121 protein-coding genes, 1 tRNA gene, 1 other RNA gene and 2 other annotated features (1 of these 125 running past the window's edge) are annotated in these 115,343 nt (G+C 40.5%); of the genes, 10 read left to right on the top strand and 113 right to left on the bottom strand.

Annotated elements, in window-relative coordinates:
- From ERX29_RS00615 to ERX29_RS00565, 11 genes are all read right to left on the bottom strand, one after another.
- Nucleotides 1-171, bottom strand: partial view of a YqgQ family protein gene (locus ERX29_RS00615; RefSeq protein WP_133442742.1) — the 5' portion only. Its footprint begins 21 nt before the window's first position; 171 of the gene's 192 nt are visible here — the first part of the coding sequence; it begins with the start codon at nt 169-171; its stop codon lies off the left edge, out of view.
- A 1-nt stretch (nt 172) separates the two neighbouring features.
- Nucleotides 173-1,609 (bottom strand): rhomboid family protein, encoded by a 1,437-nt coding sequence (locus ERX29_RS00610; protein ID WP_133442741.1) that lies wholly within the window; start codon nt 1,607-1,609, stop codon nt 173-175.
- Nucleotides 1,606-2,154: a 5-formyltetrahydrofolate cyclo-ligase gene (locus ERX29_RS00605; RefSeq protein ID WP_133442740.1), complete on the bottom strand. Its 549-nt coding sequence runs from the start codon at nt 2,152-2,154 to the stop codon at nt 1,606-1,608. The genes ERX29_RS00610 and ERX29_RS00605 overlap by 4 nt, the downstream gene beginning before the upstream one ends.
- 88 nt (nt 2,155-2,242) lie before the next feature.
- Complete coding sequence (gene rpmG / locus ERX29_RS00600; RefSeq protein WP_133442739.1) at nt 2,243-2,392, bottom strand: 50S ribosomal protein L33; 150 nt, start codon at nt 2,390-2,392, stop codon at nt 2,243-2,245.
- A 72-nt stretch (nt 2,393-2,464) separates the two neighbouring features.
- Nucleotides 2,465-3,115 carry a phosphate signaling complex protein PhoU gene (gene phoU, locus ERX29_RS00595; RefSeq protein ID WP_207999139.1) on the bottom strand — a complete coding sequence of 217 codons (651 nt, stop codon included), beginning with the start codon at nt 3,113-3,115 and terminating at the stop codon, nt 2,465-2,467.
- A complete protein-coding gene (gene pstB / locus ERX29_RS00590; protein WP_133442737.1) occupies nt 3,108-3,962 on the bottom strand; it encodes a phosphate ABC transporter ATP-binding protein PstB in 855 nt (284 codons plus the stop codon). Before pstB ends, phoU begins: the two co-directional genes overlap by 8 nt.
- Before the next feature lie 24 nt (nt 3,963-3,986).
- On the bottom strand, nt 3,987-4,880 hold the full coding sequence (gene pstA, locus ERX29_RS00585) for a phosphate ABC transporter permease PstA (RefSeq protein WP_133442736.1): 894 nt from the start codon (nt 4,878-4,880) through the stop codon (nt 3,987-3,989).
- A gap of 1 nt (nt 4,881) precedes the next feature.
- Complete coding sequence (pstC, locus tag ERX29_RS00580) at nt 4,882-5,811, bottom strand: phosphate ABC transporter permease subunit PstC (RefSeq protein WP_133442735.1); 930 nt, start codon at nt 5,809-5,811, stop codon at nt 4,882-4,884.
- A gap of 64 nt (nt 5,812-5,875) precedes the next feature.
- Nucleotides 5,876-6,850 (bottom strand): phosphate ABC transporter substrate-binding protein PstS family protein, encoded by a 975-nt coding sequence (locus ERX29_RS00575; RefSeq protein ID WP_133442734.1) that lies wholly within the window; start codon nt 6,848-6,850, stop codon nt 5,876-5,878.
- 201 nt (nt 6,851-7,051) lie between these two features.
- Nucleotides 7,052-9,097 carry a peptidoglycan D,D-transpeptidase FtsI family protein gene (locus ERX29_RS00570; RefSeq protein ID WP_133442733.1) on the bottom strand — a complete coding sequence of 682 codons (2,046 nt, stop codon included), beginning with the start codon at nt 9,095-9,097 and terminating at the stop codon, nt 7,052-7,054.
- 113 nt (nt 9,098-9,210) lie between these two features.
- Nucleotides 9,211-9,813 carry a superoxide dismutase gene (locus ERX29_RS00565; protein ID WP_133442732.1) on the bottom strand — a complete coding sequence of 201 codons (603 nt, stop codon included), beginning with the start codon at nt 9,811-9,813 and terminating at the stop codon, nt 9,211-9,213.
- A 142-nt stretch (nt 9,814-9,955) separates the two neighbouring features.
- Between ERX29_RS00565 and ERX29_RS00560 the strand changes: the two genes are divergently transcribed.
- The 3 genes from ERX29_RS00560 to ERX29_RS00550 are packed head-to-tail and all read left to right on the top strand — an operon-like array spanning nt 9,956 to nt 12,401.
- Complete coding sequence (locus ERX29_RS00560; protein ID WP_133442731.1) at nt 9,956-10,690, top strand: DUF1189 family protein; 735 nt, start codon at nt 9,956-9,958, stop codon at nt 10,688-10,690.
- Between the two features lie 36 nt (nt 10,691-10,726).
- A complete protein-coding gene (gene ispG / locus ERX29_RS00555) occupies nt 10,727-11,848 on the top strand; it encodes a flavodoxin-dependent (E)-4-hydroxy-3-methylbut-2-enyl-diphosphate synthase (RefSeq protein ID WP_243719926.1) in 1,122 nt (373 codons plus the stop codon).
- Nucleotides 11,838-12,401, top strand: coding sequence for a 5' nucleotidase, NT5C type (locus ERX29_RS00550; RefSeq protein WP_165981010.1), 564 nt, complete (start codon nt 11,838-11,840; stop codon nt 12,399-12,401). Before ispG ends, ERX29_RS00550 begins: the two co-directional genes overlap by 11 nt.
- Before the next feature lie 28 nt (nt 12,402-12,429).
- Here ERX29_RS00550 and ERX29_RS00545 read toward each other — a convergent pair whose 3' ends face one another.
- The 5 genes from ERX29_RS00545 to ERX29_RS00525 form a co-directional block, all read right to left on the bottom strand.
- Nucleotides 12,430-12,837 carry a Fur family transcriptional regulator gene (locus tag ERX29_RS00545; protein ID WP_133442728.1) on the bottom strand — a complete coding sequence of 136 codons (408 nt, stop codon included), beginning with the start codon at nt 12,835-12,837 and terminating at the stop codon, nt 12,430-12,432.
- A complete protein-coding gene (locus ERX29_RS00540) occupies nt 12,827-13,672 on the bottom strand; it encodes a metal ABC transporter permease (protein WP_133442727.1) in 846 nt (281 codons plus the stop codon). Before ERX29_RS00540 ends, ERX29_RS00545 begins: the two co-directional genes overlap by 11 nt.
- Nucleotides 13,669-14,433, bottom strand: coding sequence for a metal ABC transporter ATP-binding protein (locus ERX29_RS00535; RefSeq protein WP_133442726.1), 765 nt, complete (start codon nt 14,431-14,433; stop codon nt 13,669-13,671). Before ERX29_RS00535 ends, ERX29_RS00540 begins: the two co-directional genes overlap by 4 nt.
- An 89-nt stretch (nt 14,434-14,522) precedes the next feature.
- Nucleotides 14,523-15,413, bottom strand: a complete 891-nt coding sequence (locus ERX29_RS00530; protein WP_133442725.1) for a deoxyribonuclease IV — start codon at nt 15,411-15,413, stop codon at nt 14,523-14,525.
- Between the two features lie 11 nt (nt 15,414-15,424).
- Nucleotides 15,425-16,753, bottom strand: a complete 1,329-nt coding sequence (locus ERX29_RS00525) for a DEAD/DEAH box helicase (RefSeq protein WP_133442724.1) — start codon at nt 16,751-16,753, stop codon at nt 15,425-15,427.
- Nucleotides 16,754-16,879: 126 nt separating this feature from the next.
- Between ERX29_RS00525 and ERX29_RS00520 the strand changes: the two genes are divergently transcribed.
- Nucleotides 16,880-17,845, top strand: a complete 966-nt coding sequence (locus ERX29_RS00520; RefSeq protein ID WP_133442723.1) for a 4-hydroxy-3-methylbut-2-enyl diphosphate reductase — start codon at nt 16,880-16,882, stop codon at nt 17,843-17,845.
- A gap of 53 nt (nt 17,846-17,898) precedes the next feature.
- Here the strand turns inward: ERX29_RS00520 and ERX29_RS00515 are convergent, their stop codons facing one another.
- From ERX29_RS00515 to ccpN, 7 genes are all read right to left on the bottom strand, one after another.
- Nucleotides 17,899-18,987 carry a Nif3-like dinuclear metal center hexameric protein gene (locus ERX29_RS00515; protein WP_243719925.1) on the bottom strand — a complete coding sequence of 363 codons (1,089 nt, stop codon included), beginning with the start codon at nt 18,985-18,987 and terminating at the stop codon, nt 17,899-17,901.
- Complete coding sequence (locus ERX29_RS00510) at nt 18,977-19,660, bottom strand: tRNA (adenine(22)-N(1))-methyltransferase (protein ID WP_243719913.1); 684 nt, start codon at nt 19,658-19,660, stop codon at nt 18,977-18,979. Before ERX29_RS00510 ends, ERX29_RS00515 begins: the two co-directional genes overlap by 11 nt.
- A 54-nt stretch (nt 19,661-19,714) precedes the next feature.
- Nucleotides 19,715-20,071, bottom strand: coding sequence for a c-type cytochrome (locus ERX29_RS00505; protein WP_133442720.1), 357 nt, complete (start codon nt 20,069-20,071; stop codon nt 19,715-19,717).
- Nucleotides 20,072-20,165: 94 nt separating this feature from the next.
- Nucleotides 20,166-21,272, bottom strand: coding sequence for an RNA polymerase sigma factor RpoD (gene rpoD, locus ERX29_RS00500; protein ID WP_133442719.1), 1,107 nt, complete (start codon nt 21,270-21,272; stop codon nt 20,166-20,168).
- 17 nt (nt 21,273-21,289) lie between these two features.
- A complete protein-coding gene (dnaG, locus tag ERX29_RS00495; RefSeq protein ID WP_133442718.1) occupies nt 21,290-23,047 on the bottom strand; it encodes a DNA primase in 1,758 nt (585 codons plus the stop codon).
- Nucleotides 23,048-23,058: 11 nt separating this feature from the next.
- The gene (locus ERX29_RS00490) at nt 23,059-23,883 is read right to left on the bottom strand and encodes a pyruvate, water dikinase regulatory protein (protein ID WP_133442717.1); all 825 of its coding nucleotides are present in this window, start codon (nt 23,881-23,883) and stop codon (nt 23,059-23,061) included.
- Nucleotides 23,884-23,894: 11 nt separating this feature from the next.
- Nucleotides 23,895-24,527, bottom strand: coding sequence for a transcriptional regulator CcpN (gene ccpN, locus ERX29_RS00485; RefSeq protein ID WP_133442911.1), 633 nt, complete (start codon nt 24,525-24,527; stop codon nt 23,895-23,897).
- A gap of 266 nt (nt 24,528-24,793) precedes the next feature.
- Here ccpN and ERX29_RS00480 point away from each other — a divergent pair, with 266 nt between their 5' ends.
- Nucleotides 24,794-26,173 carry a glycine--tRNA ligase gene (locus ERX29_RS00480; RefSeq protein WP_133442716.1) on the top strand — a complete coding sequence of 460 codons (1,380 nt, stop codon included), beginning with the start codon at nt 24,794-24,796 and terminating at the stop codon, nt 26,171-26,173.
- Nucleotides 26,174-26,246: 73 nt separating this feature from the next.
- On the opposite strand, the gene recO is transcribed toward ERX29_RS00480, so the two are convergent.
- The 19 genes from recO to lepA all read right to left on the bottom strand — a co-directional run bounded on the left by recO (nt 26,247) and on the right by lepA (nt 43,672).
- The gene (gene recO / locus ERX29_RS00475) at nt 26,247-26,987 is read right to left on the bottom strand and encodes a DNA repair protein RecO (RefSeq protein WP_133442715.1); all 741 of its coding nucleotides are present in this window, start codon (nt 26,985-26,987) and stop codon (nt 26,247-26,249) included.
- A 3-nt stretch (nt 26,988-26,990) separates the two neighbouring features.
- Nucleotides 26,991-27,893 (bottom strand): GTPase Era, encoded by a 903-nt coding sequence (gene era / locus ERX29_RS00470; RefSeq protein ID WP_133442714.1) that lies wholly within the window; start codon nt 27,891-27,893, stop codon nt 26,991-26,993.
- Nucleotides 27,886-28,296, bottom strand: coding sequence for a cytidine deaminase (gene cdd / locus ERX29_RS00465; RefSeq protein ID WP_133442713.1), 411 nt, complete (start codon nt 28,294-28,296; stop codon nt 27,886-27,888). Before cdd ends, era begins: the two co-directional genes overlap by 8 nt.
- A gap of 13 nt (nt 28,297-28,309) precedes the next feature.
- Nucleotides 28,310-28,657, bottom strand: a complete 348-nt coding sequence (locus ERX29_RS00460) for a diacylglycerol kinase family protein (protein WP_133442712.1) — start codon at nt 28,655-28,657, stop codon at nt 28,310-28,312.
- 3 nt (nt 28,658-28,660) lie between these two features.
- Nucleotides 28,661-29,122: an rRNA maturation RNase YbeY gene (gene ybeY, locus ERX29_RS00455; RefSeq protein ID WP_133442711.1), complete on the bottom strand. Its 462-nt coding sequence runs from the start codon at nt 29,120-29,122 to the stop codon at nt 28,661-28,663.
- Nucleotides 29,122-30,066 carry a PhoH family protein gene (locus ERX29_RS00450; protein ID WP_133442710.1) on the bottom strand — a complete coding sequence of 315 codons (945 nt, stop codon included), beginning with the start codon at nt 30,064-30,066 and terminating at the stop codon, nt 29,122-29,124. Before ERX29_RS00450 ends, ybeY begins: the two co-directional genes overlap by 1 nt.
- Before the next feature lie 214 nt (nt 30,067-30,280).
- Nucleotides 30,281-30,745 carry a hypothetical protein gene (locus ERX29_RS00445; RefSeq protein ID WP_133442709.1) on the bottom strand — a complete coding sequence of 155 codons (465 nt, stop codon included), beginning with the start codon at nt 30,743-30,745 and terminating at the stop codon, nt 30,281-30,283.
- 10 nt (nt 30,746-30,755) lie between these two features.
- Nucleotides 30,756-31,748: a flotillin-like protein FloA gene (gene floA / locus ERX29_RS00440; protein WP_133442708.1), complete on the bottom strand. Its 993-nt coding sequence runs from the start codon at nt 31,746-31,748 to the stop codon at nt 30,756-30,758.
- A gap of 16 nt (nt 31,749-31,764) precedes the next feature.
- Nucleotides 31,765-32,397 carry an NfeD family protein gene (locus tag ERX29_RS00435; protein ID WP_243719912.1) on the bottom strand — a complete coding sequence of 211 codons (633 nt, stop codon included), beginning with the start codon at nt 32,395-32,397 and terminating at the stop codon, nt 31,765-31,767.
- A gap of 147 nt (nt 32,398-32,544) precedes the next feature.
- The gene (gene rpsU / locus ERX29_RS00430) at nt 32,545-32,721 is read right to left on the bottom strand and encodes a 30S ribosomal protein S21 (RefSeq protein ID WP_016998564.1); all 177 of its coding nucleotides are present in this window, start codon (nt 32,719-32,721) and stop codon (nt 32,545-32,547) included.
- A 104-nt stretch (nt 32,722-32,825) separates the two neighbouring features.
- Nucleotides 32,826-34,178 carry a tRNA (N(6)-L-threonylcarbamoyladenosine(37)-C(2))-methylthiotransferase MtaB gene (gene mtaB / locus ERX29_RS00425; RefSeq protein WP_133442706.1) on the bottom strand — a complete coding sequence of 451 codons (1,353 nt, stop codon included), beginning with the start codon at nt 34,176-34,178 and terminating at the stop codon, nt 32,826-32,828.
- Between the two features lie 93 nt (nt 34,179-34,271).
- Nucleotides 34,272-35,012 carry a 16S rRNA (uracil(1498)-N(3))-methyltransferase gene (locus ERX29_RS00420; protein ID WP_133442705.1) on the bottom strand — a complete coding sequence of 247 codons (741 nt, stop codon included), beginning with the start codon at nt 35,010-35,012 and terminating at the stop codon, nt 34,272-34,274.
- The gene (gene prmA / locus ERX29_RS00415; RefSeq protein WP_133442704.1) at nt 35,012-35,947 is read right to left on the bottom strand and encodes a 50S ribosomal protein L11 methyltransferase; all 936 of its coding nucleotides are present in this window, start codon (nt 35,945-35,947) and stop codon (nt 35,012-35,014) included. The genes ERX29_RS00420 and prmA overlap by 1 nt, the downstream gene beginning before the upstream one ends.
- Nucleotide 35,948: 1 nt before the next feature.
- On the bottom strand, nt 35,949-37,073 hold the full coding sequence (dnaJ, locus tag ERX29_RS00410) for a molecular chaperone DnaJ (RefSeq protein WP_133442703.1): 1,125 nt from the start codon (nt 37,071-37,073) through the stop codon (nt 35,949-35,951).
- Between the two features lie 98 nt (nt 37,074-37,171).
- Nucleotides 37,172-38,992: a molecular chaperone DnaK gene (dnaK, locus tag ERX29_RS00405; protein WP_133442702.1), complete on the bottom strand. Its 1,821-nt coding sequence runs from the start codon at nt 38,990-38,992 to the stop codon at nt 37,172-37,174.
- Nucleotides 38,993-39,046: 54 nt separating this feature from the next.
- Nucleotides 39,047-39,622, bottom strand: a complete 576-nt coding sequence (gene grpE, locus ERX29_RS00400; protein ID WP_133442701.1) for a nucleotide exchange factor GrpE — start codon at nt 39,620-39,622, stop codon at nt 39,047-39,049.
- Between the two features lie 19 nt (nt 39,623-39,641).
- The gene (gene hrcA, locus ERX29_RS00395; protein WP_133442700.1) at nt 39,642-40,565 is read right to left on the bottom strand and encodes a heat-inducible transcriptional repressor HrcA; all 924 of its coding nucleotides are present in this window, start codon (nt 40,563-40,565) and stop codon (nt 39,642-39,644) included.
- Between the two features lie 125 nt (nt 40,566-40,690).
- Nucleotides 40,691-41,809 (bottom strand): radical SAM family heme chaperone HemW, encoded by a 1,119-nt coding sequence (hemW, locus tag ERX29_RS00390; RefSeq protein WP_133442699.1) that lies wholly within the window; start codon nt 41,807-41,809, stop codon nt 40,691-40,693.
- A 39-nt stretch (nt 41,810-41,848) separates the two neighbouring features.
- A complete protein-coding gene (gene lepA, locus ERX29_RS00385; protein ID WP_133442698.1) occupies nt 41,849-43,672 on the bottom strand; it encodes a translation elongation factor 4 in 1,824 nt (607 codons plus the stop codon).
- A gap of 165 nt (nt 43,673-43,837) precedes the next feature.
- Between lepA and rpsT the strand changes: the two genes are divergently transcribed.
- The gene (rpsT, locus tag ERX29_RS00380) at nt 43,838-44,086 is read left to right on the top strand and encodes a 30S ribosomal protein S20 (protein WP_133442697.1); all 249 of its coding nucleotides are present in this window, start codon (nt 43,838-43,840) and stop codon (nt 44,084-44,086) included.
- A gap of 45 nt (nt 44,087-44,131) precedes the next feature.
- On the opposite strand, the gene holA is transcribed toward rpsT, so the two are convergent.
- Nucleotides 44,132-45,133 (bottom strand): DNA polymerase III subunit delta, encoded by a 1,002-nt coding sequence (gene holA / locus ERX29_RS00375; protein WP_133442696.1) that lies wholly within the window; start codon nt 45,131-45,133, stop codon nt 44,132-44,134.
- Nucleotides 45,134-45,188: 55 nt separating this feature from the next.
- On the opposite strand from holA, the gene ERX29_RS00370 reads away from it, so the two are divergent.
- On the top strand, nt 45,189-45,323 hold the full coding sequence (locus ERX29_RS00370; protein WP_133442695.1) for a YqzM family protein: 135 nt from the start codon (nt 45,189-45,191) through the stop codon (nt 45,321-45,323).
- Between the two features lie 26 nt (nt 45,324-45,349).
- Here the strand turns inward: ERX29_RS00370 and ERX29_RS00365 are convergent, their stop codons facing one another.
- The 30 genes from ERX29_RS00365 to ERX29_RS00220 form a co-directional block, all read right to left on the bottom strand.
- On the bottom strand, nt 45,350-47,632 hold the full coding sequence (locus ERX29_RS00365; RefSeq protein WP_133442694.1) for a DNA internalization-related competence protein ComEC/Rec2: 2,283 nt from the start codon (nt 47,630-47,632) through the stop codon (nt 45,350-45,352).
- 11 nt (nt 47,633-47,643) lie between these two features.
- Entirely contained in the window at nt 47,644-48,108 is a 465-nt protein-coding gene (locus tag ERX29_RS00360) for a ComE operon protein 2 (RefSeq protein ID WP_133442693.1), read from the bottom strand.
- 48 nt (nt 48,109-48,156) lie between these two features.
- On the bottom strand, nt 48,157-48,789 hold the full coding sequence (locus ERX29_RS00355; RefSeq protein WP_133442692.1) for a helix-hairpin-helix domain-containing protein: 633 nt from the start codon (nt 48,787-48,789) through the stop codon (nt 48,157-48,159).
- Nucleotides 48,790-48,868: 79 nt separating this feature from the next.
- Nucleotides 48,869-49,582: a class I SAM-dependent DNA methyltransferase gene (locus tag ERX29_RS00350; protein WP_133442691.1), complete on the bottom strand. Its 714-nt coding sequence runs from the start codon at nt 49,580-49,582 to the stop codon at nt 48,869-48,871.
- Nucleotides 49,582-49,932 carry a ribosome silencing factor gene (gene rsfS, locus ERX29_RS00345; RefSeq protein ID WP_133442690.1) on the bottom strand — a complete coding sequence of 117 codons (351 nt, stop codon included), beginning with the start codon at nt 49,930-49,932 and terminating at the stop codon, nt 49,582-49,584. Before rsfS ends, ERX29_RS00350 begins: the two co-directional genes overlap by 1 nt.
- Before the next feature lie 16 nt (nt 49,933-49,948).
- Entirely contained in the window at nt 49,949-50,515 is a 567-nt protein-coding gene (gene yqeK / locus ERX29_RS00340) for a bis(5'-nucleosyl)-tetraphosphatase (symmetrical) YqeK (RefSeq protein WP_133442689.1), read from the bottom strand.
- Nucleotides 50,493-51,062: a nicotinate-nucleotide adenylyltransferase gene (gene nadD, locus ERX29_RS00335; RefSeq protein WP_133442688.1), complete on the bottom strand. Its 570-nt coding sequence runs from the start codon at nt 51,060-51,062 to the stop codon at nt 50,493-50,495. Before nadD ends, yqeK begins: the two co-directional genes overlap by 23 nt.
- The gene (gene yhbY, locus ERX29_RS00330) at nt 51,059-51,352 is read right to left on the bottom strand and encodes a ribosome assembly RNA-binding protein YhbY (RefSeq protein ID WP_133442687.1); all 294 of its coding nucleotides are present in this window, start codon (nt 51,350-51,352) and stop codon (nt 51,059-51,061) included. Before yhbY ends, nadD begins: the two co-directional genes overlap by 4 nt.
- Before the next feature lie 10 nt (nt 51,353-51,362).
- Complete coding sequence (gene aroE, locus ERX29_RS00325) at nt 51,363-52,166, bottom strand: shikimate dehydrogenase (RefSeq protein ID WP_133442686.1); 804 nt, start codon at nt 52,164-52,166, stop codon at nt 51,363-51,365.
- Between the two features lie 8 nt (nt 52,167-52,174).
- Nucleotides 52,175-53,272, bottom strand: a complete 1,098-nt coding sequence (yqeH, locus tag ERX29_RS00320) for a ribosome biogenesis GTPase YqeH (RefSeq protein ID WP_133442685.1) — start codon at nt 53,270-53,272, stop codon at nt 52,175-52,177.
- A 121-nt stretch (nt 53,273-53,393) separates the two neighbouring features.
- Nucleotides 53,394-53,464: transfer RNA gene (locus ERX29_RS00315), tRNA-Gly, on the bottom strand.
- Between the two features lie 78 nt (nt 53,465-53,542).
- The gene (locus ERX29_RS00310) at nt 53,543-53,797 is read right to left on the bottom strand and encodes a hypothetical protein (RefSeq protein ID WP_133442684.1); all 255 of its coding nucleotides are present in this window, start codon (nt 53,795-53,797) and stop codon (nt 53,543-53,545) included.
- Nucleotides 53,798-53,895: 98 nt separating this feature from the next.
- A complete protein-coding gene (locus tag ERX29_RS00305; protein ID WP_133442683.1) occupies nt 53,896-54,726 on the bottom strand; it encodes a prohibitin family protein in 831 nt (276 codons plus the stop codon).
- Nucleotides 54,686-54,997: a hypothetical protein gene (locus ERX29_RS00300; RefSeq protein WP_133442682.1), complete on the bottom strand. Its 312-nt coding sequence runs from the start codon at nt 54,995-54,997 to the stop codon at nt 54,686-54,688. The genes ERX29_RS00305 and ERX29_RS00300 overlap by 41 nt, the downstream gene beginning before the upstream one ends.
- A gap of 111 nt (nt 54,998-55,108) precedes the next feature.
- On the bottom strand, nt 55,109-55,633 hold the full coding sequence (locus ERX29_RS00295) for a YqeG family HAD IIIA-type phosphatase (protein ID WP_133442681.1): 525 nt from the start codon (nt 55,631-55,633) through the stop codon (nt 55,109-55,111).
- A 195-nt stretch (nt 55,634-55,828) separates the two neighbouring features.
- Entirely contained in the window at nt 55,829-56,536 is a 708-nt protein-coding gene (mtnN, locus tag ERX29_RS00290; RefSeq protein ID WP_133442680.1) for a 5'-methylthioadenosine/S-adenosylhomocysteine nucleosidase, read from the bottom strand.
- Between the two features lie 124 nt (nt 56,537-56,660).
- Nucleotides 56,661-57,137, bottom strand: coding sequence for a transcription elongation factor GreA (greA, locus tag ERX29_RS00285; RefSeq protein ID WP_133442679.1), 477 nt, complete (start codon nt 57,135-57,137; stop codon nt 56,661-56,663).
- A gap of 24 nt (nt 57,138-57,161) precedes the next feature.
- Nucleotides 57,162-57,782: a uridine kinase gene (gene udk, locus ERX29_RS00280; RefSeq protein WP_207999137.1), complete on the bottom strand. Its 621-nt coding sequence runs from the start codon at nt 57,780-57,782 to the stop codon at nt 57,162-57,164.
- Nucleotides 57,779-59,041, bottom strand: a complete 1,263-nt coding sequence (locus ERX29_RS00275) for a peptidase U32 family protein (protein WP_133442677.1) — start codon at nt 59,039-59,041, stop codon at nt 57,779-57,781. Before ERX29_RS00275 ends, udk begins: the two co-directional genes overlap by 4 nt.
- An 11-nt stretch (nt 59,042-59,052) precedes the next feature.
- Nucleotides 59,053-59,976 (bottom strand): peptidase U32 family protein, encoded by a 924-nt coding sequence (locus tag ERX29_RS00270; RefSeq protein WP_133442676.1) that lies wholly within the window; start codon nt 59,974-59,976, stop codon nt 59,053-59,055.
- 1 nt (nt 59,977) lies between these two features.
- Nucleotides 59,978-60,607: an O-methyltransferase gene (locus tag ERX29_RS00265; RefSeq protein WP_133442675.1), complete on the bottom strand. Its 630-nt coding sequence runs from the start codon at nt 60,605-60,607 to the stop codon at nt 59,978-59,980.
- A gap of 177 nt (nt 60,608-60,784) precedes the next feature.
- Nucleotides 60,785-61,891, bottom strand: coding sequence for an endolytic transglycosylase MltG (gene mltG / locus ERX29_RS00260; protein WP_424960620.1), 1,107 nt, complete (start codon nt 61,889-61,891; stop codon nt 60,785-60,787).
- 38 nt (nt 61,892-61,929) lie between these two features.
- A complete protein-coding gene (locus tag ERX29_RS00255) occupies nt 61,930-62,262 on the bottom strand; it encodes a DUF1292 domain-containing protein (RefSeq protein ID WP_133442673.1) in 333 nt (110 codons plus the stop codon).
- Nucleotides 62,263-62,274: 12 nt separating this feature from the next.
- Nucleotides 62,275-62,703, bottom strand: a complete 429-nt coding sequence (ruvX, locus tag ERX29_RS00250) for a Holliday junction resolvase RuvX (RefSeq protein WP_133442672.1) — start codon at nt 62,701-62,703, stop codon at nt 62,275-62,277.
- Nucleotides 62,690-62,959, bottom strand: a complete 270-nt coding sequence (locus ERX29_RS00245) for an IreB family regulatory phosphoprotein (RefSeq protein ID WP_133442671.1) — start codon at nt 62,957-62,959, stop codon at nt 62,690-62,692. The genes ruvX and ERX29_RS00245 overlap by 14 nt, the downstream gene beginning before the upstream one ends.
- A gap of 61 nt (nt 62,960-63,020) precedes the next feature.
- Nucleotides 63,021-65,648 carry an alanine--tRNA ligase gene (gene alaS / locus ERX29_RS00240; protein WP_133442670.1) on the bottom strand — a complete coding sequence of 876 codons (2,628 nt, stop codon included), beginning with the start codon at nt 65,646-65,648 and terminating at the stop codon, nt 63,021-63,023.
- 232 nt (nt 65,649-65,880) lie between these two features.
- The gene (gene recD2 / locus ERX29_RS00235) at nt 65,881-68,268 is read right to left on the bottom strand and encodes an SF1B family DNA helicase RecD2 (RefSeq protein WP_133442669.1); all 2,388 of its coding nucleotides are present in this window, start codon (nt 68,266-68,268) and stop codon (nt 65,881-65,883) included.
- 4 nt (nt 68,269-68,272) lie between these two features.
- Nucleotides 68,273-68,932, bottom strand: a complete 660-nt coding sequence (locus tag ERX29_RS00230; protein WP_133442668.1) for a tetratricopeptide repeat protein — start codon at nt 68,930-68,932, stop codon at nt 68,273-68,275.
- Nucleotides 68,933-68,988: 56 nt separating this feature from the next.
- Complete coding sequence (mnmA, locus tag ERX29_RS00225; protein ID WP_133442667.1) at nt 68,989-70,101, bottom strand: tRNA 2-thiouridine(34) synthase MnmA; 1,113 nt, start codon at nt 70,099-70,101, stop codon at nt 68,989-68,991.
- Nucleotides 70,094-71,248, bottom strand: coding sequence for a cysteine desulfurase family protein (locus ERX29_RS00220; protein ID WP_133442666.1), 1,155 nt, complete (start codon nt 71,246-71,248; stop codon nt 70,094-70,096). The genes mnmA and ERX29_RS00220 overlap by 8 nt, the downstream gene beginning before the upstream one ends.
- A 133-nt stretch (nt 71,249-71,381) precedes the next feature.
- On the opposite strand from ERX29_RS00220, the gene ERX29_RS00215 reads away from it, so the two are divergent.
- Nucleotides 71,382-72,035: a nuclease-related domain-containing protein gene (locus ERX29_RS00215; protein WP_133442665.1), complete on the top strand. Its 654-nt coding sequence runs from the start codon at nt 71,382-71,384 to the stop codon at nt 72,033-72,035.
- A gap of 68 nt (nt 72,036-72,103) precedes the next feature.
- Here the strand turns inward: ERX29_RS00215 and ERX29_RS00210 are convergent, their stop codons facing one another.
- Nucleotides 72,104-72,283: a hypothetical protein gene (locus ERX29_RS00210; protein ID WP_133442664.1), complete on the bottom strand. Its 180-nt coding sequence runs from the start codon at nt 72,281-72,283 to the stop codon at nt 72,104-72,106.
- 293 nt (nt 72,284-72,576) lie between these two features.
- Between ERX29_RS00210 and ERX29_RS00205 the strand changes: the two genes are divergently transcribed.
- Nucleotides 72,577-73,572 carry an LLM class flavin-dependent oxidoreductase gene (locus tag ERX29_RS00205; protein WP_133442663.1) on the top strand — a complete coding sequence of 332 codons (996 nt, stop codon included), beginning with the start codon at nt 72,577-72,579 and terminating at the stop codon, nt 73,570-73,572.
- Between the two features lie 24 nt (nt 73,573-73,596).
- On the opposite strand, the gene ERX29_RS00200 is transcribed toward ERX29_RS00205, so the two are convergent.
- Together ERX29_RS00200 and cymR are read right to left on the bottom strand one after the other, a co-directional pair.
- Nucleotides 73,597-74,241, bottom strand: coding sequence for a YdeI/OmpD-associated family protein (locus ERX29_RS00200; RefSeq protein ID WP_133442662.1), 645 nt, complete (start codon nt 74,239-74,241; stop codon nt 73,597-73,599).
- Between the two features lie 8 nt (nt 74,242-74,249).
- Nucleotides 74,250-74,669 carry a cysteine metabolism transcriptional regulator CymR gene (cymR, locus tag ERX29_RS00195; protein ID WP_133442661.1) on the bottom strand — a complete coding sequence of 140 codons (420 nt, stop codon included), beginning with the start codon at nt 74,667-74,669 and terminating at the stop codon, nt 74,250-74,252.
- Nucleotides 74,670-74,752: 83 nt separating this feature from the next.
- On the opposite strand from cymR, the gene ERX29_RS00190 reads away from it, so the two are divergent.
- On the top strand, nt 74,753-76,021 hold the full coding sequence (locus tag ERX29_RS00190) for a replication-associated recombination protein A (protein ID WP_133442660.1): 1,269 nt from the start codon (nt 74,753-74,755) through the stop codon (nt 76,019-76,021).
- Nucleotides 76,022-76,040: 19 nt separating this feature from the next.
- Here ERX29_RS00190 and ERX29_RS00185 read toward each other — a convergent pair whose 3' ends face one another.
- The 37 genes from ERX29_RS00185 to ERX29_RS00005 all read right to left on the bottom strand — a co-directional run bounded on the left by ERX29_RS00185 (nt 76,041) and on the right by ERX29_RS00005 (nt 114,907).
- Nucleotides 76,041-77,036 (bottom strand): ABC transporter permease subunit, encoded by a 996-nt coding sequence (locus ERX29_RS00185; RefSeq protein WP_165981009.1) that lies wholly within the window; start codon nt 77,034-77,036, stop codon nt 76,041-76,043.
- The gene (locus tag ERX29_RS00180) at nt 77,029-77,958 is read right to left on the bottom strand and encodes an ABC transporter ATP-binding protein (protein WP_133442658.1); all 930 of its coding nucleotides are present in this window, start codon (nt 77,956-77,958) and stop codon (nt 77,029-77,031) included. The genes ERX29_RS00185 and ERX29_RS00180 overlap by 8 nt, the downstream gene beginning before the upstream one ends.
- Before the next feature lie 140 nt (nt 77,959-78,098).
- A complete protein-coding gene (locus tag ERX29_RS00175; protein WP_133442657.1) occupies nt 78,099-78,866 on the bottom strand; it encodes a tRNA threonylcarbamoyladenosine dehydratase in 768 nt (255 codons plus the stop codon).
- A gap of 92 nt (nt 78,867-78,958) precedes the next feature.
- Nucleotides 78,959-79,146: non-coding RNA, 6S RNA (ssrS, locus tag ERX29_RS00170), on the bottom strand.
- Nucleotides 79,147-79,191: 45 nt separating this feature from the next.
- Nucleotides 79,192-80,961: an aspartate--tRNA ligase gene (aspS, locus tag ERX29_RS00165; protein ID WP_133442656.1), complete on the bottom strand. Its 1,770-nt coding sequence runs from the start codon at nt 80,959-80,961 to the stop codon at nt 79,192-79,194.
- Nucleotides 80,961-82,223, bottom strand: a complete 1,263-nt coding sequence (gene hisS / locus ERX29_RS00160; protein ID WP_133442655.1) for a histidine--tRNA ligase — start codon at nt 82,221-82,223, stop codon at nt 80,961-80,963. Before hisS ends, aspS begins: the two co-directional genes overlap by 1 nt.
- Nucleotides 82,224-82,521: 298 nt before the next feature.
- Nucleotides 82,522-83,379 carry an N-acetylmuramoyl-L-alanine amidase family protein gene (locus tag ERX29_RS00155; protein WP_133442654.1) on the bottom strand — a complete coding sequence of 286 codons (858 nt, stop codon included), beginning with the start codon at nt 83,377-83,379 and terminating at the stop codon, nt 82,522-82,524.
- A complete protein-coding gene (gene dtd / locus ERX29_RS00150; protein ID WP_133442653.1) occupies nt 83,376-83,828 on the bottom strand; it encodes a D-aminoacyl-tRNA deacylase in 453 nt (150 codons plus the stop codon). The genes ERX29_RS00155 and dtd overlap by 4 nt, the downstream gene beginning before the upstream one ends.
- Nucleotides 83,829-83,836: 8 nt before the next feature.
- The gene (locus tag ERX29_RS00145) at nt 83,837-86,029 is read right to left on the bottom strand and encodes a RelA/SpoT family protein (protein ID WP_133442652.1); all 2,193 of its coding nucleotides are present in this window, start codon (nt 86,027-86,029) and stop codon (nt 83,837-83,839) included.
- A 95-nt stretch (nt 86,030-86,124) separates the two neighbouring features.
- Nucleotides 86,125-86,646, bottom strand: a complete 522-nt coding sequence (locus tag ERX29_RS00140; RefSeq protein WP_133442651.1) for an adenine phosphoribosyltransferase — start codon at nt 86,644-86,646, stop codon at nt 86,125-86,127.
- Nucleotides 86,647-86,658: 12 nt separating this feature from the next.
- Complete coding sequence (recJ, locus tag ERX29_RS00135) at nt 86,659-88,914, bottom strand: single-stranded-DNA-specific exonuclease RecJ (protein WP_133442650.1); 2,256 nt, start codon at nt 88,912-88,914, stop codon at nt 86,659-86,661.
- A gap of 161 nt (nt 88,915-89,075) precedes the next feature.
- The gene (secDF, locus tag ERX29_RS00130) at nt 89,076-91,367 is read right to left on the bottom strand and encodes a protein translocase subunit SecDF (protein ID WP_133442649.1); all 2,292 of its coding nucleotides are present in this window, start codon (nt 91,365-91,367) and stop codon (nt 89,076-89,078) included.
- Nucleotides 91,368-91,446: 79 nt separating this feature from the next.
- Complete coding sequence (yajC, locus tag ERX29_RS00125; RefSeq protein ID WP_133442648.1) at nt 91,447-91,725, bottom strand: preprotein translocase subunit YajC; 279 nt, start codon at nt 91,723-91,725, stop codon at nt 91,447-91,449.
- A 9-nt stretch (nt 91,726-91,734) separates the two neighbouring features.
- Nucleotides 91,735-92,874, bottom strand: a complete 1,140-nt coding sequence (gene tgt, locus ERX29_RS00120; RefSeq protein ID WP_133442647.1) for a tRNA guanosine(34) transglycosylase Tgt — start codon at nt 92,872-92,874, stop codon at nt 91,735-91,737.
- An 11-nt stretch (nt 92,875-92,885) separates the two neighbouring features.
- Nucleotides 92,886-93,911 (bottom strand): tRNA preQ1(34) S-adenosylmethionine ribosyltransferase-isomerase QueA, encoded by a 1,026-nt coding sequence (gene queA, locus ERX29_RS00115; protein WP_133442646.1) that lies wholly within the window; start codon nt 93,909-93,911, stop codon nt 92,886-92,888.
- A gap of 2 nt (nt 93,912-93,913) precedes the next feature.
- Nucleotides 93,914-94,927, bottom strand: a complete 1,014-nt coding sequence (gene ruvB / locus ERX29_RS00110) for a Holliday junction branch migration DNA helicase RuvB (protein WP_133442645.1) — start codon at nt 94,925-94,927, stop codon at nt 93,914-93,916.
- A 12-nt stretch (nt 94,928-94,939) separates the two neighbouring features.
- On the bottom strand, nt 94,940-95,524 hold the full coding sequence (ruvA, locus tag ERX29_RS00105; protein WP_133442644.1) for a Holliday junction branch migration protein RuvA: 585 nt from the start codon (nt 95,522-95,524) through the stop codon (nt 94,940-94,942).
- Between the two features lie 9 nt (nt 95,525-95,533).
- A complete protein-coding gene (locus ERX29_RS00100; RefSeq protein ID WP_133442643.1) occupies nt 95,534-95,980 on the bottom strand; it encodes an ACT domain-containing protein in 447 nt (148 codons plus the stop codon).
- An 8-nt stretch (nt 95,981-95,988) separates the two neighbouring features.
- On the bottom strand, nt 95,989-97,278 hold the full coding sequence (obgE, locus tag ERX29_RS00095; protein WP_133442642.1) for a GTPase ObgE: 1,290 nt from the start codon (nt 97,276-97,278) through the stop codon (nt 95,989-95,991).
- A gap of 12 nt (nt 97,279-97,290) precedes the next feature.
- Nucleotides 97,291-97,794: a Spo0B domain-containing protein gene (locus tag ERX29_RS00090; protein WP_133442641.1), complete on the bottom strand. Its 504-nt coding sequence runs from the start codon at nt 97,792-97,794 to the stop codon at nt 97,291-97,293.
- 86 nt (nt 97,795-97,880) lie between these two features.
- The gene (gene rpmA, locus ERX29_RS00085) at nt 97,881-98,165 is read right to left on the bottom strand and encodes a 50S ribosomal protein L27 (RefSeq protein WP_133442640.1); all 285 of its coding nucleotides are present in this window, start codon (nt 98,163-98,165) and stop codon (nt 97,881-97,883) included.
- A gap of 10 nt (nt 98,166-98,175) precedes the next feature.
- Nucleotides 98,176-98,496, bottom strand: a complete 321-nt coding sequence (locus ERX29_RS00080) for a ribosomal-processing cysteine protease Prp (protein WP_133442639.1) — start codon at nt 98,494-98,496, stop codon at nt 98,176-98,178.
- Nucleotides 98,496-98,804 (bottom strand): 50S ribosomal protein L21, encoded by a 309-nt coding sequence (rplU, locus tag ERX29_RS00075; RefSeq protein ID WP_133442638.1) that lies wholly within the window; start codon nt 98,802-98,804, stop codon nt 98,496-98,498. Before rplU ends, ERX29_RS00080 begins: the two co-directional genes overlap by 1 nt.
- A gap of 13 nt (nt 98,805-98,817) precedes the next feature.
- Nucleotides 98,818-98,889: a sequence feature (ribosomal protein L21 leader region), on the bottom strand.
- Nucleotides 98,890-98,940: 51 nt separating this feature from the next.
- A complete protein-coding gene (gene mreD, locus ERX29_RS00070) occupies nt 98,941-99,444 on the bottom strand; it encodes a rod shape-determining protein MreD (RefSeq protein ID WP_133442637.1) in 504 nt (167 codons plus the stop codon).
- The gene (gene mreC / locus ERX29_RS00065) at nt 99,444-100,298 is read right to left on the bottom strand and encodes a rod shape-determining protein MreC (RefSeq protein ID WP_133442636.1); all 855 of its coding nucleotides are present in this window, start codon (nt 100,296-100,298) and stop codon (nt 99,444-99,446) included. Before mreC ends, mreD begins: the two co-directional genes overlap by 1 nt.
- A 33-nt stretch (nt 100,299-100,331) precedes the next feature.
- Complete coding sequence (nagZ, locus tag ERX29_RS00060; RefSeq protein WP_133442635.1) at nt 100,332-101,453, bottom strand: beta-N-acetylhexosaminidase; 1,122 nt, start codon at nt 101,451-101,453, stop codon at nt 100,332-100,334.
- 55 nt (nt 101,454-101,508) lie between these two features.
- Nucleotides 101,509-101,871 carry a DUF4930 family protein gene (locus ERX29_RS00055; RefSeq protein ID WP_165981008.1) on the bottom strand — a complete coding sequence of 121 codons (363 nt, stop codon included), beginning with the start codon at nt 101,869-101,871 and terminating at the stop codon, nt 101,509-101,511.
- A 136-nt stretch (nt 101,872-102,007) separates the two neighbouring features.
- Nucleotides 102,008-102,490, bottom strand: coding sequence for a GNAT family N-acetyltransferase (locus ERX29_RS00050; RefSeq protein ID WP_133442633.1), 483 nt, complete (start codon nt 102,488-102,490; stop codon nt 102,008-102,010).
- A gap of 20 nt (nt 102,491-102,510) precedes the next feature.
- Nucleotides 102,511-104,253: an ABC transporter ATP-binding protein gene (locus ERX29_RS00045; RefSeq protein ID WP_133442632.1), complete on the bottom strand. Its 1,743-nt coding sequence runs from the start codon at nt 104,251-104,253 to the stop codon at nt 102,511-102,513.
- Entirely contained in the window at nt 104,253-105,992 is a 1,740-nt protein-coding gene (locus tag ERX29_RS00040; protein WP_133442631.1) for an ABC transporter ATP-binding protein, read from the bottom strand. Before ERX29_RS00040 ends, ERX29_RS00045 begins: the two co-directional genes overlap by 1 nt.
- A 266-nt stretch (nt 105,993-106,258) precedes the next feature.
- The gene (locus tag ERX29_RS00035) at nt 106,259-106,546 is read right to left on the bottom strand and encodes a hypothetical protein (protein ID WP_133442630.1); all 288 of its coding nucleotides are present in this window, start codon (nt 106,544-106,546) and stop codon (nt 106,259-106,261) included.
- A gap of 51 nt (nt 106,547-106,597) precedes the next feature.
- A complete protein-coding gene (gene radC, locus ERX29_RS00030) occupies nt 106,598-107,266 on the bottom strand; it encodes a RadC family protein (RefSeq protein ID WP_133442629.1) in 669 nt (222 codons plus the stop codon).
- The gene (locus tag ERX29_RS00025; protein ID WP_133442628.1) at nt 107,266-107,973 is read right to left on the bottom strand and encodes a prepilin peptidase; all 708 of its coding nucleotides are present in this window, start codon (nt 107,971-107,973) and stop codon (nt 107,266-107,268) included. Before ERX29_RS00025 ends, radC begins: the two co-directional genes overlap by 1 nt.
- Nucleotides 107,974-108,207: 234 nt before the next feature.
- Nucleotides 108,208-109,593 carry a YfcC family protein gene (locus ERX29_RS00020; RefSeq protein ID WP_133442627.1) on the bottom strand — a complete coding sequence of 462 codons (1,386 nt, stop codon included), beginning with the start codon at nt 109,591-109,593 and terminating at the stop codon, nt 108,208-108,210.
- 56 nt (nt 109,594-109,649) lie between these two features.
- On the bottom strand, nt 109,650-110,915 hold the full coding sequence (locus ERX29_RS00015; RefSeq protein WP_133442626.1) for a bifunctional folylpolyglutamate synthase/dihydrofolate synthase: 1,266 nt from the start codon (nt 110,913-110,915) through the stop codon (nt 109,650-109,652).
- 10 nt (nt 110,916-110,925) lie between these two features.
- Complete coding sequence (locus tag ERX29_RS00010; protein ID WP_133442625.1) at nt 110,926-113,547, bottom strand: valine--tRNA ligase; 2,622 nt, start codon at nt 113,545-113,547, stop codon at nt 110,926-110,928.
- A 79-nt stretch (nt 113,548-113,626) separates the two neighbouring features.
- Nucleotides 113,627-113,834, bottom strand: a binding site (T-box leader).
- 20 nt (nt 113,835-113,854) lie between these two features.
- Nucleotides 113,855-114,907 (bottom strand): AbrB family transcriptional regulator, encoded by a 1,053-nt coding sequence (locus tag ERX29_RS00005; protein ID WP_133442624.1) that lies wholly within the window; start codon nt 114,905-114,907, stop codon nt 113,855-113,857.
- Nucleotides 114,908-115,343: the final 436 nt, after the last annotated feature.

Raw genomic sequence — 115,343 nt, 5'->3', positions numbered from 1 at the left:
TTGATTTAATATGAGTCGAGCCTGTATAAATTCTTCGTTTGAGATAAGCATAGATTCATGTAACGTCTTTAGTTCTTGATTCATCATTTCAATCGTATTCATTTCATCTTTAAAGTAGATGATCAGACCAAATTTCTTAAGTAACTGCTGGACATCGTAAAATGAATTCATATTAATTATCGAACACCTTTATCTCATCGTCTAACCGCTTAAATGCAGCATTATTTTCTTGTTCCATGGCTTTATGTAAATATGTTCTGGCTTTAGAGTAATTATCTGTGGCACGCATACCTAAGGCCATCTGATAATTTAAAGACGGTGAATTTGGAAATTTTTTTAATCCTTTTTTCCATACAGACATCGCTTCTGTCACATTACTTTCATGAGCACTGACAAGACCGGACAATAAATAAGTCTCCTCGTTTTCATAGCCATTATCAAACGTATCCTGAAGAATGGTAGCTGCTTGTTTAAAGTTACCTTGCTCCATTGCCTTATGTGCTTGCATATTATAAATATGGTTTTGCTGCTGCGAAAAAATATTCATTAGTAATAATGTAATAATGATTATAGTTCCGACAAGCAGCATGTAAAAATAATTACGATTCTTATTAAAGACATATATTAATAAAGCAGTCAAAAAGCCTCCGAATAAGCCGCCAAAATGTGCAAAATTATTAACCTGAGCAAACACATTGGTAATCAACAGATAAATAATCATCCCGAGTATAGTTTGAATAATAAACTTCCGTTCAAATTTACTGCTGAAAATAAAATAGGCTACTAAAGCTCCAAGTAACCCGCTGATTGCACCACTCGCCCCTGCTGATATAGAAGTAGTATCAAAAGACAGGGAAATTAAATTTCCGATTAGACCACCTGTAAAATAAATCAATAAATAACGTTGAACTCCAAATAAGTATTCAATCAGCTTACCGAAAATAAACAAAGTCATCATATTGAAAATAAGATGAGAAAAATCGAAATGGAGAAACATCGACGTAATCACTCTATAATAATCCCCATGGACGAAGTTAAAATGCGTAAGACCTCCGCGGTCAATTAAGTGACTGCCATTTTGCATCCGTCCCGTTATAAAAGTAAATAAATAAACAATTACATTAATGACTATCAATAATAAGGTAGCAGGCGCAAACTTGACCATAGCAAGATCGATAAAATTATTTTTAATGACTTTACTTCTGTAAGTTTCCTGTGACATTGGTTTAGATTTAAAGCGGCCGGCTAACACTCTGTAAGGCATCGATATGGTTAAATGATCAAGATCTCTTTGAGTGTGAATACTTTTCACTTTAACGAGCCGATCATTGGCTATACCAGGTACCTCCTGATCAAGTAATAGTAAATGAATCTTCTGAGGTATGTAATTTAATTGACTGTTAAATACATCCAGATTATCTTTCATCTTATCTATAAGAAAGGTCAGTGATTGAACGTTTTGTTTTTCACTGATAAAACGAATCAGTTCCTTCTTGTTTTTATTCTCTAAAATAATATCCGATTCTTCATCATTGATATATGCAAGTTCATAATCTGAATACTTAATTATATGATAGATTGACTGCCAAATCTGTTTTTTAGTGATCATATTCGTACTCCAGTCAAAGTTCTTTGCTCAGTAATAACAAGATGAACCGGTTCATCAAATACTTCCGGTTCTATAGATGTCAACTGACCTTCAAGAGAGATGCTTACAGCAGTCCCTTTAAATTGAGCAAGAAATCGGTCATAAAACCCTCCTCCATAACCGATTCTGTATCCACTTTCACTGAAAGCTACACCAGGAACTATCAATAGATCCAGTTGATTGTTGATAACATGAGGTTCTTTGACCGCCATAATACCTTTGTCGTCTTTATAAAGAGTGTCAGGAGAAGTAAACTTTACAAAATTCATCGATTTATTTTTATAATCGCAATGAGGTACATACACTTTTTTCCCTTGAATCAAAGCAAATTTAATTATTTCATATGTATTGATTTCATGAGACATACTTAAAGTGACACCGACAGCGGAAGCATTTTTCCATTCATCAAGCTCAAACAACTTTCTAAGCAATATAACTTCTTCATTATATTTGTTGGAACTTTTTAGAAAGGCTAATTTTTCCTGTCTGATGTTTTTTTTATTCATTTCATCACCTCATACACATTATACATTATTTATAACCTCTGCTTAAAGCTATGTAAAAAAAGCAGACACTGAAGTGTCTGCTGCATCATTATTTCGTTTCTCTGTGTAAAGTTTGTTTGTTATCACGTGAACAGAATTTGTTCATTTCGATACGTTCTGGGTTATTACGTTTATTTTTCTTAGTGATGTAGTTTCTTTCACCACATTCTGTACATGCTAAAGTTACGTTAACGCGCATTATATTCCCTCCTTACTCATTGTTTCCATACGACCTATTAATAATAACACCAATTGAGCTTGATTTCCAGCGTTATTTAAGAAATTTATCGTATCGGTCACCTGTAATGAAGTAATATATATTTTCAGCGATATTCGTAATATGATCTCCGATACGTTCAAGATATCTTGCTGCTAAATGGGCCTGACCAGAAATGAAAGGATCATTATCAATCAAGTAGGTTGTGTTAACGATTTCCTTATATAAATCGTCTATATCCTGATCTCTATCGATAATCTCTTTTGTTAAATTTACATCTCTCTGCTGGTATGCATCTTTCAGATCATAAAGCATCAGCAGACTTAATTTACCCATTGTCTTAAGACGGGATAAAATGACAGTGTCTTCAAATTTTACGCGCCGACGGATTTTAGCAAGATTTCCAGCATTATCTCCCATTCGTTCAAGTTCAGAAGCAATTTTAATACTAGCCATTATAATCCTTAAATCTGTAGCTATAGGCTGCTGTTTCGTAATCAAACTAATGACCTGCTCATTAATATCATTTTCCAAATCATTGATGACTGTATCGTGTTTGATGAGTTCTCTTGCCTCTTGAACATCTTCGCAATTTAGTACGTCAATAGAGCGTTCAATCACATGATAAACTTCTTCTGACAACTTTATCACTGAATCGATTAATTCGTTTAAAGATTCTTCGTATTTTTCTCTCATATCAACCAAATCTTCCAGAGATGTATCGTTCTGTCTGCTCATCAGCAGGATTGGAGAATATTTTATCTGTAGTGTCAAACTCATTCACATAACCGTTCAGGAAGAATGCTGTTTTGTCAGAAATACGAGCAGCCTGCTGCATATTGTGTGTTACGATAATAATTGAATAGTCATTTTTAATTTCCTGTACTAATTCTTCAACTTTTAATGTTGAAATTGGATCTAGCGCAGAAGTCGGCTCATCCATCAGAATGACATCCGGTTCGATAGCAAGACAGCGTGCGATACAAATACGCTGCTGCTGTCCACCTGACAAACCATAAGCATTCTGGCTCAGTCGATCTTTAGTCTCATCCCAGATAGCAGCACCACGTAAAGATTTTTCTACAATTTCATCAAGAATTCTTTTGTCAGTGATTCCATGGATTCTTGGTCCATAAGTGATATTATCGTAAATGGATTTTGGGAATGGATTTGGCTTTTGGAATACCATACCGACACGTGTTCTTAAATGTTCAACTTTATAGTTGCGATCAAAAATATTGTCTCCACGATAAAGGATTTCCCCTGAAGTTTTCACTCCTGGAACTAATTCAATCATGCGATTCAAAGTTTTGATATAAGTTGATTTCCCGCATCCTGATGGTCCGATAATTGCAGTCACTTCATTTTCGATAATATCGAGATCTATGTTTTTCAAGGCATGGTTTTCACCGTACCAAAGATCCAGATTTTTCGTCTGATAGACTAATTTTTTGTCTATAGATTGTTTACCTTCTGTTTGATTTTGCTGTTCTCTTACTGGCGGTGTCACAGTCACTGTTGACTGCTGTTTTGTTGCAACTGATTCATTCATAATAAGACCCCTCTCATAATGAGATTAATATTTTTTCTGATATTTGTTACGTATATAAATTGCGATTGAGTTCATAGCTATTAGGATAAGTAATAAAACAATGATTGCAGCTGAAGATAAATACTGGAATTCTTCTTTCGGAAGTTTAGCCCAAGTGTAAATCTGCATCGGCAATGCCTGGAAACGGTCCATAATGTCATCCGGTGTCTTCATAAAAATTGTCGGAATACCGATAACAACAAGTGGTGCTGTTTCACCAATAGCTCTGGATAATGCAAGAATTGTACCTGTCAGAATACCTGGAATGGAAGCTGGAAGCACTACATTTGTAATAGTCTGCCACTTTGTACCACCAAGACCAAGACTAGCTTCTCTAATGGAACCAGGGACTGCTCTAATGGCCTCCTGACTCGAAACAATGATAACCGGTAAAATCATCAGTGACATTGTTAGTGCTGCTGCAAGAACAGATTTTCCTAATGAAAGTGACTCTATACCAGCACCACGCACAAATAACGTTAATCCAAGTAAACCAAATACTACTGAAGGAACACCCGCCAGGTTTGAGATATTAATTCTGACAAATCGTGTAAACCAGTTATCTTTAGAATACTCTTCCATATAGATAGCTGTACCTACACCTAAAACTACTGCGATTGGCGCAATGGTCATCATCAGCCATAATGTACCGATTAATGCTCCTTTAATTCCCGCTTTCTCAGGAGTTGTAGAAGAGAAGTTCTGGAAGAACTCAGGTGACAGCCAGCCCGCTCCTTTACGGATGATATCGTAAAGAAGTATTGCCAGAACAATAAGTCCGATTATAGTACAAAGGAAGAAGATACCTTTGACAATATTGTTTTTTGACAATCTGCCAGAGAGATTACGTTCAACTTTTTTCTGATCAACTAACTGCATATTAATACTCCTCTCTAAAGCGGCGAGTCACCCATTGCGAAATAAAGTTCATAATTAATGTAAAAACGAATAATGTGAAACCTACTGCGTAAATACTATAGTAAATATCTGTACCGAACGTCGCATCACCTGTTGCAACCTGAACAATGAAACCTGTCATCGTTTGAATTGAATTTGTGAGACTGAGCGATGAATCAGGCGAACTACCTGCGGCAAGAGCAACGATCATCGTTTCACCGATAGCACGTGAAATAGCAAGAACAATCGATGCCAAAATACCAGATAATGCGGCCGGAAATACCACTTTCAAAGCCACTTCCAATTTAGTAGAACCGAGTCCAAGTGCTCCTTCTCTAATAGCCTGAGGTACTGCACTCATCGCATCTTCGCTTAAACTAGCGATCATAGGTATCACCATAATACCGATGACGAGTCCTGGACTGATAGAGTTAAAGCTTCCTAAATCTGTCCAGAATGTTCTAAGTAAAGGTGTAACAAAAGTCAGGGCAAAGAATCCATAGACGATTGTTGGAATACCGGCAAGAATTTCAAGGATAGGTTTAATGATTCTTCTAGCTGTATCACTTGCATATTCACTTAAATATAGAGCAGCACCTAAACCGACAGGAACTGCAAACAAAGTTGCAATAAATGTGACTTTGAGAGTCCCCAAAATCAGTGAGTAAATACCATATTTAGGATTCTGTCCAAATGCATTCCACTCTTTTTCCAAAAAGAACTGCGAGAAAGAAACTCTTGAGAAAAAGGTAATGGTTTCAGTTAGCAGCGTAATTAAAATACCAATTGTTGTTAAAATAGAAACAGAAGCAATAATCAGTAAAATCGCTGGAATAAGTTTTTCAATGAAACTTCTTGACCCTTTGCCTTGATTCTGCTGAATCATTTGTTGTACTGAAATTTTATCTTTCATAGTTAGACTCCTTCATTTTAAAAAAGGGACGAACGAGTTCGCCCCTCATCATATCAATGAATTATTATTTTACTTCTTCAAGTTTTTTCATATCTTCTTCGTAGTCTGCATCTTCTAAAGGAACATAACCAGATGCTTTAGACGCTTCAGGCGCTTTTTCTAATGTGAATTTCATGAATTCTTTGAATGCTTCGTTGTTCTTTAATGAATCGTTTTTAGCATAGATGAATAATGGGCGACTTAATGGATATGAACCATCTTTAACTGTTTCTTCAGTTGCTTCAACGCCTTCTTTTTCATCTTTGCCTTGAATCTTAACAGCTTTTAAGTCGTCTTTATTTTCCTGGTAGAAGTTATATCCGAAGAAACCAATACCATTTTTGTTGTCTTTTACTGAAGAAACGATAACGTTTGTATCAGCATTTTTCTCTGCTTTGATTTCGCCTTTGTCTAAAACTTCTTCACTGAAGAAGTCATAAGTACCGTGTGACTGGTCAGGAGAGAAAGCTTTAATTTCTTCATCCGGGAAATCACTGCGGACATCTTTCCATGTTTTAGCTTCTCCATTATAGATTTTAGCTAATTCATCAAAAGTCAAATATTCAACAAAATCATTATCTTTATTGACTGCTACTGTTAAACCATCAGTTGCAACTTTGAATTCAGTATAGTCTATTTTTTCTTTTTTAAGCGCATCTTTTTCTTCATCTTTGATATCACGTGATGCATTTGAGAAGTCTGTCTCACCAGCGATGAATTTTTCAAAACCGCCACCTGTTCCTGAAGTACCTACAGAAACGGTTACATCTGGATATTCAGCGTTAAACTCTTCATTGATTTTTTCAATGATCGGTGCAACTGTTGTTGAACCATCACCATTTACTTCACCAGAGACTTTTTTAGTATCAGTAGATTTAGTATCACTGTTATCTGCTGACTTATCTTCAGATTTGTCATTCTGAGCTGCACCACCACATGCTCCTAAAAATAAAGCAGTTCCTAAAACAGTTGTTGAACCTACTAATTGCCATTTTTTCATTTTCAAGTTTCCTCCCGTATGTAGACAGAAAATATATAACTAAAATTTTCTTACAACACTTACTTTACATCACCATTGTTAATTCAAAATGAAAGTATTGTAAAGTTTGTGTAAATAAAAGACATCTGAAATCATTCAGATGTCTTTTCGTCTTATATAAATTAATTATTTACTTAAAGAAACTAATTAAATAAAGTAGTATTATTTTTTATCATCAAAATATGCATTAATAATATCTCTACCAAGATCGCCGCCTGGCAGCCATGGTGGAGGAACTGGCTGGTTTGTATAGATGATGAAAAAACTCATCTTAGGATTTTTCTCCGGAGCATAGCCTATGTACGTCGAGTTGACTCGTGCTTCTCCATTCTGCACGACTTCCGCCGTTCCTGTTTTACCTGCAGATTTAACTTTAGTGTTATTAAAGCTCGTATATCCGGTTCCTTCTTCTCTATTGAAAACCATATCAAAACCATCTTTCACCTGATCAATTTCTCTTTGTGAGTTATTTATCCGATTAAGCACCTTCCCATTGAAAACCTTTTTAACCGGTCCAAGTCTATCGGTTTTTGATGGTTCTCTTATTTCTTTCACTAAATGAGATTGAATTCTATATCCATTATTTGCAATCGTTGAAATATACTGAGACAGCTGAAGCGGTGAATAAGTATCATACTGCCCTATAGCAAGATCTAGATAGTTACCTGGATTATTTTTTAAGACACCCGTCTGACCTGCTACTTCATTAGGAAGATCAATTCCCGTCTTAACGCCAAGCCCGAATTGGTTGAGTCCTTTTCTCAGCTTGAGACCTGCCTGTGTGATATCTGATGGAAGCGACATATTCGGTGTATAATTCGTTCCGGCAAGCTTTAAGGCTGTCTTAAACATAAAGACGTTGGATGAATGCATTAACGCTTCTTTATCTGAAATAGCAACTTTGCTATCCTGATTGAAGTAAGAACGTTTAGTTAACCCGCCTTCAAATCTAAGGGGTTCATCAATCATCGTTTCACCGACTGAAATGGCTTTGTTACTATAACCTGTGAGTAAAGTCGCGCCTTTGACTGAAGAACCAACTGCATATTGAGATGTAAAGGTTCCATAATGGTAATCTGTGATTCTTCCATTTTTATCGATCTGTCTACCTGCAAGTGCTAGTATATCTCCGTTATTGGGATCCTGGACGACGACAAGAACTTTATCCATATCTTTTGCGCCTCCTGATCTTAAATTGCCAATGTGTTTATCGACAAATGCTTCTACTTTCTTTTGCAGATCAATATCAATCGTCAAAACTAAATCATTGCCTCGTGAACCTTCTTCAAGCACTTCAGTGTTAATAATCTTTCCTGATTTATCTGTAATATAGCGCATTTTCTTCTTCTTACCACGCAAAACATTCTCGTATTGATATTCAAGATAGCTCTGACCTACACGGTCATTTCTTGAATAGCCTTTAGCTAGATAGTAATCTACAAGGTCTTTCGGCAGTCCTTCTTCTTTTGAAGAAACTTTTCCGAACATCGTTTTCAATGTCTTCCCATAAATATACTTTCTATCCCAGTCCATCGATGTACTTACTCCGGACATTTTAGAAAGGTTTTGAGACACCAGTGCATATTCACGTTCGGTGACCTTCTCATTTTTTATTGTCTGAGGGCTCAACTGACTACCAGAAGACATTTCTCTATAGATTGCTGCTATTTCAAGTTCCCGATCAGGAATACGATCGGTATAAGCTTTAGTTATTTTCTTATACATTGTTTCATCAAACTGCTCCGGGGAAAGAAGTCCTTCTTCAAACATCTTATATTCTTTCGTCATTAGTTTATCAACTGCATCTTTTCGAGTGAGAATGTAATAATCTTGTTTATCTCTTTCGGTCAGTGCATTCGTCGGCATATCAATATATTTTGCAAGCTTACGAGCCGTTTCAAGTATTTCTCTTGTAGAAGTCATACGTCCACGAGTATAAGTGATTGATTTTTTCGACGTATTATCGACCAGTAATTTACCGTTACGGTCGTAAATACGACCTCGGGGAACCGATTCATTGACTTCGATATTTTCATTACTGTCTACTGCTTTTTTATAGGACTCACCTTTTGCAATCTGTAAATACCCTAGACGTAACACGAGTACGGTCAGCAATACCATAATTGCAATAAATATGACATTTATTCTGCGATCAGTCAGCCTTTTTTGTTTCAGTTCGTTTGTTTCCTGCTTCAATCGTCTCAACAGTTGAACCTCTTTTCACACGTTATTTACTTATCATATATGAAAAGCCGGTTGATTTCTAGAAGGAGCTGATTTTTATAAACATAAAAAAAGAGGCCTAAGCCTCTTACTAAAGATTATTTTGCAGCAGTATATAATTCATTCACTTTATCCCAGTTCACTACATTCCAGAATGCTTTAATGTAGTCAGGACGTTTGTTTTGATAATTCAAGTAATAAGCATGCTCCCAAACGTCTAAACCTAAAATTGGAGTTTTGTCTTCCATTAATGGATTATCCTGATTTGGAGTTGAAACAACTTCTAATTCACCATTGTTAACGACTAACCAAGCCCAGCCAGATCCAAAACGTTTCGTTGCAGCTTCAGCAAACGCTTCCTGGAACGCTTCAAAAGAACCGAACTTCGCATTGATAGCTTCTGCAACTTCACCATTTGGTGTACCACCATCTTTAGACAACAACTGCCAGAATAATGAATGGTTATAATGACCGCCGCCATTATTGCGTACAGCTGTCTGTTTGTCTTCAGGAACTGAATTAATATTTGCCATTAATTCTTCAATCGACTGGTTCTCAAATTCTGTTCCTGCAACTGCTGCGTTCAAGTTAGTGACATAAGTGTTATGATGCTTCGTATGATGGATTTCCATCGTCTCTTTATCGATATGTGGTTCTAATGCATCATAAGCATATGGTAATTGTGGTAATTCAAATGCCATAATTGTTCATCCTCCTCTGAATTGGTTTACATCTAAATATTATCAACCTTTTGCTCTTTGCTCAACTAGTTTGCTTTTTTATTCTGAAAAAAATAGATAGCATGATTATATTATGATAAAGTGCATGATGGAGGTACTCTAAATGAACAAATACACAGCAGCACTCAAACGATTGTTTTCACCGAAAAAATATCCGCTCTATAGAATTACCCCTTTACGATATGTATTTCTTCATCTCCTGTTGTTATCTTTATTATTGTCAGCACCTGGAGTAACTCATATTTATCAGTCGATTTCTTCTTTTACTACATTAATTGAGGAAAAAGAACAGGACATTCCAGATTTTCATATTAAGAACTCTATGCTTGAACTACAAGATAATAAAGAAAAAATTATTAAAGTGAACGGTGGCACTGTCACATTTACGGAAGAGACTACTGGTAATTCCTCAGATATAATGACATTCACCAAAAATAAACTATATATAAAAAATATTGATCCTATTGACTACAGTAACCTGAATATGATTGAAAATAAGAAATCTTTAGTAGAGCTGATGAAAGTATATACAGAATCGTCGTTCTTTTATTTCCTTCTTATTATGTTCATCCTAATTATATTTCAGTATACCGTCATGCTGATGAAAGTGACTGGAATCAGTTTAGCCGCACATTGGATCAGTTTTCTTGCCAAACGGAAATCCAGGTTTATGAACTGGATTAAGATAACTGCATTTTTGATTACTATACCGACACTCATACAGTATATCGACCTTTTAGTTCCGAATGCTTTATTCAATCCTTTGTCATGGTGTATAATGATTTTACTTGTTAGTATTGCCGGCTGGTATTTACCGAGAAAAAAGACAGGCAAATAATAATATCCAAGAAGGAGCCATCATTTCATGCCAGAAATTACGCATAGAAGAAACACCCGTCCAGTTAAAGTGGGAAACTTGACCATTGGAGGAAACAATGAGTTAGTCATTCAGAGTATGACGACGACAAAAACACACGATGTAGAGGCGACAGTTGCTGAAATTCTCCGCCTTGAAGAAGCAGGCTGTCAGATCGTCCGAGTCGCATGTCCGAAAGAAGAAGATGCACTAGCAATTGAAGAAATCAAAAAACGCATCAATATTCCTTTAGTTGTTGATATCCACTTCGATTACAAACTAGCCCTGCTTGCTATTGAAGGCGGCGCTGATAAAATCCGAATCAACCCCGGCAATATCGGTCGTCGTGAAAAAGTAGAAGAAGTTGTCAAAGCATGTAAGGCAAAAGGTATTCCTATCAGAATCGGTGTTAATGCAGGCTCACTTGAAAAACATATCATCAAAAAGTATGGTTATCCGACAGCTGATGGTATGGTAGAAAGTGCCCTTCATCATATAAAAATCCTTGAAGAGCTTGATTTTCATGATATCATCGTCTCTATGAAAGCAAGTGATGTTAATTTAGCCATTGAAGCGTATACAAAAGCAGCTCAAGCGTTTGACTATCCGCTCCATCTAGGAATCACTGAAAGTGGTACATTGTTCGCAGGAACTGTTAAATCAGCTGCAGGTCTCGGAGCTATTATGAGTCTCGGCATCGGCAATACATTACGTATCTCCTTATCAGCTGACCCGGTCGAAGAAGTGAAAGTCGCTCGTGAACTGCTGAAATCATTCGGTCTTGCCAGCAATGCCGCGACACTTATCTCATGTCCAACATGCGGTCGAATTGAAATTGATCTGATCTCAATCGCCAATGAAGTAGAAGAATATATTTCTACTATTAAAGCCCCTATCAAAGTAGCTGTTCTCGGCTGTGCGGTAAACGGTCCAGGAGAAGCACGCGAAGCTGATATAGGTATTGCAGGTGCTCGTGGTGAAGGGTTATTGTTCATGAAAGGAAAGACAGTACGTAAAGTGCCTGAAGAAACAATGGTTGAAGAATTAAAGATTGAAATTGATAAAATTGCCGAAGAATATTACAGAAAACAGGAAACAGCACAATTAGAAGCAGCTGAGGTTGAAAGCGGTGCGCTTTAGACTGGGCATTGATATTGACGGGACAGTTACTTGTCCTACTGCTTTAGTACCTTATTTACAGAAATCATTCAGAAAAGATCTTTGCTATGAAGATATAACGGCATATGATCTTGGCGTGGTGCTGAATAAAACACCAGAAGAAATGTATGACTGGTTCATCGCCAACCAAGAGGAAATCTACATTAATTCACCCATTGCTGAAGGTGCTGCTCCCATCTTAAGAGAATGGGCAAAACAACATGAGCTTTACTATATCAGTGCACGTTATGATTATTTAGGTGACATAACAGAACAATGGTTCACCAGTCATGACATTCCTTTCCATCATATAGAATTGACAGGCAGCCACGATAAAATAGAAGCTGCCAGACGACTTAATGTTGACTTTTTCTTAGAAGATAAACTTGATAATGCAATCGATATTAATCAGACACTTAACATTCCAGTCATCTTATTCGACACGCCTTATAATCAGTCTGAACTACCGAATGAAGTATACCGTGTCAAATCATGGCAGGAAGTAAATGCAGTACTTAAGCGTTATATAAAATAACAAAACCGGAGGAAATTTCCCTCCGGTTTTATTTACATTTTTCACATAAACCATACAATTCAATTTTGTGTGATTTGATTTCGACATCTGGAATCTCTTCTTTAAAGACTGCGACTGGACAATACTCAATCACTTTAGTATCTCCACATGATTCACAGATAAAATGATGATGGTGATGACTAATACAGGCGAGCCTGAATTTCTTTTCACCTGCCCACTCCGTTGTTTCAACAATGTTCAGCTGACTGAAGGTATGAAGATTACGGTAGACCGTATCAAAAGATATGCCCGGATATCGGTCATTTAAAGCCAGCTGTATTTGCTTCGCACTTAAATACTTATCTTCGTTCTTCAGTAAAGTAATCATATCTTTACGTTTATCAGTATATTTATAGCCTTTATCCTTCAGCACTTGTATCGCTTCTTCAATCTTCATTGTTCAAACCTCCTTCTTGTCTCTTCTGATACATGATGCTGCCGAGCAGAATCATAATAAGCAGTAGTACAATAACGCCCCCGGGAGAAATATTCATATAAAAAGCGAAGATTAGTCCCATGATTACTGCTGCTTCACCAAAGATAATGCTCCAAAGCATCAAAGATTTATAACCTTTAGCAAAACGCATGGCACTTGCAACTGGCAGTGTTATTAGACTGCTGACCAGCAGGATACCGACGACGCGCATAGAAGCTGAAATCACCAGTGCCACAACCAGCATAAATAAAATATGCAGAATTCTTGGCACACCTATGATTCCTGCATATTCCTCGTCGAACGATAAGACAAACAATTCTTTATAAAGAAAAAATACAAATGCTGCGACAATTATAAATATAGCAATGATTGCCAGCATATCATTAAATGTCACCGCACTGATACTGCCAAACAAATAGCCGAATAAATCCTGATTGAAACCATCTGCAAGTGAGATAAAGACTACACTTAGTCCGATACCTAATGACATTATAATTGGAATCGCCAGCTCCTCATAATGCTTATATACTGTTCTCAAACGCTCAATCAACAAAGCACCGATAATTGAGAATAAAATACCTGACCAGACGGGACTGATGACAATTGCCGGCACTAATTTTGTGACCAGCATACCAAATGAAATACCGCCGAGTGTCACATGACTTAAGGCATCAGCGATCAATGACAGCCGTCTGACAACTATAAACGTACCGATTAATGGTGCTAGAATACCGATCAGCATGCCACTAATCACACTGTAACGCATAAAATTGAATTGAATTAATGCATCAATCATTGGCAGCACTCCCTTTGATGGTCGTGATCGACAAACTGGACAGGATGACCGTATATTTTAGATATTTCAACTTGATCCAGTGACTTGAATTCCTGAGTCGTGCCGTGAAAGTGCAGGTGCTGATTTAAGCAGACGACACTTGTTGCTGTATCCGCGACAATGCCGATATCATGAGTCACCAGCAGTATCGTTATCCCTTCGCTTTTTAATTGACTGAGCAGCTTATAAAATTCTGCGACATGTTTTGCGTCAATTCCTACTGTCGGCTCATCTAGAATCAAGATGCTCGGATTCGCAACTAATGCTCTCGCAATGAATACCCGCTGCTGCTGACCACCGGACAGCTGAGAAATATTCTTATCCTGTAAATGTATGATATGAAGCCGTTCCATCAATTGTGTGACTCGTTCGCGGTCATGTGCATTATATCGTTGAAATAATTTCTTTTCCTGTGTCAGACCGCTCGTGATAACTTCTCTGACAGTTGCCGGGAAACCCGTATTTCCAGCATTTGCTTTTTGAGAAACATATCCAATTTTATGCGGCAGCTGATGCGTCATCGGCTTTCCGTTTATTAAAATCATGCCTGTCTGCAGCTGAAGGATACCGAGAATCAGCTTCAGCAGTGTCGATTTTCCAGAGCCATTCGGTCCGACAATTGCGGTAAAGCTGCCCGGATAAATTTTAATATTGATATCTTTCAATGCGACTTTGTCCGGATAACGATAATTTACATTTTTAATTTCAAATATCGGTTCCATTATCCACCTCTTTATACTTTTAACTTTTCTATCATAATGTAAATCGTAATGAAAACGCAAGGATGAAATTTCATCCCTGCGTTTTCATTTTATTGATTCATAATTTTAGTCTGAAGTTCAGAGTCGAATTGACCGCTTTTAATCATTTCAATTTCAAACTTATAGGGTGGTTTCTTATCTTTTTTATCTAAACCGACATATGGCGTTTCTAAAATTTTCGGAACATCATTAAACGCCGGATGATTAACAATATAGTGCAGAGCATCAAATCCTATTTCTCCGAAGCCGAAGTTTTCATGTCTGTCTTTTCTCGCACCCTGAACATTTTTGCTGTCGTTGGCATGCACTACTTTAATTCGTTCAACACCAACGATTTTATCGAACTCGTTCAGCACACCATCGAAATCATGGACGATATCATACCCCGCATCATGAACGTGACATGTATCAAAACACACAGATAACCGCTCATTGTTATCAACACCATTAATGATTTCAGCTAATTCCTCAAATGTCTTACCACATTCCGAACCTTTACCTGCCATTGTTTCAAGAGCAATTCGTACGTTGTTATCATTGCTCAGAACTTCATTGAGACCTTCGATGATCTTTTTGATGCCTTCTTCTTCACCGGCACCAACATGTGCACCAGGATGAAGGACAATGTCACGTGCTCCAAGTGCTTCTGTTCTGACGATTTCCTTCTGAAGGAATTCAACACCAAGTTCAAATACTTCCGGTTTAACAGTATTAGCAATATTAATGATATACGGTGCATGAACGACAATATTCGACAGTCCATGTGCACTCATATATGCAAGTCCTGCTTCAATATTCAGATCCTCAATCGGTTTACGGCGTGTATTCTGCGGTGCACCTGTATAAATCATAAAAGTCGAAGAACCATAAGATACTGCTTCTTCTGATGCTGCCAGCAGCATTTTTTTACCGCTCATAGATACATGTGAGCCAATCAGCATTTATTTCACTCCTATTTCTTTCTTGCATCTCTATTTGTACGTTTTGCGTGTGCTTTCTTCTCACTGCGTTTTAATTGATCCAGTTCATATCTGAACTTACGTTTATATCCTGGTTTAACTTTTTTCTTGGATTTAACTTTATGTTTTAAAGACTGTTCAATGTTATCTTCCTGCTTTTTACGGCCGGCACGCTGTGTACGATCTTTAATCTCTTTGATTTCTCCTGATTTAATGTCTGCATGAATAAAATTAAAGCCTTTGGCAGTAATCTGGTTGATCAAATCTTCTTCATCTGGTGTATATAAAGTGATTGCTGTTCCTTTATAATTTCCGCGTCCCGTACGTCCAACCCGGTGTGTAAAGAAATCAACGTCTTTAGATATTTCATAATTAATGACATGGCTGACGCCTTCAATATCGATTCCACGTGACGCAAGATCGCTTGCGACTACATACTGAAAGTCCAGCTGCTTGATCCGCTTCATCTGCTGCGTGCGTTCACGTGGTGCCAGTCCTCCGTGAATGATTCCTGCCTTAACCCCTTTATCTGCGAGGAAAGCCAGCACTTCATCGGCATGCTCACGGCTGTTGGCAAATATAATACATAAGTATGGGTTAATCGTCTGCATCACTTCAAATAATTTTTCTTTCCTGTCATTGCTCTTTGTCGGAATAAGATAGAACTCAATATTTTTATTCGTGCGTTCTGCTGGATCAATCTGAACAAATTCAGGCTGCGCCAGATATTTATTCAGAAATGGATGCAATGCTTTTGGAATAGTCGCAGAGAATACAGCAATCTGTGCTTCTTCTCCTAGTCGCGAAGCAAGTGTATCAACAGCTGGCATAAACCCGAGGTCAATCATTAAATCTGCTTCATCAATTACAATCGATTGAGCAAGGTGCAGTTTTAATGCATTTTCATTTGCCATATCATTGATTCTGTTCGGTGTACCGACGATCAACTGAGGCTCAACCTTGGATTTCAGGATGTCCTTCTGCTTATCGGTACCACCGATGTACAGACCTACTTTGATGTCCTTTTTAAACGATACTAAATGTGCGGCAGCATCGTACAGCTGCTTTGCCAGTTCTCTAGTCGGTGCTAAAATAATAATTTGTGGTTCATGTAACTCTGGATCGATCTTATCGATTAACGGCAGCAGAAATGCATGTGATTTCCCTGTTCCTGTCTGTGATTGTCCAATCAGATTAATACCTCTTGTCAATTTTGGAATCACGCGTCTCTGGACTTCAGTCGGCTGATTAAAATTCAAATCTTTCACCGCTGCAATCAATTCAGATGAAAGTTCGAAATTTTCAAATGGATGTTTAGCCATTGTTGTCCTCCTTTATTTGTTCATCCTATGTATTATATAGGAAACCGCTGCATAAATAAAGCAGCTAAATTAATAGTGGTTGATACAGTAAATTTGATATACTGATGTAGATAGGAGGCTTATATCATGGAAATCATAAAAATCACACCTCGCGGCTATTGTTATGGTGTCGTGGATGCAATGGTCATTGCACGTAATGCGTCACTAGATAAAACATTGCCAAGACCGATATATATTCTCGGTATGATCGTCCATAACAAGCACGTCACCGATGCGTTTGAAAGTGATGAAATTATCACGCTTGATGGACCTAACCGACTGGAAATACTTGAGCAGATCAATGAAGGAACTGTGATCTTCACGGCACACGGCGTTTCCCCTGAAGTAAAACATCGTGCTAAAGAAAAAGGACTGGTCTGCATCGATGCGACTTGTCCCGATGTTGAAAACACTCATTCGCTTATCCGTCAGAAAAAGGCAGAAGGCTATCATGTGATCTATATCGGCAAGAAAGGTCATCCCGAACCTGAAGGCGCAGTAGGTGTCGCACCTGACATCGTTCATTTAATAGAAAATCAGTATGATGTTTCAGCGCTGCCGGAAGAACTTGCACAGATGAAATTAATCGTCACGAATCAGACGACCATGTCTCAGTGGGATGTTCTTCATCTTATGGAATCACTCGAACAGAAGTTTCCCCATATTGAAGTTCATAAAGAAATCTGTCTCGCAACGCAAGTCAGACAGGAAGCAGTAGCTGATCAGGCTGGACAGGCCGATGTCTTGATCGTTGTCGGAGATCCAAAGAGTAACAACTCCAATCGATTAGCACAAGTGTCTAAAGAAATTGCACATACAGAAGCTTATCGTATCTCTGATATCAGTGAGCTGAAGCTTGAATGGCTGACAGGAAAATCAACGATAGCCATAACAGCTGGTGCATCGACACCAACACCAATCGTCAAGGAAGTCATTGATTATGTTAAGTCGTATGACCCAGCCAACCCTTTACCCGTGCCGGAACAATCTGCAGTCCCTGTAGAAAAAATTCTGCCGAAGATCAAGAATCCGAAGCCGGTGGATAAACTATAAAAAACAAGACAGCGAACGGAATATGCCGTTTGCTGTCTTGTTTTTTATGACAACTAATATAAAGTAAAAGGATTTGTATCAATAGATGAGCTGATGACAGTTACTTGAATACCCAAACTCTCAAGGAGCGCTTTAAGTCCATCCTTCATCACTACTTCTGAATAGTGTTGAATATCGACAGTTGTCAAACCTGCCATCAATAAATCATGAGCTTCATGATATTTGATATCGCCGGTCAGAAAAACATCCACACCTGTCTTTTGAACTGCTGACATATAATTCATTCCTGCACCACCGATAATGCCGACTGTACGTATCTCCTGGTCAGCGCTGCCGATGAGACGCAGGCTATCTATATTAAGCATTGACTTCACTTCTTTCAGCCAGCTGCCAATCTGAACAGGATGTTTAAGCTCTGCTTTAATCCCTGTACCAAATACATCCTCAACCTGGAAATCATAAACATCATAGGCCGGCTCTTCGTAAGGATGACTTTTGATCAGTGCTTGTTCTACCTGACTTCTCAATTGAGGATCAAAAACGCATTCCAGTTTGATTTCCTCCACTACTTCCAGCTTACCAGCCTGACCAGTATACGGATCTGCGTTCTCATCCGGCTTGAACTGACCTTTACCTTCCACCTGAAAGAAGCAATCACTGTAATTGCCTACTTGTCCAGCACCAGCTTCTCCGAGTGCAGCTTTAACCTGCTCTACATGAGAAGAAGGAACAAACAGCTGTAATTTGGCCATAGAGCGCCTATTTGGGACTAAAATTGTTTGGTTGACCAGTTGAAGCTTGTCTGCAATCATGGCGCTTACACCTTGATGATGAGCATCTAGATTAGTATGCAGTGCAATTAAATTCATATCATGTTTGATTAATAACTGAATGACCGCCCCATAACCTTTATTTTCAATCTGTTTAATACTACTGAAGATTAATGGATGATGACAAATAATAGTATTGTAGCCTTTGACCAATGCTTCTTCGACCACTTCAATCGTGCAGTCCAGTGTCGTTAATATATTAGTGATTTCTGCATTTTTATCACCAATCAGCAGTCCGACGTTATCCCAAGATTCTGCTTTATTAAGAGGAATTTCTTTATCAATCAGCTGCATCAGTTCATCAATTGTCATCACTGATCACTCCTTTAAACAACATCAGCTCTCGCTGAATTTCTTTGAGTCTGACTTTCTGTTCTGGATTATCTTTAATATTATTTTCCACTTGTTTTAAATGGTTATATTCCCGCAGCCATTTTTCATTGAAGACAGCAGTGTTCTGAGTCATTAAAATAGGACCAAACTTCATCTCTGCTGCTGAAAGTGTCATAATTTCAGGCTGTTTCTCTGCCACAACAATTTCATAAATATGCCGCTTTTCTTTGATAATATCTTCCGCGATAATGGTATATCCAAGTTTGACCAGCGCTTCTCTTACGCTTGCTGTATGAATATTGCTTTGAAGTATGAGTCTTGGAGCGCTTTTAAGTTTATGCGGTTCACTTAACAAAATGTCAGCAATTAATGGGCCACCCATGCCGCATATTGTAATAGTATCCACTTCTCCGTCGTCAATTACTTCAAGACCAGAACCTTTTCTCACTGCGATTTTATGTGATAAACCATGAGACTCGACATTCTTAACAGCTGCCTTGTACGGTCCATCAACAATTTCTCCAGCAACTGCTGTCTTTACTACCTGGTCTGTAACTAAGGCTATGGGTAGGTAGGCATGATCTGAGCCGATGTCCGCCATCTTTTGACCCGTGACAAACCTGGCTACTCGTTCTAAACGTTTACTAAGCATAATGATTTCCTTTCAAAAAAAAATCCTTTGCCTGAGCAAAAGATTTTTCATTTATTATTTCGCGCCGTCTTTTAAATATTTGACAAGTGTATCTAAATCTTTATCAGCGATTTTTGATTCATCATGTGCCGGCATTGCGCCTTTACCTTCTCGGATAATTTTTTTCATCTCATCCGCTGATTTTTTGTTACCTGCAAGTTTAGGTCCCATAGCACCTTCAAGGTTCTGACCATGACATGACGTACAGTTATCTTTAGCAAACGTTGCAGCATCAAACTTCTGCTCAGTTTTTGCGCCGCCTTCTTCTTTACCTTCTTCTGCTTTATTAGCACCATGAGCTGATAAGAAAAACACTAAGCCTACGCCCATCAGCAGGATAAGAATAAATGGAATGACTGGATTGCGATTCATTAAATATACCTCCCTTTAAATTCACCAATATACATATCTATTTTATATTAAATACTATTATTGTCAAAGTGTTTTCAAGATTTTAATGAATTATTTAATCCATGAAATCCTTCAGGCGTTTGCTTCTTGATGGGTGTCTTAATTTACGCAGTGCTTTAGCTTCAATCTGACGGATACGTTCGCGCGTCACTCCGAACACTTTCCCCACTTCTTCCAAAGTTCTTGTCCGTCCGTCATCTAAACCGAAACGCAGTCTTAAAACATTCTCCTCGCGGTCTGTCAAAGTGTCAAGGACATCCTCCAGCTGTTCTTTCAGCAGTTCATAAGCAGCATGGTCAGCAGGACTCTGTGCATCCTGGTCTTCAATGAAATCACCTAAGTGGCTGTCATCTTCTTCACCGATCGGCGTCTCGAGTGACACAGGTTCCTGAGCAATTTTCAGAATTTCACGGACTTTCTCTGCTGGCAGGTCCATCTCTTCACCGATTTCCTCAGGACTTGGGTCGCGTCCTAAATCCTGCAGAAGTTGACGCTGTACACGAATCAGTTTATTGATTGTTTCTACCATGTGCACCGGAATACGGATAGTCCGTGCCTGGTCTGCTATTGCTCGGGTGATGGCCTGACGAATCCACCATGTGGCATAAGTTGAAAATTTAAATCCTTTGTTGAAATCAAACTTCTCCACAGCTTTGATTAAGCCCATATTGCCTTCCTGAATTAAATCAAGGAACAGCATGCCACGGCCGACGTAACGTTTTGCAATACTGACGACAAGACGCAGGTTAGCTTCAGCAAGACGTGCCTTAGCCACTTCATCACCTTGCTCGATACGTTTCGCGAGTTCTATTTCTTCCGCAGCACTTAATAGGTTAACACGGCCGATTTCTTTTAAGTACATTCTGACAGGGTCATTTATTTTTACGCCTGGAGGAGCTGATAAGTCATTTAAATTGATTTTGTCATCTGTATCTTGAGCATCTTTTTCATTGATTAAAGTAATATCATTTTCAGCGACTGCTTCAAAAAATTCATCCATCTGGTCTGCATCCATATCAAAGTTCTGCAGACGGTCTGCAATTTCTTCATGACTTAAATGACCATTTTTTTTACCCGACTCAATTAATTGAGCTTTTACTTGATCGATGGTCAATAGTGCTTCTGTATTATTTTCTGTTATACTTTCTTTCTTTTTAGCCACAAGTATTACCTCCTAGGTTACTTCAGTTTTTTCTGTCTGTTATAGTCAATGATTGCTTTCATCAACCGGTCTCGTTCGGTTACGTTGCCTTCTTTAATTGCCTCAGATAATAATTGCTTCAACTGATTAAGGCTCCGTAATTCTTCCTGTTCTTGATGAATCGCAAAAATATAATCCTCGATTTCTTCAACGGAAGGATCGTGATTGATCATCACTTCATCTATCGAAATGGTATCGCTTTGACAATGCGCAGGAACGAAAGACAGAAACTGACTGACATTAAATTGGTCGCTACTTTCGTAATACCCTGTTAAAGCAATAAATATCTTCTGATGTTCCTGCTTTTTAAAATGTTCAGCAGTGATATGACCTTCCATTTTTCTGAACAGATATTTATCCTTAAAAAAATGTTTAAGCACCAACCGTTCTGCTCTTTCAGATTTAGAATACGTAACGATTCTAGGACCTGGAGTGAACTGTGGCGCCGACTGAGGAATATATTTATCCACTTCAAAGTTGAGATTGTCAAAATCTACTTTAAACAATTCACTAGCCTCGTGCAATACTTTTTTCCTCAGTGCAGGTGATTTTATACGGCTGATATCACTCGTCGCTTCCTTCAGACGCTGATCAAACACGAGATCGTTCGAAGCGACCTGACCACTCCATTGCTTTAATTTATAGCTGACAAAGGACAACTTATTATGCGTGACATAGTTATAAAATGCTTCCTGACCCATGTCCTTGATCATCTCATCGGGATCCATCCCTTTTTTGATGGGAACGACGAAAGTATTAATGCCTTCATTCAGCAATGTTTCACCGACACTTAACGTTGCTTTCTGGCCGGCATTATCACCATCAAACATAAGTGTCACGTTACCTGCCAGTTTCTTCAGGAGAAGAATGTGCTCTTTACTGAGCGCAGTACCCATAGTTGCAATTGTATTTTTAAGTCCGCTTTCAGTCACTTTAATGACATCCATAAAACCTTCCAGCAAAATCACTTCATCTTCCTGTCTAATGGGTTTTCGGGCTACATCCAGATGATAGAGAATCTGCCGTTTTTGAAATATAGGCGTTTCCGGGCTGTTTAAATATTTCGGTTCTTCATTTTTATAAGTTCTTCCTGAAAAACCGACCGTATGTCCTTGAGAATTATTGATCGGAAACATAATTCGGTCACGGAAGCGATCGTAATAGCTGAAGTTCTCTTCGTTTCTCGATAATAATCCCGCTTCAAAGGCCAATGCTTTGTCAAATCCTCGCTTCTCAAGGAAATCATGAGCAAAGTGGCTGATATTAGGGCTATAGCCGATTTTTTCGCGGTTAATAATTTCATCTGTGAAGCCACGGTCATACAAATATTGAAGAGCGGGTTCTGCTTCTTCTATCGCTTTCAGAACATAATGATAATAATCCCGAAGCAGTTCATGCATTTCAATCATTTTCATATGATCATTAGCAACTGTTACTGGTTCAGACTTTTCAACTTGAATTCCGACACTGTCACCAAGTCGTCTGACCGCTTCTACAAATGATATATTTTCTATCTGCTCCAGAAACTGAAAGACATTACCACCTTTTTTACAGCCGAAGCAATGACAGATCTGCTTCTCAACCGATACAGAAAATGAAGGTGTTTTTTCATCATGAAAGGGACATAAACCGATGTAGTTACGTCCCCTTTTCTCGAGTTTTACATATTGACTGACAAGATCGAGAATATCATTCTTTTCTCGAATTTCATTAATAAGGTCTTGATCTAACTGCAAATTAACACCTCTTAATAATCATATCTATTATTTTTTGTCACAATCTTAATGATTTCATTAGCAGTTTCTTCAATGGCTTTGTTCGAGACATCAATAACCGGGCAGCCGATCCGGTCAACAATTTCCCCAAAATAGTCGAGCTCTTCAAGAATTCGCTGATCCTGTGCATAGCTGGCATCATCATTCAGACCAAGCTGAACGAGACGTTCTTTGCGGATAGCATTGAGCTTAGACGGGTCAATTTTGAGTGCGATACATTTTGCCGGGTTGATTTCAAACAACTGGTCTGGCGGATCTACTTCTGGTACTAATGGCACATTCATCACTTTAAACCGTTTGTGCGCTAGATACTGACTAAGCGGTGTCTTAGAAGTACGGGAGACGCCGATTAAAACGATATCAGCTTTTGGCAAGCCTCTTGGATCTCTGCCATCATCGTATTTAACCGCAAATTCAATCGCTTCTATTTTCTTGAAATAGTCTTCATCCAGTTTATGCACAACACCTGGCTCATTTAATGGTGACTCATTTAGTTCAATCGTCAGTTCCGTCATCAATGGTCCCATAATATCCACATATTTAAGATGATATTTTTCAAGCTGTTCTTTCATATACTGACGCATATTCGGTTTAACAAGTGTATAAATGACGATAGAACGCTGCTCTCTTGCGATAGAAATGACTTCATCTATATTTTCATGTGTTTCAATATATGGAAGACGGACGGTTTCCAGAGCATTTCCGAACTGGTTAAATTGAGAGGTGCAGGCTTTTGTGACCAGTTCAGCTGTCTCTCCAACTGAATCTGAGGCAATAATTAATCTGATTTCATCCATGAGTCATACTCCTATTCATCTTCAATTAATGCGACAAAGGCACGTGTAATCGTTGTTTTCGTAATTCTTCCCGTAACTTCGTAGCTGCTCCCTTTTTTCCTGACGACAGGAAGCGAATCAATCTGTTTTTCAATCAATAGATTAGCAGCATAGATCAGCAGATCGTCCGGTGTGACCACTGAGATATTTGGCATACGACTCATGATAATATGCACTGGCACAGAATGAATATCCTGTCCTCCCATCGAAGCTCTAAGCAGATCCTTTCTTGAACAGACACCGACCAGTTCACTGTTTTTATTTATCACAAACAATGTCCCGACGTCTTCAAGAAACATGGCACAAATAGCATCATAGACAGATATATCTTCATTGATGACACTCGGGATAGACTGAAAATCTTTGACTTGAAATTTTCTTATCGATGCTGACAAGAGCTGGGTACTTGATTTACCGGTATAAAAATAACCGACTCGTGGTCTAGCATCCAGATAGCCGGCCATCGTTAAAATGGCGAGATCCGGTCTTAACGTTGCACGGGTCAAGTTCAATCGCTCTGCTATTTTTTCACCTGTAATGGGGCCGTTGTTCTTTACTATTTGCAGAATCTTTTCCTGGCGTTGATTCAATTCGATGGCGAACACCCCTCGGACATAGTTAGATAAATATATTATACGCTTTAAAATAAAGTTAGACAATTATAAATGATTGTCACTCATTTTAATTCATGTTATATTCAATATAAGCGAGTTAAGGACGGTGAAAGCTTAACAACAAAATGGCCTGAACATATTAATATTAAAGTTGAGTGGAAACACTAATTTGGGTGGAACCGCGGGTAATATACTCGTCCCAAGGCATATGCCTTGGGACTTTTTTTATTCGCTTAATTAATAAGGAGGAACTATAAATGACAAATATGGATACTGTAGTATCACTTGCAAAACATCGTGGATTTGTTTTTCCAGGAAGTGAAATATACGGCGGTCTCGCGAATACATGGGATTACGGTCCACTTGGTGTTGAATTAAAAAATAATGTAAAAAAAGCTTGGTGGCAGAAATTCGTCCAGCAGTCACTTTATAACGTCGGTCTGGATGCAGCGATTTTAATGAACCCTAAAACATGGGAAGCAAGCGGTCACTTATCTAACTTCAATGATCCGATGATTGACTGTAAAAACTGTAAGGCTCGTCACAGAGCAGATAAACTGATTGAAGATGTTATGCAGGAGGAAGACGATACATTTATAGCTGACGGCTTAAGCTTCGAAGAAATGAAACGATTGATTGATGAGAAAAACATCGACTGTCCTGAATGTGGCGCTCACGATTACACAGATATCCGTCAGTTCAACTTGATGTTCAAAACATTCCAGGGTGTAACTGAATCTTCAACAAATGAAATATTCCTTCGACCTGAGACGGCACAAGGTATCTTCGTCAACTACAAAAACGTTCAGCGTTCTATGCGCAAGAAATTACCATTCGGTATCGGTCAGATTGGTAAATCATTCCGTAACGAGATTACACCGGGTAACTTCACTTTCCGTACACGGGAATTCGAACAGATGGAGCTTGAATTCTTTTGTAAGCCGGGTACTGAAATTGAATGGCAGAACTACTGGAAGGAATTCGCTGCAAACTGGCTGACAACGTTAGGCGTTCATGAAGAAAATATGCGACTTCGTGATCACGACGAGGACGAACTGTCTCACTACTCAAATGCGACAACTGATATCGAATATAAATTCCCGTTCGGCTGGGGCGAACTCTGGGGTATTGCGAGCCGTACTGACTTCGACTTGAAGAAACATATGGAACATTCGGGTGATGACTTCAGCTATCATGACCAGGAAACAAATGAAAAGTACGTGCCTTACGTTATTGAACCGTCACTCGGTGCTGACCGTGTAACTCTCGCATTTTTATGTGACGCATATGATGAAGAAGCACTTGAAGGTGATGACAAACGTACAGTTTTAAGATTCCACCCAGCTCTTGCGCCATACAAAGCAGCCATCCTGCCGCTCAGCAAGAAGTTGTCACAGGATGCACTTAAAGTATTTGAAGAACTGAGTGCAAATTTCAATATCGACTTTGATGAGAGCCAGTCCATCGGTAAACGTTACCGCCGTCAGGATGAAATCGGAACACCTTACTGTATTACCTTTGACTTCGACTCCCTCGAAGATAATCAGGTGACCGTGCGTGACCGTGACACAATGGAACAGGTCCGTATGCCGATTGCAGAAGTTAAAAACTTCTTATCAGAAAAAATTAAATTTTAACTAATTAAGACCAGATTAGCTGAGCTAATCTGGTCTTAATTCTTATTTTCATACCTCTATATCCGTTAACTTGTTATCGAGTCAGCTGTTCCAGTATGCGTCTTGACTTTAAGCTGACACCGATAAATTCATCATATAACTGAAATATGAGACTTTCCATCTCTTTTACGACATCTTCGCTAATAGATACTGAGCTGAATTTATCAAGAGGCAAATTGTTCAGCAAATAGAGAAAATACAGACTTTTATTGCTCATCGGCAATGTCCGTTCATCTTCAGCCATCGCCCGTTTTGTCATAACGCCGTTCAATGACATGGAATAGCCTGTAAACTGGGAACGATCCGTAGAATCATCAACAGGACAATAGTCAAAGTTCGGTTGATAGCCATAGAGCGGCATACATTTCAAGCTGACAATAATACCGATTACTGCCGGATCAGCCCCTTCTGCTATGTGGTCCAGTCCAAACTTCAGAAGCCGATAGATAAATTTGCTTTCGTCATCTTCCTCCAGCGCCTTATCAATCAGTTCAGCGATATACTGGGCATAAGTCAGCTTAAAAATATCACTTCTTATATTGTAATGACTGTTCAATGTATCGACAGAATTCAGAGTTCCCATACCTTTGAACTGAGAAAAGATAAAGAGGTTCTCATAGAACAAATCAAGTGCATAACCAAATTTCTTCGATTTTTTAGCGTTTCTAGCCATGACCGGTATTTTCCTGCCATGTTCAGCAAGAAACGTCACGATCAGATGCGAATCTCCATACTCAACGCGACGGATAACAATACCGTTCACTTTATTCAACATTGTTTAATACTCGTCTTCCCGGTAACCGATCTGTCTGATGAAGTTCGGTTTATTGCGCCAATCTTTCTGTACTTTTACCCAGAGTTCAAGATACACTTTAGAACCAAGCAGCATCTCGATATCCTGACGTGCACGTTTACCGACTTCTTTCAGCATTTTTCCCTGCTTGCCGATGACTATCCCTTTTTGCGAATCACGTTCCACATAGATTGTTGCTTCTATATGTACCCGATCTTCTGTCTCACGCATCATCTTTTCCACATTGACGCCGATCGCGTGCGGAATTTCCTGACTCGTCAGATGGAGCACTTTTTCGCGGATCAATTCTGCCACGATGAAATGCTCCGGGTGATCTGAAATCTGATCTTTCGGATAATACATCGGCCCTTCCGGAAGATAGCCGCTGATGACTTCAACGAGTCGGTCAACATTATTGCCTTGCAGTGCTGATATCGGCACAATTTCTGCAAACGGCAATAAGTCTTTATATTTTTCAATCTCTGTGATCAGCTGGTCTGGATGAACGAGATCAATCTTATTCAATACAAGAAATACCGGAGTCTTCGTGTTCTTAAGCATTTCAACAATATATTCATCTCCGCGACCGATACTTTCTTCGACGTTGATCATAAATAATATCGCATCTACTTCACGCAGTGTATTTTTAGCGACTTTCATCATATAGTCACCGAGCACATGTTTCGGCTTATGAATTCCCGGTGTATCAATAAAAATAATCTGAGCCTCGTCAGTGGTCAGTACACCCTGTACTTTATTACGTGTTGTCTGAGCTTTGTCTGACATAATCGCCACTTTCTGCCCTAAAACGCGGTTCATAAATGTTGATTTGCCAACATTCGGCCGTCCTATAATAGCGACAAAGCCTGATTTAAATTCATTAGTCATTCGTTAAGTCCTTTCCTGAAAATCCATAGGGTAATAGTTGTTCTACTGTGCTTTCAATGACATCGCCGGCTGTGTTCGTCATAAAGACAGGCATGTCGTCGTCGCATAATTCTTTCATCACTTGTCTGCAGACGCCGCATGGTGAAGAAGGCTGTTCTGCTCCAGTTGCCACTACAATCAATTCGAAGTCCCCTGGTTTGTAACCTTGAGCAATAGCAGATACAAGTGCTGTCCGTTCTGCACAAATAGTGGGACCATATGCTGCATTCTCCACATTACAGCCGTGAAAAGCTTTGCCGTCTTTCGTTACCAGATAAGCTCCAACATTAAATTTCGAAAATGGCGTATAGGCCTTGCTTCTGGCTTCCAGTACTTCATGCAGCCATTCCTGTTTAAACTCCATTGTAGTCACTCCTTTATTTGAACATACTCAATATATGAGGTATAAAAATAATAAGACCGATGATTGCGCTCATCATGCTGGCAAGTACCACAGCAAAACTTGCTGTATCCTTAGCGTGTTTCGCCAGCTCATGATAGTCTGTCGTGACTAAGTCTACCACATATTCAACAGACGTATTAATGACTTCCATGAACAAAACAGTAAAGACAGCTATCACTATAAACAGCCATTCTACTTGTTTCAGACCGAAGATAAAGCCCATGAGCACCACTAATAGCGCAGCAAAAAGATGGAGCATAAAGTTTCTATCTTTCTTCAATAAGATGATCAATCCGTGCAGCGGATAAATGAATCGTTTCATCCGCTAGCCTCGTGTCAATCCAAAAGCAGTCAGTATTTCGTCCTGTCGTCCGAACATCTGTTTTTCATCTGTTTCAGTCATATGGTCATAACCTAGTAAATGCAGAAGACCATGGAGCGCCAGAAAACCGACTTCCCGTTCAAATGAATGGCCGTAATCATCAGCCTGTTCACGTGCACGTTCAACGCAAATAATGATATCTCCAAGCAGGCGGACCATGGAAGGATCTTCAAAGTCATCTTCTCCTTCTTCCATAGCAAAGCTGATGACATCCGTTACACTGTCTTTATTACGATATTCTGCATTGATAGACTTAATTTCCTCACTTGATACGAATGACACAGCCACTTCCGCTTCTTCTTCTATACCTTCTTCAGTCGCAGCAAACTGAAGAAGCGATTCAATCTGCGGCAAATAGTTGTAATCTAAATACTTGTCATCATCAATAAACTCAACTGTCAGCATTACTCATCCTCCGAATACGCATTAATAATTTTGCTTACGAGCGGGTGGCGAACAACATCTGTTGATTCGAAAGTCTGCATTCCGATACCAGGCACATGGCTTAGACGTGCTTCTGCTTCAATCAATCCGCTCTTGACACCTTTAGGTAAATCAATCTGTGTCTTATCACCAGTTATTACCATCTTTGAGCCGAAGCCGAGTCGAGTAAGGAACATCTTCATCTGAGCATGTGTTGTATTCTGAGCCTCATCAAGAATGACAAAAACATCCTCAAGCGTTCTACCACGCATATAGGCAAGCGGTGCGACTTCAATGACACCACGTTCAATTAGGCGGGCTGTATGTTCAGCTCCTAATACATGATGCAGTCCATCATAAAGGGGCCGTAAATAAGGATCTACTTTCTCTTTTAAATCCCCAGGTAAGAAACCGAGGGATTCTCCCGCTTCAACCGCTGGACGTGTCAGCACAATGCGTTTCACCTGCCCAGCTCGCAGTGACTTCGCGGCCATTACTACCGCAAGGAACGTCTTACCTGTGCCGGCAGGGCCGATTCCGAAAACGAGATCACTCTTTTTAATCTGATGGACGTAAAGACGCTGACCCATGGTTTTGGCACGGATCGACTTTCCGTATGCGTCTTTCGTTATCTCTTCATCGTATAGGTCACCTAAATAATTAATAGTTCCTTTTTCAGCCATCTGAGCCGCTGATTGAACATCTTTCAAGGAGATGTTCATCCCTTTTTGAATGACCTTTAATAAGTTAATAAGAACGGCTTCCGCTTTCTCGACATTCTCATCATCTCCCGATACGGTCACCTGACCGCCTCGAGTATGTATTACTACATCGAAAGCTTCTTCAAGGTAGGTGATGTGCTCATCTCCATTTCCAAGAATCGCCTGTGCTTCATTAACATTCTCTATTGAAATTTTATGTGGCATTCAAAAACTCCCTTATTATCAATTTACTTTAAATTTAACACAGTCACTCCGTAGTTTCATCTAACAATAATTTATTCATAAGTGATCAACAAGTTCTGTTGAACAATAAATCTTCTTCTCTTCTATTTTACCAAATAATACGAATAAAACATGGTCTAGTGACTTTTTTAAACAGAAAAAAAGCTATCCCGTAAAAACGACATAGCTTCGTGATTTATCTTTTGCTTTTTGGGGGTGCCAGTACTTCTGACAGAACAATTCCTTGAACAAGATTATGCTTTGAAAAATCAAGCAGCTGCTCATGATTTTCCGTGAGATCATTCTCAGTGATGCTGTTGATCCGCTGCATCTTCTGCCGTTCAGAAAGATGTTCATCTGTCATGATGGCTGCCATCTTCTCTTCGATAGAATGCGTTTTTCGTTCAGGACGTTTTCGCTCATTTCCTACTTGAGTCTTTGATGCAGTGCTTGCTGCTGACTTTTTAGCGGTATTTATTTGTTCTGTATTGCGTTCGGCTTTATGGGTTTGCTTATTATATTCCTTCTTAAGCTCATCAAGCGTCTTCACTTTAGGAGCTTGTGCTTTAGCTGGTTTACCTTCTTTGTTCTTTTTCTCAATCACAGACTGAAAGAAAGAGAAGATAATACCGATGATAAATATAATTATACCGACTTCCATTTATATCACCTTACTTTCTTTGAGGTGATGTACCGTCATTAGTGTCCGTCATTTTATTGATAGCATTTCTCATACCAGTATCAGATTCTATATTTTTCAAGTTATAATAATCCATCACACCGATATTACCTTCCTGCAAGGCTCTCGCCATCGCAAGTGGTACTTCAGCTTCTGATTCCACTACTTTCGCTCTCATTTCCTGAACACGGGCTTTCATTTCCTGCTCCTGAGCAACGGCCATCGCACGACGTTCCTCAGCTTTTGCCTGTGCAATGTTCTTATCTGCCATCGCCTGCTCAGTCTGAAGATCTGCCCCGATATTTTTGCCGATATCTACATCCGCGATATCAATCGATAGAATCTCGAATGCAGTACCAGAATCAAGACCTTTCCCAAGAACTGTCTGAGAAATCATATCTGGATTTTCAAGCACTGATGTATGTGATCTGCTTGAACCGATAGTAGAGACAATCCCTTCACCGACACGGGCTACGATGGTTTCTTCTCCTGCACCACCAACAAGACGTTCAATGTTTGCACGTACTGTAATTCTTGCTTTCGCTTTTACTTCAATACCATTCATCGCAACACCTGCGATAAACGGTGTCTCAATCACTTTAGGGTTGACGGACATCTGTACTGCCTCCAGCACGTCACGACCCGCAAGGTCAATTGCCGCACCGCGTTCAAATGGCAGGTTGATGTCCGCCCGCTGTGCTGCGATAATCGCATCGACGACGCGGTCGACGTTACCTCCTGCCAGATAATGAGATTCCAGCTGGTTAGTAGTTAAATGAAGCCCTGCCTTGTGCGCTTTAATCAGTGGATCAATGACACGTCTCGGTGATACCCGGCGGAGACGCATACCCACTAATGTTCCGATACCGACTTTGACTCCAGCTGCCAGAGCAGAAATCCATAATCCAACAGGAACAAAAGAGAATAATATCATCAGAAGTACAAGAACGACAACAACGATAATACCTAATACAATCAATTCCATCTACATGTTCACTCCTCTATAAAATTTCTCTTACGACGACTCGTGTACCTTCAACAAAAATAATTCGTACCTCTTTATTCTGACCGATAAACCCGCCTTCACTCACCGCATCAATTCTGTCCTGTCCAAGAGCAATGATGCCTGAAGGTCTGAATGGAGTAGTTGTGACAGCAATCTGCCCGACTAAATGACTGCGGTCGTCATGAGAGGTATAACCTGCTTCCTTAGAAGTAGCATCTGTCAAAATCACTTTGTTGAACAGCGGTACCTTCTTTCCAAAAAACTTCACGATGATCACCCATTCTATTACTGCAATAATCAAACACGAGGCAACCAGCACTGACATCTTCTCAATATCATTTCCTATCAGCAGAAAGCTCGACACGATCATCATCATTCCGACGATACCTAAGACAAGACCAATGACGAATAGTTCCATAATCACTAGAATGATTCCCGCCAGAAATAAGATAATAGAAAGCATCTCCAGATCGCCGTTTACAGCTGTAATAATTATAAAACCCAGGGTTGCAAGAACCATCAGTATACCCGGCCAGGAAAAACGCGGCTGAAATAACTGCCAGACAGCTGCTGTAAACATGATAGCCATCAATACGAATAAACTTCCATCATATAGAGACCATGCCAATTTTGCCACCTCCTTACTATTATTATACATTAACGCGCACATCACTAATAATATTTGCGCAAAAATTAAGAAAACTTTAAGAAAATAAAAAAAGACACAGACTTTAATCTGTGTCATCTATCAATAATATTTGAGGGAGTTCAAATACTATTTGAATTTACGTTTACGTGCTGCTTCTGATTTCTTTTTACGTTTCACACTTGGTTTTTCGTAGAATTCACGTTTACGAACTTCTTGGATCGTACCGCTCTTAGAAACCGTACGTTTGAAGCGACGAAGTGCATCTTCAATAGATTCATTTTTACGAACGACTGTTTTAGACATTATATTTCCCTCCCTCCAAATATCAACGGAACATAAATGAGTCATAGATTTTTCTATGTACTAGAGTATTATAATATAACTCATATAAGTGGTCAATAGTGAATTTATTTACCAGCCATCGGTGCAACAGCAGCTTTCGGTTGTACTTTCTCTACAACTTTAACAAACTGTCCAATGTTTACCGGATAACCTGCTTCAGTAATTTTCACTTTGACAATTTCTCCGATCAGCTGCTCACTGCCTTCGAACTGCACTTTTAAATAATTATCAGTATAACCGATTAAATTGCCTTCTTCTGAGCCTTTTTCTTCCGGAATAACTTCCAGCACTTCACCTTCAAACTTGCTCGCATATTCTTTGGCAAGTTGATCTGACAAACTGATCAATTGATGGACACGCTCGTTTTTAATCGTTTCGTCAATCTGATCAGTCATACGCGCAGCAGGTGTTCCTGTACGCATGGAATACGGGAAGACATGAAGTTCTGAAAACTTATGAGCCTTGATGAATTGATAAGTCTCCATAAATTCTTCCTCAGTCTCACCTGGAAAACCAACAATGACATCACTTGTCACCGCAAGTCCCGGCATGATGGCATGAAGTTTCTGAAGACGCTCAGAAAAATGAGACATCGTGTATTTACGACGCATACGTTTTAACACTGTATCGCTGCCTGATTGCAGTGGAATGTGCAGATGACGAACAACTTTGTCACTGGCATCTATGACTTCAATGACTTCATCAGTGAGCTGACTCGCTTCGATTGAAGATATCCGGATACGTTTAAGACCATGAATGGTTTCCAGATCTCGTAGCAGCTGAGCCAGATTATAATCTTTCAGATCTTCTCCGTAGCCGCCAGTATGAATGCCAGTAAGAACGATTTCCTGATAGCCTGCTCCTACTAACTGAGACGCCTGTCTGACTACTTCTTTTGGATCGCGAGAACGCATCAAACCGCGTGCCCAAGGAATGATACAAAACGTACAGAAATTATTGCACCCTTCCTGGATTTTTAATGAAGCGCGTGTACGATCCGTAAAATATGGAACGTCCAGTTCTTCATATGTGCGGTTCTTCATAATATTAGTGACACCGTTGATCGGTTGTCTCATCGCCTTAAATTCTGCGATGTACAGCAGTAGTTTATTTCTGTCCTGAGTACCAACAACGACATCGACACCAGGGATATCCATAATTTCCGCTGATGACGTCTGCGCGTAACAACCTGTAACACAGATCACCGCCTCGGGATTACGACGGATAGCACGACGAATGACCTGCCGACTTTTTTTATCACCGGTATTGGTTACAGTACATGTATTGATGACATAAACATCAGCGTTCTGTTCGAAGTCTACACGGTCATATCCGTCTTCCTTGAACAACTGCCAGATAGCTTCTGTTTCGTAATGGTTGACTTTACATCCTAGTGTATGAAAAGCAACTGTTGACATTTTTCTCACCTCATTAAATCTTCATTATATGCATTATTTTAAAATAACACTTTTCAATGAATTATTCAATGAGTTTTCTTTAACCATCAGTCGTCATGACATCAATTCATAGAAATAACTGATTGCACTCAGTGCATATAATGGTGCTGTTTCTGCTCGCAAAATTCTCGGTCCAAGCCCAATAGCCTGAACATCAAATAGCTTCAGTTCGTCATGTGACAGTCCACCTTCCGGTCCAAAAATCATCAGTACATTGGACCCCGGCACTATTGTGTTAAGCGCTGCATGAAATTTCCTAGTTTCTCCTGCTTTCGCTTCTTCTTCGTATGCAATCAATACGTAATCATAGTCGTCAAAAAGCTTAACAAGTGCTCGGCTGGACGGCTGAAACGAGACGCTCGGCACTTGCTGACGATAACTCTGTTCGGCTGCTTCCTTGACTATTTTTTTGAAACGTTCAAGTCGTTTATCTATCTTCTTGTGGTCTATCTTGATGATTGTCCGTTCTGATACAAAGGGAATGAAATGCGCTGCTCCGAGTTCTGTCGCTTTCTGGATCATCCATTCATATTTATCATTTTTCAACAGACCGCTTGCAATCGTTATATGGACTGGTAGTTCAGTAACCAGGTCAATCAATTCAATCGTTTCAATTTCAATACTTTCAGCCATAGTTATAATACTAGAGACATATGCTCCGTTATTGAAATTGACTATGATTTTATCACCTTCACTGCTGCGCATCACATTTTTCATATGATGAATATCATCTGTTGAATGTATAAAAAAACGCTGGTTGAGTTCAGCGTCTTGTTCAAGAAAATATCGCTGCATTATGCCACCTCTTTAATGGCAGCTATAGCAATCCAACCACTTTCGCGGGTGATCTCCAGAATACGAAAACCGGCTTTCTTCAGATGATTGACAATCATCTCTTCTTTCTCGGCAATGATCCCGGAAGTAATAAAAACACCGTTGTCATTAAGCAGTTTGTAACTGTCATCGATCATTAAATCTACGATATGCGCTAGAATATTTGCCAGAATGATATCTCGTCGTTCTGTTTCACCGACCAGCAGATTACCTGTGTCTGTTTCTATCTCATCAGCACAATGGTTGATTGCAAAATTTTCTTCAGCGACTCTGACTGCGACTTTATCAAGATCAATCGCACGAACCTTAGAAGCACCGAGTTTATGCGCCGCAATACTCAGAATGCCTGAACCAGTGCCTACATCGATCACAGAATGCCCCGGCAAAACATACTTCTCGACTAATTTTAGGCACATTGAAGTCGTCGCATGGTCACCGGTGCCAAATGCCATCCCAGGATCCAATGTGATGACTGTTTCCTCAGACGCGGCTTCATATTCTTCCCAGCTCGGCACAACTGTGAACATTTCTGAAGCACGGAAAGCATGGAAGTGATTTTTCCATTCATTTTCCCAGTCAGCATCTTTAACATCTGCTGTTGTCATATTAAAGGTTGTAATAGGCACATCTCTCAGCTCATAGACACTCTTCTCGATATCGCGAAGAAGTTTGTCATTAAAGTCAAATAGACTAAAATAACATTTAACACGAATGCCTTCCTCTGGATAATCAGCAGGATTAAGTTCATAAATTTCACCGTATGAATCGACACGTCCTTTTGAAACTTCCGCACTATCTTCAATGACTACACCATTGGCACCCAGCGCATTTAATAGTTCTGCAATAAACGGCTCAACTTCATGATTAAGCAGTAGTGTAACCTCTTTATAGTCCATATTATTCTCCTCTGAAGAATCGACGGGTCTTATCAAAGAAATTGCCATGCTGCTCGTTAATTTCTTCTCCATCAATTTCAGCGAACTCTCTCAATAGTTCAACTTGTCTGTCAGTCATATCTGTCGGAGTTTTAACATTTACGGTCACAAACTGATCACCTTTTCCGTAACCGTGAACGTTTTCAATCCCTTTATCCCGTAGTCTGAATCTTCTTCCTGTCTGAGTGCCGGCAGGTATCGTTAACCTTACCTGGCCATGCAATGTTGGAATTTCAATTTCATCTCCTAAAGCAGCTTGAGCGAAAGTCAGGTCAAGCGTAAAGAAAATATCATCACCATCACGTTCAAATGTATCATGACTGCTGACACGGAACACAACATATAAATCACCAGCAGGTCCACCATTTATTCCCGGTTCACCATGACCAGACACTCTGATCTGCTGTCCATTATCGACACCAGCTGGAATCGATACTTTGATTGTTACATTTTTGATTGTCGTTCCTGCACCACCACATTCATGACATGGTTTTTCAATCTTTTTACCTGTGCCTTGACAGTCAGGACAAGGGCGTTCAGTTCTGATTCTGCCAAACGGAGTATTTTGTTCGACTCCAACCTGACCACGACCATGACATGTCGGACAATTGCTAACTGAAGATCCTGGTTCTGCGCCTGTTCCAGTACAGACATCACATTCTACTTCTTTCTTTACAGTAATATCACGTTCTGCACCAAATACCGCGTCTTCGAAGTCAATGGTCATCTGATACTGCAGGTCATTCCCTTTTTGCGGCGCATTAGGATCTCGTCTTGCGCCTGCACCACCGAAAAATGAGCTGAAAATATCTTCAAATCCGCCGAAACCGCCGCCAAAATCACCGCCACCAAAACTAGCACCCTGCCCCATACCGGCATGGCCGAACTGATCATATTGTGCTTTTTTACTGTCATCACTCAGTACTTCATAAGCTTCGGAAATTTCCTTGAACTTAGCATCAGCACCTTCTTCTTTGTTGATATCCGGGTGATACTGCTTTGATAGTTTTCGGTATGCTTTTTTAATCTCGTCTTTAGAAGCTCCTTTGGAAACTCCGAGAACCTCATAGTAATCTCTTTTTGCCACGTCCGATTGCTCCTTTATCATTTATCTCATCTATCATATAGGAAACTGAAGAAAAAGCCAAAGCCAATAAATTGACTTTGACTTTTAAAAATGAGCTATTATTTTTTATCGTCTTCTTTTACTTCAGTGAAATCTGCATCAACAACATCATCCTGAGGAGCAGCTTCACCCTCAGTTTGTTGCTGAGCAGCCATCTGTTCGTATAGTTTCATCGATAAAGCTTGAACTATTTCGTTTAATGCATCTTTCTTAGTTTTAATGTCTTCGATATCATTGCCTTCCAATGCTTTTTTAAGTTCTTCTTTTGCATTTTCAGCTTTTTCTTTCTCAGATGCATCAACTTTGTCTTCTAAGTCTTTCAATGTTTTTTCTACAGTGAATACTAATTGATCCGCTTCGTTGCGAAGATCGACTTCTTCACGACGTTTTTTATCAGCTTCTGCATTAGCTTCCGCGTCTTTCACCATACGCTCAATTTCTTCATCGGATAATGCTGATGTAGACTGAATCGTGATTTTCTGTTCTTTTTGCGTTCCAAGATCTTTCGCTGTAACGTTAACGATACCATTTTTATCGATATCGAATGTCACTTCAATTTGCGGTACGCCGCGTGGTGCTGGTGGAATATCAGTCAACTGGAAGCGGCCAAGTGTCTTGTTGTCTGCTGCCATCTGACGTTCCCCTTGTAACACGTGAATATCAACTGCAGGCTGGTTATCAGCTGCTGTAGAGAATACTTGTGATTTAGAAGTTGGGATAGTCGTGTTTCTTTCAATTAATACAGTAGACACGCCGCCCATTGTTTCAATACCAAGTGATAACGGTGTAACATCAAGTAATACGACGTCTTTTACGTCACCTGTAATCACACCACCTTGAATCGCTGCACCCATTGCAACTACTTCATCAGGGTTAACACCTTTGTTCGGTTCTTTGCCTAATTCTTTTTTGATAGCTTCCTGTACAGCTGGAATACGAGTAGAACCACCGACTAGAATTACTTCATCGATATCTGCATTTGATAATCCGGCATCTTTCATTGCCTGACGAGTAGGTCCCATTGTACGTTCTACTAAAGAACGAGAAAGATCTTCGAACTTAGCACGTGATAATGTTACTTCTAAATGAAGTGGTCCTGCTTCTCCAGCAGAGATAAATGGTAATGAAATCTGTGTAGACGTTACTCCGGATAAATCTTTTTTCGCTTTTTCAGCTGCATCTTTCAGACGCTGCATTGCCATTTTATCTTTAGATAAATCTAAGCCGTTTTCCTTTTTGAATTCTTCAACAAGGAAATCGATGATCACTTGATCAAAGTCATCTCCACCTAATCGATTGTCACCAGATGTAGATAATACTTCAAAGACACCGTCGCCTAGTTCAAGAATAGATACATCAAATGTACCGCCGCCTAAGTCAAATACCAGGATTTTCTGGTCTTTATCTGTTTTATCAAGTCCATAGGCAAGTGCTGCCGCAGTCGGCTCGTTAATGATACGTTCCACTTCAAGACCAGCGATTTTACCTGCATCTTTAGTTGCCTGACGTTCCGCATCATTGAAGTAAGCAGGAACAGTAATAACAGCCTTTGTTACTTTTTCACCAAGGTAAGCTTCAGCAGTCGCTTTTAAATTCTGAAGAATCATAGCTGAGATTTCCTGTGGAGAGTAGTTTTTGCCATCAATTGTTTCCTTATGATCTGTACCCATATGACGTTTAATAGAGATGATAGTATTAGGATTAGTGATTGCCTGACGTTTTGCGACTTCACCGACTTGTGTTTCACCATTTTTGAATGCAACAACAGACGGTGTCGTTCTATTACCTTCAGGGTTAGCGATTACTTTCGGTTCGCCGCCTTCTAATACAGATACGCAAGAGTTTGTAGTTCCTAAATCGATACCAATAACTTTACTCATGATTAAATTCCTCCATAATAATTGTTTTTAAGTTGCTGTTTATTAAGACATAGTCTATTCGTTTACTTTTACCATCGATGGTCGAAGCACACGTTCTTTTAATTTATAACCTTTTTGAAGTTCTTCCAGAATCACTCCAGTATCCTTACTGTCATCTTTATCCTGCAGTACTGCCTGATGAAGATTCGGGTCAAATACCTGATCTTGTGTCTGAATCTCTTCCAATCCATGCTCTTTCAGTGCACTCACTAAGTTTTCATGAATCATCTGAAGCCCTTTATAAAGACTTTGGAAAGCTGGGTCTTCACCTGATTGGCTGAGCGCCCGTTCAATATTGTCGAGTGCAGGGATGATATCCCGAAGCACACTTTGAGAACGATAAGTTCGTTCAGTGTCCAGCTCAGCACGCGTACGTTTTTTATAGTTTTCAAATTCAGCATAGAGTCGCAGATATTTTTCTTCGCTCGCTTCAGCTGCCTGCTCAAGCTCAGCTACTTTTTTTTCAAGTCCATCTTCATCGACATCTATCGGTTCTTCGTCCACAGGTGCCTGACTGATATTCTGCTCTTCTGCATTTTGTTGATCTTGTATAGTCTGGTCAGCAGACTGCTCTTTTTTTTCCTCAGTCACAGTAAGTTCCTCCTTCGCTCTAAAGCGCTTTTAATCCTTCAAATACTTTGCGATAGCTCATCTGAACTGGTCCGATGACTGCCAGACGACCAAGAAAGCCTTCTGATTTCACCGGAGCAGAGACTAATGACACATTCGGCAAAGTAGCATCGATTTCCTGTCCTATCTTAACACTAACTAAATCATCATTCATACTATTTAGCTTATTAATAAAGGCTGCAGAATCAATATAAGTCAGTGTATGCTTGATCAGCTCTATGTCATTTGCCGGGAGTGATTCGAAAAGAAATTCTTTACCTGCAATATGAATAACAGAATCTCTAGCTGTCAATCGGCTAATAATCCAGAAAATAATGGTTTTTAATAATTGCGGATCAACAGGCAGTTCGTCATCTTGAATCATCACTTCCGGCTGAAACGTATTTAAATAATCAAGCCGGTCATATAAAAATTGATTCAGCATTATAATCTGGTCCTGTGTCAGCTGTTGCTGCCAGTCTATCTGCTGATGATCAACTTCACCAGTATGATAGACGACAATTAATAGCAGATGGTCGTGAAATGCTGTCAGATGAATATCAGATAAACCTCTACCTGGAAAATATCCTGCGACAATAGAAACGTAATGGGTTTCCTCTGCAATCCGCTCAGCAAGCTGCATATGATTTTTGGCATGTACAAACATGGTCTCAGGCTGCAATTCTTCCTGAAGACTTTTAATGTAATGCTTGTAGCCATTCAATGATGGTACTCTTCCAGAAGAAGTATGAGTCTTTTCAATAAACCCATGAGTTTCGAGCCGCTTCATCTCAGCACGAATTGTAGCCGGGCTGATTGTCAGCTGATGATTATCCATCAACGTCTTCGATCCAACAGGCATCCCACTTTCAACAAAATCCTCAACGATCGTATTAAGCAATTGTTGTTGTCTATTCGTGAGCATCTTTCACCTCGTTAGCACTCACTAACCTCAAGTGCTAATATTAATTTATCAAATTGGTCAAAGTATGTCAATCTTTTGAATCAACCATTTTTAAAAAATTTACTTTCAATATAAAAGTTCGTGCTCTAAACAGAGAGCAGGAACTTTTCAAAGACATAATTGCCGATCATTCTGCCGGTTGAAGTCAGCGATATCATATTGTTTTCTTCTATAATTAAATGACGATCCAATAGCTCTTCCAGTACATTTTTGAATACTTCGTCAAGTGCTGCACCGTAACGCTCTTCGAACTCTACTTTAGATATACCACTGTTCATTCGCAGCCCTAGAAACATAAATTCTTCCATAGATTCTTCGCAAGTCACATGATGTTCTTCTTTTACCGCTTGTCCTGTCGTCTGCATTGATTTTATATAGTGCGGTACCGGCACAATGTTATAATACCTGATTCCATTGATATAGCCGTGACTGCCAGCACCAGCGCCGTAGTATTCACTGTTCTGCCAGTATACTTTGTTATGTCTGGATTCATGGTCTGGCTTGGCGAAGTTCGAAATTTCGTACTGGCTGAAATCAGATTGTGCCAGTCTACTCATGATATATTCATACATTTCAGCAGCAAGTGTTTCATCTGGCAGCTGCAGCATTCCCTTACGGTATTGATTGTAAAATTGCGTCTTCGGTTCAAGAATAAGTGAATAGCAGGAAATGTGGTCAATATCCAAAGATAGTGCTTTTTCAATATCAATTTTCACCTGTTCAAGTGTCTGTGTCGGTAAATGATACATCAAGTCAATGCTGACTGATTCAATCCCTAAGTCCTTCGCCGCATCAACAGCCTGTTTAATATCACTTTGCTGATGCGTACGACCGAGTAATTTCAGCAGCTTATTATCAAAAGTTTGTACGCCAAGGCTCAGGCGGTTAACACCATAGTGTTTCATAACGGCAATCTTATCTATCGTTAGTTCATCCGGATTGGCTTCCATTGAGAATTCATCTGATATAGTAAACCGTCCGGCAATATATGACAGCAGCTTATCCAGTTGGCTGACAGACAAAGCAGTCGGCGTTCCCCCACCTATAAATAATGTAGTGAACACAGTCTCTTCAATTCCACTGAGTTCCTTAATCAGACAGTCTATATACTCATCGACCGGCTGGTTCTTGATCAGGAATTTATTGAAGTCACAATATGTACAGATACGATTGCAGAACGGAATATGAATATATAAGCTAGTCATTATTTCACCTCAAACAAAAAAGCGGCTTGACGCCACTTTTTATTCTTCATCCATTTTCAGTACAGCCAGGAATGCTTCCTGTGGAATTTCAACAGAGCCTACGGACTTCATCTTTGCTTTCCCGGCTTTCTGTTTTTCTAATAATTTACGTTTACGGCTGATATCACCGCCGTAACATTTTGCCAGTACGTTCTTACCGATAGATTTGATGTTCGTACGTGCAACGATTTTCTGACCGATAGCAGCCTGTACCGGCACTTCAAACTGCTGTCTCGGAATTAATGTCTTCAGTTTTTCAACGATGACTTTACCGCGGTCATATGCGAAGTCTCTGTGAACGATGAAGCTCAGTGCATCTACTGTATCACCGTTCAATAAGATATCCATCTTGACGAGACGGCTTTCCTTATAACCGATCAGTTCATAGTCAAATGACGCATATCCTTTAGTGTTTGATTTCAGCTGATCAAAGAAATCAAAGACGATTTCTGACAGTGGAATCTCATAGATGATGTTCACGCGTATATCATCCATGTAATCCATCGTCTGGAAGTTACCGCGTTTTCTCTGACATAGTTCCATGACAGAACCGACATAGTCATTAGGCACCATAATGCTTGCCTTCACATAAGGTTCAAAGATTTTATCGATCTTCTGAGGGTCCGGCATTTTAGATGGATTATCAACGATGACTTCCGTCTTGTCTGTCATCTCACATTTATATATAACGGACGGTGCGGTCGCTATTAATTCAATCCCGAATTCACGCTCAATACGCTCCTGAATAATCTCCATATGCAGAAGTCCTAAGAAACCGACACGGAAACCAAATCCAAGCGCCTGTGACGTCTCTGCTTCAAATTCAAGTGAGGCATCGTTCAGCTGCAGTTTTTCAAGCGCTTCACGAAGATCATTGTATCGACCAGTATCAATCGGATAAATGCCGCAGAATACCATCGGATTCATCTTTTTATAACCTTGAAGCGGTTCTTCAGCAGGATTGTTCGCAAGTGTAATAGTATCACCAACGCTTGAATCAGCCACATTTTTAATTGATGCTGTGATATAACCTACATCACCCACAGTCAGTTCTTCGACCGGAAGCTGCTTAGGAGTATTGATCCCTACTTCAACGACTTCGAATTCTTTACCTGTTGCCATCATTTTGATTCTGTCCCCGGCCTTAACAGTGCCATCGATGACACGAATCGAAGAAATTACTCCTCGATAGGCATCAAATGCGCTATCAAAAATCAGTGCTTTAAGCGGTGCAGCTGGATCACCTTCAGGAGGTGGAACCAATTCAACAATCTGTTCCAGTATTTCATCGATCCCGATGTTCGCTTTTGCCGATGCAAGAACAGCATCAGATGCATCCAGTCCGATGACATCTTCTATTTCCTGTTTTACACGTTCAGGTTCTGCTGCCGGCAGATCGATTTTATTGATCACCGGAATTAATTCCAGATTATTATCAAGCGCTAAATAAACATTTGCAAGCGTCTGAGCTTCAATTCCCTGTGCAGCATCAACAACAAGTATAGCCCCTTCACATGCAGCGAGACTTCGTGACACTTCATATGTGAAATCGACATGTCCAGGTGTATCAATTAAATGGAAGATATATGTTTCCCCGTTTTGAGCTGTATAATTTAATTGCACGGCATTCAATTTGATTGTAATGCCTCTTTCTCGTTCAAGATCCATTGAATCCAGTAACTGCGCCTTCATTTCACGGCTGGTTACCGTTTTAGTATTTTCGAGTATTCTATCTGCTAATGTCGATTTGCCGTGGTCAATATGGGCAATAATCGAGAAGTTTCTTATCTTTTCCTGTCTCTGTCGACGCTCATCATTGTTCATTTAAAGAACCAACTTTCTTTCTTAGTCAATACAATTGATTATATCAAGTTAAAACAACGACTTCAATCCATTTTAAAATAACGATTGCATATAGTCGCTAATTTTGATAAAATATTTCTTGTTGCAAACAATTGTACCGGTTACTCATTATTAGGAGGTGACATCATGCCAAACATTAAATCTGCTATTAAACGCGTGACTACAAGTCAAAAAGCATCAGACGCTAATATTTCTCAAAAGAACGATATGCGTACTGCTGTGAAAAACGCAAAAACTGCCATTCAAAACAACGCTGATAATAAACAGGAATTAGTAACTTTAGCTGTTAAGAAAATTGATAAAGCTGCTAAAAACAACTTAATCCATGCTAATAAAGCTGGACGTTTAAAATCACAAGTAATGCGTTCTAACTAACTATAAAGCGAAGCCCCGCGTTTCTTACGCGGGGCTTTCTTTAATTTATATGCTTAATATAAACAGCTCAAGAATCAGCACTTTATCCATGTATGATGATTTCAACTGATAATCTGCTGCTGTACATTTTTCCATAGTCGATAAAATATCGCCGAGATCCATACGTCCTGTTTTTCTGATAGCGAGTTTTACTCGGTATGGATGTGTTTTCAATGTTTTCGCAATCTGTGCTTCACTGAATCCTTTTTGGTTAAGAATCTTTGCCTGATAAAATAGCCGGTACTGTCCACTGATCAGCGCCAGCAGTTTTATCGGTTCTTCTTTCATATGAATTAAGTCATGCAGCAGGGTTACCGCTTCTTTCTTACGGTTGGTCGTAATATAGTCAGTCAATAAAAAGACATTCTGCTCAAGACTGCGAGAAACTATCGCTTTTATATGGCTTAAGACAATGATCGGTTCATCACCGATATAGAGCAGCAGTTTTTCAAGTTCACTGGTTATCAGCTTATAATCAGCTCCTGTCAGCTGTATCAATTCATCCAATGCATCCTGCTTAATATCTTTGAACTGCTCATTTAATGACTTCTTTATCCACTGTTTTAATGCCGCTTCATCCATCGCTTCAATTTTATTGACGTCATGTTGTTTTTTAATCAATTTAACTATTTTTTTTCGTTCATCCAGTTTTTCATTATTAACTTCAAATATGACAAAATTCGGTCCTTCAAAGCGTTCAATAAAATCTACAAGCGCTTCAATATGATGTTCAACCGTCGTTTTTGTTTTGTCACCCGTAAAAATAAAACTATTCTTCACAACAATCACTTTGTAGTCACTCAGAAACGGTATGGTCATTGCATCTTCTATAATGGTCTGTATGGCAATTTCCTGCATGTCATACTTCGAGAAATTAAAATCATCCTTTTCAGGCAGCAGCTTATCGACCATTTCCTGTGTTTTTTTTGCTGTCAGTTCAGGTACGGCACCGTAGTTCAATGTTATAGCTTTCAAAATCACTGCTCCCTTATTAAACTTTAATTTCATTATAGCTTTTTTTCCTAAGTTATCATATACTTAAAAGGAATTGGAGGTTGATGACATGAATCATTTCGAACATGATGTACAGTCTAAAAATAATGACGTTAAAGACTCAGTGCTGGCATTTGGAACTGGATTAGGAGCATTCGCAACTATCTATATCATCGCCCAGATTTTTGAATTACTGCCAAAATAAGCACTTAAGTTTCGTCTAGCCGGACATTACTGTCTGGCTTTTTTTATTGCCATTTTTCCCGTCATGAACTGATGATCTTTAAATTCTATTTTCCCAAGTTGTTGGGTCGACATGATTTGAATACCATTACTTTTTAAGCGCTGCACAACACTTGCGTGCGGATGTCCGAATCTATTTTTTCTGCCTGCAGAGATTACTGCATAAGTCGGCTGCACACAGTCAAGTAATTCTTCAGTTGTACTCGTATCACTGCCATGATGACCCACTTTAATCACATCTATTTTCACTCCATATAAACTTTCAGTGACTTGCTGCTCACGTTCAGCCGGTAGATCTGCCATCAGTAAATAGTTTAGCTTGCCCAATGTGATAGATGTAACAATGCTGCTATCATTTTCATCAGCTGACTGACTGTCAGTATTCATAAATACTACTTGCGCCCGGCCGACATTCAAGCCCTGAAACTCTCTGATATCAATGATTTTAGTTTGTTCGTTCCGGGCTGTCATTAATGTTTTCTTATATTTTTCATTTCCTGGTGAACCTGGATTAATGATCAAGTTCTTGACATTAAATTTTTGAAGCAGCTGAACAGCTTCACCAAAGTGATCCTGGTCAGGATGTGTCAGTAACAAATAGTCAATACGAGAATAACCTCTTTCGGTAAGCATTGGAATGATAGAAAAGTCGGCGATAGATGAATCTTTATGACGCTGCTTCCACGGTTCATCATCAAACTTCAGTTGCCCGCCAGTATCAATCACCATGACTTTATTGCGACTTTCAATCATAGTGCTGTCCCCTTGCCCCACGTCAACAAATGTCACTCTGTCCTCATCTTTAGGAAGAAATGACCAGCAGATGATAAACAGACAGACTGAGGACATCGCTATGAAGCAGTTAACCCGGGAATGATAGCATAGGTGAACTGCATAATATACCATGACAACAATTAGAATATAAAAACCTTCCCATTGATTGCTGAGAACAGTTTCTGGAATATGCAGCCCTTTAAATAATGTTACTAAATAATCATTCACTTGAAAAAGCGTCGTCAGTAAATCAAGCAGCAGTGGCGGCTGCCAATTGAAAAACATCGTTGCAAGAAGCAACATAGTGCATACGGGGAACAACAGAAAAGTAAAGAATGGCACAAACAGCAGATTTGTGATAAAACCACTCCACTGAACTGTATTAAAATGAAGCAGCAGCACCGGGAGACTAGCAAGCTGTGCAAAAAAAGTCGTATAGACAAAAATCATCAATGGCGGTCGATGATGGAATAACGATCCAGTGAATATGAGTACAAATGAAATGATATAGGACAACTGGAACCCGATGTCATGTATGAGATGAATATCATAGATGAGAAAGATAATGAAAGACAGTGCCAAACTATCCAGCAGACTAAAATTCCAGCGTTTTAACATCATATATAAAGCAATGAACAATGAAGCTCGTAGAACGGAAGGAGAAAAACCTGTAAGTAAAGCGTAGGAAGGTAGAAGCAGGAGAATGACAGCTGTACTATGGATTACTGGAAGATAGAGACGTTTCAGTATAAATAGCAGCTGAACTGTAAGCATTGCCACGTGAGATCCGCTGACTGCATATAGGTGATAGATTCCGAGCGTTTTTAATTCTGCCAATGCTTCAGTCGATAGATATCGTGTGTCACCGAGCGTCAGCGCTACGACATAGGACATCTTACTAAATGGCAGCTTCATCATCTGGTCAGCTAGTTTGACTCTGTACCATTTAACCCAGTCCCAGCCTGAAATCTCAACATCTGTGCACTGAGTCAAATCAAAGTTCTTCACTTTAGCAGAATAGTGAATCCCCTGATAAGCTAAATATTCATCATAATTAAATTTCAGTCCATTTGTACTAGGTAGCACTTTGTTGACGGTCATCTGAACAGCACACTGCTTAAAATAAGGCAGCTGCCGTTTTAGCTCAAGCTGTTCCTGTTCGCTTCCAATGTAGTAATTGAACTGCAGCTGATTTCTCGCTGCCGTTAATTGTCCTGTCATCACTTCTCCATCGATTTGGATATGGTCCTTCAGAATAACTGGACCATTGTAGACACCCGCTTGACTGTTGTCCCAGTCAAAATCCTGGAGTTCTGGCTGCTTACTGTCATTCAACATAAAAAAAGCAAGTATAATTAATCCGTATAGCCACATCCGGATAAGTGCTTTCTTGAGATAAAGATGTAACATAAGAACCATCAGTAAAAACACTGCTGCCCCTGGAGTATCACGCAGCATTGCTCCAATTAAAGCACTGAACGCGCTATTCAGCCACACAACTTTCCTCCTTATTTAATCGTCATAAAGTAAGATGCTGTTTTATCAGCGTCAAAAGGTATTTTCTCAGCCTGTATTCCTGCTTTTAATAAGAGTTCAATTGCATAAGGATGGTTTTTATAATCCTGTGCATAATAGATTTTTCTAATACCTGCCTGAATAATTGATTTCGTGCAGTGAATGCATGGAAAGTGAGTAACATATAATTCCGCGCCCTCTGATGACACGCCCATTTTAGCGCATTGCAAAAATGCATTCATTTCAGCGTGAACCGTCCGGATGCAGTGACCTTCCTCAACATAGCATCCGACGTCAATACAGTGTGCATCCCCTGACACCGAGCCATTGTAACCACCTGCAATAACACGGTTCTCACGTACGATCGTTGCTCCGACACTCAATCTTGTACAAGTTGACCTTAAAGCGAGCAACTGACTCTGTGCCATGAAGTAATCCTGCCATTTTATTCGTTCCATTGTCATTCCTCCTGTCATTGCTTTTATTTTAAGCAAAAACAATCAGAATTACAATTCGATAAATGGTTCAAGGGTCATATACGTCTTGTCGCCGATCCCTTTGATCTCTTTCATTTCTTCCTTTGACTTAAAGTCGCCATGCTGCTCTCTATACATAATAATATCCTGCGCTTTCTTCGGACCGATTCCAGGAATCTCCTGAAGTTCTCCTTCTGAAGCATGATTAATATTGACTGTATTCTGCTGATTGGATGAACCTACAGCTGATTGTTGATACATTTCAAATTTGTTCTCAGCCGCTTCTCCTTCAAATGGGACATAGATAACCATCTGATCCGTGAGTGTCATTGCCAGATTAACTGCTTGAATATCAGCATTTTCAAGCGGTACTGCTAATTTTATGACATCATTCACACGCTGCGTTTTCTTAGCGGGATATACGCCACTATATTTCACCGCTCCTTTAACATCTACCATTATCGGTTCATTATCCGTTTTATCATGAACGGGTTCAATCGACTTTAAAGGTTTCGCATTTGTTGCCATCATCTGATCCAGATTTTTTTCCTCATGCGGTTTACTATTGATGAAATTAAAGATCAGAAATGCGCCTATTACTATTAATATAGCAATCCCTAACTTTGACTTATGTTTTTGCAGCCAGTCGTTCATATTGATCATAAAAAAACACCTCCACCTTATTATCGGTAGAAGTGCTTCAAATGATTTTTTCTGTCACAAATAAAATTTAACGTCATGACTAATGTGTAACTACAAAGAACACACGTTCAGAATGATTGTCGATTTCGGCATCCGGTAGAAAATCAGCAAACTTTTTTATAACATTAAGGCCCGCTTCATTTAATAATCGTTCATATTCAGACACACTTAACGTCTGTTGAAAATGAGTTTCATCATAACGGTCATACTTACCCGCTTTATCTTTGACGAAAAATGACAACTCATGCCAGACACTGTTCTTTTCATCGCCAGGGAAAGTATTCCAGATATAAGTGACATCTTCTGTTTCATCGGTATATGTCTCACCATTGAACAAGTGAGCCATTTTCCACTCGGAATGCACATCAAAAATAAATGTCCCGTCTGCTGTCAGATGCTCTTTGACACGTCTAAAAACTGTCAGGACGTCTTCAGACGGAATATAGTTAAGACTATCACAGTAACATGTAATTAATTCAAACTGCATCCCTAGGTCAAGTTCAGTGATATCCTGCATAATCCAGTGAATCGCAGGATTTTTTTGAGCAGCTACTGCAAGCATATCTTCGCTTAAATCAACACCGACCCGAGTCAATGTGTCAGGAAGCAGTACAGTAAAACTGCCCGTGCCGCACCCTAGATCAAGAACAGCTGCAGCACCGTCAATATAAGGCGCTGTCACTTCTATCCACTTGTCATAAGGCTGGTCATACATCAGACTGTCATACAAAGCAGCAAAAGCTTCGTACGCCATTAGTCAACCTGTTCAAATTCGATGAACTCGGCATCCCGGTAAAGGCGCTCTAAATTGTAATAGCCGCGTTCTTCTTTATGGAAGACATGGACGACCACATCTCCGAGATCGATTAGAATCCAACGCGCTTCATTGAACCCTTCCAATCTGTTAACATCAAGCCCATTTTTATGTGCCTGGTCTTTCACTTCACGGGCAATGGCTTGAACTTGTCTATCCGAGTTGGCATGACAGATCAAATAATAATCAGTAATTCCACTGATGTCCTTGACATTAATCGCTAAAATTTCTTCCGCACGTTTATCATCACATGCTTTAACTGCTAATTCCAATAATTTTTTTGAATCCATTCACTCAATCCTTTTCTTATTTTTCTAGGTTATAATAGTTTAAACATTCAATGGTTCTGGGATAGATACATTTATCATTTTTCAGCAGGTACATCACTGTTCTCTTAGAAATTTCATAAATGGCTCTATCCAGTTTCTTTTCATCAAAAATCATCGTTCTAATGTCATCGACACCCGGTTGCTTGCGCCCTGGTTCAATATAATCCGCAACAAAGATGATTTTCTCTGTCAACGTCATTTGTTTACTGCCCGTTGTATGGTTGAAAATTGCCTGCAGCACTTCTTCGTCCTCTATTCCATGTTCATGCTTCATAACTGCTGCTGCCACCGGTCCATGAAGAATTTCAGAGTTATACGCGAGCAGCTCACTGTCAAGCTCGTACTTTGTCACCTGCTGATACATCAAGGCAAGGTCATCATATTTAGAATAGTCATGCAGTATGCCTGCAAGCTCTACCTTGTCAGCCTCCCCGCTAAATAACTCAGCCATCTTAACAGCTGTTTCGGCGACACGTATTGAGTGTTCAAATCTTTTTTTCGGAAGTTTCTCCTCCACCAGCTTAATTGCTCTTTTCTTTTTCATATATATGTTCCTTTCGGATAAAAGTTGAAATGTTTTCATGAAGCCAGAATTTCACTGATTCTCCACTTTTCAACCTTCTTCTGATTTCAGTGGAGCTGATATCGATCCTCGGAATTTGAAAAGATACATCGGGTTCTGATACTACATTAAATTCAGTCTCACGATTAACAATAATGAAGTAGCAGAGTTTTTTCAGTTCATCAATACGATGCCACCGGTCCAGCTGCTCAAATTGATCTGTTCCGATGATGACAGCGATGTCGGCATCATCCTGACATAATTCAAGGACGGTATCGTAAGTATAACTTTCTCCTGAACGGTTAACTTCTATAGTCGACACTTCACCGAAACCAAGTTCAGTGACTGCAAGCTTCAGCATCTCAACTCTTTGACTGTCACTTGCTAACGTCCTATGCTGTTTTAACGGACTTTGTCGAGCAGGTATAAAAATGAATCGCTCCGGCTGAAATGAGTGATAGACTTCATTGGCAACAATCATATGTCCGATATGGACAGGGTCAAAAGAGCCGCCATAAAGAATGATCATCTTGGTAATTCTATTTTCTTATGTTTCTTTGATGGTTTATACAAAATAATCGTAGAACCGATGATCTGTACTAATTCTCCGTACACCCGTCGCGCGACTTCTTCACCGAGAATAGCTTTTTCATCCATATTGTTCTGAAGCACACTCACTTTGATCAGTTCGCGCTTTTCTAAAGCATCGTTAAGCTGTTCAATTAAATTTTCATTAAGACCGCCTTTACCTACTTGAAAAATCGGATCGATATGATGTGCCTTCGCTCTTAAATAACGCTTTTGTTTTCCTGTTAACATAGTAACCTCCTTATAATGCTGTTATGACACGTGTTCGCATGACGTGTCTATCAGCCTTAAGACCAGTCCATATTTCGAAGCTCTGTGCTCCTTGATTAACGAACATATCAAGACCGTTCATTGTTTCAAGATGATGGCGCCGAGCGTCAGCGAGAAATGGTGTAACACTCGGAGTGTAGATGATATCAGCTACAAGAGCAGATTGTTTAGCAAGTGCTAAGTCGCAGATGACTTCAGCATCAAATCCTGTCATGCCAAGTGGCGTCGTGTTGATGATTAAGTCCATGTGACTTACTTGCTTATTCACCTCAGTCAAATCAATATTATTCACTTTAAATGACCAGTCGTCAAAACGATGACGTGATCGGTTTGCTACAGTTACTGCTGCACCTGCCTTTTGCAATGCATAAGCGACGCCGCGGCTTGCGCCACCCGCTCCTAAAATCAGTACGTTCAGTCCTGTTAAATCAGTCAGGTTGAAATTCTGAGTCAAACTTTCGACAAAACCACTGCCATCAGTATTATAACCTGTCCACCTGCCATCAGATATTTTAACGGTGTTCACCGCACCGATCATCTCAGCCATCTCATCGATGTCATCTAGAAAAGGAATGATAGCTGACTTATAAGGAATAGTGACATTGAACCCATCAAGCTGTTTATCAGAAACAATATCTTTAATGTGATGAAAATGTGCAGACGCGATATCCAGTGCAATATACGTATGATTATGATTTCCGACATCAAAATTAGCTTGATGCATGACGGGTGATAATGAATGTCTAATCGGATGTCCGATCACAGCGAAGTTCATTATATCACCTACAATATGCTTGGTCTTAAATAGACATCAACCTGTGCAGGGGCATATACTTCCACAACCGCTCCAGCATCCACTGTGATAAATCCAAGACCTGAAATAATGATATCCTGCTTCTTGTCCTTGACTGACAGAGTATGCTGTCTGAGTGCATCAAAGTTAAACGCTTTACTGCCAGGAGGTGTCAGTAGTTCCCCGATCTGACGATGCCACAGATCTTCGGCATTAGCTGATTTCGTACGGTGAATATTCAGACGGTTGGAGACGAAGCAGTTTAAGCTGCGTCGACCACCTGAAACATAATCGATGCGCACGAGTCCACCTAGAAACAGAGTCTGACCTTCATTCAGCTGATAATTTCTTGGCTTGATTTCCTCTTTCGGCATAATGACTTTCAGCTCTTCATCCGTGACAAAATGCGTCATTTGATGTGCCTGAATAATGCCTGGTGTATCAAACATAAACGTCCCGTCACCTAGCGGTATATCAATCAGATCAAGTGTCGTACCAGGAAAATGTGAAGTAGTGATTACATCTTTTTCACCGATGCTGCGCTCAATCAGTTTATTGATCAAAGTCGACTTCCCGACATTTGTCGTGCCGACAATATACACATCTTTTCCTTCCCGCTCACGTTCTATTGTTTCAAGAAGATCATCAATCCCCTGATTTTTGACAGCAGAAATCAATACAACGTCGTCAGGCTTCATCCCAAGTTCTTTAGCCAGATGCTTGATCCACAGTTCCACACGGTTTTTGTTGATAAGCTTTGGCAGCAGATCGATCTTGTTTGCTGCAAGAATCACCTTCTTATTGCCGACGATACGTTTCAGACCGTTGATCCATGATCCTTGAAAGTCAAATACATCAATCACATTGACTATGATGCCGTCACGGTCTCCTAACGTGTTCAGCATCGTCAGGAAATCATCACTCGTCATATTGACATCCTGAATTTCATTGTAATGTTTTAATCTGAAACATCGTTTACAGATTACATCTTCCTTATTCAGGCTTGATTGCGGCACATATCCCGCTTTAGTCGCATCATCACTCTGGAGCACTGCACCACAGCCGATACATCTCATTTCATTCGACAAACATATTCCTCCTATTAAACGAACTTCCCTATATTCCTATACTATCTTACCACATAAGCAATGGAATGAAAAAAGAACTATCCAATGCAAAAAGTCCCGGAAAATTCCCAGGACTTCAAAAAGCGGGTGATCGGAATCGAACCGACGACATCAGCTTGGAAGGCTGAGGTTATACCATTTAACTACACCCGCATCATCATTTTTGTTTAGTTTAATTGATTCTACAGAAAAAATAAAGAGAAAAGCTCCAGTTACCTAGAGCTTATCATATTACCATCTGTTCTCAAGTTTTTCAAGCATCGACTGTCCTTGCTGAGTCAACTTCAGATCTTCCATCGAAGTGATGTTATATTTACCCTTCTGCTGATATGAAGCCTTGTCCCCATCTACTAAGTCATTATCAAACAAGTAGTCAATTTCGTCGTTAATACCTTCAGACTGGACATCGACTTTTTCAGGATTAAATTTGCCTTCTTTAGAAATACTGTCTAAATAGTTATATAATACATCTTCGTTCAAGTTCATTATTAACCTTCCTCTCTTGTTTCATGTAAGTTATATGAAACATATACCCGAAAAAGATTTTTTATACCACCAACTATTGATTTTTAAAAATTAAATCATTATTTATTGACGTCGACGATAATACCTTCGCCGCCGACAGTAATCGGTTGTTTACCATCCCACTTATCAATCATCTGTTTACGAATAATACGGTCAGACAAAGATTTCTCCAGAATGTCATTGGCTGCAGCTTGTCCTTCTGCTTCTATCTTTTTCTTTTTCGCGTTTTCTTCAGCGATTGCCCGGTCGGTTTTAGCCCGTTCCAGCTCCTGGTTGGCTTTTACACGTTCATCAATGGCATCTTGCGTTGCTTTATCAGCTTTTGGACTTGAAATCGCAATATCTTCCACAATGAATCCCTGCTTCGTTAAGTTATCCTGCAGCATTTCGAGTGTATTCTTCTTGATTTCACCTGTTTTCACACCAAACGTCTCAATGACTGAGAATTTAGCAACAGACTGACGAAGCCCGTCCTGTACTCGTGTTCTTAAGAAACCATTTTCCAGTCCTTCAATGTCAGCATTACCAAACTTATTGAAGATGCCGACGACTTTAGTCGGATCCACATGATAGTTCACACTAATATCCATATTTAAATTCTTACCATCTGATGTTGCGACATTTAAATCATTGTATTCCTTAGTCTGTGTTCTGATCGGATAGTGTACAGCTTTATCAAGAGGAGAGATAATATGCCAGCCGGCAGGTTTTGTTTCATCTTTAACCCCGCTCACTGAATAAATGACAGCCTGATATCCTTGAGGTACTTTTTCGATACACATAAATAATATAATAGCTGCTATTAATAAGAGTGCCCCAACTATTGTTGTAAGCAGTAAAGATTTACGGTTAACTTCTTTCTTCGGTCTCGATGGAATGGATGAGTTCATTGATTTCTTCAAGCTCCTTTTCTAATTGATTAATTTCAGATAGCTGCTGAAAGTGCTGACTACGTATATCATTCGCGCGTTCGAGCTGTGCTTTCTTATGGACTAGTCGTTCTTTCTCAAGGATGAGTTCATTCTGCTGCTGTACACGACGACGCTTTATTTCACCTGCTTCAGTTCGGAAGGAAAAATAATCGTAAAGCTTTGACAGCATCAAGTAAAGAACGACAGAAAAAATAATGAGCAGTAATATTCCCAGTAAAAAGTAGCGCACGAACATACTCCTTTCATTCACTTCTTATACTAAGTATAACATTTATTGTAAATACAGCTTGTCAATTTACCTTAAATTTTCCTTAAAAAATAAGACATGCACAGTGCATGTCTACTCTTCCCAGTTGATATATCCTTTTCTTTTGAAGTAAGCAAGAAAACGTCTCTCCATCATCCGGTTGACTTTTGTCTTCCATTCATCATTCGACTTAACCGGCACCACCATAATCGAGTAGAAACCGTTTGAATTAGCTGCAAGGACATCTGTCATCATCTGATCTCCGATCACTACTGTTTCTTCAGGTCGAACGTCCATTGCTCTGCATGCTTTCTTAAATGCGGCACCCATCGGTTTTCTCGCGTTAAAGATGTAATCGACTTTAAGCGGTGTTGCAAAACCCGAGACACGCGCCTCATTGTTATTTGAAACAATCGTCACTTTAATACCTTCATCACTCATACTGTTGAACCAGCCGATCACTTCTACTGTCGCAAGTTCAACATCCCAGCCTACTAGTGTGTTATCAAGGTCAGTTATAATCGCTTTGACACCGCGTCCTTTTAATTCTTCCGGCGTAATTTCAAATATATTCTTTGCGTACTTACTTGGGAGTAAGTATTTTTTAAAAATTCCCATAGTTTCACCTCTCATTATACTTATTATTTTCTACCCATAAATTTTGTCAGTCATACATATAAAACCCCAATTCCAATGGAACCGGGGTTAAAGGCTATTCGATGACTTCTCTTTCTCCACGTTCTACTTCAGTTTCAGAGTATATGAAGAATCCAATGGTAGCAGTGACGATAACAGATAATGCCATAATATAAATCATAATATGCCTCCTTTACCAGCAATGGTCTCTATTAATGATTTTACAATTTTACTAGACTCGACGCAAGCTACTTTGAGGAACTCATCGAAGGTCATCCCGGCTTCACTGTTTGCCAGGTCAGATACTGCCCGAGTGATAATGAAGGGGATATTGTACTGATGACACACTTGCGCCACAGCAGCTGCTTCCATTTCGACTGCCAGCACATCCGGAAAATCAGCAATGATCTGCTCTTTCTTACTGAGCGTCCCAATAAAGCTGTCACCTGAAACGATCAGTCCCATATGTGCTGTGAGTTGATTGCGAGAAACAGCTTGTTCAGTCAGCTGTATCAGCGTTTCATCCGCCGGATAAGCAAGCGGCATACCGGGAACCTGACCACGCGAGTAGCCGAATTCCGTGGTGTCCACATCATGATGAATCACTTCGCTGCTGATCACTATATCACCGACCGCAAGCCCACTGCCGAGACCACCGGCAGATCCTGTATTAATAATTGCTTCCGGGTGATAATATTCAATCAGCAATGTCGTACAGATCGCTGCATTGACTTTCCCGATGCCGCTCTGCATCAATACAACGTCCTGTCCGTAGAGTTTTCCTGTATAGACTTCTACATGAGCATGCTGAACAGTCTCCATGTTCTGCATATCATTTTTCAGAATTGCTACTTCTTCCTGCATCGCTCCGATTATACCTAGCATAACTGCCTCCTTATTAAAAAAGTGCTGTCATCCATTATTCAGCACATATTGAAACACCTTGATCGTGAGAAACCTGACCATCGTTCAGTCAGTCCAAAGCGTCCAAGGTGTTAGAAGAATTTTATTAGCTTATTTCAATAATTTTAACGCGCATTTCGTTTCCATTTGGTAATGGCACGTTGATTTCATCATTCACTTGTTTCCCTAACAATGATTTAGCGATTGGTGATTCGTTCGAAATTTTACCTTCAAATGGATCAGCTTCTGCTGAACCGACAATCATATATGTTTCTTCGTCGCCATCAGGAATTTCAACAAACTTGACTGTGCGGCCGAGCTGTACTTCTGATTTTGACCCGTTATCTGAAATGATATTTGCATGACGCAGCATCATTTCAATTTTAGTGATTTCCTGTTCTACGAAACCTTGCTCATCTTTTGCAGCATCGTACTCAGAGTTTTCTGACAAGTCTCCGAAGCTACGTGCCACTTTAATTTTTTCTACAACTTCAGGTCGTTTAACAGTCTTTAAGTACTCTAATTCTTCCTCAAGTTTGTTATAGCCTTCCTGAGTCATAGGATATTCTTTTTGGATTTCCATCGTTCTTCCTCTTTTCTTGTCCTTTTAATTTCTTACTAAAGATTGTATTTTAGTCGTCATTATATCAATGGCGACGGTATTGCTGCCGCCCTCTGGAATGATAATATCTGCATATCTCTTTGTAGGTTCAATAAACTGATTATGCATCGGCCTAACGACTGTCAAATACTGATCAACAACTGATTCCATTGTACGGTCACGCTCTTCAATATCTCTGACAAGTCGTCTCAGTATACGAAGGTCAGCATCCGTATCAACATATATTTTAACATCCATTAAATCGCGTAATTTTTCATTCTCGAGTGCGAAAATTCCCTCTACTATAATAACATCTTTTGGTTCAAATGTAATCGTTTTCTCGCTTCTCGTATGAATCGTATAATCATACGTCGGTACATTGACTATTTTTCCATCTCTTAAATCAATTAAGTTCTGGATAAGTAAGTCATTATCGAATGCAAATGGATGGTCGTAATTGGTTTTCAGCCGCTCATTAAAACTTAAGTGAGACTGATCCTTATAATAGTAGTCCTGCTCAATAAGAGCAACGCTAAACCCTTCCAGATTTTTCATGATCTGAGACGTCACAGATGTCTTACCAGACCCTGAGCCACCTGCGATACCAATGATGGTTGTTTTCATCAGCTGATTTCCTTCCGCATCATATTATTTTTATAGACAGGATGCGCTACTTTAAACTGCACAATCTGCAGCGGATGACGTGCTGCATCAAGCGCGTTGCCCTCTTCGTCGTATATTTGTTCAATCACTTGTTTGAAGTTGCTGATTTCAGGTCCGAAGAATTCAATTTCCATACCCGGCTTGAAGTTATTGCGCTGCTGAATAGTCGCCATCTGTGTTGTTTCATCATAGTCTAACACTAAACCACAGAAATCAAAAGGTGTTTTCTTTGATTGCTGATGACCGAACATCTGCTCTTCAAAACCTGGTACTCCTTCAAAGAATGCTGATGCTGTATCACGGTTAGCACATTTATCAAGTTCAATCAGCCAGTTAGGATCGATGACAAAATTATCAGGATCCGCGCAGTAGGCATCGATCACTTTACGGTAAACTGAAACCACTGTAGCAATGTAATGTATTGATTTCATGCGGCCTTCAATTTTCAGTGAATCTACACCGATATCAATCATTTTAGGAATAGATTCAATCAATTTTAAATCTTTCGGACTCATTGCGAATGGAGTGACATTATCTCCTTCAAAAACGACATCAAGATCATCATTTTCTACAGTTAATAAATCATAATCCCAGCGGCAGCTCTGACAGCAGCCGCCGCGGTTTGAATCGCGGGCAGTCATATGATTACTTAACGTACATCGTCCCGAGTATGCAATACACATTGCACCGTGAACAAACGCTTCTATTTCAATATCCACTTTTTCTTTCATCAGTTTAATCTCATCTGCACCAGTTTCACGGGCAAGAACGACGCGTTCCAGTCCTTCGTTCTTCCAGTACTCAACGGCTTTCCAGTTAGAGAGTGACTGCTGAGTGCTCAAGTGAATCTCAAGTTTCGGTGCGACGCGTTTACATGTTTCAATGATCAGCGGGTCTGCAACGATTATGCCGGTCGCGTCAGCTGCTTCAAGGTCACGCAAGTAATCTTCCAGACCAGGAATATTTTCATCATGAGCAAAGATATTAGTTGTGACATAAACTTTTGCACCATATTTTGCCGCAAAGGCCGCACCTTCTTTTATCTCTTCCATCGTAAAGTTATCAGCGTTAGAGCGCAGACCATATTCCTGACCGCCAAGAAATACTGCATCAGCACCGTAGTGCACAGCTATTTTTAATTTTTCCAGATTACCAGCCGGAGCAAGCAGCTCAGGCTTCTTCAAGATTTGTCTCGGTTTTAATAATTCCATTTCTGTTTTCATATTTATCATCCTTAATAAACAGTTTGTTTGTACAGGAACCCTTGATCCAGCGGACGATATTCAGGTTGAATATCTTCAATGACTTCCAGCAGACCGTATTTCTCATCATCATAAAGGTCCGAATTTTCGTCGTATAAGTCAATGGCTTTTCTGTACTGTCTCGTCACTTCAGTGATATATTCTTCTGAATGAAGAACACCGTCTATTTTGAAGCTGTCGATTCCCGCTTCAAACAATTCTTCTAGTTCCTCAATGACACAGATATCATTTGGACTCATAATATGAGTCCCATTATAATCTTCATAAATAGGATATTTGTTATTACGTTCTTCATCATATAACAACATATTTTTAGAATCTTGACGATTTTCAATCTTCATCGCCTTCTCCTGGTAGAGGAAGTAATTACCGAGCAGCTGACGCTTTGACTGAAACATGCAAGTCATTCCGTGAACTTGAACTTCAATTTCAACATTTGAACGTTCTTTAATTTCAACGACTTCTTCCATACTCAGTTCACGGGCAAGAACAGCACGCGACGCACCACGTTCGCCCCAGTAGTTACACTGAAAATGATTGGTCACGACGGTCTCCTGATTCCAGTGCAGCGGAATAGGATTAAGCTGTTCTTTGACATACATTACGACTGCTGGATCACCGAAAATGATACGATCCACTTTAATGTCATGCAGCCATTTAATATAGGCTTCAACTGCCGGGAGATGTTCATTATGAAATAGTCCATTCACAGCAACATATGCTTTTTTACCGACCTCATGAATCATATTGACTGCAGCAAGCAGCTCTGTTTCTTTGAATTCGCCGGCCAGTCTTAAACCAAATTTTTCTTCGCCCATAACAAATGCATCTGCACCTGCTTCAATCAGTTCTTCCAAATGTGTCAGTGACTTAGGTGTGACTAGTAATTCTGTCATATTAAAACTCCTTAATAGAGATGCTCATGCCATCTCCAAGATCTATAAAATTTGTTGTATAGCCCGGCTGTTCGCTCAACCAGTCATTGTACTTCTCAATTTTTCTGACCATCTGCTTAACATTTCGGTTTCTGACTACCTCGATGTTTCCTACAAAGTCATGGTAAAGAATATTATCAGTAATGATAAGTCCGCCTTTTTTGACAAGCGGACTATATAGTTCAAAAAAATTCTTTGACTGTGCCTTCGCTGCATCGATAAACAATATATCATACTGTCTGTCATTAACGTCATAAAACGCTTCTTTTGCATCACTGAATACCAGTCGAATCCGATCAGAACAGTTGAACGCTGTAACGTTCTTCACAGCTTGCTCATACATTTCTTTGTTTCTCTCAATCGTTGTAACAGTAACCGATTCGTGGACTGATGCAAAGTGCAATGAACTATATCCAATAGCGGTGCCAATTTCTAATATTGATTCTGTTTGATGTATACGGATCAACTGCTTAACCATCTCGATTGCTACTTTATCCATTATGGGAACTTGGTGCTGCTCCGCATAGTCACGAAGCGCATCGACATGATTTTCCTTGTTTAACTGTGTGATATAAGTTCTGTTGTTCAACACTACCAATCCTTTAACGGAAAAACTACCAACCTAAAGGCTGGTAGAATTCAAATTCATTCAAAGTATTGTATCATATTTTCCAGTAAAAATTAAGCATTAATTTAAAAAGTGGATAAAGCGATGTAAAAATATTAGAAATCCCGGAGCATTCATCGTGAATACTGCCGGGATTACTCATTAATTATCGATATGTTCTGCTTTTAGCTTATTATGTTCTTCCAATGTTTTAGAGAAGTAGTTCTTACCGGATGAATCAGCGAGGAAGTACAGATAATCCGTCTGAGCAGGATTCAGAACACTTTCCATGGATGCCTTGCCGCTTGTGGCAATCGGCCCTGGTGGAAGTCCTGTATTCTGATACGTATTATAAGGTGAATCCACTTTCAAGTCATCTTCGTAAGTTACTTCTTTATGACGACCTAGAGCATATAACACTGTCGGATCTGTCTGAAGCGGCATCGGTGGATTTTCTTCCATTCTGTTGATAAAGACTGAGGCAATCTTTGCACGATCAGTCAGCCCGGTCGCTTCTCTTTCAACAAGTGAACTGAACGTCAGGAACTCATGAAACGATAGACGCTTATTTGTTCCAGCCTCATTAATCACGATTCCCCCATATTTATCCCATAAAGGAAAAGCATTATCCTGAGTGGCCGTCAGCATTTTATCGACAATTTCTTCGATTGTTGGATTTTTTTCGGTAAATTCATAAGTTGCCGGGTACAAGTACCCTTCCAGCGGTCGTTTAATATTCTCTTTAAAGACATCATCTGAAATCAACTTTGGATGTTTCTTCTGCATTTTTTTAACAAAATCCGGGTCATTGACCTGCTTTTCAAAATCAGCAGCTTTAATAGATGTATTTTTTTCGACAATAGCTGCAATCTGATCAATTGTAATACCTTCAGGAACATTCATTTTGAACGCGACGGGCACATACACTTTACCTTCCTGCAGACTTTTAGAAATCTGTTTGAACGTCATCGATGGTGACAATTCATAGCTCCCTGCCTGAAAATTGGAGATATTGTTGAATTTCAAATAATACTTGAACATATCACTGCTTTTGATGATATGATTTTTTTCCAGCTTATCACCGATCATCGTCGCTGTTTCGCCTGGTAAAACGTCAATTTTTGTCGTTTCTTTATTGGCTGGATCTAGAGGTTTCTGACTTGCTGAAAGATAGAAGAATCCTGCAATACCTGCTGCAATAAGACCAAGAAGCACGAGTCCGATGATGACTGCTGTAATAGTTCTCGACGCTGACTTCGCATCTTTTATTTCTTTATTTCGATTCGTCATACAGTCACCTTAAATTCCTAGAAATTTTCCTCATCAATTTCAGTATTCACGATTTCTTCGATCATATCCCATTCTTCGTCTGTTTCTACAGGAAGGAATTTACCGCCGTCACCTGTTTCATTCGGCACGTTGATCATAGGAATCAATTCAATTTCATCGTCATCAGACGTTCCTTCTTCTGCAAGAATCACATAGTTTTTATCAAACTCAGGATTGTAGAACTCTAAAACTTTGCGGTACAGTACTTCGTTGTTGTCCTCATCGTATAATGTCAGTAATTCCTCTTCATTGTTGATGTCTAATGTACCATTTAGTTCTTCGTTTTCATGGTTGTGGTTATGTTCAGTCATTGTTATTCTCCTTTACGATTTAGAATTTAAATATCCTTGTAAAATAAAAACTGCTGCCATCTTGTCAATGACTGCCTTGCGTTTTTTGCGTGACACATCTGCTTCCAGCAAAGAGCGTTCAGCAGCCACTGTTGAAAGACGCTCATCCCACATGACAATCTCAAGATGTGGGCATGCTTCTTTCAACAGCTCACTGAAATGAATAGAGGCTTCACCTCTAGGTCCTACAGTGTTGTTCATATTTTTTGGAAGACCGATCACAGCAACATTGACGTCATGTTCTTCAATAATTTTGATCAATCGGTCAATGCCAAGATAACCTTCCTGTTCATTGATTCGGAGTGTTTCCAGTCCTTGGGCGGTCCAGCCCATCGCATCGCTCAGCGCGATACCGATTGTCTTTGTACCGACATCGAGACCGATCGCTTTATTCATGAGTATCCTTTTCAGATAGAATATAGCTCGAGACTAACTGTTCCATTATATCATCGCGGTCGAGTCTTCTGATCTGATTACGTGCTTCATTGTGTCTCGGAATATAAGCAGGATCTCCGGATAACAGATAACCTACAATCTGATTGATAGGACTATATCCTCTTTCTTCAAGCGTATTGTATACGTTGAGAAGGACTGTACGGACTTCTTCTTTCGGTAGTTCATCAAAGTTAAACTTCATTGTTTTATCGAAATTTTCCACTGTTAACACCCCTTGTACTGACATTGATTCACTTTGTATCATACTATATTATAGCTGTAATTTATAGTGAAGATACATGGTCTTTAACAAATTGTAATGCATCTGTTATTTTTGAAGAATCATTGGCACCACCTTGCGCAGTATCCGGACGTCCTCCGCCTTTGCCATCAGTCACTGCTGCAACACCCTTAATCAAGTCTCCCGCTTTAATACGGTCAGTCAATGATTTTGCCACAGTCGCCATATAGCTCAGCTTATCGTTCTTGGCAGCCAGGAAGATCACTGTGTCGGGCAGTTTAGATTTATAGTCATCCATCAATGCACGCAATGCTTTAGTATCATCTGCTTCTACTTCCATCGCAAGGAGACTGATACCGTTGATGGTTTCAACCCATTCTTTAATGTCTCCGACTTTTAAGGTTGATAATTCTTTCGTCAGTTCTCCGACTTGTTTATGCAGTTCTCTTTCAGATTGAACCAGCTCAGTAACTTTTGCTTCAAACTGTCCAAGATCACGTGTTTTTAATGTGGTCATTGCTGAATTCACTGCTGTTTCATATTCAGTAAGGAAGTCAAACGCTGCTTTACCAGTTACTGCTTCAATACGACGTACTCCTGCACCCGTCCCTGATTCAGAGACAATCTTAAATAAACCGATTTCGGCCGTATTTCTGACATGAATACCACCGCATAGTTCAATGGAGAACTCACTCATTTCAACGACGCGTACGACATCCCCGTATTTTTCGCCGAACAGTGCCATTGCACCTTTTGCCTTTGCTTCATTGATTGGCATTTCTTCGATGACTACCTTAATATTCGCCCAGATTTTCTCATTGACGATGGCTTCTACTTTGTCCAGTTCTTCACGAGTCACTGGTCCGAAATGTGAGAAATCAAATCGCAGACGTTCAGGCGTCACGAGTGAGCCTGCCTGATTGACATGTGTACCAACCACTTGTTTCAGTGCAGCATGCATTAAGTGAGTTGCACTATGATTTTTGATAATATCATTTCTGAAATCACTGTTTACCGCCGCTTCAACCGTTGAACCGACATGAACACGACCAAACTTAATCTTCCCTGTATGAAGGTTCTGACCGTTCGGCGCTTTTGTTACTTCCGTTACTTCAATCTCAAAATCTGCATGACTGACAGTCCCTCTATCAGCAATCTGACCACCGCTCACTGCATAGAACGGTGTCTCACGAAGAATAAACTGAATGGTGTCTTCGCCTTCGACTTCATCGACCTCATTTCCGTCAAGAATAATGTTTTCAATTTCAGTCGTCTGAGTTAAAGTGTTATAACCGATGAAGCGGCTCGGCGTCGTTATATTTGCGAGCGTTTCATTCTGCACCTGCATACTCTGCGTCTTCTGACGGGATTCTCTTGCTCGTGTACGCTGTTCTTCCATTGCTGTCTCGAAACCTGCGCGGTCAATTTGCAACCCGTTTTCTTCTGCCAGTTCTTCAGTCAATTCTACAGGAAAACCGAATGTATCATATAGTTTGAAAACATCAGCGCCATTCAATTCTCTGGAACTGCTCATCGCCTCATCTTTCAGACGATTGAAATGCACAAGTCCTTCCTCCAACGTTTCATGGAATCTGTCTTCTTCTGATTTAATGACGCGTTTGATAAAGTCTTTCTGTGCTTCGACATTCGGATAGTACGGCTTCATGATCTCCGCGACAATATCGACAAGTTCGTACATGAAAGGTTTATTGATGTCCAGTTTCTGTGCAAACCGTACGGCACGACGGAGCAGACGACGGAGCACATATCCGCGACCTTCATTAGATGGTAATGCACCGTCGCCAACCGCGAATGCCACTGTACGGATATGATCTGCAATCACTTTAAATGCCACATCGTCTTCTATTGACGTCCCGTATGACTTTCCTGAAATTTGTTCTGTCTGTCTGATGATCGGCAGGAATAAATCTGTATCAAAGTTCGTACGGACATTCTGAGACACGCTCGCCATACGTTCGAGCCCCATTCCCGTATCAATGTTCTGCTTAGGAAGCGGTGAATACGTATGATCCGGATTATGATTGAACTCTGAGAACACTAAATTCCATACTTCCAGATAACGTTCATTCTCACCGCCCGGATACATTTCTTCAGCAGGATCATCCTGACCAAAATCCTTTCCGCGGTCATAGAAGATTTCTGTATTCGGACCAGACGGACCTTCGCCGATATCCCAGAAGTTACCTTCGATGCGAGTGATGCGGTCATCGGTCAGACCAATTTCATTTACCCATAAGTCATAAGCTTCTGTATCTTCCGGATGAATCGTTACAAATAATTTATCCGGGTCGATGGCCATCCATTTTTCGCTCGTCAGAAATTCCCAGGCATACTGTACAGCTTCTTTCTTGAAGTAATCACCGATTGAGAAATTACCGAGCATCTCAAAAAAAGTATGGTGGCGCGCAGTAAATCCTACGTTTTCAATATCGTTTGTTCGGATGGATTTTTGTGCATTGACGATTCTAGGATTGCTAGGTATTACACGTCCATCAAAATATTTTTTCAATGTTGCAACACCGGAATTGATCCACAGTAAAGTATTGTCGTCTATTGGTACTAATGGTGCAGAAGGTTCAATCATATGGCCTTTTTCAACAAAGAAATCAAGATACATCTGTCTGATTTCAGCAGCAGTTAATTTTTTCATTCATTTTCTCTCCCTTAAAATAAAATAAACGTCCGCCCCAGAAAGGGACGAACGTGTTCGCGGTACCACCCTAGTTATGACCGAAGTCATCACTCAAAGAATTATTAATTTACACTGTAAATGCAGCATTCAACTGTTCGCTGCGCACCTTTCACCAGCCGGTGCGTCTCTTAGGACAACGAATCAATTTACTCATCATTCACTGAATAATTAAATTATATGAACTATCCTGCTATTCGTCAACTGTTTGATAATCAAAAGGTGAAATACCTTCCATATTGATCAACGGCGAAATTAAGTGCATGTTGCTTTCTGTCAGTTCACCGACTGGGATATCAGCTGATTGTTCGTTTTCTTCAGCAGTATTATCGGAATTAAAATATTCTTTTAATGTACTGCCGAACGAAGTCATACGTTCTAATCCAGTTCTACTAATACCTTCGTCAAACGCTTGACGCTCCCCGCATATGATCAGTGACTGCTTAGCACGTGTCAGTCCTGTATATAATATATTTTTTTGCAGCATACGGTAGTACGCCCGCACGACTGGCATAATGACAATTGGAAATTCCGACCCTTGCGACTTATGTATTGAACAGCAATACGCATGAGTCAGTTCAGTTAAGTCCTGCTTCGTATAGGTGACTTCATTTCCTTCGTAATCAACGATGACGATATCTTTATTCAGTGCGTTCTCAGCCGCCATAAATATGCCGACGACTTCACCGATATCACCGTTAAACACATTGTCTTCAGGACGATTGACCAGCTGAAGCACTTTATCATTTTTGCGGTATATGACATCTCCAAACTGCAGTTCACGCTTGTCTTCTGTTTTCGGATTTAAGATTTCCTGAAGTTCCTGATTTAAATATTTGATTCCAGCTTTTCCTTTATAGATCGGTGCAAGCACTTGAATATCTCTCTTATCGTAGCCTTTGTCGACAGCTCTTGAGACGACTTGATTGACCACCGCCGGAATCTGGTCGGTAGAACATGGTATGAAAGAACGGTCGTTATATCGTGCAGCAATATCAAACGGTTGATTGCGCTTGATCTGATGGGCAAGTTCAATAATAGACGAGCCTTCCTGCTGCCGGTATACTTCTTCCAGTTCAACTTGCGGCATAATTCCCGCATCAATCATATCTCTGAACACCTGCCCTGGCCCGACAGACGGCAGCTGGTCCTGGTCACCGACGAAAATCAGCTGACAATCGTTCGGTACCGCACGCATCAACTGAAACATCAGCCATGTATCCACCATCGACATCTCGTCGATAATGACAAGTTTCGCAGTAATTTCATTTTCAAGAATATCATCGGGTTTACTTTCTCTTGTCCAGCCGATCAACCGATGAATCGTTGTTGCTTCAAGACCTGTTGATTCAGACAGTCTTTTTGAGGCACGACCAGTCGGGGCAGCGACCGCTATCGGAAAATCTGACTGTTCGTAATCCTTGTAGTCAAGACTTAAACCGTGCAGCTCAGCGTATAGATTGACAATTCCCCTGATGACCGTTGTCTTACCGGTCCCGGGCCCCCCCGATAAGATCATCATCTTATGGTTCATTGCAATCTGCAGCGCTTCCCGCTGTTTTGCCGCGTAGCTGACTTCGAACTCATCTTCAAGTTCCCCGATCATGAGAAGAACTTCAGACTGTTCAAACTGCTTAATGTTTTCCTGATGATTCATTAACCGATGCAGTGTCTGCACAGTCTTCATTTCTGAGTAGAAAAGACTAGGCAGATAAACACGTCCTTCTTCTTCTACCAATGTTTTTTCTTCTGCCAGTTCCAGCAGTTTATTGACGAGTAATCCAGAATCAATAGTTTCACCTGACTTTGTCAGCAGTTGATAGGCCGTTTCAAGCAGCATATTTTTAGGTATGTAAGTATGACCGTTCTGCAGGCAGGCCTGTTCCATTGAATAGACAAGCGCTGCTTTCAAGCGTTCCGGATGACTTCCTTCAATACCGAGACGATGCGCTAATTCATCGGCCTTATTAAAACCTATCCCCTGAATATCCATAACGAGTCTGTAAGGTGAATCCTTGATGACTTGTAAAGTATCGTCCTTATAGTACTGATAGATTTTCATAGCAAGCTGCGGACCAAAACCCCAGTCGTTCAGTTTGATCATCGTCTTCTCAATGGCTTGATTCTCACTGATTGTCTGATAGATCATATCTTTTTTATCTGTCGACAGTTTTGGCACTTTATCAAGCGATGCACGGTCGTCCATGATGATATTGAGTGCATTCTCACCCAGAACTTCAACAATCTGGCGGGCAATTTTCTTGCCGATGCCTTTGAAGAGATCACTTGATAAATAGTGGATGACCCCATCTTTAGTCTGTGGTATTTCTTTTTCAAATTTCTCTGCAGTCAGTTGTTTTCCATATTTAGGGTGCGTCACAGTCCTGCCAGTAAATAAATATGTATCCCCTTCAGCAATCTGCGGGAAATAACCTGTCACCGTGACTTCTTCTTCAAAGTCTTCATTTGAGTCAATCACTTCTGCCTTCAAAACTGTATAAAAATTATCAGCGTTTTGAAACAGAATACGAGTGATAGTTCCTTTGACAAACGGTTGATCAAATAAAGACATATTTTCCACGCGGTTACTCCTCCTTCAATTGTTCAAACATAGAGATAGCATGTCCTGCCAGCAGATGATCCGGCTGTATTGCCGTCACTTTCCTAAAGGTTGCTATCGCTTTGTCTGCGTCATCATCAAGCATATATTGTGCAAGTGCCAGATTGTATAATGCATCAGTATGCTCCGGCTGTTTATTCAATATATCATTAAGCACGTCTACCGCTTCTTTGTACATCGATAGCTGACAAAGCAGTAAACCATATTGAAATGCTGATTCACTATCGTCCGGTTTCAGTTCATAGCTGCGCATCATATACGGCAGAGCGGATTGAAAATCACTTGAATTGATAAAACTCATTCCGAGCATATAGTGAATATCAGCATCTTCCATATTGGCGACCAGTGCTTTCTGATAAAGTGTAATAGCTTCACTAAAGCGTTCCTGGTTGAAATAAATATTTGCAAGACCATAATAAGCACCACCGTGCTCAGCATCCAGAGTCAGTGCCTTCTGGAAAAAACGCTCTGCTTCTTCTGTTTTGCCGGCATCTGCCAGAATCGTCCCTGTATTGATATAGTGATTCGGTTCATGCGGATTTTCTTCTATCGCCTTAAAAAGCATGACAAGTGCCTGCTCATATTTTTTCTGTTGAATGAATTCGATTAATCGCTGTTCGTCCATGTCTACCTCCAATATTAATCATTATATCAAACTATAAAAAGAAGACATATGTCTTCTTAGACGACATATGTCAGTTGATGTGCGTGTTTATATACATCGTCAATCGTCGCTCCTCCAAGACAGACTTCGTCCTGGTAGAATACAACTGCTTGTCCGGGAGTAATCGCACGCACAGGTTCTTTGAAGGTAACTTTCAACTGAGTGTCTGATATTTTTTCGACAGTCACTTCAGTATCCTGCTGACGATATCTGAACTTTGCAGTACATTCAAGCGGCGCAGAAAAATCCATTTCACTGATAAAACTGAAATCAGAAGCAATCAAGTAGTCACTGTAAAGCGTATCATGATGGAAGCCCTGCTCTACGTATAGCGTATTGTCGTTCAGATTTTTCCCGACAACGAACCATGGATCGCCGTCGCCACCAATGCCAAGACCATGACGCTGACCAATTGTATAATACATCAGACCAGCATGCTCTCCCATGTCGACGCCATCAAGTGTCGTCATACGACCGTTTTTAGCGGGCAAGTACTGGCTGAGGAATTCCTTGAAGTTTCTTTCCCCGATAAAGCAGATACCGGTTGAGTCTTTTTTCTTAGCAGTTGCTAAATGATATTTCTCGGCGATTGCACGTACTTCCGGCTTTTCTAAATGACCGAGCGGGAACATGACATGCTGAAGCTGTGCTTGAGACAACTGATTCAGAAAATAGGTCTGGTCTTTGTTCCGATCTTTACCGCGCAGCATTTCAACGTGACCATCTTCATGCCGTCTTACTTGAGCATAATGTCCAGTCGCAACATAGTCAGCCCCTAAGTTCAGTGCATGTTCCAGGAATGCTTTGAATTTGATTTCTTTATTGCACATCACATCAGGATTCGGTGTACGGCCTTTTTTATATTCATCGAGGAAGTAAGTGAACACCTTATCCCAGTACTCCTGTTCGAAGTTCACTGCGTAATAAGGTATTCCAATCTGATTGCATACGGCAATGACATCTTCGTAATCTTCTGTCGCTGTACAGACTCCGTTTTCATCAGTGTCATCCCAATTTTTCATGAAGATGCCGATGACGTCATAACCCTGCTCTTTCAGCAGCAGTGCTGTGACTGAGCTGTCTACACCGCCGGACATGCCGACGACAACTCGTGTTTTACTATTATCCATTTAATCCGCTTCTTTCTTTATTCAATTCGTATATTTTAAGCAGCTGGTCTGCGATATAATCAAGCTGGTCTTCAGTCATGTCGTGGCTGAAACTGAACCGAATGGAGCGTTTGGTCCGTGGATTTTCACCGAACATAGCAGACAGGACATGAGATGGCTCAATAGAACCAGCTGTGCAGGCGGAACCACTTGATACATAGACACCTGCCATATCAAGCAGCGTCAGCATTATTTCTACATCGCTGAACGGGAAATACAGATTCGTAATATGCGAAAGCTGCATATTCTTATCACCGTTCATTTCAAATGGGATATCACGCTGCTGAAGACTATGCAAAAAATATTCCTTCAGCTGCATCAGTCTGATGTTATGTACATCAAGGTGTTCAGATGCCTCTTTTAAAGCAGCTGCCATTCCTTTGATCAGTGGAACGTTTTCAGTTCCAGCACGGCGTTTCATCTCCTGTGAACCACCAAGCTGAGAAAATTCGATTGACGTTCCATCTTTAATATATAATAGTCCGATTCCTTTAGGTCCGAAGAACTTATGAGCTGTTAAGCTAAGCAGATCGACCTTCAGCTCTTTGACATCAATTGGCAGATGACCGACTGTCTGGACTGCGTCGACATGAAAGATAGCCTGATGGCGTGCTAATAATTCTCCTATTTCATCGACCGGTTGAATGGTGCCGACTTCATTATTGCCGAACATCACTGATACGAGAATGGTGTCCGGTCTCAGTGCATGTTTTAAATCAGTTATATCGATGACTCCACCTGCCCCAACCGGCAGATAAGTCACTTCAAATCCGTGTTTTTCAAGATATTGAAAGACATGCAGCACAGAGTGGTGTTCAATCGACGTTGTAATAAGATGACGGCCAAGATGCTGGTTTTTGTATACAGCTCCTTTAATCGCTGTATTATTCGATTCAGTAGCACCACTTGTGAACAGAATCTCTTTAGGCAGCGCATTTAAAAGCCCGGCAATTTCACGACGTGACTGATCAATAATCTGGCGCGCCTGTCGCCCTGTCTGATGGATTGATGACGGATTACCATAACTATGATGATAGACATCCATCATCTCTTCAATCACTTGAGGAGAAACAGGAGTTGTCGCTGAATAATCTGCATACACTTGCATCTGGAACACCCTTTCCGTATTTTTCAATACTCTATAATAGCACCGATTAAAACAAATAGCCAGTCAATGAAACTTAACAATTTTTATAAAGTATTTTTCGATTTCAGCGATGTTATAAGTAGGAGGTGTTCGAGTGACGAGGACAATGATCAACTTAGAAGTACTGAATAAGAGATGTATTTTAGACGATGCCGACAAGAAGCTGCTTGATAAGGAAAGAAACGGCTGGAATGGTGAACGGCTCGTCGGAGAAGTGCTGCAGGAGACGCTTGACGGCCGGTGGTTCATGAGCAATATACTGCTTGAGCATGACCAGAATTACATCCAGCTGGATCATGTCATTATTACCCGCCAGTGTGTCATCATATTAGAGGTAAAACACCACCGTCACGATTATGAAATCCGTTCCGGAAAATGGTATTTTCAAAACGGCAGAGAAGCCAGTAATCCATTAAATCAGCTGGACCGAGCTAAAAGTATACTCGCTCACTGGTTTCAACGACGAAAGATTTACTTACAGGTTCATGGTTACATCGTATGGACAGGTGACGGCCATATTTTCGGCCTGCAGCCCGGCGTCCCTATCATTAAATTGACCAAACTAGCAAGAATAGTCAACGAGTTGCAGATCAGCGAAATGATATTTCCTCAATTACACGAAGTTCTTCTAACAGAACAACTGAAAACCAATCCATTCTATCTTCATCGTGCAGCGGGTCAGCTCAAAAATGGCTTCAACTGTCCGGCATGTTATCACTTAAGCCTGAACGGCAAAAGCAGCAGATGAAATGTGAAGACTGCCTGACTACTTTTTCAATCAGTGAAGTTATCTACACTAATATAATTTATTACTGTTCAATTCATGACGCCCAAGAATTCAGTATCCGCTGCCTCGCGGAATTTTTCGGTGACTATTTTACAGTCAGGACACTTCAGCTCTATATTAAGAGCTATGTAGAGAATCATCGACTTATCAAAATCAACCGCACCACCTACCGGCTGACGGAAACGATTGACATAATGATTAAGAATCACTTATTAAAGAATTATTAACGGCTGTGTTCGTTTGGCGGGTCTCCCGCGAATATTTCTGTCATTACTTTCGTTTGGCGGGCCTCCTGCGAATATTTCTGTCACTACTTTCGTTTGGCGGGCCTCCTGCGAATATTTCTGTCACTACTTTCGTTTGGCAGGCCTCCTGCGAATATCCACACGGCTATTTTCGCTGGAGCATCCTTCGGTTAATCCAGTCGTCAGGCAAATTCATTTCTCTTAATAATTCCAAATGATAAACTAGCCCATATAATAAACAGAAAGAAGGCTATTTAATGAATGAAACAAAAATTCCAGTGTCTGTACTGGATCTTGCTATATTAAGACAGGGCGAGACAAATCAGCAGGCGATTCAGAATGTAGTCACTCTTGCTCAAACAGTAGAAAAGCTTGGTTACAACCGCTTCTGGATTGCTGAACATCACAATACGCCGAATTTAGCGAGTTCAGCGACTGTCGTACTGATCAATCATGTTCTTGCACATACTCAAACGATTCAAGTCGGTGCAGGCGGCATTATGCTGCCGAATCATACGCCGCTTATAATTGCTGAGCAGTTCGGCACGCTTGAAACCATCTATCCAAATCGTCTGAACTTAGGACTCGGTCGGGCACCGGGTACGGATATGATGACTGCCAGCGCACTCCGACGAAATCAGCACGAATCTGTCTATACTTTCCCTGATGATGTCAAAGCATTGCTCGACTATTTCGGTCCTGCAAACACGCAAGGCTACGTCAAGGCTTACCCTGGTGTTGATACAAATGTACCGTTATATATTCTTGGGTCATCAACCGACTCTGCTCATCTTGCTGCTCGTCTCGGTCTTCCTTATGTCTTTGCCGCACACTTTGCACCGGAGCAGATGAAAGAAGCAATCGCCATTTATAGAAATCTATTTGTACCGTCACAGTACCTGGAAAAACCATATGTAATGGTCGGCATGAACGTCATTGCCGCAGAAACTGATGAAGAAGCGGAATTTCTTGCTACGAGCACTCATATGATGTTTTTAAGCATCGTCAGAAATTCAAGACAGCCTTTGCAGCCACCGACAAATAATATGGATGCCATATGGAGCCCGCAGGAAAAAATGATGGCTACTTCGCGAACAGCAGCGTCTCTTATCGGCTCTAAGGAAACTATTGAGAAACAACTTTCTGACTTCCAGGCGAAATTCCAAGTTGATGAAATTATAGCTGTATCTTATATTTATGACCTTGACAAACAGCGACGCAGCTATGAATTATTAAAAGAAGTGACTTCATGAAAATAAGCCGCTCATTCGAGCTGCTTATTTTTTACTCCGATATAGATCTTTTGATTTATATCCTTCACCTAAAATCATTTTCATTTCTTCTATGCGCTTCACTCTTGTCTTTTCCTGTTTAGCGCTATAAATAAATCTTGCCCAGTCCCGTTGGTATCCCGGTGTCAAACTGTTAAAAAATTTAAGCAGCGTTATATCAGCGCTCAGCAATTGTTGGATATCTTCTACAAGATGCGCGTAATCTCCGACATATTGACTTGGAGATGTTGATTTCACTCTTTTTGGCTGATTCTTCATTCCGACCACTGTGAATACATCATCCATTGACACCATGCGTGAAAATTTAAGATGACTGTCTTTTACATAGCCTTCTTCATCAACATTAAGTTCCGGAAAAATATGATCTCTATGGATAAATGACTTATACTTATTATTATTTTTCTTTGAGTAGGCGATGAACAGATAGCCATTATCATTCACGCTGCTTTCTTTAATTACTTTGGCCACCGCTAATTTCATTTCGTCCATCGATTCTACAAAAATAAATATGGCATCGTGTACACCAGATATAGCGTCTGCTGACTGATTAAAAATGTGATAACCTTCTGGCTGATTGACGACCAGGAGCTTTTGATACTTATTTAAATTTAATTTTTCAATGATTGTCATAGCCTCACCTATATATAGAACATATATCCTTCGATAATATCTTCTTCCTTATAGTTCATCAGATCTTCAAGAGATGTCTCATCAAGTACCTGCTTCACCGCGTCACGAATTTTGATCCAGAGCTGCTTTTGTGCAGGCGGCTCGTCTTCTATTCCCTCTACTGGTGTAATCGGCCCTTCTAACAGACGAATGATATCTCCCGCTGTAATTTCATTCGGAGCTTTCATCAGCTGGTATCCTCCCTTGGCACCGCGAATACTTCGGATGAGGCCGGCATTTCTTAATGGACCGACAAGCTGCTCCAGATAAAGATCACTCAATTCATTTTCTTCTGCAATGGTTTTCAATGAGACAGTACCCTGTCCATATCGTTTGGCTAAACTGATCATTAAAGTGAGACCGTAACGGCCTTTAGTTGATATTTTCATACAGACGGCTCCTTTTTATTAAATCAATTTTATCACATATAACAGGAGAATAAGGTAAACTTTAATAAAAAAGGAGGAGAATAATGGAACCTTTAGCTTATAGAATGCGTCCAAAATCTATCGATGAAGTCATTGGTCAGCACCATCTGGTCGGGCCCGGCGGAATCATCAGAAGAATGGTAGATGCCAGGCGATTGTCCTCAATGATACTTTACGGACCACCAGGCACAGGAAAGACGAGCATTGCGCGTGCGATCGCAGGTTCAACATCTGCCAAGTTCCGTCAGTTAAATGCTGTCACTGATTCGAAAAAAGATATGCAGCTGGTAGCTGAAGAAGCAAAGATGTCAGGCCAAGTGATTCTGCTGCTTGATGAAATCCATAGACTCGATAAAGCGAAGCAGGACTTTCTGCTGCCTCATCTTGAGAACGGGCGCATAGTGTTAATCGGTGCTACGACGTCAAATCCATACCACGCAATCAATCCAGCCATTCGGTCGCGGACTCAGATTTTCGAACTGCAGCCATTGTCTGAAGATGATATCCGGACAGCTCTTACCCGTGCATTGACCGATAAAGAAAACGGCTTCGGCAATCAATCGGTAACTGTGGAAGACAGCGCGATGGACCATTTCGTCCAGGCAGCAGGTGGAGATGTCAGAGCTAGCCTGAATGCGCTGGAACTTGCGATACTTTCGTCGACTGAACAAGACGGTTCCCTTATAATCACTCGGCAGGATGCTGAAGATTGTCTGCAGAAATCCTCCTTTAACTTTGATAAAGACGGCGATATGCACTATGACATTATGAGTGCCTTTCAGAAATCTATTAGAGGAAGTGATGTCGATGCTGCACTTCATTACCTTGCCCGGTTGATCAACGGTGGCGATCTACCGACCATAGCACGACGGCTGCTCGTCATCAGCTTTGAAGATATTGGTCTCGCGTCACCGCAAGCCGCATCACGGACACTAACTGCAATTGAAGCAGCAGAACGTCTCGGATTTCCGGAAGCGCGAATCCCATTGTCTCAAGCTGTCATTGAACTGTGCTTGAGTCCAAAGTCTAACTCTGCTATAACATCCATTGACAGTGCTCTTGCTGATATTAGAAAAGGAAAAATCGGTGACATCCCAAAACATTTAAAAGACGGTCATTACCAAGGCGCAAAAGAGCTGGGTAACAGTATTGGCTACCAGTATCCACATGATGACCCGTCCGGTTATGTCAGTCAGCAGTATTTGCCGGATAATCTGAAAAATAAAAAGTATTACCAGCCTAAAAATACGAGTAAATCTGAAGCACAGTTCAAACAGATTTATGAAACTATCAGCAGACAAAAAAAGAAGTGACAAATTTGTCACTTCTTTTTTAGTCCGCTACGTCACGCTTCTTAAAGACTATATAGCCGATGCCGAGCGTAATAATTAGAGCAATGATATTGTATACAAGGCTAAACCAGTAAGTCATATCATCAATCGGTGGTGCACCTAAATAATCCATATACTGATTGAGTGACCAGTTCGCAGGCCAGATGAATTTCACAAGGTCTGTCTTACCTGCAATAAAGCTGGTAATCAGACCGCTGAAAAACAGCAGACCAATCGTTACACCGAGCGAAATCGCAGTATTTTTAAATAATACTGATAATACATATGCAATAGTCGCAAAAATAATGACGTAAAGCAAATCATTCAGAAAAATCTGGAAAAAGTATGGCCAGAAATTTTCCATATGATATTTTCCTTCCATCATATTCAGCACGGCATGTTTAGAAGATGGATTCATCTTTCCAGTCAAAAGCCCCACTAGACCACTGATTAAGTAAGTGAACACTGTAAATGTCAACGCAATCAATAGTGATGTCAGCCATTTAGAGAAGAAAATTTTTGCACGTGATGCCGGTCTGATCAACAACAGTTTAATCGTCCCCTGCTGATGTTCACGGCTCATCATACTGCTCACAATAACGGTGACCATAATAATGACAAAATTGATAATGTTCGTCGTGCTCAACAGATTATCAAAAACATTGTTGATGGCAGGCGGTTTAACATTTTTATCGAGATAAAACTGCAGACGAGGAATTTCCTGCTGCAATGCAGCGATTTTAGAGAAATCCTCCTGGCTAAACTTATTTTCGTCTTTCTTGTCTAATGTCTCAAGATCTGCCGACATCTTTTTGATGTCTGCACTTACTTCTTGTTTCCAGTCATCTGAATATTCTTTTTTCATATCGACACCGGAACCAAAGGTTATGATAAAGAAGGTCATCAGTAAGAATAATCCTACGATCATCCCGAGCATGATATAAGTGCTTAAACGATTGAAATATTTGATCCATTCATTATGTATTAATTTAAGCAATGCCTTCACCTCCATCATCAGTCAGTTCCAGGAAGCGTTCCTCAAGCGACTGCTTCGATTTAATCACACTGTAAATGTCAATATCCCGTTTAACCAGATCTCTTACAATTCCTGGAACTTTGTTAGGCGGACAGGAGATAGTAAGCATGCTGTCCTTTAGATCAAAACTGATCTGTTGTTCATTAAAGTACTTCACTGCCGCATCAACAGGATAAATATCAAATTGATGAATTGCTTCGTCTTTATCAGTGGTTGAAGTCTTCACATCTTCTACACGAATCATTCTGCCGTTTTTGATAATGCCGAAACGGTCACACATCAATTCCATCTCAGCCAGCAGGTGGCTTGAGACAATGACAGACATCCCTTCTTCTTTAGCGAGCCTTCTAATATAATCCCGTATTTCACGTATTCCAGCCGGATCAAGGCCGTTGGTCGGTTCGTCAAGTATGAGTACTTCAGGCTTATGAAGCAGTGCCTGAGCAAGACCTAAACGCTGACGCATACCAAGTGAATATTTCTTCACTTTGTCTTTAATCCGATTTTCAAGACCTACAAGCTTGACCACACGATTGATGTCTTCAGTGGTGATTCCCTGCTGCATCCGTGCGTACTGCTTTAAATTCTCGAGTCCTGATAAAAACGGATAAAGTTCCGGGTTTTCGACGATGGCACCGATTTTCTTCATTGCTTCTGCCCGTTCGGTTGCAACGTTCATTCCGAGCACTCTGATGTCCCCACTTGTTGGAGTCGTTAAACCTACTATCATGCGGATGGTCGTTGTCTTACCTGCACCGTTCGGTCCTAGAAATCCGAAGACTTCTCCTTTTTTAACCTGAAAACCGAGTCCGTTGATGATTTGACGCTTGCCAATCGTTTTCTTTAAATCGTTGACTTCAAGACTGTAAAGTTGCTCATCCATCATTCGCTCCCCTTTCAATTGTCGTTCTTCTTAATCATAACGTTGTTTATTGGAAATTAAAGATAAATCAAGTAATTTTAAGGTAAATTTAAGAAAAAAAAGAGACTTCATTTTGAAGTCTAATTGAAATCATCATACTACTATCCTTTATCTTTCACGCGTCTCACTGGAATATCTTTTAAGATGTCATTGACCACATAGCTTGCGCAGATCAGACCGACGACGCTTGGAACAAAGGCATTGGAGGAAGGAGGCATCTGTGCCTTCCGGATTGCAGCGTCAGGATTACCGACATAATTCTTAACATCTTCGCGGATAACTATCGGACTTTCATCTGAAAATACGACTGGTATTCCTTTTCTAATGCCTTCCTTTTTCAATCTAGTCCGTATCACTTTAGCCATTGGATCCGTGTGAGTCTTAGAAATGTCTTCTATTTTAAAACGCGTCGGATCTGTCTTGTTTGCTGCACCCATGCTGGAGATGATCTTAATGCCGCGTTCAAGGCATTCCTTCATCAAATGTATTTTGTAGACAATGGTATCAGAGGCATCGACAATATAATCGATATCATGGGCAAACAATTCTTCATATGTTTCCTCAGTATAAAACATATGCATCGGCGTCACTTTACATTCAGGATTGATCAATTTAATCCGTTCTTCCATAAGAGTCACTTTCGTTTGGCCGATAGTTGTCGTCAATGCATGTAGCTGACGGTTCACATTAGTGATATCGACATCATCCTTGTCAATTAGAATGATATGACCAATATTAGTCCTTGCAAGAGCCTCAGCTGCAAAAGATCCAACACCGCCGACTCCAAGTATTGCAACAGTTTTACTGTTTAACAGCTCCAATCCTTCTTTACCGTAAGCCAGTTCATTTCTGGAAAATTGATGTTTCATCATTTCACACACTTTCACTTATAATAATTAATCCTACCATATCACTTATATTAATGCATAAAAAATACACAGAACCGAAGTTCTGTGTACCGATAACATCCGACTGAGCCGTCATCTTAAAGTTGATTATTTTGGCCTGCTATATACAGGTGGGTGTCCAGTTTCTTATCTTGCACGTCCTAATATCTAGGCATGTGCTCAATATGAAAACCTATCAGACTCCCTAATCAAAAGTGTTAGGTCAAAATAGAAAAACAAATGTCGAACTCTTCAGATATTTATCTTGTAGATTTATAATAACATAATATATTTAAAATGCAACTATTTATGCTTTAGTTGCTTTTAATGCTAAATTTAATTCATCCAGCTGTGCAGTGTCGACAGGTCCAGGTGCATCAGTAACTAAACAAGTGGCTGATGCTGTCTTAGGAAAAGCTATTACGTCTCGTAAATTAGATTTACCCGCAAGCAGCATAACCATCCGGTCTAATCCAAGCGCAATACCGCCGTGTGGTGGAGCACCATATTTAAACGCATCCATCAGGAATCCGAACTGCTCGTATGCTTCTTCTTTACTGAAACCTAACGCTTCAAACATCTGAGCCTGAACGTCCTGATCGTGAATACGAATAGATCCTCCTCCTAGTTCGAAACCGTTTAAGACAATGTCATAAGCATTCGCCTGAACAGCATCTTTATCCGTCAATAACTGATCCATGTGTTCTGCCTTAGGTGCTGTAAACGGGTGATGCGCTGCAAAATAACGGCCTGCTTCTTCGTCGTATTCAAATAACGGCCAGTCCGTGACCCATACGAAGTTGAACTGATCTTCAGCAATCAAGCCAAGCTCTTTCCCTAGCTTATTACGTAAATTAGCAAGTGCAGCATTTACTACGCTTGTTTTATCCGCTACAAACAACACTAAGTCTCCGGCTGCTGCTTCTGTTTCATTTAACAGCTCAGCAGTCACCCCTTCATCGAAGAACTTTGCAATCGGTCCGTTCAGTCCTTCTTCAGTCACTTTAACCCATGCTAAACCTTTTGCGCCATAGACTTTAGCATATTCCTGTAAGGCATCAATATCTTTTCTTGAATATTTCTCTGCTGACTCTTTCACGACAAGTGCCTTAACTGAGCCACCGTTATCGACTGCATCCTTGAAGACTTTAAAGTCCATCATTGAAGCAAGCTCATTTAACGTTTTAAGTTTCATGTCAAAACGTGTATCCGGTTTATCAATACCATAGTCACGCATTGCTTCTTCATATGTCATTCGTGGGAATGGAAGTTTGACGTCAATGCCTTTTACTTCCTTCATAATACGCGCCATCATTCCTTCATTCATGCGGATGACATCTTCCTGATCAACGAAACTCATCTCAATATCTATCTGAGTAAACTCCGGCTGACGGTCAGCACGTAAATCTTCGTCCCGGAAACATTTGACGATCTGATAGTATTTATCAAACCCACCGATCATCAGTAGTTGCTTGAAGATCTGCGGGGATTGCGGCAATGCATAGAACTCACCTTCATGGACACGGGAAGGAACTAAGTAGTCACGTGCGCCTTCGGGAGTTGATTTTGTCAGAACAGGTGTTTCTACTTCATAGAATCCTGATTCATCAAGATAGTTACGAACTGCCCGTGTCACTTGATGACGCACTTTGAAAGTATTTGCTAATGACTCGCGGCGCAGATCAAGGTAGCGATATTTCAAGCGGATTTCTTCAGCAATATCGACCTCTGATTCAATCTGGAAAGGTGGTGTTTCAGACTTATTGATTATCATCACTTCACTGACCTGAACTTCTATCTTACCTGTTTTAATCTTAGGATTAACCGCTGATTCGTCTCTCGCTGTGACTTTCCCTCTAACTTCAATAACATATTCAGAACGCAGTGTTTCAGCAACAGCCAGCGCTTCCGTCGAAAAATCAGGATTGAACACAATTTGAACGATTCCTTCACGATCTCTCAGATCGATGAAAATCAATCCTCCTAAGTCACGTCTTTTCTGTACCCAGCCTTTAAGTACAATCTCCTGCCCTGTATATTCTTCTGTTACTAAACCGCAATATGTTGTCCGTTCCATTAACGTCTCTCCTTAATAAATGTAATAATCTCTTCCCGCGGCAGAACCGTTTCACTGCCTGATTTCATCTCTTTTAATTTAAACTGATTGGAAGCTATTTCCTCTGAGCCGAGCACGACTGTATACAATGCATTTAGTCTGTCAGCCTGTTTAAACTGTCCTTTTACTTTGCGTTTTAAGTAATCCATGTCACAGCTTATACCGGATGTTCTCAAATCAGCAAGCAGCTTCAGACCATGTGTTTCAGTGTCAGGCATGGTGACGACAAACAAATCAATCGGCTCTTCTGCTTCCAGTTCAATGCCTTCTGCCTCCAGTGCTAGTAATAATCTTTCGATACTGAGCGCAAATCCGATACCTGTTTCACTTGGTCCGTCCAGCATTTCAAGAAGACCATTATAGCGCCCGCCACCGCATAGTGTCGTTATCGCACCAAAACCTTCTGTCTCACTCATCATTTCAAAAGCTGTATGTGTATAGTAATCCAGTCCTCTGACAAGACTTGCATCTTCCACATAAGGAATATCTAGAATATCTAAGTTCTTCTTCACTTGTTCGTAATAGTTTTTCGAGTAGTCATTCAGATAATCAGAAATTTTAGGTGCTGTTTTTACGGATGGCTGATCTTTGTCGACCTTGCAGTCGAGAATGCGCATTGGATTCGAGTGCAGACGATTCTGACAGTCCTGACAGAACTCTCCGATGTGAGGCGTAAAGTGTTTTACAAGTGCCTCTTTATATTCGGTACGTGAATCCATATCGCCGATTGAATTAATAACGAGCTTCAGTGATTTTAAGCCGAATGATGTATAAATATGGTAGAGCATGTGCAGCACTTCTGCATCTATCGCTGGGTTCTCTGCTCCTATCGCTTCAACACCGAACTGCACAAACTGACGATAGCGTCCTTTCTGTTTACGTTCGTACCGGAACATCGGACCCGTATAATACAATTTAATCGGCTGATTTGCATCTCCGTGCATTTTGTTCTCAATATAACTGCGTACAACTGCAGCAGTCCCTTCCGGACGAAGCGTCATGCTGCGATCGCTCTTATCTTTGAAAGTGTACATCTCCTTCTGAACGATATCAGTTGAATCACCTACACCTCTTGCAAACAAATCCGTACTTTCAAACATCGGCGTTCTTATTTCCTTATAATTATAGGTAGCAGCGATTTCATTTAATTTCGACTCTACATAGCGCCATGTCGGTGTGTCTTTTGGCAGAATATCCTGTGTCCCTCGTGGTATATTAATCATGTCATTAACCTCCCTGAAAATAAAAAAAGCCCTTATGCGCATTGACGCATAAGGGACGAATAACCGTGTTGCCACCCAAATTGGTACAAAAAGTACCCTCTTTAAAGGACAAGTATCGTTTGTCTGACGGTTCTACTTTAAATAGAACTACCTCACCTGTTGTTCACAGTCATATGTTCCTCATCTAATTTCAGCACTATAGATGTCTCTTTTAAGGAAACACTATTCCTTTGACAGGTTCAAGCGGTTTTAATCTGATATTAAACTTATCTTACTTCTTCACTACGTTAAAGTCAAGCTAATATAGGAAGTAGTTTCTAACACCATCTACAATGGACGTCGTAACTAGCTGACGGTATACTTTGTCGTTCATCATCGTTTCGTCAGTGGGATTACTGATATAACCAAGTTCAACCAGCACGGCAGGAATTTTCGTCTGACGTATCACCTGGAAATTCTCCTGTCTGACACCCCGGTCTGATAACAGCGTTTTTTCCTTTATTGCTAAATGCAATGTATCAGCAAACGGCTTCTGTGATTTGCTGTTATAGTAAACAGTCAGTCCATGGGGTGAGCTTTCTTCAAGAGCATCACTATGAATACTGATAAATGCATCAGCCACCCCTTTACGATCTTTCAGTTTGACGTATTCATCACTGTCCCGCGTCATGACGACATGCGCACCTTCTGCTTTCAGTTTATCCCGCAGCATCAGCGATGTCTTTAACGTCACTTCTTTTTCGAGTGTGCCAGCTTTACTGCTCGCACCTTGATCTGAGCCACCGTGACCTGGATCAATCAATACGGTCTTGCCTTTAAAAGGATTTTTCCGGACAGGTTGATCTTTTGTTATATTAAGATTTGTGTGCCATCCAGCTATCCAGCCCTTCCGTTTATCTTTATCACTGACATAAAACCATTTCCCCTTGCGCTCAATGATGTTAAAGCGATCGCCTTTTTCAACTTTGTAGATAACGGGATAAATGGCCTGCGGGCCTGTTCTAAGTTCAGTGTTTTCAATCATGGATAGCTTTTTTGGAACTCCTGTCGAACCAGTCAGTAAATTAAATAAGATGACTGCGAGCAGAATACCACCCAGTAATGCTATTGCGATATAGAGCAGTCCATTTTTCGTGATTCCAATACGTCTTTTCATTTCAGCTTACCTTCAAAACTCTCAAATATTACTGTCACTGGACCGTCATTGATCAGTTCAATATCCATCATCTCTCCAAAATCACCTGGTTTTACAGTGATTCCTTCCTGTACAAGATAATCATTGAATTTTTCATAATATTCCCGAGCGGTGTCAGGGTTCATAGCACGTGTAAAACTTGGACGATTTCCTTTTTTGACATCAGCATATAAAGTGAACTGAGAAACAGATAATATTTCGCCCTCAGCTTCTTTAATAGAGAGATTCATCTTTTGATTATCATCTTCAAATATTCTGGTCTGTGCTATTTTTCTGGCCATGACCTTCAGATCTTCATCAGTTGTATCGTTGCCGATACCAACGAGAAGTAAAAAACCCGGCCCAATTTCATGATAAACATTCACGCTTTTGACTGATGCGCGTTTTACTCTTTGTAATATAACTTTCATCGTACACCTCAGTTCCAGATTCGGGTCACAGTGTAGATATCACTTAACTGCTTTATTTTTTCTACCACTCTATAAATATCATTTACATTTTTCACCATGATACTGATGCTGATTTTAGCACGCTTATCAATATCAGCACGTCCATTGACCTGTACTAAAGCAATTTTTGTCGAGTTTACAGCCTGCAGAACTTCGTTCAATAGACCATTGCGGTCATATGCTGTAATTTCAAGATCAACTTGATAAGTCTTATTTGAATTTGTGGATTCAACCCATTCCACGTCAATAATCCGTTCGGTCTCATCTTTAATGTTCGGACAATCTGTGCGGTGAACTTTAACGCCATGTCCTTTTGTGATATAGCCTACTATTTCGTCGCCAGGCACTGGATTGCAGCATTTCGACAATCTGATCAGCATATTATCCATGCCTTCAACATAAACCCCTGATTCTGTCTGAATGTCGCGCTTAATATTAAGCGATTTATTGACTTCCTGAACTTGATTCAATGCTTGTTCTTTCAACTTGATTCTTTGCTTTTCAGTTAACTTGGCCACTACGTTGCCTGCTGTCAGTCCGCCAAATCCAACGGCTGCATATATATCATCCATATGTGAGAAGCGGTATTTATCCATGAGTACACTGAAGTTATCGGGTGTCAGTATTTCATCGGGACGGAATCCCTGGTCTTTAATTTCCGCTTCAACAATGAATTTTCCTTTTTCGATATTACTTGAGCGGTCCTGTTTCTTAAAAAAACTGCGGATCTTACTTTTCGCGCTTGATGATTTAACGATTTTCAGCCAGTCTCTGCTTGGACCATATGAATGTTGAGAAGTACGTATCTCGATAATATCACCTGTATGCAGCTGATAATCAATTGGTACAATTTTACCATTCACCTTCGCACCGATCATTTTATTGCCGACTTCGCTGTGAACCGCATATGCGAAATCAATCGGCACTGCACCGAGAGGCAGCTCAAACACGTCACTCTGCGGCGTAAAGACATATACTTTGTCACTTTGTAAATCATATTTAAGAGACTCCATGAATGCCTCGGCATCCATAGACGTAGAATCTGTCTCTTCAATCTCTTTAATCCAGTTCATATTGCTTAAATTCTTCGCTTCGTCAGGATTGACGATTGTCTTTCCTTCTTTATATGCCCAGTGAGCAGCGACGCCGTGTTCAGCAATTTCATGCATCTCTCTTGTACGAATTTGAATTTCTAAAGGGTCGCCATTTGGACCGACGACTGTTGTATGTAATGACTGATACATGTTAGGCTTCGGCATCGCAATGTAATCTTTGAATCTGCCCGGCATCGGTTTCCATAATGTATGTACCAGACCTAAAACAGCATAACAATCTTTAATAGAGCCTACAATCACTCGGATAGCTAATAAGTCGAAAATCTGATCGAACTGCTTTTTCTGTTTGACCATTTTACGGTAAATACTGTAGATGTGTTTCGGTCTGCCGGAAATATCTCCTTCAATACCAGTAATTTTCATCTCATGAGCGATATTTTCAATGGCATTATCGATATACGCTTCACGTTCACTGCGCTTTTTTTTCATCAGATGAACAATACGGAAATACTGGATGCTATCAATATACCGCAGCGAAATGTCTTCAAGTTCCCACTTGATAGTATTAATACCAAGTCTGTGAGCAAGCGGCGCGTAAATTTCCAGCGTCTCTTTGGCAATTCTTACCTGCTTTTCATGAGGCATCGCTTTTAAAGTACGCATATTATGTAATCTGTCAGCCAGTTTGACTAAGATGACCCGAACGTCTTTAGCGATGGCAATGAACAATTTACGGTGATTTTCCGCCTGCTGCTCAGCTTTTGAACGGTATTTGACTTTTTCAAGCTTGGTCACACCATCGACAATCGCTGCTACTTCCTCGTTGAACATCTTTTTTAAGTCTTCATATGTATAAGGTGTATCTTCAACGACATCATGGAGAAAGCCAGCAATAATCGTCGGTCCATCCAGTCTCATTTCAGCAAGTATTCCTGCGACCTGGATGGGATGCATGATATAAGGTAATCCATTTTTACGAAACTGACCGTCGTGGGCTTCTTCTGCAAGCTTGTAACTCTTTACCACAAGCTGATAATCTTCGTCTGTTAAATATGCCTTTGTCATTGCCAGGACATCATCGACAGTATACGGATATTCATTATTCATGCCATCACCTCACTTGTTTAATAATGTTAATATCATACTATATATTAAATGATAAATAAACAGATGAAAAAAAGAATAAAGCAGCTGATGCCGCATTATTCTTCATCATATGATACAAGAGAAAGCACTTCATAGCCTTCCAGCTTTTCCATACCGTTTAAATATTTCAAGTCAATGATAAATGCGATACCCGCAACAATTCCGCCTAATTGTTCTACCAGTTTAACTGTCGCTTCAATCGTACCGCCTGTTGCAAGCAAGTCATCAGTAATCAATACACGCTGACCCTGCTTAATCGCGTCTTTATGCATCGTCAGAACGTTGGAGCCATATTCCAGGTCATACTCAAAGCGAACGACCTCACGTGGTAATTTCCCTTCTTTTCTGACAGGAGCGAAACCGATACCGAGTGCATAGCTTACAGGACATCCGATTATAAATCCACGAGCTTCTGGTCCGACAACAATATCAATATGCTTTTCCTGAGCAAATCTGACGATCTGATCAGTTGCATATTTATAAGCTTCTCCGTTGTCCATAATTGTTGTAATGTCTTTAAAGCTGACGCCTGCTTTCGGCCAGTCTTTGACTTCTGAAATATACTGTTTTAAATCCATAATGTCCTCCTGCTATTCCATTTTATCCAAGATAAGATGTTTTATACTGTCAAATGAAGAAAACAGCAGCTGCTGTTCTATCTTCAGCTGTTTTTCTCTCTGCTGGTAACTAAGTGCTGATGGAATCTCTACTTTACCGGTTGTTAAATCCAGCTGATATGCTTCTCCGTCTTTTCTGACGACACCAAGTTCCGTAAGTACGGACAGCATGAATAGAAGAACATTTGGAGAAACATTGAGTCTGTCAGTCAGTGTCATTCCATGCTGCGTTGGAACAATCGTACGATTGACCATCAGTTTATAGAGCGTTCTGAATTTTTCAAGACTCGGCATGCCCTCAAAGTAAACCTGCTTTGATTCATGGAAAATCACATAGATCTGCTTTGCTGTTGCAGAACGCATCGTCTCAAAGAAGGATTCAAGATCATCAGGTAAATCTCTAAGTACAATTTTATCATGCCCGGATATATTTTCTCCATAAAAATAATAATTCCCGCCATTTTTTTTGCGGCTCTGGTTGATTAGGTAGATGACAGGCTCGTCCTTCAGGAACGAAAAAGAGTGATGATGCTGATTTCGGAAATCAACGAAACGTACTTGATCAGTTTTCATATCCTCCATTAACATTTGCAATGAGACATGACCGTTCCATTCATTTAACTGAAGTTTTCCACATACATCAACCGTTGTCCCTTCAGGAAAATCTCTGACAAGTTCGCCCGCAGACCACTTCAGAACATTCAGTTTCTGATCAAGAATGAGTTTTAAATGATTAGCATGCTGTCCGATGGCTTTTATCTGTGTAATGGTTGATCCTTTAACACTGAAGACGGGCTGGGGATTTCCAGTGCCAAATGGTCTCAGAAGTTCAAGCTGGTGAACATAATCTACGGTCAGCTCGTCTAACGTAACTGCAGCATCAATATGCAGTACCGGCTGGAGGTCATGGCTTGATAAATACTGATCCATACGGTCATTCATTCTGCTCTCAAGCTCTTCTAGATTTTCAAGTGGCAACGTTAGTCCTGCTGCCATATGATGTCCACCGAACCTGCTTAAAAGTTCTATTTCTTCATCCAGATAATCGTACATAGAGATTTGCGGGATGCTTCTTGCAGACCCTTTAGCATATTGCTCCGTTCGATTGATATTTAGAACGATTACCGGAAGATAATAGCGTTCCACTAATTTAGAAGCTACAATTCCAAGGACACCTTCGTTCCAGTTTTCGCCTGTAATGAAGAGAAAATTAAAGCCCCTTGAAATTTTATCTTCAGCAACGAGCACAGCCTGATTCACTATATCTTCGACGATACTTTTGCGTTCATTATTAACATCGTTTACTTGCTCTGCGAGAAAAACAGCGGACTCCATATCCTGCTCCATCAATAATTCGGCAGCCGGTCTTGCGTCATCCAGTCTCCCGACTGCATTCAATCGCGGTCCAATCATAAATCCAATCGTTTCTTCAGTAATGACGCCTGAATGACCTGCCTGCTGCAGCAGTGCTTTAACACCGACCGGCTGATACTGGTTCAGTTCACGCAGACCCAGTTTAACCAATGTTCTGTTCTCGTCAGTTAATGGCACGAGATCGCTCACTGTTCCAATCGCAGTAAATCCGAGCAATTCAGGAAGTTCCTTGCCGAGCAGCGCTGTCGTAAGTTTATAGGAGACTCCTGCGCCTGCCAGGTATGGACATGGATAATTTCCAGCTGGATGAGCTGGATGAATAATAGCATATGCTTCAGGAAGCTCGTCGCCCATTTCATGATGATCTGTAATGATGACATCAACACCTAATTCTTTCACTGCTTTTACTTCATCATGTCCTTTAATACCATTGTCGACAGTGATAATTAATCCGACCCCTTCATCGGCAGCCGCTCTAAATGCTGCTTCATTAGGCCCATAGCCTTCAGTGAAACGATTAGGAATATAGAAATCAGCCATCGCCCCCAGCTGTTCAAGCGCATACATCATAATAGTGACACTTGTCACACCATCGGCATCGTAGTCACCATAGACTAGAATAGGTTCATCATCAGCAATCGCCTGATGAATCCTAGCCACTGCTTTATCCATATCATGCATAAGCATTGGATCATGAACTTGCTGAATAGATAATAAATCAGCAACCTGGTCACGTTCTGTCAGACCTCTTGCTGCCAGTACTTTTTGAATAAGCGGAGAAATTTTGAATTCTTTAATTAAGGATGGTTCCAGGTCAGCTGTCTGTCCTGTAATCCATTGTTTATTAACAGTCATGTTCATCCTCCTGACCGTTTCATTATACATGAGCTGTCATAGCAACTCAAAACATTGTCTCAATATATCATTTTAAGCCACAATAAATTTCAAATAAAATACTGGAATAAGCAGAGAAATCTGCTTATTCCAGTATTTATCAATAACCATAAGTTCACTTATTAAACATAAATTTTTTCATCATTGGCTTTTTTCTCTTCATAGACAACCAGTCTGCCGCCATTATTTCTTAGCTGACGCTTCTTCAGGATGCCCCATAACGGAACAGCGATGAATATTGAGCTGAACACACCAGATAACAGACCGATCAGCAATGCTACCGAGAAGTTGAAGATACTTGGCGCACCAAGCAGGATAAGTGCAACAACGACTATGATGACCGTTAAAACAGTATTAATTGAACGCGTCATTGTCTGTCTGATGGAACTGTTGACAATTCGGTCAATCTGTTCAGGTGCCGTAATGACCTTTATTTTATGAAGGTTCTCACGAACACGGTCAAACGTTACGATGGTATCGTTGATGGAATAACCGATAATCGTCAGCACAGCAGCGATGAATGTCATATCCACTTCTAGTCTGATGACGCTGAATATAGCAACAATAAGAAAGGCATCATGCAATAAAGCAAGGACAGATGTCAGTCCCATACGCCATTCAAAACGTAACGTCACATAGAGAATGATACCTAATGAAGCGATCAATGTAGCGATCATAGCATTTTTAGCAAGTTCTTTCCCGATTACAGGGGAAACTGTATTGACATTAGGTTCAAAGCCATACTTATCATCAATCGACGTCTTTAAATCCTGAATCTGACTTTTCGTCAATGCTTCCTTATATTGAACTACACCATTCTCATTGTTATTGCCGGCTAGTGTGACATTATCAGTCGGCAGATTAACTGTTTCCAGTTCTTGTTTCAGCTCTTCAACTTTTATCGGCTGAGAGCTTTTTATATCTACTCGCGTACCACTGGCGAAATCAATTCCAAGGTTCAGCTTAAAGATAGATAGAGAAGCAATTCCGAGCAAGATAGTAATAGCTGACGCAATAAGCAGAGGTTTTGCAAGTTTGACAAAATCAATGCGATCCCATCTTGAGTGTAAGTTATGGACATCCATCCCTTCACTCAAGTCATGGCGGTCAGCCTGCTTAACTCCGAACCAGCTGAATTTATCATTGAACATGTTTGAATGGACGACCAAAGATAATAATAGTCGTGTAAAGAACACGGATGTAATAAAACTCATCAATATTGCCAACAGCAGCATCGTCGCAAAGCCTTTAACACTGCTGACACCAAAGACAAACAGCACAAGTGCCGCAAGTACTGTCGTAATATTAGCGTCGAAAATAGTCAGGAATGAGGACTGTGATCCTTTATGATAGGCCTGTTTAATACTTCGGCCGATTTTCAATTCATCCTTAATCCGCTCATACATGATGATATTAGCATCCACAGCCATCCCTACTCCAAGCACAAGTGCTGCGATACCTGGTAGTGTCAGCACACCATTGATCAGATTAAAAGCGACAAGTGTCAAATAAATATATGCTGATAAAGTAATCACTGCAATCAGTCCTGGAAGTCTGTAATAGAGCAGCATGAATAGGAAGATAATACCTACACCGACCGCTGATGCTAACAGCGTTTTCTGCAATGCATCCTGGCCAAACTGTGCTCCTACTGAAGTTGAATATATCTCATCCAGTTTGACGGGAAGGGCACCGGCATTCAATAAATCAGCAATGTTTTTAGCGCGCTGTAATCCGTCAGTTCCGTTAAATCCGCCTGAAATCTCAACGTCGCTTGAGTTGATCGGCTGATCAACAGAAGCGGCACTGACATATTTTGGCTGTTTGCCTTCCTGCTCACGTTTCACTTCTGCTTTGTAACTGTCTTTACCTTCTTCAAAATCCATCCAGATGACCATAATATTCGGATTCATCTTGGATACTTTCTCTGTCACCTGTCTGAACTTGTCAGCAGATTTAAGTTTCAATAAGACATTCGGTTCATTTGTATTCTGTTTGAAGCCTTGTTTTGCTGCACCTTGCACCAGATCTTTACCTGACAGCAGCAACTTATCATTCGCATCTCGGATTGTTAAGTTCGCACTTGTTGATAGAATTTCACGCGCTTCGTTCTGATTTTTAACTCCCGCTAACTGAACACGGATTCGATTTCCTTCTTCAATCTGAATCTTCGGTTCTGATACTCCGAGTACGTTGACACGTGATTCCAACGTTTCACTTGTTGCTTTTACAGCTGTGTCATCAATCTTGTCGCCTTTTTCAAGTGGCTTTACTTTATAAAGTACTTCGAAACCACCTTGCAGATCCAGCCCGAGATTTACATCTTTCATGATATTTTTAGCTGTCACACCAATTAAAGTGACCAACAATACCGTTATCAGGACGAGCGCCACTATTCTACTTTGCTTTTTCACACTTTCACCTCTTAATGATCAGTCACTAATAAAAATCTGCCATTATCATATCATAGTTTCTTTGATGGATTGCACTTAATTATGACAGTCTTATTGATTTTACTGCTTCTTTGTCGATAATGAGTTCTTGACCTTTGCTGTTGACAGCAATAGTTAAAGTTTTAATGTCGACTGCGCGGACAGTACCATGGATTCCGCCGATAGTCACTATTTTATCACCGCGTTTTAAGTTATTCATCAATTGCTGCTGAGCTTTTGCACGCTTCTGTCCAGGTCTGATAATAGCAAAGTATGCGACCAGCAATAGGACAAGCAGCGGCAGTACATTTAGTAATATTAATTGAAATTGTTCGTTCATAAGTGCCTCCTAGAAATTTTTTGGATTTTCAACGTTCAGACCATAGCTTTCAAAAAACTCTTCTTTGTAGTCGAGCAGTCTGTCCTGACGAATAGCTTCTCTTACTTCTTCCATCATATTAAGCAGAAAGTGAAGATTATGAATAGTGGTCAGACGGATGCCGAATGTTTCATCTGCTTTGATTAGATGACGGATATATGCTTTAGTATAGTTTTTACATGTATAACAGTCACATTTCGGATCAAGCGGCGTAAAATCTCGTTCATACTTGGCATTTTTAATGACGACACGTCCTTGTGACGTCATGCATGTGCCATTCCTTGCAATACGAGTCGGCAGCACACAGTCGAACATGTCAATGCCGCGAATAGATCCTTCAATCAAAGCATCCGGTGATCCGACTCCCATCAAATAACGAGGTTTATCGAATGGCATCAGTGGAGTCGTATGTTCCAGCATGCGGTACATGACCGGCTTTGGTTCGCCGACCGATAACCCACCAATGGCGTAACCAGGAAAATCCATCGCCACTAAATCTTTGGCACTCTGAGTGCGAAGATCTTCGTATTCTCCGCCCTGGATAATACCGAAGAGCGCCTGGTCCTCAGGACGGTTATGTGCCTTCAGGCAGCGTTCCGCCCAGCGTGACGTTCTTTCAATAGAATCTTTAACGTACTTATATTCAGCAGGCATCGGCGGACATTCATCGAACGCCATCATGATATCTGAACCAAGGTCATTTTGAATGTGCATCGCTTTTTCCGGGCTTAAGAATAGTTTTGAGCCGTTCAGATGATGTCTGAAATGGACTCCTTCTTCTTCAATCTTACGCATATCACTCAGACTGAAGACCTGGAAACCTCCTGAATCCGTCAGAATCGGACCGTCCCAGTTCATGAATTTATGCAGACCACCTGCCTCGCGGATGACATCGTTACCGGGGCGCAGCCAAAGGTGATACGTATTACTTAAAATAATTTTTGCGTTCATCGCTTTTAATTCTTCAGGACTCATCGTTTTAACAGTTGCTTGAGTGCCGACCGGCATAAACATCGGTGTCTCAAATGAGCCGTGAGGGGTGTGCACAATACCAAGTCTCGCGCCTGACTGCTTGCACGTCTTTATATGTTCATAAGTTACTGCTGGCATAATAATCTCCTTTAATAAATGAACATGGCATCGCCGAAGCTGAAGAAACGGTATCGTTCTTCGACTGCCTGTTGATAGGCATTCAGCACATGTTCTCTCGTTGATAAACTTGAAATCAGCATCATCAGCGTTGATTTCGGTAGATGGAAATTGGTAATCATCGCATCTATTCCTTTGAATTCATAGCCAGGATAGATAAAAATATCTGTCCATCCTGATTCCTCTTGAAACTGCTCGTTATGGGAAGCTATTGTCTCAAGCGTTCGAGTAGATGTAGTTCCAACAGTAATGATGCGATGTCCTGCTGCTCTTGTCGCATTAAGCAAGCCTGCTGTTTCTGCTGTCATCTCGTAATACTCGCTATGCATATCATGCTCTTCTATATTATCTACACTGACCGGTCTGAATGTACCAAGACCGACATGAAGTGTAATATAGGTAACATTGACACCTTTAGCTTTAATGGCTTTAAGCAGTTCTTCTGTAAAATGCAGCCCTGCAGTCGGTGCTGCAGCAGAACCGACTGCTTTAGCGTAGACTGTCTGATAGCGCGACTGATCTTCCAGCTTCTCCTTAATATAAGGAGGCAGCGGCATTTCCCCTAGTTCCTCGAGCCGTTCCTGGAGTATACCATCGAATTCGAGCGTCATCACTCGTCCGCCCTGCGGTAAGTTCTCTTTGCAGACCGCCTTCAGCTTTCCTTCACCAAACGTCACGACTGCTCCAGGATTAATGCGCTTAGCCGGTTTAATCAGCACTTCCCAGTCATTGCCTTCCAGCTGTTTCAGCATCAGCATCTCTACTTTAGCACCTGTTTCTTCCTTGACACCGAACAGGCGCGCCGGCATTACTTTCGTATCATTTAATACAAGTGTATCTCCTGGTAATAAATAATCAATAATATTTTTAAAATGGCTATGAGCGACTTCACCAGTTGCTTTGTTCAGCAGCATCAACCGACTTGACGTACGGTCAAGCAGTGGTGTCTGAGCAATTAATTCTTCAGGTAGCTCAAAATCAAAATCATTAACATTCACAGTTACTTCCTCTTTTCATTACTATACGGATAGTTAAAGTGTTCGTACGCATGCATTGTAGCTTGCCGTCCTCGTGTCGTTCTCTCAAGAAAGCCTTTCTGAATAAGAAACGGCTCATAGACGTCCTCAATCGTCACACGTTCTTCCCCGACGCTGACAGCAATCGTATCTAAACCGACTGGACCACCATTATAGCGCTCTATGATATTGACCATGATTTTACGGTCAATATGGTCAAGCCCATGCTTATCAACCTGCAGCATGTCAAGTGATCGAGTTGTTGTACTGACTTCAATATAATCGTCGCCAATCACCTGCGCAAAATCACGTACTCGGCGCAGCAGACGATTGGCGATACGCGGCGTCCCCCGGCTCCTGCCGGCAATCTCTGCTGCAGAATCTGCATCAATATCTATTTCAAAGACAGCAGCAGTGCGTGTAATAATCTCCATTAAGTCCTTGTCATCATAATAATCAAGTCGCAGATGAACACCAAATCTATCACGCAGCGGCGCAGATAAATTACCCGCCCGTGTTGTTGCCCCAACTAATGTAAAAGGTGGCAGGTCAATTCTGATGCTCCTCGCTTCCTCTCCTTTACCGACAACGATATCTAAGCAAAAATCCTCCATCGCAGGATATAGAATTTCCTCTACAACACGGGATAGTCTGTGAATCTCATCGATGAATAACACATCACCTGCGTTCAATGATGATAAAATCGCCGCAAGATCTCCTGGACGTTCAATAGACGGACCGGACGTTGTTCTTATATTGACATCAAGTTCATTGGCAATTATATTGGCGAGTGTTGTTTTACCTAGACCCGGCGGTCCATACAACAGCACATGATCCAGCGCTTCGTTTCTTAGTTTAGCTGCCTGAATAAAGACATCGAGGTTATTCTTAAGCTTATTCTGTCCAATATACTGATGGAGCAGCGTCGGGCGCAGACTGAGTTCAGTCTTTGCTTCCTCCATGTTCATCAGAGTATCGTCCATCATACGTTCATCCATTTAGCCACTTCCTTAAGACACTAAAATCTGCAAACCACGTTTAATGTTTGCATCAACTTCACTTAAATTCTCGGACTTCAATATTTTTTCGACTTTTACAAGTTCACGGCTGGAATAACCTAGCGCTTCTAAAGCAAGCAGTGCTTCGGTAACTGCAGTCTGATCATCATACTGTTCAAATACTGCAGACTCATCTGTAATGATCAGCTTACCTTTCAAATCAAGAATAATCTGGCGTGCCGTCTTCTTACCAATGCCTGGAAACTTAATCAAATAAGTTTCATTTTCCTGTTCGATTGCCTGTTTCACTTCATTTGGCGAACTCGTAGCGAGAATGGCAAGTGCAGATTTAGGACCTATTCCTGTGACCTTTATTAAAGACAGGAATAATGCTTTTTCCTCTTCTGATTGAAAGCCGTATAATGTATGAGCATCTTCCCGGACAATGAGCTGAGTATATATTTGCAGTTCTTTTGTCAGGAATTTCTGAAAGCGATATGGATTAGGTGTTAGACATTCATAACCGACGCCTCCGATATCAATGACAACGTGTGTCGGATAAATCTGATTGAGCGTACCTTTCAAATAAGCGTACATAGTTCCTCCTTACATGGTCATTCCGATCAGCTGAACGTGGTTGACACCATCGATGTTCTTCAGCTGATCAAGCAGGCCGTTAATTGTCAGTTCAATCTGGGTCGCATTTAATGTGATGGTAATCGTCGTCTTCTCTTTAATCGGCAGACTCTGGTGGATCGTCAGAACAGAACCCTGCTCAGCCGCAATAAGTTCAAGAACACGGCTTAGCAAACCAATGTTATCATCGACATGAAGCAGCATCGTCACATTGCGTTCAGTCTTGGTGTCATCAACCGGAAAAATAGTATCTTTATACTTATAATAGGCACTACGCGACAAATCAAAGCGTCTGACAGCATCAAAAATTGACATACGAGGTTCATCATCAAGCAAAGATTTAACCTTCAAAGTTTTCTTGATCGATTCCGGCAGCACATCTTCTCTGATCAGGTAAAACTTCTTTTTATCTGACATCAGGCCACCTACTCTACAAACTCAAATTCTCCGCGTAAAATACGGACGATATCACCATTTTTGGCACCACGTGCACGCAGAGCATCATCGATTCCCATCGTACGCATTTGACGGGCAAACCTTCTGACAGCAGCATCACGTGTGAAATCTGTCATCTTGAACATACGTTCAATAGAATTGCCGCTGACAACATAAGCACCGTCATCATCACGTGTAATTTCAAAGTGATCTGCTGATTTCTCGTGTTTGTACATGACACGGTGAACACCTGTTTCTTCTTCCTGCAGATCGTAGTCAATGTCTTTTGTCGCATCAAGAAGATCGGCTACACGGTAAAGTAGCGTATCGATATTTTGATACGTCGCTGCACTTAGTTCAATGATTTCTATGTCATGTCCGACTTCTTCTTTAAAGAGTTCTAAGTTATCGTCAGCACCGAACATGTCCATTTTGTTAGCGACGACGATCTGCGGACGTTTAGCCAGCTTTTCATTGTACTGCTTCAATTCCTTATTGATTGTTACATAATCTTCGTATGGATCCCGTCCATCTGTTCGACCCATATCGATAATATGGATAATGACGCGCGTCCGTTCAACGTGACGCAGAAACTGATGTCCAAGTCCTACTCCTTCTGATGCGCCTTCAATCAATCCCGGAAGGTCAGCCATGACGAAGCTTCGATTATCTTTTGTCTGCACGACACCTAGATTCGGTTTTATCGTTGTAAAATGATAAGCTCCGATTTTCGGCTTAGCTTTAGATACAATCGACAGCAGCGTGGATTTTCCTACACTCGGGAAACCGACTAAACCGACATCCGCCATTAATTTAAGTTCTAAAACGACTTCCAGTTCTTCTCCAGGCTCACCATTTTCACTGAATTCCGGTGCTGGGTTGGAAGCAGATGCAAAACGTGAGTTCCCTCGACCTCCTCGGCCACCTTTAGCGACGACTGCCTGCTGACCATGCATTACTAAATCTGCGATAACTTCTTCTGTTTCCGCATTTTTAACAATAGTGCCTGGCGGAACCTTCAGAATTAAGTCTTTCGCACCGCGGCCATGCATATTGCTCGACTGACCGTTTTCGCCTTTTTCCGCTTTGAACATGCGTTGAAATCTGAAATCGAGGAGAGTCCTTAACCCTTCATCCACTTCAAAGACAACAGAGGCCCCTTTACCCCCATCGCCTCCAGCAGGACCACCCATCGGAACGTATTTCTCACGTCTATAAGCAACGATTCCGTTTCCTCCATCGCCTGCTTTAAGATTAATTTTGACCTGATCGACAAACATCTGAACACCTCTTTATCTGTTGATTTTAAATTTTGCTGTTAATATACTTTCCGATAGTTCCCAGTCGAATGCATCGTTTCCTTGGATATCAGTGTAATTTCCTCCTGATAAAATGAAGCAAACTTCAAGCGCGTCCTGGTCATCATAGAGTTCAATTTCTATCAATTGTCTGCCAGTTGCAGATATATGATGAATAAAATCCATCCAGCAGTTGAATTGTTTCGTTATAAATGTATCACTGACACAATCTCCTGAAGTATTGACTTCAAACCGCCAGCTGTAATTCTGGGATCGTGTTTTATGGTCTATCACTGCTTCCAGAAAATTCGGCCATGGCAGCTGGAATAACTTCTGTTCTTCGCGTATGACTGTCATCCACTTTGCTCCACTGTCTTTCGCTTTATCATATTCTTCAAGTTCAAGATAGCTCGTTATCATCTGTAATTGATTGCTGAGATCGTGTTTAGCGCGCGTATAAACATCCAGTGCTTTCATCACATACTCCTTTATCATCATTATAACAGAAGACTGTACGACTGGGGTGAACACTGTGCTAAAAAAGAAAAGCACTTGAACATAATGTTCAGTGCTTTAATGTGTTATTATTTCGCTTCCGCGTATACAGAAACTTTCTTCTTGTCACGTCCGAAACGTTCGAATTTCACAACGCCGTCGATTTTAGCGAACAATGTATCATCTCCGCCGCGTCCTACGTTTTCACCAGCGAAAACTTTAGTACCGCGTTGACGGTAAAGGATTGAACCACCAGTGACGTATTGACCATCAGCACGTTTAGCACCTAAACGTTTTGATTCAGAGTCACGACCGTTACGTGTAGAACCTACCCCTTTTTTCGATGCGAAAAATTGTAAGTTTAATTTCAACATGAGTTACACCTCACTTAAAGTTTAGTTTTATGAACTGACCATATTCATCTGCAATCGTTTCAAGAGAAACAATCATTGACTGAATAATCAGCTGAGCTTCGTTATTGTTTAAATCTATCACACGGAATTTGAAAAATCCACCATCATGTGCATAATCGATGTCCGGTCGTTCATCAGTCAATCCGAGAATCGCGTTCATACTGCCGAAGACAACAGCTGATGCGCCGGCGCAAACAAGGTCCTGACCATACGGTGCAGAATCTGCATGTCCTGTCATCTCAAAATCTGTGACTTTACCGTCATCATTAACAGCAATGGTTACATTGATCATTACGCGTTGATCGCTTCAATAGTTAAACGTGTATAAGGCTGACGATGACCTTGTTTACGTTTGTAGTTCTTTTTAGGTTTGTATTTGAAGACAGTAATTTTTTTACCGCGGCCGTGTTTTTCAACTTTCGCTGTAACAGTAGCACCTTCAATTACAGGTGAACCTACTTGCACTGATTCTCCACCTACTAATAATACTTTGTCAAAAGTGAATGTCGCACCTTCTTCTGCATTGATTTTTTCAACCCAGATTGTTTGACCTTGCTCCACTTTAACTTGTTTTCCACCAGTTTCGATAATAGCAAACATACTTGCACCTCCTAATAATTTTAAGTCACGCCGTCTGCAGGTGGATTGCTCACTTGAACCTGAAGTCGTGCGGTTGTATGTAGCTATAAACTACTCAACTTAAATATAATAGCACCCGCATTTTGAGAAGTCAACTTTATTTATAAGTTCTTTCCAATGTTTTGAGAATAACTGGGAAGATCAGGACGATAAGCAGCAAGTTCATCAGACTTGAAGGAATACCATGCGTGCCTAAAAATACGAAAATATTCATCTTTGTATTAGTCAGTGTTAAATACATGATATAAAATACACTTTCAAATAACAGGACAAACATAAACATTAGAGCGATCATAACAGTAATGTCCTTGTAGAATACTTTAAACAGCTGATTCATCATTATAATGAAGACGATATAGCTGAAAGTATATATGCCATAAATCGTGCCGAGATAGACATCGGACAAGAGACCAAAGAATATGCCGAGAATCAAGGCGATCGTCGGATTTTTATAGACGGTCAGCATCAATAGATAAAGGAGCAGCAGATGACTCGTAAAATAAAACGCCTGACCGAACAGCGTGACAGGCATCATTGTGTTGATCAATGTATCCAGATAAAACAGCAGCAAGGCAATGAGCGGAATAACAACGACCTGCATTAACTGCCACTTCCTTCAGTGACTGTAGGACTTTTCTTCGCTATGTACACATGCGTAATATCGTTAAAGTTCGCTGCTGTTTCAACATACGCCATCTGACTTAAACCGAATTCATCATTTTCCACTTTTTTGACTTTACCGATCAAAATACCTTTCGGAAATTGTCCGCCGAGGCCACTTGTAATGACTTTTGTACCGACTTTGACCTTGACATTATTTTCGATATCACTCAGTACGAGCAGATTCTTGCTATCATCATAATGGTCTATCATTCCAAAAATCTCACTACCTCCCTGCTGGAGAGATACACTGATTTTACTTGCTTTTACACTCGATGATATCAGTTCAACTTGACTGGAATACGCATTCACTTTTTTGATGCGGCCAATAAGACCATCGTTTGTTATCACAGCCATATTTTCTTTAATAGCTGAAGATTCGCCTTTATTGATAATGAATGTATTCATCCACTCATCCTGATTGCGGGCGATGATTGTCGCTATTACAGGATCATATTCTGCAATACTATCTGTTTTAAGCATATTCCGCAGTTCTTTATTCTCTTTTTCAAGCCGATAGTTATCCGCTTCAATCTGGCTGAACCCTTTAATTTTTTCTTTGAGTTTTCTGTTGTTTTCTACTGCATCCCACATATTGACCACATTGGTTAAGTTATGCGAGATAAATAATGCTGGATAAGAGACAATGCGCTGTCCTAGTGCAGCGGAATCACCTGCAATCTGTTCAGGAACCGAAGTCGTTCGTTCTCTTAATGATAAACCGACAAGCATGATGAAAATAATCAGTCCGAAAAGAACAAATACTAATTTGTTCCGACTGTAGAATTTAGGCAAACTGAACACCTCGTTGATCTTAATCGTTAGTAGTTAAAGAATACCATATTTTGATTTTAATCGAAGAATTTTTTCGACATTTTCATTGAGTTTCTTTTCACTCAGCTGACTGCTCGCTACTTCTTGTTCAATCTGCTTGACTAAATATGGAATATTCCCTGTGTCAGAACCGATGAGAACCATAGTATTTCCCGCTTTGAACGCTTGTTTTACGGCATCTATCTGGTTATAGTGACTGGTAATTGCACCCATTGCCATATCGTCCGTAATAATCACACCGTTATAACCTATATCTTTTCTCAGAAGATCAGTCACAACTGCCTTTGATAATGAACTCGGTGCATTATCCAGCTGCTGCATCTGAATATGTGACACCATAATCATATCCAGTTCATCTTTCAGCGCATTAAATGGTTTTAGCTCCACATTCTTCAACCGGTCCATGTCATATGTATTGATAGGAAGTGACTGATGAGAATCTGCAAATGTATCTCCATGCCCTGGAAAATGTTTGCCGCTCGTGACAATTCCTGCATCCATAATTCCTCTGTTGAATGCGCCTGCCATTGTCGTTACCTGGTCCGGTGTTGTACCGAAGCTTCTGTCACCGATTACAGTGTTTGCGGGATTTGTGCGGATATCCAGTACTGTTGAAAAATCGAGATTGAAATGCAATGCTTTTAGAGTGTCACCAATCCATCGACCACGCTGATAGACAATATTTTGATCACCAAGGCTGGATAAGTAAAAAGCAGATTCAGTATTACCCAGTTCTGCAGGCAGACGATTAACTCGTCCACCTTCCTGATCGACCCCAATAAAAAGTGGAATTTCCTGCTGCGAGGAATAGATAGCGTGATTCAATGTCATCACTTGATCTGCACTTTGAATATTTCTTTTGAATAAGATAACACCTCCTAATTGATGATGTGTCAGATCAGTAAGTTCCGGTGTCATCACGGTACCATCAAACCCGATGATCAATGACTGATAAATTTTTTCTTCCAGCGTCATTCTATCTACTATTAGATGAGTCAAATCGACTTGTTCCAACTTCTTATATGACATTTTTTCATTGAAATTCTTATAGCTGTGATGTTGCTGACAACTTGCCAGCGAGAAAATAGCCAGTGTTACAAGAAATAAAGCTCTCATATATGCTCCTTAACAAAAAAATAATTATCCGAAGATAATTATTTTTAATATACCATTAATATGCTGATTTTTCCTGTAAACTCATTTTCTGACCTATTTGCTGCAATTGATTCTGCAGGTCCTGTTCTGATTTAAACATCGTAATATTTTTATCACCAAAACGGTACAGTAAAAAATCAGAACCTCGCTGACCAATCAAGTAGTCATCGTTATATCCCAGCCGTGTCAAGCCGGAAACGTCCATAAACTCCTGCTTATCCATAAAGTTAAATACATTTTTCACTTGTGTCAGAGGAATATTTTTAAATAATTCATTATTCTCAAGTGAATAGGTAGTTCCATTTTGCGGCACAATTGCTGACTGTTCTGTTTTCTCACTGCCAAACAGCTCAATCCCTGGTATATCACCTTTAAACATTATAACTATAATAATTGCTGCTATAAGAGCAATTAATATCACAGTACGTATTAATCTAATTGCCAGCCGGAATAAAAATATCATCTTTTCACCTCTATTGCTACTATAGATGATAATTATTGAGGTGACATCGGTCCTAAGAAGGAACTTCCATCATCATCACATAAAATAACATTTTTTCGTTCCCTTCAACGACTTCAAACTGTTTCACCTGCCGGAATCCAGTACTTTCATATAATTTGACAGCACGTTGGTTAATAGCAGCAACAGTCAGCCGGAAATACTCCACTAAATACAACTGCTGATAAAATTCCAAAATAAGTGCTATTAACTGACTGCCATAACCTTGTGATGTCATATCGGGGCGCAGCGCAAGACCTATATCGATGCAGTTATGAATGTCATCATACGGAGCATCCACTGTAGCTGTTTCTCCATCGCAGAAGAACGCAGCTAATGATTCATTACAGAATACAGCATAGTAGTGACCGTTCTGAAATTCCTCTATGACAAACGGGTCACCTTCGATATTATAGAACCGATAGTTTTCACCAAAATCCCATACAGCAATCTCTTCTGCAAGTTGACGTGTCATCGGTCTGATCTCTACAGCGTTCATTGTACTTTTAACCACCTTGTTTACTGACTTCCTGCCGACTGCAGACGATACATTTTAGCATACTGTCCATTATGGCGGATGAGTGCTGCATGGTCTCCAGACTCAATAATCTCGCCTTTATCAAGGACGATAATTTTGTCCGCATTCTTTATCGTCGATAATCGGTGCGCAATGATGAATGTTGTTCTACCCTGTTTCAGTACATCCATAGCATTCTGAATAATTTCCTCTGTCTCAGAATCAATACTTGCAGTCGCTTCATCAAGAATCAATATTGCAGGGTCAAATGCCAGCGCACGGGCAAATGAAATCAGCTGACGCTGACCGCTTGATAATGTGCTGCCTTTTTCCACAACGGGTGTATCGATACCAAGCTCCAGGCCATGAATAACCCGGTCACCACCGACTGCTTCCAGAGCAGCAACCGCACGGTCACGTGTAATGGCAGGATCATTCAATGTAATATTGCTAAGAATCGTTCCACTATACAAATACGGATCCTGCAGCACAATACCCATTGATTGTCGCAGTGATTGTTTTGTCACTGTTTTGGAATCCACCCCGTCGATGAGGATCTGTCCATGTGATGGATCATAAAATCGGAACAGTAAGTTCATAATAGAGCTTTTACCAGACCCAGTGTGACCGACAAGAGCAATGGTTTCCCCGCGTCTTGCTTCAATATTGATGTTTTTCAGCACATACTGATCATCCTTATAGGCAAAAGAAACATCTTTGAAATCTACTTTTCCCTGTGCAGGTATCATCACTTTGTCTTCCATGACTTCTGGATTCTCATCCATCATCTCATAGACACGATTAGCGGATACTCTCGCTTGTTCCAGCACACTTAAGTTATTCACCATATTGAACATCGGATTGAACAATCTAGTCAAATAATCCACAAGCACATACATCATACCGACTGTCATTGCATCCGAACCACTTAAGAAAGTAGAACCGAACACATAGATCATCACAGCAAATATAAGCGCACGGATTGTTCCCATTAAATTGTGACTAGTCAATGAGTCAAGCTGAATAATTCTTGAGTAGTTCTGTAAATATGTTGTATTCAATTCATTGAACTCATCTTGAATTTTCTGTTCCTGGTTGAACGCTTGAATAATCGTCATCCCGTTGATTGATTCATTCAGCATGGCGTTCATGTCACTGTTCTTCTCCCGGGTCACATGATTATACTGATCAGACAACTTACGATAGAATGTCAGCCAGCAGAACAGCAGCGGGACAACAACGAGAGCTGTAAGACCGATCTTCCAGTTGAAGAAGAAGATAGCAATGATAATTCCTAGAATATTGACAATCCCGGAAATATAGGTCGGGACCATCACGGTAAATAATTCAAGAATCGTCTGTGTATCATTTGTGATTCGTGCAACAACTTTCCCAGCAGGCAGATTATCAAAATATTTGATAGGCAGACGCTGCATATGAACGAATAAATTATTTCTTAAATTTTTAATAACGTTAGAACCAGCGTTCTGAAAATAAATTGTCTGATAATAACTAAGTACTGCATTGACGACGGCGATTGCCGCATATAACGCAAGCAATATATAGATTGGCTCCATATCGATTACGCCTGATCGGGCGGTTCTTACATGGTCGTCGATAATTCTCATAGCAATGATCGGCCCGGCCAGTTCAGCAAGCACTGCTAGAATCAGGATGATAAACCCGATGATAAACATTCGCTTATATTGCATTGCTTCATTAATTAATCGTCTAGTGACTGACATTACTGCTCCTCCTCTCCCAGTTGCTGACGGTCAAACTGCTCCTGATACCAGCCGCCCGCCTGCAGCAGCTGATCATGTCTACCCCGCTGTATGATTTCGCCATGACTCATGACGACAATGAGGTCTGCATGCTGAACCGCAGACAGTCTATGAGCAGCAATAATGGTTGTCTTACCGCGTCTCGACTGCTGAATATTATCGATGATTGCTGTTTCTGTCTTCGCATCGACAGCAGATAATGAATCATCGAGTATTAAGATTTCAGGATCTTTAATCATCGCCCGTGCAATGGATATTCGCTGCTTCTGACCACCTGAAATTGCTATTCCTTTTTCGCCGACTAATGTTTCAAGACCTTGCGGCAAGTGTTTGACATCTTCTGTAAAGTTCGCCAGATGAATCGCATATGCAATTTCTTCATCTGTTGCATCAGGTCTGCCGAACTTAATATTTTCTTTCACTGTTCTAGAAAATAAAATATTTTCTTGCGAGACATAACCGATTTTATTACGTACGTCCTGCTTCGTCATCTGCTGGATCACATGACCGCCGAGAGAAATGTTTCCTTGTCCGACTGGATACTCCTTCAAAATCTGCTTGATCAGCGTTGTCTTACCACTACCAGTCGGACCAACGGTACCTAATGTCTGACCAGCTTTAAGTTCAATATCGACCGCTTTCAAGTTCACTGACTCACTGAGCGGATACTGAAAATCAACGTTCTGAAATGCAACTTGATGTCCATCCGGCACAACAGACTCGACAGGGTCCTGCAGTACATCTACCTCATCCATCACTTCCATGACCCGGTCAAGAGAGGCATTTCCACGCTGCATGATATTAAATAATAGTCCAATGGCAAACATCGGCCAGACCAGCATATTTAGATAAACATTGAACGTTATCAGCCCCCCGATAGTCATCTCTCCTTGATTGACTAAAAAACTGCCATAGCCGAGTGCAATGATAAAACTCAGCATCGTGACGATGATGGTCAATGGCTTGAACAAAGCATCCAGCCGTTCAACATGCATGAATTTGTTCACGACGTCTGTTGTCATTGCAAAAAACTTGTGATTTAAATTCTCTTCCTGGGCAAAGGCACGGGTCACACGAATGCCTTCTATGGATTCCAGTACATCATCGTTCATGTCCCCAAATGCATCTTGACTGACTGTGTAACGTTCGTGAATCAATTTACCGAGCCGCTGCTCAATAATAGCTAAAAACGGCAGCGGTAATAGTGCAAAGAATGTCAGTTTCCATGATATTGTGAAACCCATCATAAGAATAATTGTAGCCATAAATGTCGTACTATCTATCAATGTCAAAATACCAAAACCAACGGTCTGTCTGATGGCGGACAAATCATTGGTCGCACGAGCCATTAAATCTCCCGTACGGTTCTTTTCATAGAAACTCGGACTCATCGTCAGAAATTTCGCCATCAGTTTACGACGCATCAGACTCTCAAGCAGCTGTGAACCATTAAACAATAAATAGCGCCAGAAATAATGGATGCCATAGCCGATCACAGTCAATACGACAAAAAAGACAAGAATTTCTGTCAGCAGTTTCTGTGTCAGTTCCTCAGAATTAATGTAATCAATCGTTTTACCGATAATCCACGGCGGCAAAATTTCAGTTACATTAGCCACCAGCAGAAGGACGACTGCAATGATATATCTTTTCTTCTCCTGTTTAAAAAACCAGCCTAATTTAAATAATACTGAAAACATAACTTCACTCCTTCTCTGTTCAATCCTGTTGTCCTAAACGCAAAAAAAGCGCACACCTCCCTGATGGAAAGCATGCGCTTTAAACGTAAGGAGTTAGACTCCTCCCATGAGCTATTAAATAGACCACTGAGGAGGATGATATGAAAATACAATACGTTGCTGTTCCTGATAGTTTTTCATTGCTTTATCCTCCTTTTCTTAATTTTCAATATTATCATAATTCAAAAAATAGACTTTGGCAATCAAAATATTCGTTTTCCGAACAATTATTTTTTCAGCCACTTCTTCATTACATAGAGAAATCCGAGACAGATCAAGCTCCATACTAACCCAGCAGCAAGTGTGCTGAATATGACAATCACTATACTGCCTTGATATGTATTTTCCATCAATGTGAAAAAGATGAGCGGAAACAGACTCATACCGATAAAGGCTATGATAAATGTCCTGATAAAATGCTTTCTTAAAATAACAGGCTCTCTGTTCAGCATGCTGTACATATAAACCATCGGCGCAATCAGCAGCAGCAGGAAGACAATCGCAAAAATATCCATGTGTTCACCTCTCCTTGATTATAAAGGAAAGTCCGGCACATGACACATAAATTAAAGTAGTCCTTTTTCCTTAATACTGACAAATGTACCGTTGCCGATAATAATATGATCCAGCAGTTCAATGCCGAACATCGTTCCACAGTTCATCAGACGCTTAGTTGCTTCGATATCTTCAACAGAAGGTGTTGGATCTCCACTGGGATGATTATGAACCACGATGATATTGGCAGCAGAACGTTTCACCGCTTCTCTGAAAACTTCTCTCGGATGAACAATTGAAGCATTCAATGACCCTTTGAAGATTACTTGTTCATGAATGACAACATTCTTCGTATTTAAATAGAGAGCGATAAAATGTTCCTGAGTATAATACCTTAGCCGTTCCATTAATAAATCTGCTACACATTGAGGTGACTTTATGCGGATTTTATCTTCCAGAGAATGCGTATGCATGCGTACCGCCAGTTCAATCATGGCAAGCATAGTGACCGCCTTCTTTTCACCGATGCCTTTAATGTCTCTCAGCTCCTGCAGCGTCAAATATCTTAAATCTCTGACATTGCCGACAAGATTCAATATTTTATTGGCAACTTCCAGCACCGTTTCATCTTTAGTTCCGGTATTGATAATAATGGCCAGCAGCTCTTGATTTGTCAGCTGTTCCGGTCCATAAGTCATCAAGCGTTCACGCGGTTTATCATGTTCTATCATCGTCAACATTAATTTATAAATCCTCCAAAGTAAATAGAATGTAATTCATCGTAGTAAATGAGAACAATGATCGTGCTCGTTGTAATAAAAGGAACGAGTGGTATCTTCTTCAGTTGATTCTTATAGAACAGAAAAATGATTGCTGCGATACCGCCGATAATATAACTCAACATAAAGATAAGAATGAAATACTGCCAGGGCAAAAACAACGACATCACAGCTAACAATTTGATATCGCCGTAGCCAATACCCTTAGTTAGAAAATAAAACAGATGAAGCAGTAGAATCAATACACTGGAGTATAACAGATGGCTGAAGTTGAACAGCTGATCAAAGTTAAAGATCAGCAGCAGCAGAAAGAAGAGAACCGTCATGTGGTTCGGTATACGAAAGTGATGAGTATCATATATTGCAAGTGGAACTAAAAAACAGATGAGCAGTATACGATTGCCGGTCATATCGTCAATATGAACAGTAAACAGCAGAAATAACAACGCGAACAGCAGCTCAGTAATGATGTGATTGCCAGGTATAGGCTGACCGCATGATCGACATTTACCCTTTTGAAGAATAAAGCTGACAACTGGAATCAGCTCATGCCAGGTTAGAAATTTTCCACAATGATCACATTGAGAGCGCCGGAGTAAAGTATCTTCAGCATATAGCACACATAACATGAACGATCCCATCATACTGCCGACAATTATAGCCCACATATCATCACCTCAACTATTGATGACTTAACTATAAATCAATTTTATCGATACGTAAAAACGCAGAAAATGATGAAATGCGTATGGTTCACTGCAGATTCTGATGAAAAAGTTATGATTCATTGTTTTCTGCAATCATTTCACTGCTTTTCGTTAAAATAAGCATGTTTTGAATTTATAATAAAATAAAACTGCAGCGACAGTGATGTCATTGCAGTTCATTATGAGAATTTTTAATTAGGTGATATATAAATAGACGATCATACTGCCGAGACAGATCACGACCCAAATTAGAGATATTTTCCAGACAAACTTCAGCCATTTTGTATAAGGAATGCCTGCTACAGCTAACAGCCCCATGAGTGAAGCTGATGTCGGAATAATATTATTGCTGATAGCATCTCCGTACTGAAAAGCAAGTACAGCAAGCTGTCTGTTAATATCAAGCAGATCGGCTATCGGTACCATGATAGGCATAGTGGTCATCGCCTGACCGGAACCCGATGGAATAAAAAAATTGAGAATAAGCTGTGTGAAAAACATGGCGACGACCGAGAATGCAGCCGGCAGGTGATCGATGAAATCAGTCATATAATAGACGATTGTATCTATGATTTTACCTGCTTCAAGCACAACGACAATAGCACGGGCAAATCCGACGATGAGGGCTCCATAAAGAATATCCTTCATACCTTCAATCATGGCATCAAAAGTTCCGTTCAGTCCCAGTCCTCCTATCAGACCGGCAACGATGCCCAGTATCAGAAAGTTCGCACTCATCTGTACGAGAAACCATTCATATTTGAAAATACCATAGACGTTTATGATGACTGTCAGCAGCAGCAATAACAGTATCCATGCATGACGCTGATTAAAAGGTTGAATCTCATCTTCAGCGACTTCATCAGAGAGAGTTCTCCGCTCAATGATGTCGATATCATTCACGATACTTTTTTCGGGATTTTTTCTCACTCGTTCTGCATACCACATGACATAAATAATACCGCTGAGCAGTACCAGCAAGTAAACAATTGTTCTGAACAGCCACCCTGAGAATAAGGGGATTTCTGCAATTTTCTGGGCAACTCCTACCGTAAACGGATTCAGCATACCTCCCAGAAAACCAATACCTGCACCAAGAGCTACCATCGCTGCTCCTACTATCGCGTCATAACCAAGTGCTGCAGCAAGTGCAATTCCTATTGGAACAAAAACAATTGCTTCTTCACTCATACCAATGGTAAAACCTAAAATACTGAACAGTATCATTGTAAGAGGAATCAGCCACTTCCCATACCTCCCCGCCTTTCTCATCATTGAATTGACGCCAGCATTGATTGCATTGGTTCTATGAATAATACCAAAAGCACCACCTACTAGGAATATGTAGAAGATGATTTCTGCTCCCGCTATCATACCATCTGGAACTGCTCTAAACACTTCTATAGGTGAAACAGGTGTCTGGCTAACCTGGTGATACGATTGATTGACTACTTCTGTCCGACCATCCACTTCTTTTCTGTCAAAAGTGCCCGCAGGAATAATGTATGTCATCAAACAGGCAGCAGCAACCAAGAACAGCAACAGTGCATACGTATGCGGCATTCTGATTTTTTTCTCCATTATAAAAACCCCCTTTTTTAAGAGGGTTCCCTATTTTCTGAATAGTTAAATAAATTCTAATGTTTTTTCAAATAATCTTTTACGGCACTGATGAAATACAGACTTCCAGTTACCAGCAGCATATCTCCATCATAGGATTTAATAAAAGCTCCATAGTCTTCCACTTTTTCCACACGTTCATGTTCAACGTTTTCGTAGATAGTATCAACAGGTAATGCTTTAGGAAAATCAAATTCTGTCACATAAAACGTTGCTGCTATATCTTCCAGTGCCATCATCATACTACCGATAGGTTTGCCGTCAATTGCAGAAAACAGGACGTCGATACGTCGGTTAGGATAGTAGGCATTCAGTGTTTCGACAAGCGCATCAATCGATTCCTTATTGTGCGCCCCGTCAAGAATAATCGTTGGATTCTCCTGAATTTTCTCGATGCGCCCGGTCCAGGTAGTTTCTTCTATCGCATGAATCATTTTATTGAAGTCGAGCATAATGATACCGCGTTCATACATTTCGATCAAAGTCGTAATCGCAACAGCTGCATTCTCCTGCTGGTGATGTCCGATCATCTTAAGACCGATGTGCTCCAGTTCATAATCCTTATAACGATAAGTAAACTCACCATCAAAAGGAATGACATGAAAATCCCGGCTGAATTCGATTGCTTTAGCGTGATAGTGCTCAGTCTGACTTAAGACATAATGACGGGCTTCCTCATTTTTAATCGCATAGATAAGCGGTACTCCAGGTCTTACGACCCCTGCTTTTTCTTTCGCTATATCAAGATAAGTGTCACCCATAATATTTGTATGGTCAAGACCAATACTGGTCAGAACAGTCATTATCGGCATAAAAACATTGGTTGAATCGTTCTTAGCACCGAGTCCTGCTTCTACAACTACAAAATCCACAGGCTGAACTTGACCAAAATAGACAAACATCATCAAAGTAATGATTTCAAATTCAGTTGCTGGTCCTAAGTCAGTTTCTACAGTCAGCTGTTCACTGATTGGTTTGACTTTCTCAACAAGAAGCACAATTTCTTCATCCGTTATAGGTTGACCATTCAAACTAATACGTTCATTGAATGTCTCAATATAAGGTGATGTAAAGGTGCCTATCGTGTAGTCATTAGCCATCAATGCATTTTTTAAATAACTGACCGTTGATCCCTTGCCATTTGTTCCGACGACATGGATACCATTAATATGCTTTTCTGGACTGCCGAGTCGCTCGAGCATCCACTGCATTCGTTTAATTCCAGGTTTAATTCCAAACTTCGTCCGTTCATGTATCCAATATAAGCTTTCTAAATAGTTCATAAATTCGCCTCTACTTTAATTGTGCTAAACGTTCTTTCACTGCGTTATAGCGCTCTGTATAAGTGAGCTGCTTTTCCTTTTCTTCATTGATGACTTTTTCAGGTGCTTTAGATACAAATCTTTCGTTGGCAAGCTTTTTATTGACTCGGTCAAGCTCATCCTGCCATTTTTCCAGTTCTTTTGTCAGACGTGCTCGTTCTTTATCCATATCAATCAGACCTTCGAGCGGCAGAATCACTTCGCCGCCTGTTACAGGGAGTGTCATTGCTTTTTCTGTTACTTCAGGGTTAAGTGCTATGATCAGTTCAGATGGATTACAGAATCGCTCAAGAAAGAATCTGTTGCGTTCAAGCTTGTCTGTTACGTCTTTATTGTTCGTCTTGATAGTCATCGGAATTTCACGGGACATTGGTGTGTTCACTTCATTACGTGCTGTACGTACCGCACGGATAATCTCCATCAGCTGTTCCATCTCCTGCTTAGATGACTCGTCAGACAACTCTGCTCTCACGACCGGCCATGATGCGGTAACAATGGAATCGCCGACGTGCGGCAGGTTCTGCCAGATAGACTCAGTCACAAACGGCATAAATGGGTGCAGCATACGCATGATCTGATCAAGTGTATAGGCAAGAATAGAGCGGGTCGACTGTTTTGCTTCCTCGTCGTCTCCATTCATTGGAATCTTACTCATTTCAATATACCAGTCACAGAAGTCATCCCATATAAAGTTATAGAGGCTGCGTCCTACTTCTCCGAATTCATAACGTTCAGCAAGACGGGTCACTTCTTCAATGGTTTCATTCAGACGTGTTAAAATCCACTTGTCAGCGACAGATTTCTTTCCGTCTAAAGTTATATCCGACGCTTTGAAATTATCTCCAATATTCATCAGACTGAAACGAGATGCATTCCAGATCTTGTTGATGAAATTCCACGTAGCTTGTACTTTTTCAGTGGAATAGCGTAGATCCTGACCTGGTGTAGAACCTGTAGCAAGGAAGTAACGTAGAGCATCGGCACCATATTCATCTATGATATCCATCGGGTCGACACCGTTTCCAAGAGATTTACTCATTTTACGGCCATCTTCTGCTCGTACAAGTCCGTGAATCAGCACGTTATCAAACGGACGTCGGTCTGTGAATTCAATTCCCTGGAAAATCATCCGGGCAACCCAGAAGAAGATGATGTCATAACCCGTTACCAGTACATTAGTCGGATAGAACTCTTTGAAATCAGCTGCATCAACATCCGGCCAGCCGAGCGTTGAGAATGGCCATAATGCACTTGAGAACCACGTATCCAGAACGTCATCGTCCTGTCTCCAGTTGTCAATGTCAGCTGGAGCAGTTTTACCGACATACAGTTCACCCGTTTCCTTATGATACCATGCAGGAATCTGATGTCCCCACCACAATTGACGGGAAATACACCAGTCATGAATGCCTTCCATCCAGCGGTTAAATGTACCTTCAAATCGTGGTGGAATAAAATCAATACGGTCATCTGACTGCTGATTCGCCAGTGCCTGATCGGCAAGCGGTGCCATCTTAACGAACCACTGTGTGGACAAGTAAGGTTCAACAACTGCACCGCTTCGTTCACTATGTCCGACTTGATGAATATGTTTCTCCACTTTTACTAATTCTCCGGTCGACTTCAAGTCTTTAATCAGCTGCTTGCGGCAGTCAAAACGATTCATCCCTTGATATTTTCCAGCAAGCTCATTCATTGTACCATCTTCATTCATTATATTGATGCGTTCCAGTTGATGACGATTACCGATTTCAAAGTCATTCGGATCATGGGCAGGTGTGACTTTCATCGCGCCTGTTCCGAAGTCCTTTTCAACATAGTCATCACCGAGTACTGGAATTTCTCGACCCATTATAGGCAGGATTACAGTTTTACCGATCATCTCCTGATAGCGTTCATCCTCAGGGTGCACGACAACTGCCGTATCACCGAGCAATGTTTCAGGACGAGTCGTTGCTATTTCAATAAATCCACTGCCGTCCGCGAGAGGATAATTAATATGATAAAAAGCGCCTTCTATCTCCTCATGAATAACTTCAATATCACTGAGAGCTGTACGTGCTGCAGGATCCCAGTTGATAATACGCTCACCACGGTAAATCAGCCCTTTTTCATACATCTTCACAAAAACTTCCCGCACAGCTTCAGACAAGCCTTCATCCAACGTAAAACGCTCTCTGGAATAATCCAGTCCAAGACCAAGCTTTGCCCACTGCTCACGAATAAATCCGGCATATTCTTCTTTCCATTCCATCGTATGCTCTAGAAACTTTTCACGGCCGATATCATGACGCGAGATGCCATCTTCACGTAATTTAGCCTCAACTTTTGCCTGTGTTGCAATACCTGCATGGTCCATTCCAGGAAGATACAGTGCATTATATCCCTGCATTCGTTTCATTCGAATGATAATATCCTGAAGTGTCGTATCCCAAGCATGACCGATATGTAACTTACCCGTTACATTCGGCGGTGGTATAACAATAGTAAATGGCTTTTTCTGTGAGCCGCTTTCTGCTTTAAACAATTCTTTATCTACCCATTTTTCATATCGTCCCTCTTCAACTAGTTTAGGATTATATTTTGTGTCCATAAGTGTCCTCCTGTATATAAAATTTTAATTAAAAATCATCAAATATAGCGAATAACTATAAAAAAATCCCGTCCTATAACAATAGGACGGGATTAATCTCGTGGTACCACCTAAATTCAGCCGAAGCTGCACTCAATCAGATTAACGCTCTTTCACGCTTCTACCTACTATCAGTTCAGCAGAAGATCCTTGCGGGCTACCTTCAATCAAAGACACTGTACAGTTTCACCAGCCCTGTACTCTCTAGAAGTATTCATTGATTTACTCTTCCCGTTCAACATATGAATATGATTTAATAGTAGCCGATTCAAATAGACTTGTCAATCTGTCTTGCCTTTAAGATATATTGGACAAAAGGCGCCACTATAAGAAGAATAAAGAAAATCCTGAAAATATGATAGCTCGATATCATGGCAACATTCGCTCTTGTTTCAAGACCGACTATTATAATCTGCGCCATCCCCCCAGGCGCCGCACTTAAAAATAAATCATTGAATGGATGTACGGTTATCCATGTAAAAAGAATGACAATCAGTAGTGTCACAAAAATCAGCATCATGTTCTGTATAAGAATCCCGATAAACAGACGTTTCGATAATTGACTGGACAGACTGTACATCTGCAGACCAATCCTCACACCAAACATTACTTGAGCGATGGCGATAAGAAAATAAGGTGTTGAAAATGTCACATCTGTTATTAAATTCCAGATGATAATGACTAGAATGGGCGCAAGCAGCTGCGGTACAGGAAGATGGATTTTAGTCATGAGCCAGCAGACAAGCAGCATCGCGATGATTAGACCGATGATAGTCCATATTTCTAGAGCCTCAAAAATAACAGGCTGCCGATGAACCGGGTGACTTGAACTACCTGAATGATGCAGTGAACTGATCAACGGAACAATCATGATGACAAATAATAATCTCGATGTCTGCGATAATGTCACTACCAGTAAACTGGCTTTTTCATTTTCCTCGGCCATCACGATCATCTGACTGAGTGCGCCGGGTATTGAACTGAGCAGCGCTGTTTCAAACGAACAGTCCACGATTCTTGCAAATAGCAGTGACAGCGCAACAGCAGCCAGCAGGATCATTATATTGAGAATAATAATATTTAAAATATCATTCTTGATATCCATTACTACTTCATTCGTAAACGTTGCACCGATCTGAGCGCCCAGAATAAACAGACCAGCGTCACCGAGTACATGTGGCCATGTCGCCTTCTTATTTGAAACTTTGCTAAATAGTACAGCAGCGATAATAGGTCCGAACAACCATGGCAATATCATGCCAACTTTCATTAGAATAAATCCCGCTAAAAGAGCAGAAACAATTAACAGTACTTGAACCATCCGGTCACTTCCTTTAATAAATATTGTATCAAATTTGTTTAGAAAGATGTAAGCAGGCTATGTAATAATTATGAAGATATAAGGAGGTAAACTGATGATCAGATATGCAGGCGGTTCAACAGGATGTTTATTCTCAATCATTATTTCAATCGTATTATCTATTTTACTGACATTACTGCTGAATATGATTTTTTAGTTTTTCATTAACTATAATATTTTTAAAACGGAAATGCTTATTAATTTAGGCATTTCCGTTTTTATCGGATTAAAAATTTGCATAATAAAAAGCCGTGAATAACATTCACGGCTTCAGACTGTAGACAAACTCATTTTGAAAATGGGTTTGTCTTTTCTTTTTCTTCGAAAAATAAAAAATATCGATTTGCAGTCGTAGTTATTACTGGCTACTTCCTGGTCTGGCACCAGGAAGTTCGCC

The organism is Macrococcus lamae, from assembly GCF_004359545.1.
GTDB classification, from domain to species: Bacteria; Bacillota; Bacilli; order Staphylococcales; family Staphylococcaceae; genus Macrococcus; species Macrococcus lamae.
The sequence above is the reverse complement of the archived record's forward strand: the minus strand, read 5'-3'. Positions and strand labels throughout refer to the sequence as shown.

Bases quoted from the DNA above. Each gene is read 5' to 3' on its own strand.
- ERX29_RS00610 (WP_133442741.1), bottom strand. From the start codon at position 1,609: ATGATCACTAAAAAACAGATTTGGCAGTCAATCTATCATATAATTAAG.
- ERX29_RS00605 (WP_133442740.1), bottom strand. From the start codon at position 2,154: ATGAATAAAAAAAACATCAGACAGGAAAAATTAGCCTTTCTAAAAAGT.
- rpmG (WP_133442739.1), bottom strand. From the start codon at position 2,392: ATGCGCGTTAACGTAACTTTAGCATGTACAGAATGTGGTGAAAGAAAC.
- pstB (WP_133442737.1), bottom strand. From the start codon at position 3,962: ATGAATGAATCAGTTGCAACAAAACAGCAGTCAACAGTGACTGTGACA.
- pstA (WP_133442736.1), bottom strand. From the start codon at position 4,880: ATGCAGTTAGTTGATCAGAAAAAAGTTGAACGTAATCTCTCTGGCAGA.
- pstC (WP_133442735.1), bottom strand. From the start codon at position 5,811: ATGAAAGATAAAATTTCAGTACAACAAATGATTCAGCAGAATCAAGGC.
- ERX29_RS00575 (WP_133442734.1), bottom strand. From the start codon at position 6,850: ATGAAAAAATGGCAATTAGTAGGTTCAACAACTGTTTTAGGAACTGCT.
- ERX29_RS00565 (WP_133442732.1), bottom strand. From the start codon at position 9,813: ATGGCATTTGAATTACCACAATTACCATATGCTTATGATGCATTAGAA.
- ERX29_RS00560 (WP_133442731.1), top strand. From the start codon at position 9,956: ATGAACAAATACACAGCAGCACTCAAACGATTGTTTTCACCGAAAAAA.
- ERX29_RS00545 (WP_133442728.1), bottom strand. From the start codon at position 12,837: ATGAAGATTGAAGAAGCGATACAAGTGCTGAAGGATAAAGGCTATAAA.
- ERX29_RS00540 (WP_133442727.1), bottom strand. From the start codon at position 13,672: ATGATTGATGCATTAATTCAATTCAATTTTATGCGTTACAGTGTGATT.
- ERX29_RS00535 (WP_133442726.1), bottom strand. From the start codon at position 14,433: ATGGAACCGATATTTGAAATTAAAAATGTAAATTATCGTTATCCGGAC.
- ERX29_RS00530 (WP_133442725.1), bottom strand. From the start codon at position 15,413: ATGCTGATTGGCTCACATGTATCTATGAGCGGTAAAAAAATGCTGCTG.
- ERX29_RS00525 (WP_133442724.1), bottom strand. From the start codon at position 16,753: ATGGCTAAACATCCATTTGAAAATTTCGAACTTTCATCTGAATTGATT.
- ERX29_RS00520 (WP_133442723.1), top strand. From the start codon at position 16,880: ATGGAAATCATAAAAATCACACCTCGCGGCTATTGTTATGGTGTCGTG.
- ERX29_RS00515 (WP_243719925.1), bottom strand. From the start codon at position 18,987: ATGACAATTGATGAACTGATGCAGCTGATTGATAAAGAAATTCCTCTT.
- ERX29_RS00510 (WP_243719913.1), bottom strand. From the start codon at position 19,660: ATGCTTAGTAAACGTTTAGAACGAGTAGCCAGGTTTGTCACGGGTCAA.
- ERX29_RS00505 (WP_133442720.1), bottom strand. From the start codon at position 20,071: ATGAATCGCAATCCAGTCATTCCATTTATTCTTATCCTGCTGATGGGC.
- ERX29_RS00490 (WP_133442717.1), bottom strand. From the start codon at position 23,883: ATGGATGAAATCAGATTAATTATTGCCTCAGATTCAGTTGGAGAGACA.
- ERX29_RS00480 (WP_133442716.1), top strand. From the start codon at position 24,794: ATGACAAATATGGATACTGTAGTATCACTTGCAAAACATCGTGGATTT.
- recO (WP_133442715.1), bottom strand. From the start codon at position 26,987: ATGTTGAATAAAGTGAACGGTATTGTTATCCGTCGCGTTGAGTATGGA.
- era (WP_133442714.1), bottom strand. From the start codon at position 27,893: ATGACTAATGAATTTAAATCAGGCTTTGTCGCTATTATAGGACGGCCG.
- cdd (WP_133442713.1), bottom strand. From the start codon at position 28,296: ATGGAGTTTAAACAGGAATGGCTGCATGAAGTACTGGAAGCCAGAAGC.
- ERX29_RS00460 (WP_133442712.1), bottom strand. From the start codon at position 28,657: ATGAAACGATTCATTTATCCGCTGCACGGATTGATCATCTTATTGAAG.
- ybeY (WP_133442711.1), bottom strand. From the start codon at position 29,122: ATGCTGACAGTTGAGTTTATTGATGATGACAAGTATTTAGATTACAAC.
- ERX29_RS00450 (WP_133442710.1), bottom strand. From the start codon at position 30,066: ATGCCACATAAAATTTCAATAGAGAATGTTAATGAAGCACAGGCGATT.
- ERX29_RS00445 (WP_133442709.1), bottom strand. From the start codon at position 30,745: ATGGAAGTCGGTATAATTATATTTATCATCGGTATTATCTTCTCTTTC.
- floA (WP_133442708.1), bottom strand. From the start codon at position 31,748: ATGGAATTGATTGTATTAGGTATTATCGTTGTTGTCGTTCTTGTACTT.
- rpsU (WP_016998564.1), bottom strand. From the start codon at position 32,721: ATGTCTAAAACAGTCGTTCGTAAAAATGAATCTATTGAAGATGCACTT.
- mtaB (WP_133442706.1), bottom strand. From the start codon at position 34,178: ATGTCAACAGTTGCTTTTCATACACTAGGATGTAAAGTCAACCATTAC.
- ERX29_RS00420 (WP_133442705.1), bottom strand. From the start codon at position 35,012: ATGCAGCGATATTTTCTTGAACAAGACGCTGAACTCAACCAGCGTTTT.
- prmA (WP_133442704.1), bottom strand. From the start codon at position 35,947: ATGGACTATAAAGAGGTTACACTACTGCTTAATCATGAAGTTGAGCCG.
- dnaK (WP_133442702.1), bottom strand. From the start codon at position 38,992: ATGAGTAAAGTTATTGGTATCGATTTAGGAACTACAAACTCTTGCGTA.
- hrcA (WP_133442700.1), bottom strand. From the start codon at position 40,565: ATGCTCACGAATAGACAACAACAATTGCTTAATACGATCGTTGAGGAT.
- hemW (WP_133442699.1), bottom strand. From the start codon at position 41,809: ATGACTAGCTTATATATTCATATTCCGTTCTGCAATCGTATCTGTACA.
- lepA (WP_133442698.1), bottom strand. From the start codon at position 43,672: ATGAACAATGATGAGCGTCGACAGAGACAGGAAAAGATAAGAAACTTC.
- rpsT (WP_133442697.1), top strand. From the start codon at position 43,838: ATGCCAAACATTAAATCTGCTATTAAACGCGTGACTACAAGTCAAAAA.
- holA (WP_133442696.1), bottom strand. From the start codon at position 45,133: ATGAAATTAAAGTTTAATAAGGGAGCAGTGATTTTGAAAGCTATAACA.
- ERX29_RS00370 (WP_133442695.1), top strand. From the start codon at position 45,189: ATGAATCATTTCGAACATGATGTACAGTCTAAAAATAATGACGTTAAA.
- ERX29_RS00360 (WP_133442693.1), bottom strand. From the start codon at position 48,108: ATGGAACGAATAAAATGGCAGGATTACTTCATGGCACAGAGTCAGTTG.
- ERX29_RS00355 (WP_133442692.1), bottom strand. From the start codon at position 48,789: ATGATCAATATGAACGACTGGCTGCAAAAACATAAGTCAAAGTTAGGG.
- ERX29_RS00350 (WP_133442691.1), bottom strand. From the start codon at position 49,582: ATGGCGTACGAAGCTTTTGCTGCTTTGTATGACAGTCTGATGTATGAC.
- rsfS (WP_133442690.1), bottom strand. From the start codon at position 49,932: ATGGATTCAAAAAAATTATTGGAATTAGCAGTTAAAGCATGTGATGAT.
- yqeK (WP_133442689.1), bottom strand. From the start codon at position 50,515: ATGAAAAAGAAAAGAGCAATTAAGCTGGTGGAGGAGAAACTTCCGAAA.
- nadD (WP_133442688.1), bottom strand. From the start codon at position 51,062: ATGATCATTCTTTATGGCGGCTCTTTTGACCCTGTCCATATCGGACAT.
- yhbY (WP_133442687.1), bottom strand. From the start codon at position 51,352: ATGTTAACAGGAAAACAAAAGCGTTATTTAAGAGCGAAGGCACATCAT.
- aroE (WP_133442686.1), bottom strand. From the start codon at position 52,166: ATGAACTTCGCTGTGATCGGACATCCGATTAGACATTCATTATCACCC.
- ERX29_RS00310 (WP_133442684.1), bottom strand. From the start codon at position 53,797: ATGAACTTGAACGAAGATGTATTATATAACTATTTAGACAGTATTTCT.
- ERX29_RS00305 (WP_133442683.1), bottom strand. From the start codon at position 54,726: ATGAACTCATCCATTCCATCGAGACCGAAGAAAGAAGTTAACCGTAAA.
- ERX29_RS00295 (WP_133442681.1), bottom strand. From the start codon at position 55,633: ATGGGAATTTTTAAAAAATACTTACTCCCAAGTAAGTACGCAAAGAAT.
- mtnN (WP_133442680.1), bottom strand. From the start codon at position 56,536: ATGCTAGGTATAATCGGAGCGATGCAGGAAGAAGTAGCAATTCTGAAA.
- greA (WP_133442679.1), bottom strand. From the start codon at position 57,137: ATGGAAATCCAAAAAGAATATCCTATGACTCAGGAAGGCTATAACAAA.
- ERX29_RS00275 (WP_133442677.1), bottom strand. From the start codon at position 59,041: ATGAAAACAGAAATGGAATTATTAAAACCGAGACAAATCTTGAAGAAG.
- ERX29_RS00270 (WP_133442676.1), bottom strand. From the start codon at position 59,976: ATGACAGAATTACTAGTCACACCTAAGTCACTGACACATTTGGAAGAA.
- ERX29_RS00255 (WP_133442673.1), bottom strand. From the start codon at position 62,262: ATGACTGAACATAACCACAACCATGAAAACGAAGAACTAAATGGTACA.
- alaS (WP_133442670.1), bottom strand. From the start codon at position 65,648: ATGAAAAAATTAACTGCTGCTGAAATCAGACAGATGTATCTTGATTTC.
- ERX29_RS00230 (WP_133442668.1), bottom strand. From the start codon at position 68,932: ATGGACGAACAGCGATTAATCGAATTCATTCAACAGAAAAAATATGAG.
- mnmA (WP_133442667.1), bottom strand. From the start codon at position 70,101: ATGGATAATAGTAAAACACGAGTTGTCGTCGGCATGTCCGGCGGTGTA.
- ERX29_RS00220 (WP_133442666.1), bottom strand. From the start codon at position 71,248: ATGCAAGTGTATGCAGATTATTCAGCGACAACTCCTGTTTCTCCTCAA.
- ERX29_RS00205 (WP_133442663.1), top strand. From the start codon at position 72,577: ATGAATGAAACAAAAATTCCAGTGTCTGTACTGGATCTTGCTATATTA.
- ERX29_RS00200 (WP_133442662.1), bottom strand. From the start codon at position 74,241: ATGACAATCATTGAAAAATTAAATTTAAATAAGTATCAAAAGCTCCTG.
- cymR (WP_133442661.1), bottom strand. From the start codon at position 74,669: ATGAAAATATCAACTAAAGGCCGTTACGGTCTCACTTTAATGATCAGT.
- ERX29_RS00190 (WP_133442660.1), top strand. From the start codon at position 74,753: ATGGAACCTTTAGCTTATAGAATGCGTCCAAAATCTATCGATGAAGTC.
- ERX29_RS00180 (WP_133442658.1), bottom strand. From the start codon at position 77,958: ATGGATGAGCAACTTTACAGTCTTGAAGTCAACGATTTAAAGAAAACG.
- ERX29_RS00175 (WP_133442657.1), bottom strand. From the start codon at position 78,866: ATGAAACATCAATTTTCCAGAAATGAACTGGCTTACGGTAAAGAAGGA.
- aspS (WP_133442656.1), bottom strand. From the start codon at position 80,961: ATGGAACGGACAACATATTGCGGTTTAGTAACAGAAGAATATACAGGG.
- hisS (WP_133442655.1), bottom strand. From the start codon at position 82,223: ATGATTAATATACCACGAGGGACACAGGATATTCTGCCAAAAGACACA.
- ERX29_RS00155 (WP_133442654.1), bottom strand. From the start codon at position 83,379: ATGAAAAGACGTATTGGAATCACGAAAAATGGACTGCTCTATATCGCA.
- dtd (WP_133442653.1), bottom strand. From the start codon at position 83,828: ATGAAAGTTATATTACAAAGAGTAAAACGCGCATCAGTCAAAAGCGTG.
- ERX29_RS00145 (WP_133442652.1), bottom strand. From the start codon at position 86,029: ATGAATAATGAATATCCGTATACTGTCGATGATGTCCTGGCAATGACA.
- ERX29_RS00140 (WP_133442651.1), bottom strand. From the start codon at position 86,646: ATGGATTTAAAACAGTATATTTCAGAAGTCAAAGACTGGCCGAAAGCA.
- recJ (WP_133442650.1), bottom strand. From the start codon at position 88,914: ATGACTGTTAATAAACAATGGATTACAGGACAGACAGCTGACCTGGAA.
- yajC (WP_133442648.1), bottom strand. From the start codon at position 91,725: ATGAACGAACAATTTCAATTAATATTACTAAATGTACTGCCGCTGCTT.
- tgt (WP_133442647.1), bottom strand. From the start codon at position 92,874: ATGCCAGCAGTAACTTATGAACATATAAAGACGTGCAAGCAGTCAGGC.
- ruvB (WP_133442645.1), bottom strand. From the start codon at position 94,927: ATGGATGAACGTATGATGGACGATACTCTGATGAACATGGAGGAAGCA.
- ruvA (WP_133442644.1), bottom strand. From the start codon at position 95,524: ATGTACGCTTATTTGAAAGGTACGCTCAATCAGATTTATCCGACACAC.
- ERX29_RS00100 (WP_133442643.1), bottom strand. From the start codon at position 95,980: ATGTCAGATAAAAAGAAGTTTTACCTGATCAGAGAAGATGTGCTGCCG.
- obgE (WP_133442642.1), bottom strand. From the start codon at position 97,278: ATGTTTGTCGATCAGGTCAAAATTAATCTTAAAGCAGGCGATGGAGGA.
- ERX29_RS00090 (WP_133442641.1), bottom strand. From the start codon at position 97,794: ATGATGATAAAGGAGTATGTGATGAAAGCACTGGATGTTTATACGCGC.
- rpmA (WP_133442640.1), bottom strand. From the start codon at position 98,165: ATGTTGAAATTAAACTTACAATTTTTCGCATCGAAAAAAGGGGTAGGT.
- ERX29_RS00080 (WP_133442639.1), bottom strand. From the start codon at position 98,496: ATGATCAATGTAACCATTGCTGTTAATGATGACGGTAAAGTCACAGAT.
- rplU (WP_133442638.1), bottom strand. From the start codon at position 98,804: ATGTTTGCTATTATCGAAACTGGTGGAAAACAAGTTAAAGTGGAGCAA.
- mreD (WP_133442637.1), bottom strand. From the start codon at position 99,444: ATGCAGGTCGTTGTTATTCCGCTCATTGCCTTGCTGCTGTTTTATCTG.
- nagZ (WP_133442635.1), bottom strand. From the start codon at position 101,453: ATGAGAGCTTTATTTCTTGTAACACTGGCTATTTTCTCGCTGGCAAGT.
- ERX29_RS00055 (WP_165981008.1), bottom strand. From the start codon at position 101,871: ATGTTTAAAGGTGATATACCAGGGATTGAGCTGTTTGGCAGTGAGAAA.
- ERX29_RS00050 (WP_133442633.1), bottom strand. From the start codon at position 102,490: ATGAACGCTGTAGAGATCAGACCGATGACACGTCAACTTGCAGAAGAG.
- ERX29_RS00045 (WP_133442632.1), bottom strand. From the start codon at position 104,253: ATGTCAGTCACTAGACGATTAATTAATGAAGCAATGCAATATAAGCGA.
- ERX29_RS00040 (WP_133442631.1), bottom strand. From the start codon at position 105,992: ATGTTTTCAGTATTATTTAAATTAGGCTGGTTTTTTAAACAGGAGAAG.
- ERX29_RS00035 (WP_133442630.1), bottom strand. From the start codon at position 106,546: ATGGATATTTTTGCGATTGTCTTCCTGCTGCTGCTGATTGCGCCGATG.
- radC (WP_133442629.1), bottom strand. From the start codon at position 107,266: ATGTTGACGATGATAGAACATGATAAACCGCGTGAACGCTTGATGACT.
- ERX29_RS00025 (WP_133442628.1), bottom strand. From the start codon at position 107,973: ATGTGGGCTATAATTGTCGGCAGTATGATGGGATCGTTCATGTTATGT.
- ERX29_RS00020 (WP_133442627.1), bottom strand. From the start codon at position 109,593: ATGGAGAAAAAAATCAGAATGCCGCATACGTATGCACTGTTGCTGTTC.
- ERX29_RS00015 (WP_133442626.1), bottom strand. From the start codon at position 110,915: ATGAACTATTTAGAAAGCTTATATTGGATACATGAACGGACGAAGTTT.
- ERX29_RS00010 (WP_133442625.1), bottom strand. From the start codon at position 113,547: ATGGACACAAAATATAATCCTAAACTAGTTGAAGAGGGACGATATGAA.
- ERX29_RS00005 (WP_133442624.1), bottom strand. From the start codon at position 114,907: ATGGTTCAAGTACTGTTAATTGTTTCTGCTCTTTTAGCGGGATTTATT.